This is a genomic window from Azotobacter vinelandii CA, assembly GCF_000380335.1.
Classification (GTDB): Bacteria; Pseudomonadota; Gammaproteobacteria; order Pseudomonadales; family Pseudomonadaceae; genus Azotobacter; species Azotobacter vinelandii.
In genome coordinates this window covers 4,343,482-4,457,630 of sequence record NC_021149.1, presented here as the reverse complement: position 1 = coordinate 4,457,630, position 114,149 = coordinate 4,343,482, and the positions used below count along the sequence as shown (strand labels likewise).

At 67.7% G+C, this 114,149-nt stretch carries 95 protein-coding genes, 1 other RNA gene and 1 pseudogene (2 of these 97 only partly in view); 54 read left to right on the top strand and 43 right to left on the bottom strand.

The window, feature by feature from the left end; genetic code table 11:
• The 6 genes in view from AVCA_RS20055 to AVCA_RS20030 are tightly spaced (at most 24 nt apart) and all read right to left on the bottom strand, a layout consistent with a single transcriptional unit that may run on beyond the window.
• A protein-coding gene (locus AVCA_RS20055; protein ID WP_012702894.1) for an efflux RND transporter permease subunit crosses the window boundary here: on the bottom strand, positions 1–39 show its 5' portion. It extends 3,171 nt beyond the left edge of the window; only the first 39 of its 3,210 coding nucleotides appear in the window; it begins with the start codon at positions 37–39; the stop codon falls past the left edge of the window.
• Positions 36–1,319: an efflux RND transporter periplasmic adaptor subunit gene (locus AVCA_RS20050; protein WP_012702893.1), complete on the bottom strand. Its 1,284-nt coding sequence runs from the start codon at positions 1,317–1,319 to the stop codon at positions 36–38. The genes AVCA_RS20055 and AVCA_RS20050 overlap by 4 nt, the downstream gene beginning before the upstream one ends.
• Before the next feature lie 14 nt (positions 1,320–1,333).
• Positions 1,334–2,116: an enoyl-ACP reductase FabI gene (gene fabI / locus AVCA_RS20045; RefSeq protein WP_015589515.1), complete on the bottom strand. Its 783-nt coding sequence runs from the start codon at positions 2,114–2,116 to the stop codon at positions 1,334–1,336.
• Positions 2,117–2,127: 11 nt separating this feature from the next.
• Positions 2,128–3,312, bottom strand: coding sequence for an acetate/propionate family kinase (locus tag AVCA_RS20040; protein ID WP_012702891.1), 1,185 nt, complete (start codon positions 3,310–3,312; stop codon positions 2,128–2,130).
• A 4-nt stretch (positions 3,313–3,316) separates the two neighbouring features.
• Positions 3,317–4,270, bottom strand: coding sequence for a phosphate acetyltransferase (locus AVCA_RS20035; RefSeq protein ID WP_012702890.1), 954 nt, complete (start codon positions 4,268–4,270; stop codon positions 3,317–3,319).
• A 24-nt stretch (positions 4,271–4,294) separates the two neighbouring features.
• Positions 4,295–6,607, bottom strand: coding sequence for a DUF3141 domain-containing protein (locus AVCA_RS20030; protein ID WP_231876236.1), 2,313 nt, complete (start codon positions 6,605–6,607; stop codon positions 4,295–4,297).
• A gap of 242 nt (positions 6,608–6,849) precedes the next feature.
• Here AVCA_RS20030 and AVCA_RS20025 point away from each other — a divergent pair, with 242 nt between their 5' ends.
• Complete coding sequence (locus tag AVCA_RS20025; protein WP_012702888.1) at positions 6,850–7,212, top strand: DUF5064 family protein; 363 nt, start codon at positions 6,850–6,852, stop codon at positions 7,210–7,212.
• A 13-nt stretch (positions 7,213–7,225) separates the two neighbouring features.
• Here the strand turns inward: AVCA_RS20025 and AVCA_RS20020 are convergent, their stop codons facing one another.
• Positions 7,226–8,524, bottom strand: a complete 1,299-nt coding sequence (locus tag AVCA_RS20020) for an SLC13 family permease (RefSeq protein WP_012702887.1) — start codon at positions 8,522–8,524, stop codon at positions 7,226–7,228.
• Positions 8,525–8,630: 106 nt separating this feature from the next.
• Between AVCA_RS20020 and AVCA_RS20015 the strand changes: the two genes are divergently transcribed.
• Positions 8,631–9,575, top strand: a complete 945-nt coding sequence (locus tag AVCA_RS20015; RefSeq protein ID WP_012702886.1) for a LysR family transcriptional regulator — start codon at positions 8,631–8,633, stop codon at positions 9,573–9,575.
• Here the strand turns inward: AVCA_RS20015 and AVCA_RS20010 are convergent.
• From AVCA_RS20010 to AVCA_RS19990, 5 genes are all read right to left on the bottom strand, one after another.
• Positions 9,544–10,374, bottom strand: coding sequence for a class II aldolase/adducin family protein (locus AVCA_RS20010; RefSeq protein ID WP_012702885.1), 831 nt, complete (start codon positions 10,372–10,374; stop codon positions 9,544–9,546). The genes AVCA_RS20015 and AVCA_RS20010 overlap by 32 nt on opposite strands.
• 29 nt (positions 10,375–10,403) lie before the next feature.
• Complete coding sequence (locus AVCA_RS20005; protein WP_012702884.1) at positions 10,404–11,471, bottom strand: PhnD/SsuA/transferrin family substrate-binding protein; 1,068 nt, start codon at positions 11,469–11,471, stop codon at positions 10,404–10,406.
• A 43-nt stretch (positions 11,472–11,514) separates the two neighbouring features.
• Positions 11,515–12,861, bottom strand: coding sequence for an LLM class flavin-dependent oxidoreductase (locus AVCA_RS20000; protein WP_012702883.1), 1,347 nt, complete (start codon positions 12,859–12,861; stop codon positions 11,515–11,517).
• Between the two features lie 19 nt (positions 12,862–12,880).
• Positions 12,881–15,028 carry a TonB-dependent receptor family protein gene (locus AVCA_RS19995; protein WP_012702882.1) on the bottom strand — a complete coding sequence of 716 codons (2,148 nt, stop codon included), beginning with the start codon at positions 15,026–15,028 and terminating at the stop codon, positions 12,881–12,883.
• A gap of 292 nt (positions 15,029–15,320) precedes the next feature.
• The gene (locus AVCA_RS19990) at positions 15,321–16,655 is read right to left on the bottom strand and encodes an LLM class flavin-dependent oxidoreductase (RefSeq protein ID WP_012702881.1); all 1,335 of its coding nucleotides are present in this window, start codon (positions 16,653–16,655) and stop codon (positions 15,321–15,323) included.
• Positions 16,656–17,375: 720 nt separating this feature from the next.
• On the opposite strand from AVCA_RS19990, the gene AVCA_RS19985 reads away from it, so the two are divergent.
• The gene (locus tag AVCA_RS19985) at positions 17,376–17,648 is read left to right on the top strand and encodes an HU family DNA-binding protein (protein WP_012702880.1); all 273 of its coding nucleotides are present in this window, start codon (positions 17,376–17,378) and stop codon (positions 17,646–17,648) included.
• Between the two features lie 146 nt (positions 17,649–17,794).
• Here AVCA_RS19985 and chrA read toward each other — a convergent pair whose 3' ends face one another.
• The 3 genes from chrA to AVCA_RS19970 all read right to left on the bottom strand — a co-directional run bounded on the left by chrA (position 17,795) and on the right by AVCA_RS19970 (position 21,590).
• Positions 17,795–19,156 (bottom strand): chromate efflux transporter, encoded by a 1,362-nt coding sequence (gene chrA / locus AVCA_RS19980; protein WP_012702879.1) that lies wholly within the window; start codon positions 19,154–19,156, stop codon positions 17,795–17,797.
• A 133-nt stretch (positions 19,157–19,289) separates the two neighbouring features.
• Positions 19,290–20,393 (bottom strand): sigma-54 interaction domain-containing protein, encoded by a 1,104-nt coding sequence (locus AVCA_RS19975; protein ID WP_012702878.1) that lies wholly within the window; start codon positions 20,391–20,393, stop codon positions 19,290–19,292.
• Between the two features lie 9 nt (positions 20,394–20,402).
• Positions 20,403–21,590, bottom strand: coding sequence for an acyl-CoA dehydrogenase family protein (locus AVCA_RS19970; RefSeq protein ID WP_012702877.1), 1,188 nt, complete (start codon positions 21,588–21,590; stop codon positions 20,403–20,405).
• Between the two features lie 612 nt (positions 21,591–22,202).
• On the opposite strand from AVCA_RS19970, the gene ssuD reads away from it, so the two are divergent.
• The 16 genes from ssuD (at position 22,203) to AVCA_RS19890 (ending at position 43,054) form a co-directional block, all read left to right on the top strand.
• On the top strand, positions 22,203–23,336 hold the full coding sequence (ssuD, locus tag AVCA_RS19965) for an FMNH2-dependent alkanesulfonate monooxygenase (protein WP_012702875.1): 1,134 nt from the start codon (positions 22,203–22,205) through the stop codon (positions 23,334–23,336).
• Positions 23,333–24,184: an amidohydrolase family protein gene (locus AVCA_RS19960; protein ID WP_012702874.1), complete on the top strand. Its 852-nt coding sequence runs from the start codon at positions 23,333–23,335 to the stop codon at positions 24,182–24,184. The genes ssuD and AVCA_RS19960 overlap by 4 nt, the downstream gene beginning before the upstream one ends.
• Before the next feature lie 141 nt (positions 24,185–24,325).
• Positions 24,326–25,516 (top strand): trans-sulfuration enzyme family protein, encoded by a 1,191-nt coding sequence (locus AVCA_RS19955; RefSeq protein ID WP_012702873.1) that lies wholly within the window; start codon positions 24,326–24,328, stop codon positions 25,514–25,516.
• Between the two features lie 282 nt (positions 25,517–25,798).
• Complete coding sequence (locus tag AVCA_RS19950; RefSeq protein ID WP_012702871.1) at positions 25,799–27,133, top strand: OprD family porin; 1,335 nt, start codon at positions 25,799–25,801, stop codon at positions 27,131–27,133.
• 225 nt (positions 27,134–27,358) lie between these two features.
• Positions 27,359–28,762, top strand: a complete 1,404-nt coding sequence (locus AVCA_RS19945) for an LLM class flavin-dependent oxidoreductase (protein ID WP_012702869.1) — start codon at positions 27,359–27,361, stop codon at positions 28,760–28,762.
• A gap of 17 nt (positions 28,763–28,779) precedes the next feature.
• Positions 28,780–30,018 carry an acyl-CoA dehydrogenase family protein gene (locus AVCA_RS19940; RefSeq protein ID WP_012702868.1) on the top strand — a complete coding sequence of 413 codons (1,239 nt, stop codon included), beginning with the start codon at positions 28,780–28,782 and terminating at the stop codon, positions 30,016–30,018.
• A gap of 300 nt (positions 30,019–30,318) precedes the next feature.
• A complete protein-coding gene (locus AVCA_RS19935) occupies positions 30,319–31,278 on the top strand; it encodes an AMP-binding protein (RefSeq protein ID WP_012702867.1) in 960 nt (319 codons plus the stop codon).
• Positions 31,275–32,063 (top strand): ABC transporter ATP-binding protein, encoded by a 789-nt coding sequence (locus tag AVCA_RS19930; RefSeq protein WP_012702866.1) that lies wholly within the window; start codon positions 31,275–31,277, stop codon positions 32,061–32,063. Before AVCA_RS19935 ends, AVCA_RS19930 begins: the two co-directional genes overlap by 4 nt.
• A 462-nt stretch (positions 32,064–32,525) precedes the next feature.
• Positions 32,526–33,407, top strand: coding sequence for a branched-chain amino acid ABC transporter permease (locus tag AVCA_RS19925; protein ID WP_012702865.1), 882 nt, complete (start codon positions 32,526–32,528; stop codon positions 33,405–33,407).
• A gap of 4 nt (positions 33,408–33,411) precedes the next feature.
• Positions 33,412–34,470 carry a branched-chain amino acid ABC transporter permease gene (locus tag AVCA_RS19920; protein WP_012702864.1) on the top strand — a complete coding sequence of 353 codons (1,059 nt, stop codon included), beginning with the start codon at positions 33,412–33,414 and terminating at the stop codon, positions 34,468–34,470.
• A 61-nt stretch (positions 34,471–34,531) separates the two neighbouring features.
• The gene (locus AVCA_RS19915; protein ID WP_012702863.1) at positions 34,532–35,866 is read left to right on the top strand and encodes an ABC transporter substrate-binding protein; all 1,335 of its coding nucleotides are present in this window, start codon (positions 34,532–34,534) and stop codon (positions 35,864–35,866) included.
• Positions 35,867–35,907: 41 nt separating this feature from the next.
• Positions 35,908–37,266, top strand: a complete 1,359-nt coding sequence (locus tag AVCA_RS19910) for an LLM class flavin-dependent oxidoreductase (protein ID WP_012702862.1) — start codon at positions 35,908–35,910, stop codon at positions 37,264–37,266.
• Between the two features lie 43 nt (positions 37,267–37,309).
• A complete protein-coding gene (locus AVCA_RS19905; protein ID WP_012702861.1) occupies positions 37,310–38,650 on the top strand; it encodes an ABC transporter substrate-binding protein in 1,341 nt (446 codons plus the stop codon).
• 91 nt (positions 38,651–38,741) lie between these two features.
• On the top strand, positions 38,742–40,082 hold the full coding sequence (locus AVCA_RS19900; protein WP_012702860.1) for an ABC transporter substrate-binding protein: 1,341 nt from the start codon (positions 38,742–38,744) through the stop codon (positions 40,080–40,082).
• Between the two features lie 97 nt (positions 40,083–40,179).
• Positions 40,180–40,956 (top strand): ABC transporter ATP-binding protein, encoded by a 777-nt coding sequence (locus tag AVCA_RS19895; RefSeq protein ID WP_012702859.1) that lies wholly within the window; start codon positions 40,180–40,182, stop codon positions 40,954–40,956.
• Between the two features lie 862 nt (positions 40,957–41,818).
• Positions 41,819–43,054: a bifunctional 3,4-dihydroxy-2-butanone-4-phosphate synthase/GTP cyclohydrolase II gene (locus AVCA_RS19890; RefSeq protein WP_012702857.1), complete on the top strand. Its 1,236-nt coding sequence runs from the start codon at positions 41,819–41,821 to the stop codon at positions 43,052–43,054.
• 243 nt (positions 43,055–43,297) lie between these two features.
• Here the strand turns inward: AVCA_RS19890 and AVCA_RS19885 are convergent, their stop codons facing one another.
• From AVCA_RS19885 to AVCA_RS19870, 4 genes are all read right to left on the bottom strand, one after another.
• A complete protein-coding gene (locus tag AVCA_RS19885; protein ID WP_012702855.1) occupies positions 43,298–43,660 on the bottom strand; it encodes a BON domain-containing protein in 363 nt (120 codons plus the stop codon).
• A 340-nt stretch (positions 43,661–44,000) separates the two neighbouring features.
• Entirely contained in the window at positions 44,001–44,960 is a 960-nt protein-coding gene (locus AVCA_RS19880; protein WP_012702854.1) for a 2-hydroxyacid dehydrogenase, read from the bottom strand.
• Between the two features lie 105 nt (positions 44,961–45,065).
• Complete coding sequence (locus AVCA_RS19875) at positions 45,066–46,310, bottom strand: SfnB family sulfur acquisition oxidoreductase (RefSeq protein WP_012702853.1); 1,245 nt, start codon at positions 46,308–46,310, stop codon at positions 45,066–45,068.
• A gap of 45 nt (positions 46,311–46,355) precedes the next feature.
• Positions 46,356–47,594: an acyl-CoA dehydrogenase family protein gene (locus AVCA_RS19870; RefSeq protein ID WP_012702852.1), complete on the bottom strand. Its 1,239-nt coding sequence runs from the start codon at positions 47,592–47,594 to the stop codon at positions 46,356–46,358.
• 531 nt (positions 47,595–48,125) lie between these two features.
• Here AVCA_RS19870 and AVCA_RS19865 point away from each other — a divergent pair.
• Genes AVCA_RS19865 through AVCA_RS19845 form a run of 5 tightly spaced genes read left to right on the top strand, consistent with a single transcriptional unit; the run spans position 48,126 to position 53,609 of the window.
• Positions 48,126–49,112: a sugar ABC transporter substrate-binding protein gene (locus tag AVCA_RS19865; RefSeq protein WP_012702851.1), complete on the top strand. Its 987-nt coding sequence runs from the start codon at positions 48,126–48,128 to the stop codon at positions 49,110–49,112.
• On the top strand, positions 49,109–50,116 hold the full coding sequence (locus tag AVCA_RS19860) for a sugar ABC transporter substrate-binding protein (RefSeq protein ID WP_012702850.1): 1,008 nt from the start codon (positions 49,109–49,111) through the stop codon (positions 50,114–50,116). Before AVCA_RS19865 ends, AVCA_RS19860 begins: the two co-directional genes overlap by 4 nt.
• A complete protein-coding gene (locus AVCA_RS19855; RefSeq protein ID WP_012702849.1) occupies positions 50,113–51,663 on the top strand; it encodes a sugar ABC transporter ATP-binding protein in 1,551 nt (516 codons plus the stop codon). The genes AVCA_RS19860 and AVCA_RS19855 overlap by 4 nt, the downstream gene beginning before the upstream one ends.
• Entirely contained in the window at positions 51,644–52,624 is a 981-nt protein-coding gene (locus AVCA_RS19850; protein WP_012702848.1) for an ABC transporter permease, read from the top strand. The genes AVCA_RS19855 and AVCA_RS19850 overlap by 20 nt, the downstream gene beginning before the upstream one ends.
• A gap of 1 nt (position 52,625) precedes the next feature.
• A complete protein-coding gene (locus AVCA_RS19845) occupies positions 52,626–53,609 on the top strand; it encodes an ABC transporter permease (protein ID WP_012702847.1) in 984 nt (327 codons plus the stop codon).
• Here the strand turns inward: AVCA_RS19845 and AVCA_RS19840 are convergent.
• On the bottom strand, positions 53,528–54,115 hold the full coding sequence (locus AVCA_RS19840; RefSeq protein ID WP_050764401.1) for a HipA N-terminal domain-containing protein: 588 nt from the start codon (positions 54,113–54,115) through the stop codon (positions 53,528–53,530). The genes AVCA_RS19845 and AVCA_RS19840 overlap by 82 nt on opposite strands.
• Entirely contained in the window at positions 54,102–54,359 is a 258-nt protein-coding gene (locus tag AVCA_RS19835; protein ID WP_012702846.1) for a helix-turn-helix domain-containing protein, read from the bottom strand. The genes AVCA_RS19840 and AVCA_RS19835 overlap by 14 nt, the downstream gene beginning before the upstream one ends.
• 91 nt (positions 54,360–54,450) lie before the next feature.
• Here AVCA_RS19835 and AVCA_RS26540 point away from each other — a divergent pair, with 91 nt between their 5' ends.
• From AVCA_RS26540 to AVCA_RS19775, 13 genes are all read left to right on the top strand, one after another.
• Positions 54,451–54,627 (top strand): hypothetical protein, encoded by a 177-nt coding sequence (locus AVCA_RS26540; RefSeq protein ID WP_012702845.1) that lies wholly within the window; start codon positions 54,451–54,453, stop codon positions 54,625–54,627.
• A gap of 69 nt (positions 54,628–54,696) precedes the next feature.
• Positions 54,697–55,791 (top strand): dimethylsulfone monooxygenase SfnG, encoded by a 1,095-nt coding sequence (gene sfnG, locus AVCA_RS19830; RefSeq protein ID WP_012702844.1) that lies wholly within the window; start codon positions 54,697–54,699, stop codon positions 55,789–55,791.
• 3 nt (positions 55,792–55,794) lie between these two features.
• Positions 55,795–56,949, top strand: coding sequence for an AMP-binding protein (locus AVCA_RS19825; RefSeq protein ID WP_012702843.1), 1,155 nt, complete (start codon positions 55,795–55,797; stop codon positions 56,947–56,949).
• Positions 56,950–56,964: 15 nt separating this feature from the next.
• Positions 56,965–57,747: an ABC transporter ATP-binding protein gene (locus AVCA_RS19820; RefSeq protein WP_012702842.1), complete on the top strand. Its 783-nt coding sequence runs from the start codon at positions 56,965–56,967 to the stop codon at positions 57,745–57,747.
• 334 nt (positions 57,748–58,081) lie between these two features.
• A complete protein-coding gene (locus AVCA_RS19815) occupies positions 58,082–58,963 on the top strand; it encodes a branched-chain amino acid ABC transporter permease (protein WP_012702841.1) in 882 nt (293 codons plus the stop codon).
• A gap of 12 nt (positions 58,964–58,975) precedes the next feature.
• Positions 58,976–60,043 (top strand): branched-chain amino acid ABC transporter permease, encoded by a 1,068-nt coding sequence (locus AVCA_RS19810; RefSeq protein ID WP_012702840.1) that lies wholly within the window; start codon positions 58,976–58,978, stop codon positions 60,041–60,043.
• A gap of 64 nt (positions 60,044–60,107) precedes the next feature.
• Positions 60,108–61,433, top strand: a complete 1,326-nt coding sequence (locus tag AVCA_RS19805) for an ABC transporter substrate-binding protein (protein ID WP_012702839.1) — start codon at positions 60,108–60,110, stop codon at positions 61,431–61,433.
• A 179-nt stretch (positions 61,434–61,612) separates the two neighbouring features.
• Positions 61,613–62,422: a 3',5'-cyclic-AMP phosphodiesterase gene (cpdA, locus tag AVCA_RS19800; protein ID WP_012702838.1), complete on the top strand. Its 810-nt coding sequence runs from the start codon at positions 61,613–61,615 to the stop codon at positions 62,420–62,422.
• Between the two features lie 103 nt (positions 62,423–62,525).
• On the top strand, positions 62,526–63,143 hold the full coding sequence (locus AVCA_RS19795; RefSeq protein ID WP_012702837.1) for a YqiA/YcfP family alpha/beta fold hydrolase: 618 nt from the start codon (positions 62,526–62,528) through the stop codon (positions 63,141–63,143).
• A 12-nt stretch (positions 63,144–63,155) separates the two neighbouring features.
• Positions 63,156–65,048, top strand: coding sequence for a DNA topoisomerase IV subunit B (gene parE, locus AVCA_RS19790; RefSeq protein ID WP_012702836.1), 1,893 nt, complete (start codon positions 63,156–63,158; stop codon positions 65,046–65,048).
• Entirely contained in the window at positions 65,048–66,031 is a 984-nt protein-coding gene (locus AVCA_RS19785; RefSeq protein ID WP_012702835.1) for an esterase-like activity of phytase family protein, read from the top strand. Before parE ends, AVCA_RS19785 begins: the two co-directional genes overlap by 1 nt.
• Before the next feature lie 186 nt (positions 66,032–66,217).
• Positions 66,218–68,476 carry a DNA topoisomerase IV subunit A gene (gene parC / locus AVCA_RS19780; RefSeq protein WP_012702834.1) on the top strand — a complete coding sequence of 753 codons (2,259 nt, stop codon included), beginning with the start codon at positions 66,218–66,220 and terminating at the stop codon, positions 68,474–68,476.
• Between the two features lie 277 nt (positions 68,477–68,753).
• Complete coding sequence (locus AVCA_RS19775) at positions 68,754–69,482, top strand: PqiC family protein (RefSeq protein WP_012702833.1); 729 nt, start codon at positions 68,754–68,756, stop codon at positions 69,480–69,482.
• Positions 69,483–69,484: 2 nt separating this feature from the next.
• On the opposite strand, the gene AVCA_RS19770 is transcribed toward AVCA_RS19775, so the two are convergent.
• The 6 genes from AVCA_RS19770 to AVCA_RS19745 form a co-directional block, all read right to left on the bottom strand.
• A complete protein-coding gene (locus AVCA_RS19770; protein WP_012702832.1) occupies positions 69,485–70,174 on the bottom strand; it encodes a pirin family protein in 690 nt (229 codons plus the stop codon).
• A gap of 313 nt (positions 70,175–70,487) precedes the next feature.
• Positions 70,488–71,378, bottom strand: coding sequence for a 2-hydroxy-3-oxopropionate reductase (locus AVCA_RS19765; RefSeq protein ID WP_012702830.1), 891 nt, complete (start codon positions 71,376–71,378; stop codon positions 70,488–70,490).
• An 18-nt stretch (positions 71,379–71,396) separates the two neighbouring features.
• Positions 71,397–72,176 carry a hydroxypyruvate isomerase gene (gene hyi / locus AVCA_RS19760; protein ID WP_012702829.1) on the bottom strand — a complete coding sequence of 260 codons (780 nt, stop codon included), beginning with the start codon at positions 72,174–72,176 and terminating at the stop codon, positions 71,397–71,399.
• Positions 72,177–72,242: 66 nt separating this feature from the next.
• Complete coding sequence (gene gcl / locus AVCA_RS19755; protein WP_012702828.1) at positions 72,243–73,946, bottom strand: glyoxylate carboligase; 1,704 nt, start codon at positions 73,944–73,946, stop codon at positions 72,243–72,245.
• Positions 73,947–74,578: 632 nt separating this feature from the next.
• Positions 74,579–75,715 carry a glycerate kinase gene (locus tag AVCA_RS19750; protein ID WP_012702827.1) on the bottom strand — a complete coding sequence of 379 codons (1,137 nt, stop codon included), beginning with the start codon at positions 75,713–75,715 and terminating at the stop codon, positions 74,579–74,581.
• Positions 75,716–75,848: 133 nt separating this feature from the next.
• On the bottom strand, positions 75,849–76,952 hold the full coding sequence (locus AVCA_RS19745; RefSeq protein WP_012702826.1) for a sugar diacid recognition domain-containing protein: 1,104 nt from the start codon (positions 76,950–76,952) through the stop codon (positions 75,849–75,851).
• Between the two features lie 329 nt (positions 76,953–77,281).
• Between AVCA_RS19745 and pyk the strand changes: the two genes are divergently transcribed.
• Genes pyk through eno form a run of 3 tightly spaced genes read left to right on the top strand, consistent with a single transcriptional unit; the run spans position 77,282 to position 80,183 of the window.
• The gene (gene pyk / locus AVCA_RS19740; RefSeq protein WP_012702825.1) at positions 77,282–78,727 is read left to right on the top strand and encodes a pyruvate kinase; all 1,446 of its coding nucleotides are present in this window, start codon (positions 77,282–77,284) and stop codon (positions 78,725–78,727) included.
• A 15-nt stretch (positions 78,728–78,742) separates the two neighbouring features.
• Positions 78,743–78,874 (top strand): hypothetical protein, encoded by a 132-nt coding sequence (locus tag AVCA_RS27085; RefSeq protein ID WP_012700810.1) that lies wholly within the window; start codon positions 78,743–78,745, stop codon positions 78,872–78,874.
• Positions 78,867–80,183 carry a phosphopyruvate hydratase gene (gene eno / locus AVCA_RS19735; protein WP_012702824.1) on the top strand — a complete coding sequence of 439 codons (1,317 nt, stop codon included), beginning with the start codon at positions 78,867–78,869 and terminating at the stop codon, positions 80,181–80,183. The genes AVCA_RS27085 and eno overlap by 8 nt, the downstream gene beginning before the upstream one ends.
• A gap of 48 nt (positions 80,184–80,231) precedes the next feature.
• Here eno and glcC read toward each other — a convergent pair whose 3' ends face one another.
• Complete coding sequence (gene glcC / locus AVCA_RS19730; protein ID WP_012702823.1) at positions 80,232–81,011, bottom strand: transcriptional regulator GlcC; 780 nt, start codon at positions 81,009–81,011, stop codon at positions 80,232–80,234.
• 268 nt (positions 81,012–81,279) lie between these two features.
• Between glcC and glcD the strand changes: the two genes are divergently transcribed.
• The 5 genes from glcD to AVCA_RS19705 are packed head-to-tail and all read left to right on the top strand — an operon-like array spanning position 81,280 to position 87,726.
• Positions 81,280–82,779: a glycolate oxidase subunit GlcD gene (gene glcD, locus AVCA_RS19725; protein WP_012702822.1), complete on the top strand. Its 1,500-nt coding sequence runs from the start codon at positions 81,280–81,282 to the stop codon at positions 82,777–82,779.
• Positions 82,779–83,834, top strand: a complete 1,056-nt coding sequence (glcE, locus tag AVCA_RS19720; RefSeq protein ID WP_012702821.1) for a glycolate oxidase subunit GlcE — start codon at positions 82,779–82,781, stop codon at positions 83,832–83,834. Before glcD ends, glcE begins: the two co-directional genes overlap by 1 nt.
• 9 nt (positions 83,835–83,843) lie before the next feature.
• Entirely contained in the window at positions 83,844–85,061 is a 1,218-nt protein-coding gene (glcF, locus tag AVCA_RS19715) for a glycolate oxidase subunit GlcF (RefSeq protein ID WP_012702820.1), read from the top strand.
• A 35-nt stretch (positions 85,062–85,096) separates the two neighbouring features.
• Positions 85,097–85,495: a heme-binding protein gene (locus tag AVCA_RS19710; RefSeq protein ID WP_041807407.1), complete on the top strand. Its 399-nt coding sequence runs from the start codon at positions 85,097–85,099 to the stop codon at positions 85,493–85,495.
• Positions 85,496–85,548: 53 nt separating this feature from the next.
• Positions 85,549–87,726: a malate synthase G gene (locus AVCA_RS19705; protein ID WP_012702818.1), complete on the top strand. Its 2,178-nt coding sequence runs from the start codon at positions 85,549–85,551 to the stop codon at positions 87,724–87,726.
• Between the two features lie 132 nt (positions 87,727–87,858).
• Here AVCA_RS19705 and AVCA_RS26535 read toward each other — a convergent pair whose 3' ends face one another.
• The gene (locus AVCA_RS26535) at positions 87,859–88,026 is read right to left on the bottom strand and encodes a hypothetical protein (RefSeq protein ID WP_175555891.1); all 168 of its coding nucleotides are present in this window, start codon (positions 88,024–88,026) and stop codon (positions 87,859–87,861) included.
• Between the two features lie 179 nt (positions 88,027–88,205).
• On the opposite strand from AVCA_RS26535, the gene AVCA_RS19700 reads away from it, so the two are divergent.
• Both AVCA_RS19700 and AVCA_RS19695 read left to right on the top strand, forming a co-directional pair.
• Complete coding sequence (locus tag AVCA_RS19700) at positions 88,206–89,891, top strand: lactate permease LctP family transporter (protein WP_012702815.1); 1,686 nt, start codon at positions 88,206–88,208, stop codon at positions 89,889–89,891.
• Positions 89,892–89,955: 64 nt separating this feature from the next.
• Positions 89,956–91,200 (top strand): malic enzyme-like NAD(P)-binding protein, encoded by a 1,245-nt coding sequence (locus AVCA_RS19695; RefSeq protein WP_012702814.1) that lies wholly within the window; start codon positions 89,956–89,958, stop codon positions 91,198–91,200.
• 633 nt (positions 91,201–91,833) lie between these two features.
• Here the strand turns inward: AVCA_RS19695 and AVCA_RS19690 are convergent.
• Positions 91,834–92,742 carry a LysR family transcriptional regulator gene (locus tag AVCA_RS19690; protein WP_012702813.1) on the bottom strand — a complete coding sequence of 303 codons (909 nt, stop codon included), beginning with the start codon at positions 92,740–92,742 and terminating at the stop codon, positions 91,834–91,836.
• Positions 92,743–92,855: 113 nt separating this feature from the next.
• Between AVCA_RS19690 and AVCA_RS19685 the strand changes: the two are divergent.
• From AVCA_RS19685 to AVCA_RS19675, 3 genes and pseudogenes are all read left to right on the top strand, one after another.
• A pseudogene (locus AVCA_RS19685) lies at positions 92,856–93,044 on the top strand (thiamine pyrophosphate-binding protein); the annotation flags it as partial.
• A 346-nt stretch (positions 93,045–93,390) separates the two neighbouring features.
• Positions 93,391–94,203 carry a molybdenum storage protein subunit beta gene (locus AVCA_RS19680; protein ID WP_041807406.1) on the top strand — a complete coding sequence of 271 codons (813 nt, stop codon included), beginning with the start codon at positions 93,391–93,393 and terminating at the stop codon, positions 94,201–94,203.
• Between the two features lie 11 nt (positions 94,204–94,214).
• The gene (locus AVCA_RS19675; RefSeq protein WP_012702809.1) at positions 94,215–95,045 is read left to right on the top strand and encodes a molybdenum storage protein subunit alpha; all 831 of its coding nucleotides are present in this window, start codon (positions 94,215–94,217) and stop codon (positions 95,043–95,045) included.
• 370 nt (positions 95,046–95,415) lie between these two features.
• Here AVCA_RS19675 and AVCA_RS19670 read toward each other — a convergent pair whose 3' ends face one another.
• The 5 genes from AVCA_RS19670 to AVCA_RS19655 form a co-directional block, all read right to left on the bottom strand.
• Positions 95,416–95,619, bottom strand: a complete 204-nt coding sequence (locus AVCA_RS19670) for a hypothetical protein (protein WP_012702808.1) — start codon at positions 95,617–95,619, stop codon at positions 95,416–95,418.
• Positions 95,620–95,746: 127 nt separating this feature from the next.
• Positions 95,747–96,580 carry a hypothetical protein gene (locus AVCA_RS26915; protein WP_236616275.1) on the bottom strand — a complete coding sequence of 278 codons (834 nt, stop codon included), beginning with the start codon at positions 96,578–96,580 and terminating at the stop codon, positions 95,747–95,749.
• A 103-nt stretch (positions 96,581–96,683) separates the two neighbouring features.
• Positions 96,684–97,292, bottom strand: a complete 609-nt coding sequence (locus AVCA_RS19665) for a helix-turn-helix domain-containing protein (RefSeq protein ID WP_236616273.1) — start codon at positions 97,290–97,292, stop codon at positions 96,684–96,686.
• A gap of 13 nt (positions 97,293–97,305) precedes the next feature.
• Entirely contained in the window at positions 97,306–97,707 is a 402-nt protein-coding gene (locus AVCA_RS19660; RefSeq protein ID WP_041807623.1) for a hypothetical protein, read from the bottom strand.
• 155 nt (positions 97,708–97,862) lie between these two features.
• Complete coding sequence (locus AVCA_RS19655) at positions 97,863–98,432, bottom strand: recombinase family protein (protein WP_012702805.1); 570 nt, start codon at positions 98,430–98,432, stop codon at positions 97,863–97,865.
• A gap of 257 nt (positions 98,433–98,689) precedes the next feature.
• Between AVCA_RS19655 and AVCA_RS26200 the strand changes: the two genes are divergently transcribed.
• Entirely contained in the window at positions 98,690–99,355 is a 666-nt protein-coding gene (locus AVCA_RS26200; protein ID WP_050764400.1) for an HNH endonuclease, read from the top strand.
• Positions 99,356–99,386: 31 nt separating this feature from the next.
• Here the strand turns inward: AVCA_RS26200 and AVCA_RS19645 are convergent, their stop codons facing one another.
• Both AVCA_RS19645 and ssrA read right to left on the bottom strand, forming a co-directional pair.
• The gene (locus AVCA_RS19645) at positions 99,387–101,195 is read right to left on the bottom strand and encodes a site-specific integrase (protein WP_012702803.1); all 1,809 of its coding nucleotides are present in this window, start codon (positions 101,193–101,195) and stop codon (positions 99,387–99,389) included.
• A 113-nt stretch (positions 101,196–101,308) separates the two neighbouring features.
• Positions 101,309–101,660: a transfer-messenger RNA gene (ssrA, locus tag AVCA_RS24075) on the bottom strand.
• 128 nt (positions 101,661–101,788) lie between these two features.
• Between ssrA and AVCA_RS19640 the strand changes: the two genes are divergently transcribed.
• Entirely contained in the window at positions 101,789–104,305 is a 2,517-nt protein-coding gene (locus tag AVCA_RS19640) for a sensor histidine kinase (RefSeq protein ID WP_236616272.1), read from the top strand.
• 36 nt (positions 104,306–104,341) lie between these two features.
• Here AVCA_RS19640 and AVCA_RS19635 read toward each other — a convergent pair whose 3' ends face one another.
• From AVCA_RS19635 to AVCA_RS19615, 5 genes are all read right to left on the bottom strand, one after another.
• Entirely contained in the window at positions 104,342–107,158 is a 2,817-nt protein-coding gene (locus tag AVCA_RS19635) for an FAD-binding and (Fe-S)-binding domain-containing protein (protein ID WP_012702800.1), read from the bottom strand.
• A complete protein-coding gene (locus AVCA_RS19630) occupies positions 107,155–107,826 on the bottom strand; it encodes a LutC/YkgG family protein (RefSeq protein ID WP_012702799.1) in 672 nt (223 codons plus the stop codon). Before AVCA_RS19630 ends, AVCA_RS19635 begins: the two co-directional genes overlap by 4 nt.
• Positions 107,826–109,274, bottom strand: a complete 1,449-nt coding sequence (locus AVCA_RS19625) for a LutB/LldF family L-lactate oxidation iron-sulfur protein (RefSeq protein ID WP_012702798.1) — start codon at positions 109,272–109,274, stop codon at positions 107,826–107,828. Before AVCA_RS19625 ends, AVCA_RS19630 begins: the two co-directional genes overlap by 1 nt.
• On the bottom strand, positions 109,271–110,095 hold the full coding sequence (locus tag AVCA_RS19620; protein ID WP_012702797.1) for a (Fe-S)-binding protein: 825 nt from the start codon (positions 110,093–110,095) through the stop codon (positions 109,271–109,273). Before AVCA_RS19620 ends, AVCA_RS19625 begins: the two co-directional genes overlap by 4 nt.
• Before the next feature lie 147 nt (positions 110,096–110,242).
• Positions 110,243–111,931 (bottom strand): lactate permease LctP family transporter, encoded by a 1,689-nt coding sequence (locus tag AVCA_RS19615; protein WP_012702796.1) that lies wholly within the window; start codon positions 111,929–111,931, stop codon positions 110,243–110,245.
• A gap of 354 nt (positions 111,932–112,285) precedes the next feature.
• Here AVCA_RS19615 and AVCA_RS19610 point away from each other — a divergent pair, with 354 nt between their 5' ends.
• Complete coding sequence (locus AVCA_RS19610) at positions 112,286–113,062, top strand: FCD domain-containing protein (protein WP_012702795.1); 777 nt, start codon at positions 112,286–112,288, stop codon at positions 113,060–113,062.
• Between the two features lie 32 nt (positions 113,063–113,094).
• On the opposite strand, the gene smpB is transcribed toward AVCA_RS19610, so the two are convergent.
• Positions 113,095–113,577 (bottom strand): SsrA-binding protein SmpB, encoded by a 483-nt coding sequence (gene smpB, locus AVCA_RS19605; RefSeq protein ID WP_012702794.1) that lies wholly within the window; start codon positions 113,575–113,577, stop codon positions 113,095–113,097.
• 231 nt (positions 113,578–113,808) lie between these two features.
• On the opposite strand from smpB, the gene AVCA_RS19600 reads away from it, so the two are divergent.
• Positions 113,809–114,149, top strand: the 5' portion of a protein-coding gene (locus tag AVCA_RS19600; protein ID WP_012702793.1) for a type II toxin-antitoxin system RatA family toxin. 94 nt of this gene lie beyond the right edge of the window; 341 of the gene's 435 nt are visible here — the first part of the coding sequence; its start codon is at positions 113,809–113,811; its stop codon lies beyond the right edge, outside the window.

The window sequence follows — 114,149 nt, the reverse complement described above, 5'->3', positions numbered from 1 at the left end:
GAAGATCGGCCGCTCGATGCAGTAGTGGGACAGGCTCACGGCGCCTGTCCCCCGCCGGACGGGCCGGCCTTCAACCGCTCCTGCTGGCCGGGCCAGGCCTCGGCCGCCTTCTGCCGTTGCGGCTGGCCGGTTTCCCCGGCGGCGGGACGGGCGTCGACGATCTGCAGCGAAGCCTCCGGCGTCACCCGGATCGCACCGTCGACCACGATGCGCTCGCCGGCGCGCAGGCCCCGGGCGACGAACCAGTCGTCGCCGTGCCAGTCGCCCATTTCCACGATGCGCTGTTCGGGCTTGCCGCCGTCGCCGATCACCCACACGTAATGGCTCTTGGAACCCTGCAGGACCGCGCGCTGGGGCACCAGCAGGGCGCCAGGGCGGACCGCGCCCTTGAGGTGGGCGCGCACGAACTGGCCGGGGCGCAGCAGGCCCTTCGGGTTGGCCATTTCCGCCCGGATCAGGAAGGTGCCGGTTTCCTCGCTGAAGGCGAAGTCGGCGAAGTCGAGGCGGCCGCGATCGGGCACCTGCGAGCCGTCGGCCAGCACCACCTCGACCTCGAAATCGTTGTGCGGGGGAAACCTGAGCTGGCCGGCGGCGATCTCGCCGCGGAATTTCAGCATCTCGTTCTCCGAGAGGCTGAAGTTGATGTAGATGGGGTCGACCTGCGACACGTAAGTCAGCAGGCCGGCCGCGCCCGGCGTCACATAGCTGCCTTCCTGCAGCTTGGCGAAGCTCGACACCCCGGTGAGCGGCGACTTGATGGTGGTGTAGCCGAGATTGAGCTGCGCCGTGCGCACCTCGCCCTCGGCGGAGAGCACGGCGGCCTGCGCCTGCCGCTCGGTGCCGATGGCGTCGTCGAGGTTTTTCTTGCTCAGCGCGCCCACCTTCACCAGGGGACGGATGCGGCCCAGGTCGGCCCTGGCCATATCCAGGCGCGCCTGCTGCTGGGCGAGCTGGCCGCGGGCCGACTGCAAGGCCGCCTCGAACGGCCTGGGGTCCATCTGGAACAGGATCTGTCCGGTGCGCACCAGATCGCCTTCGTTGTACAGGCGTTTTTCCAGGAAGCCCTCGACCCGGGCGCGGATTTCCACTTCCCGGGAACTCTGGGTCTGGGCGACGAATTCGAAGACCACCGGGGTATCCCGCGCGGCCAGCGTGATGGCGGTCACCTCGGTGGGTGGGCGCGCCGGCGGGGCGGCGGTTTCCCCGCAACCGGCGAGCAGGGCGAGGCCGGCGAGCGGAGCGGCGAGCGAACGCCACGGGCGCCGGGAGCGCGCTCCGCCGCTTGCCGGGTTCGACGACCGTCCGTTCAGGATGCCCATGCTTGGCGCGGCGCTCAGGCCATGATGTTCAGCCCGCCGTCCACGTACAGCGTCTCGCCGGACAGGCGGCGGGCATAGGGGCTGGCCAGGTAGGCGCAGGTGACGCCCACGTCCATGATGTCCACCAGTTCCCCCAGGGGCGCGCGCTGGGCGGCCTCGCCGAGCAGCAGGTCGAAATCCTTGAGGCCGGAGGCGGCGCGGGTCTTCAAGGGACCGGGGGAGATGGCGTGTACGCGGATGCCCCTGGGGCCGAGTTCGTAGGCCAGGTAGCGGCAGCACGCCTCCAGCGCGGCCTTCACCGGCCCCATCAGGTTGTAGTTGGGCACCACCTTCTGCGCGCCGTGGTAGCTCATGGCGAGCAGGGTGCCGCCGTTGCTCATCAGCGGCACGGCCAGGCGCGCCATGCGCACGAAGGAGTGGCAGGAGATGTCCATGGCCAGGCCGAAGCCGGCCGCCGAGGAGTCGAGCAGGCCGCCCTGCAGGTCCTCCTTGGGCGCCCAGGCGATGGAATGCACCAGGATGTCCAGGCTTCCCCATTGTTCGGCGATCGTCTCGAACACGGCATCGAGCTGTTCGTGGCGGGTCACGTCCAGCGGCATGAAGATCGGCGCCTTCAGAGCCCTGGCCAGGGGTTCGACGTAGCCGCGGGTCTTGTCGTTGGCGTAGGTGATGGCCAGTTCGGCGCCCAGCTCGGCGAAGGCCTTGGCGCAGCCGTAGGCGATCGAGTGCTCGTTGGCCACGCCGGTGATCAGCGCCCTGGCGCCATGCAGCAGCGGGCGGGGAGTTTCCTCTGACATATCCGTCGTCCTCAGGATGGCGAGAGCGCCTGCCGGGTATGGCGGGCGATCATCAGTTCTTCGTCGGTGGGCACCACCCAGGCCGATACCGGGCTGGCGGCGCTGCTGATCCGTGGCCCGCCGGCCGCGTTCGCCGCGCTGTCCAGCTCCACGCCGAGCCAAGCGGCGTCGCGGCAGACGCGCTCGCGGATCGTTGCCGCGTGCTCGCCGATGCCGGCGGTGAACACCAGAGCGTCGAGCCCGCCCAGGGCCGCGGCCAGGGAGCCCAGCTCGCGGCCGATGCGGTAGACGAAGAGGTCCACGGCGAGGGCGGCGCCGGGCGCGTCGCTGGCCAGCAGCTCGCGCATGTCGCTGGAGATCCCCGACACGCCGAGCAGCCCGGACTCCTTGTAGATCAGCCGCTCGATGGCGCGGGCGTCCATCTTCAGCTCGTCCATCAGGTAGAGGATCACCCCGGGGTCGATGGCGCCGCAGCGGGTGCCCATGGGCAGGCCGTCGACGGCGGTGAAACCCATGGTGCTGGCCAGGCTGCGGCCGGCCAGCAGGGCGCACAGGCTGGCGCCGTTGCCCAGGTGGGCGACCACCACCCGCCCGCCCGCCGCCTCGGGGGCCAGTCGCGGCAACACGCCGGCGATGTATTCGTAGGACAGCCCGTGGAAGCCGTAGCGGCGCACGCCGCGCCCGGTGATGGCCGGCGGCAGGGCGAACAGTTGGGCGAGTTCGGGCTGGCGGCGGTGGAAGGCGGTGTCGAAGCAGGCCACCTGCGGAAGCTGCGGCGCCCGCGCGGCCACGGCGCGGATCGGCGCCAGGTTGTACGGCTGATGCAGCGGCGCCAGCGGAACGAGCTTTTCGAGCTTCTCCAGCAGTTCGCCGTCCACCCGCGCCGGCCGGGAGAACTCCTGGCCGCCGTGGACCACGCGGTGGCCCACGGCCGTCAGCCGGTAGCGGTCCCGGTAATCCTGCAGGAACTCGACCAACTGATGGGCCGCGTCGTCGTGGCCGAGGCGGGTGCCGTCGGCCCAGCGCCGCTCGCCGAGGATCGTGCCCGCGGGGTCCTTGGCGACGAAGTGCGGTGCTCCGCCGAGTCCCTCGATCTGGCCGCGCAACTGCAGCGCCAGTTCGTCGGGACGCTCGGCGAAGAGCGAGAACTTGAGGCTCGACGAGCCGGCATTGAGGACCAGGATGACGTTCTGCATGATTTCACCCGATCACCTTGCCGGTGCTTTCGCGCCGGGCCTTGGCCACCAGGGTGGCCACCGCGCAGGAGGCCATGCGGGTGGTCAGCGAGTCGGCGCGGCTGGTCAGGATGATCGGTACCCGCGCGCCCAGCACTATGCCGGCGGCATCCGCGCCGGCGAGGAAGGACAGGCTCTTGGCGAGCATGTTGCCCGCTTCCAGGTCGGGCACCACCAGCACGTTGGCGCGGCCCGCCACCGGCGAGTCGATCTTCTTGATCTGCGCCGCCTCCAGGCTGATGGCGTTGTCCAGGGCCAGCGGGCCGTCGAGGACGGCGCCGGTGATCTGCCGGCGGTCGGCCATCTTGCACAGGGCGGCCGCCTCGATGGTGGAGGGCACGGCGGGGTTGACGGTCTCCATCGCCGAGAGGATCGCCACCCGCACCTCCTTCTTCTCCGGGCCGACCTGCAGGGCGTGGGCCAGGTCGATGGCGTTCTGGGTGATGTCCATCTTCTCGGCCAGGGTCGGCGCGATGTTCACCGCGGCGTCGGTGATGATCAGGGCGTCCGCGTGTCCCGGCACGTCCATCACGAAGCAGTGACTGACCCGCCGCGCGGTGCGCAGCCCGGTCTCGCGCCTGACCACCGCGCTCATCAGCTCGTCGGTGTGCAGGCTGCCCTTCATCAGCGCCTCGGCCCGGCCTTCGCGGACCAGTTCCACCGCCCGGCCGGCGGCGGCCTGGCTGTAGGGCGCCTCCTCGATCGGCAGGCCGGCGATATCGATGCCGTACTGCGCCGCCAGCGCCTCGATCCGTTCGCGGGGACCGACCAGGATCGGCGCGATGAGGCCACTCTTCGCCGCGTCCGCCACGCCTTCCAGGGCGCTCTGGTCGCAGGGCCAGGCCACCGCCGTCGGCGTCGGCGGCAGGTTGCTGCAGTAGTCGATCAGGCGCCGGTACTTTTCGTGGGGAGCGGTCATCGGATACCTCCGTCGGCGGGGCGCTCAGGCGCTCCTGGCCGTGGGCTGCCCGACGGCGGGCGCGCGGCCCAGCACGTCGTGGATGCGTTCGAGCATGGCTCGCTGTTCGGCGCTGGGCTCGGAGCGGCGGACGCGCTCGTCCGCCGCCAGGCGCTCCAGCAGGGTCAGCAGCCGCTCGCGTTCGGCCGGCCCGGCCAGCAGGGCGGGCAGGGTGGCGAGGGCCTGTTCGCGCGCGTAGTTGACGATGATTTCCTGCTCGCCGCGGATGCGCCGCCAGGTCTCGGGCGGCAGGCGGGGCAGCAGGTCGGCGTAGTCGCGGACGATTTCCTGTTTGGTCACCAGTCGTGCGAGGGACAGTTCGTCCTTGCGCGCGAGCAGGGCGGCGACCCGGGCGAAGGCCTCGTCGTAACCGCCCTCGCCGATGGCGTCCAGGGCTTCCTGGACGAAGGGCAGTTCCTGCGCTTCGGCCGACGCCGCGGGGGGCGGGCTCTCGTCGAGGATCAGGGAGAACAGGCTGCCGTAGGTCTGGAAGAACAGCGCCTCGCCGGCGGCGTCGCGCAGCGCCCGGTAATGGTCCAGGGACGCGCTGATCAGTTCGGAGGCGAGCCGCTCGCCGTGGTGGGGCAGGTCGTCCCGGCTCGCCACCGGCGCCTGGCGCTGCTTCCTGACCGCCGCGGCGGCCGGGGCCAGCCACCAGAGCCAGGGATTGCGCGCCGAGAAAGCCCAGCGCTGCAGGCGCAGCGGGTGCAACTGGCGCATCAGCTCGGCGGAGCGCTCGCTGGCCATGAGGCGTACCAGGGGGCGGAGGAACAGCTCGTAGCCGCGCTGGTTGAACTCGGACAGCGCGGCCACCGCCTCGAAGGGCTTCTCGTCGACCCGCTGCAGGCGGTTGAGGCGGGCGGAGACGTCTTCCAGGCGGTGCTCGTGGAACTCCACCTCGTATTCCAGCTTGCCGCCCGCGCCGGGACGCTCGTGGATGGCCATGCCGTACAGGCCCGGCGGCAGCATTTCGATGGACTTGAGCACCGAGACGATCTGCGCGTGTTCCTTCCTGGCCACCCGGCCGGAGACGAAGATCCCCAGATGGCCGATGTCCTGGTGCAGCAGGCCGACGATGATCTGGCCGCGCGCCTTGATTTCCTCGGTGCTGGCGTAGATGTCCGCGACCCAGTTGAAGGCCTGCTGCGGCGGCGTGATGTTGTCGCCCAGGGAGGCGAACAGGACGATCGGCGACTTGATGTCGCGCAGGTCGAAGACCGGCTTGCCCCGGCCGGCGCCGGTCTCGCCGGACCAGAGCCGGTTGCCGACGAACAGGTTGCGGGTGATCCACTCGATCTCCTCGCGGTTCATCAGGAAGTAGCCGCCCCACCAGCGCTCGAATTCGAGGAAGCGCGGCGGTTCGCCGTCGATGTTGGCGAACAGGTGGTAGTACTTGTCCCAGTAGGTGTTGGCGGGGTTGAGGTTCTCGAAGTTCTCCACCAGATGGGCGCCGTCGAACAGACCGTTGCCCAGGTCGGAGGCCAGGGAAGCCAGCCAGGTGCCGCCGAGCAGCCCGCCGGCGTAGCGCATCGGATTGTCGCCTTCGCCTTCCCGCCAGGCGCCGCCCCAGTAGGACATGGGCGCGCCGTTGATCACCACCGGCCCCGCGCTGTCCGGGTCGGTGGCGGCCAGCATCATGGTCGCCCAGCCGCCCTGGCAGTTGCCGACCAGCGCCGGCTTGGGGCTGTCCGGGTGCAGTTCGCGCACCTTGCGCACGAAGACCTGCTCGGCGGCGCACACGTCCAGCAGGCTCTGGCCCGGCTCCGGCAGGCGGAAGAACGCCACGAAGTACACCGGGTGTCGCTCGCGCAGGATCACCCCCACCTCGGAGTCGTCCTTGAAGCCGCCGATGCCGGGCCCGTGTCCGGCCCGCGGGTCGATGATCAGGTAGGGGCGCTGCCGCGGGTCCGCCTCCATGCCGGCCGGCGGCAGGATGCGCAACAGGGCGTAGTTGACCGGGCGCGCGAAGGTGCGCCCGTCCAGCACCGTTTCATGCTCGAAATGCAGCAGGGGCGGCTGGCCCTGGCGCACGTGTTCCAGATAGTTGTCGCCGCGCTGGCGCAGCGTGTCCCAGAACAGGATCGAGCGCTGCGCGACGTCCAGGCCATAGCGGCACCAGTCGTTCCACAGGGTCCAGGGGGCGGGGGGATCGGCCGACGCGTCGGCCATTTCCCGTTCCCAGGCCTTGCGCATCCGTTCCTGAAACCGTTCTTGGGCCGTCCGGGCGCGCTTCTCGAAGAGATGCCGGGTCTTGGTGGAAATGGCGTGGCTGCGTGTCAGCCGGGCTGCGAACTCCATGCTCATGCCCCTTTGAGCGTATTTCGGGGCAGAGTCTAGGTGGCGGCGCCGTCCCGGCCATGCCGTTCGTCGCCTTCGACCTGGCCCGGCGGGGTTCGCTGATCGGTGGTGCATGGCCTCCGGCCGGCGCGCGGCGTCGGGCCCTGCCGGATGTCGCCCCACCGGCGCTGACGCGGGCGGGCTGCCTACACTGAATCCGGGCGAAGCCCGGTCCGGGCTTCCCGTACCACGAGGAGGCTCCCATGTTCACACCCGGTCATGCGCATCGCGAGCAGAAGGTGGACAAGCTCAACCGCCAGGCCTTCATCTGCGACGTCTACTACGAGGTGCGCGAAGACGCCAGGGAGGGGGCGATGCTGCACATGCGCATGGAGGGCGAGATCGACGGCCGGCCCTTCGCGGAGGAGTGCGAGCTGCACCGCGACATGGCCTTCGACTTCCTCAACGCGCTGACCCGGATCGCCGTGCGCAACGGCCTGCATCCGCGCTTCGGGCCGGTCCTGCGCGAGCATGGCGAATACGACGCCATGTTCCGGGATATCCGCGACAAGCTGGGCCTGCGCCCGGGCGATCCGGTCGATCTCGGCCACCTGCCGAATGCTTAGGACCTTGCGCCGCTCAGCGAGGTATCCAGCCCAGCAGGACGAACCAGCCATGATCGAGGGGGACCAGCAGGAGGAAGGTGATGGCGGCGAGCGCCAGGCAAAGCCGGATGCCATCCCTGGCCGCTACCTGTCCCATGCCCATGGCGACGACGATCGGCGCTGCCTGGTAGGGCAGCAGCGGCGTGGCATAACCGATCACCTGCGCCATCAGCACGGCAGGCAGGGGTAGACCGGACGCGTCGGCCAGGCTCTGCGCGAGCGGTGTGAACAAGGCCGGCACGCCGTTGGCGGTGACCGCGAAGTTGAGCGCGCTGGCCAGGCCCACCAGGGCGCCGAAACTGTTTCCCGGCCTGGCCGGATCGAGCGGCAGAATCCGCAACAGCCATTCGCCCATGACGGTCCCCAGTCCGGAATGGCTCACGAAAGCCGCCAGGCCCAGGATGCCGGCCACATGAATACAGGTGCGGACATTGACGCCCGCGGCGAATTCCTCGCCGTTCAGGAAGCCGATGCGCGGCAGCAGGCAGAGGCAGGCGGCGGCCAGGCCGATCCAGGCCGGCGAAACACCGTGCACGGCATCGCTCATCCAGAGCGCCAGCGTGGCGATCAGCAGCGATCCCAGGCGTTTCTCGTCGCGGCTCAATGCCTCGGCCGGTGGCGGCGCCTCGATGGGCCGTGGCCTGGCGGGAAACAGCAGGCAGAGACAGGCCACCAGGACAAGCCCCTTGAGCACGCCGAGTACCGGCGCGTGCAGCAGCAGGTATGGCAGGTAGGACAGGTGCACGCCGAAGGCGCTTTCCGCCGCGCCGACCATGACCAGATTCGGAACGTTGGCGGGCAGGATACTGGCCGACAACTGGAAGGTACCGAAGCCGACCGCGAGCGCCAGGGCGATGCGACCGCGGCTGCCTTCGGCCAGGCCGGCGCGCTCGGCCAGGGCCATGACGATCGGCATCAGCAAGGCGATGCGCCCCATGTTGGACGGCATGACGAAGGCCAGGGCGTAGCTCAGCAAGACCACGCCGCCGACTAGGCGGGGCCAGGAGCCGGCGAGGTGGATGGCCAGTGTCCGGGCGATCCGGTCGGCCAGGCCGACCTTGCGGATGGCGGTCCCCAGCACGAAGCCGCTCAGGACCAGCCAGAACGCCGCGGACGAAAAGCCGGAGAACAGGATATCGGGCGGAGCGAGGCGCAGGATCGCGGCAGCCGCGAAGAACAGCAGCGCGACGAGATACTCCGGCAGTCGCGCGGTCGCCCAGAGGCCGATCGTCAGGGCGACGAGGGCGGCGCCCGTCCATGCTTCTTCCATCATCGCGAGGCCTCGTCGTCATTCCCGGTCCGCGAAGGATAATGCCGGCTCATGGGACGAAGAATCCGTGATTTCGCATGGTATCCTTCGCGAAAAACGAAGGATCGCCATGGCCCGCCTCGATCTCGCGGATCTCGACCTGTTTCGCCACATCGCCGAAGCCGGCAGCATCACGGGCGGCGCGGTCCGGGCGCATACGGCGCTGGCGGCGGCCAGCACGCGGGTGCGTGGCATGGAGGCCATGCTCGGAACCCGCCTGCTGGAGCGCAGCCGCCAGGGCGTGACCTTGACGCCGGCCGGACACACCCTGCTCGCCCATGCGCGCAGCCTGCTGGCGCGGGCCGACCGGATGCACGAGGAACTGGGCGCCTTTTCGGGAGGCGCCGGCGCCCATGTCCGGCTGCTGTCCAACACCAATGCGCTGACCGAGTTCCTGCCGGAGGTCCTCGGTCGCTTCCTGGCCGCCCATCCCGGCACGACGGTCGATCTCCAGGAACGGCTCAGCGACGAGATCGTCGGCCTGGTCGCGGAAGGCGCCGCCGATATCGGCATCGTGGCCGGGACCGTCGATACCGGCGCGCTGTCGACCCTGCCGTTCCGCTCGGATCGTTTCGTGATCGTGGCGTCGTCGCGCGACCCGCTCGCCGGCGCCTCCTCCATCGCTTTCGCCGATGTCCTGGGGCGTGACTTCATCGGTCTCGATCGGGCGAGCGCACTGCAGCGATTCCTCGCGGACCGGGCGTTGCGGGAAGGCCGCAGGCTGCGCTTGCGGGTTCAGCTCCGCAGCTTCGACGCCATCTGCCTGATGGCCCAGGCGGGCGTCGGCATCGGCATCGTCCCCGAAACCACCGCCAGGCGTGCCGCGCAGACGATGGCGCTCGCCAGCGTATCCCTGCGGGATGCCTGGGCCCGGCGGGATCTGCGCGTGTGCCTGCGCCGCCATGAGGCGGGCGATACGGCCATCCGCCGCCTCGTCGCATATCTGTGTCCGGGACAGGCCCCGGCATGCGGCGGGATGCCGTTCAGTCCAGCAGGTCCGGCTCCTCGGCGCTGATCCGGTCCCACAGGGGCAGGAAGTTCAGCCAGTCGGCCAGTTCCTTGTCGGGGGCGATGGAGGCCGCCGCCAGCGCGGCGTCGGGGATGACCGGCCGTCCCGCCGCGTAGGCCAGCAGGTGGGTGCGGGCGCTGTCGTCCGCCAGGATGCTGCGCCAGGCGGCGCTTTCCACGCTGGCGCCGGTGGTCCAGAGGCCGTGGTTCTGCCAGATCAGCAGGTCGTTGTCGGCGAAGCTGTCCACGAAGGCCCGGGTCAGCCGTTCCGGGCGGCGTTCCGGGTTGCCCTGTTCGTCGCGCAGGTCGTGGCGGCGGAAGATCGCCTGGCTGCCGGAGAAGGCCGCCGACTCGGCGGTCAGCGGCTCGAACGGGCGGCCCAGGGCGGACCAGGCGCGACCGTGCAGGCCGTGCAGGTGGGCGATGCCCACCACCTCCGGGCGGGCCTTCTGCAGGTGGTAGTGCAGCTTCAGGGCGCCGCTGTTGAGGGGGCCGTCGCCTTCCACCACCCGGCCTTCGCCATCGACCCGCAGCAGGTGCGAGACGCGGAGCTGGGAGAAGGGCACGCCCAGCGGGTTGATCCAGTAATGGTCGGTCTCGATGGGGTCGCGGGCGGTGAAGTGCCCGGCCACCCCCACTTCGAAGCCCAGCCGGGCGAACAGCCGGAAGGCGCCGGCCAGGCGCTGGCGCCGGTGCAGGCGCTCGGCGAGCGGATCGGCCTGTCGCGGCACCCGGTCGAGGCGCAGGCGGTTGTCGGCCAGGGGCAGGGCGTAGATGCTCTGGGGAAAGCGGCGGGTCTGGGGCATGGTGGTTCCTTTTCGACGTGGATCGATCGTCACGGCGCGGTTTCGCCGAGTGTCTGTCGGGCCCGGCGGGTGGCTTCGAGCATCCGTTCGTTGAAGCGGTGGTCGAACAGCCGGGGAATCTCCGGGGCCGCGCCGATCACGTCGATGCTCCGCCAGAAATCGGCCTCGCGCCGGAAGGAGGCTTCCAGCGCCGTCCGCTGTTCCCCGTCCAGGCCGTATTCGGTACGCGTCTTGCGGGCGATCCCGAGCATCACGGCCGGATCGATCCGGGTCAGTTGCCCGCTGACCTCGGCCCATTGCTCGGGATGGCGGCCGACCCAGACCGTGGAATAGGCCAGGCGCCCCAGGAAGTCGGCGATCGCCGCGCGTTTGCCGGGATCGTCGAGGGCTTGTTGCGAGGCGTACTGGATGGTCCAGGAGTCGTCCGGGTTGCCGATCCAGCCCAGCAGGCGCAGGTCGGGGTGCGACTGCAGCACGCTGGCCTGGGGGTCCCAGGTGGCCCAGGCGTCGATGTGTCCGGCGAGCAGGGCGGCCAGGGCGGCGTCGTTGGTCAAATGGAGCAGTTGCAGGTCGTCCAGGCCGAGGTTTTCCTTTTTCAGCGCCTGGCCCAGCAGGTACTGGCTGCCGGTGCCCTTGACCACGGAAAAGCGGGTGCCCCCGAGGTCGGCGATGCCTTTGTAGGGCGAGTCGCCGCGCACCAGGATGGCGGCGCCGGCGCCCGTCGAGACCGCGCGTCCGGCGGCGATCACCTTGATGCCGCTGTCGGTGTTGTTGGCGACCTCGAAGAGGATGCCGGTGGAGCCGCCGTTGCCGCCGATGTCGATGTTGCCGCCGCGCAGCGCCTCCAGGAGCGCCGGAGTGGCGGAGAATTCCGACCATTCGATGCGGTAGGGCAGGTTCTCCAGTTGCCCGGCCACCTGCAGGTAGGGACGGTTGCCGATCTTGTTCGGCGCGCCGACCCGCAGCACCACCCCGGACAGGTCCGGCGCCTCGCCGGCGGACGGGCGGGGCGGCTCGGGGTCCGCGCCACAGGCCGCCAGCAGCGCCAGCGAGAGGAGGATCAGGAGTCTGCCGGGCAGGTTTGCGATCATGCTCATGGGGGATTTCCTGTTGCTCGAAGGGGAGCCGTCCGGCCCTGCTTCAGCGGGCGGCGGTCCAGGGGTTCTGCGGGATCGCCAGGCCGAGGTTTTCGCGCAGCGTGCGCCCTTCGTATTCGCGGCGGAAAATGCCGCGCCGCTGCAGTTCCGGCACCACCTGATCGACGAACTCCTCCAACGGGGCCGGAAAGAAGGGGAACTGCAGGTTGAAGCCGTCGGCGCCGCGCTCCTCCAGCCAGTGCTGCAGGTGGTCGGCGATGGTCTCCGGCGTGCCGTAGACCACCTGGTGCCCGCCGGCCAGGGCGAAGCGCCGGGCCAACTGGCGGATGCTCAGGTTTTCCCGGCGGGCCAGGTCCACCAGCAGTTGCTGGCGGCCGTGCGCGGAGTTGTTGTAGGGCAGCTCGGGCAGCGGGCCGTCCAGCGGGTAGCTGGACAGATCCAGCTCGCCGGCCAGCCGTTGCAGGGGCTTGGCGTCCAGGTCCGCGGGCAGCAGGTCGAGCAGTTCCTGGTATTTCTCCCGGGCCTCGCTTTGCGTGGCGCCGATGACCGGCAGCAGGCCGGGCAGGATCTTGATGTCCTCCGGGTCGCGGCCATGGGCGCGGGCGCGCCGCTTCACGTCGGCGTAGAAGGCCTGGGCTTCTTCCAGCGTCTGCGCCGCGGTGAACACGATGTCGGCGCCGCGGGCCGCCAGCTCTCGTCCGGCCGGAGAGGCGCCGGCCTGGGAAACCACCGGCCGGCCCTGGGGCGAGCGGGAGACATTGAGGGGGCCGCGTACCTTGAAGCGTTCGCCCCGGTGGTTCAGGGGATGGATCTTGGTAGCGTCGATGTAGCGGCCGCCGGCCTTGTCGCGCAGCAGGGCGCCTTCCTCCCAGCCGTCCCAGAGGCCGCGCACCACGTCGTAGAACTCCTCGGCCCGTGCGTAACGCTCGGCATGGGCCAGGTGCCGGTCGAAGCCGAAGTTGCCGGCCTCGTCCTCAATCTGCGAGGTCACCAGGTTCCAGCCGGCGCGGCCGTCGCTGATGTGGTCGATGGTGGCGAACTTGCGGGCCACGTGGTAAGGCTCGTTGTAGGTGGTGGTGGCGGTGGCGACCAGGCCGATATGGCGCGTCACCGCGGCCAGGGCCGCGATCAGGGAGAGCGGGTCCAGCCAGGCCGCCCGGCCGTAGCCGGAATTGCCGCCGTCGGCCAGGGTGTCGGCGGAGATGCCCACGGTGTCCTGGAAGAACAGGGTGTCCAGCCTGCCGCGCTCGGCGGTCTGCGCCAGTTGGATGTAGCGGGAGAAGTCCAGGTCGGTTTCCGGCACGGCGCGCGGATGGCGCCAGCCGCCGATCTGGTTGCCCGGGGTGAACAGGAAGGCGCCAAGGCGCAGTTGGCGTTTTTCGCTCGTCATCGGAGGATTCCTTGCTGGGTCAGAAACGGAAGTCGAGGCCGGCCACCACGCCGATGCCGTCGCCGGGATAGAAGGACGCCGTGTCCTTGCCCTGGGCGTCGTAGACGACGTTGGTGCTGGAGGCGTATTCGCGGTCGGTGAGGTTGCTGCCGTCCAGGAACACCGACCATTTGCGCTGCGGCGCCTGGTAGCCCAGGCGGGCGCCGAGCAGGGCGTAGCCGTTGGATTTGAAGGTGTTGGCGTAGTCGATGTAGTAGTCGGAACGGGCCTGCACGTTCAGGCTGGCGTAGAAGCCGCCGGCCTGTTGGTAGTGCAGTTCGGCCTGATAGATGTGGCGCGGCACGTTGGGCAGGTAGTTGGAGCCGAAGGAGTCGTCGCCACGGAAGCGGAAGTCGCTGAAGGTGTAGGCCTGGCGCAGGCTCAAGCGGTGGCCGCCATGCTCCCACAGGGTCGCCGCCAGTCCGGCCTCCACGCCCTGGTGCATGGTCTTGTCGGCGTTGGAGGTGGTGACCAGCGCCGAGGAGGTCTCGGTGGTGGGACTGAGTTCCACCGTCAGCAGTTCGTCGCGCAGCCAGGAGCGGTAGAGAACCAGGCTGCCGTCGAGGCGCTCCGTCTTGACGCGCAGACCCACTTCCAGGGTGTTCGCCTTCTGCTCCTCCAACTGCTTGACGAAGTTGACCGCGGTGCTGAAGGTGGAAGGCGAGTAGCCCCAGGTGGCCACCGGGTTGATCGAGCGGCTGGCGTTGGCGAACACCTGCAGGGTCGGGTTGAGCTGCCAGCTCAGCCCCAGGCGCGGTGCCAGGCTCCAGTTGTCGTAGTTGACCCGGTCGGAGTAGCCGCTGTTGATCGGTGCCGCCGAATACGCCAACTCGACGTCGCGCCGGACCTGGATGGCGGTGAGCCCGGTCAGCAGTTTCAGGTCGCGGGTCAGGTCCAGGGTATTGCCCAGCACGAACACGTTGTCGTAGGAGCCCTTGTAGCGGCTCTTCTTGGTATGGGTCAGGGAGCCGTCGGCGTTCCTCTGGTAGGCGTCGGTCTCGCCCTTGACGTGCCGGGTGTAGTACCAACTGGCGATGGTCTCGCTGGGCAGGCCGAACAGGGTGTCGTTGCGGATGTAGCGGATCGAGGGGTTGAGGTCGCGGTAATCCGAGGTGCTGGGCGTGGTGCTGTAGCGGTTCAGTTTCTGTGGGTATTTGTAGTAGGCCAGCCCGACTTCCAGCAGGGAATGGTCGTCGATCTGCCAGGTGGTCTTGAGGCCGGCCAGGAAGGAGCCGTACTTGTCCACGTTGCTGCGCGAGACCCGGTAGGCGCTGGTGGTGTCCGAGGGATCGTGGTGCAACCGGGCGCGGGTCAGCGGCGCGGACTGCTCGTGGAACTCCTCGTTGTAGCGCAGGATCAGCCGCGACTCCAGGTCGGGGCTGAAGCGGTAGCCCAGGTTGGCCGACAGGCCCTCGGCCCGCTTGAAGGTCTGCCGCTGGAAGCCGTCGCGGCGGGATTCCTTCACGCTGAAATGGTAGTCGGCGTCGCCCAGGGTACCGCCGGTGCCTGCGAACGCCTTGCGGTAGCCGTACTTGCCGCCTTCGACGTGCACCCGGGTGCCCGGCGCGTTCAGGCCGTTGGCGCTGACGAAGTTGATCGCGCCGCCCAGCGTCACCGCGCCGTAGTCGAAGGCGTTGGCGCCGCGCAGCACTTCCGTATGGTCGAGTCCGAGCGGCTCGAACAGTTCATAGGAGGTGCCGCCCGGCCCGGTCAGCGCCAGGCCGTCGAAAAGAAACTTGATCCCCTCGGTCATGTTGCCCGGCGCCGACTGGATGCCGGAGCCGCGGATGGACACCTTGATGGCATCGTTGCCGCCGACGCTCTGCACGAATACGCCCGGCTGATAGGCCAGGATGTCCTGCACGGTGGCCGCCTTGCCCAGTTCCACCTGGGCGCTGTCGACGACGCTGGCGCCGCCCGGAATGTTTTCGATCCGGGTCCTGGCCTGTTCCGCCGGGGTCAGTCTTTCATGCTGGACGACCACCGTGCCCAGGGTGGGGTTTTCTTCGTTCTTGTCCTCCTGCGCGTACAATTGCCCATGGGCCAATAACAAGGCCATGGCGACTTTGCCCGGCGAACCCCGGAACAGGCCGTCCCGGAACGATGTCGGACGGGCGATCTCATTCATCGTGCGAACTCCTTGTTTCGGCGGCCCCGCCTGTTACGAGGATCTGTCCAGGCAACTTTCCAACATGGAAAAACCAATGCGGATCGACTTTTCGATCGATGGAAATCCCCGTAAGCGGGCAATGATTCGCCTTACCGCGTTTTTCGCGGTTTCTATCGAATAACCTTGAAGCGGTCGTCGGGAACTTCGGCCGTTTTATTCATATGAAGCGACCATGGAAAACATGGCCGCTCGAACTATCGGTCGATAATTCCTCTCCTTGTGATCGGTACGGGAAAAACGACTTTCCGCATCATTCCCCGGCCACTTTCCGCCAGCCGCCGTAGTGGCTCCGGGGAATGGGCAACCCCAGGTTGCCGCGCAGGGTGCCGGCCTCGTAGTCCGTACGGAACAGGCCGCGCCGCTGCAGGATCGGCACCACCTGCTCGGCGAACAGGGTGCTGCCCTCCGGGCCCTGGCCCGGCATGACGATGAAGCCGTCCGCGGCGCCGTTGAGGAACCATTCCTGGATGCGGTCGGCCACCTGTTCCGGCGTGCCGACGATCCGCCCGTGCCCGGCGGAAGCCGCCTGCAGCTTCAGCAACTGGCGCAGCGTCCAGCCTTCCTCCAGGGCGCGCTGGCGGAAGATGCCGTAGCGGCTCTGGCGTCCCTCGACGCTGAGCAGGGCGGGCAGGCGTTCCGCGGGAATCCTCTGGTCCAGGTCCAGGTCGCTCACATCGATGCCGCCCAGGTTGCTTTCCAGGGCTTGGACGGCGCTGCGGCCGGAGGCCTCGAACTGTTGCTCGTCCAGACGCCGGGCCGCCTCCTCGGTGTCGCCGATCAGGGTGCTGAGGCCGGGCAGGATCTTGATGTGGTCGGGATTGCGCCCGGCGCGACGGGTCTTTTCCTTGAGGTCGTCGTAGAACTGCCGGGCCTCCTTCAGCGTGTGCTGGGCGGTGTAGACGCCCTCGGCGAAATGCGCCGCGAACGCCTTGCCGTCCTCCGACGAGCCGGCCTGGAACAGCACCGGCTGGCCCTGTGGCGAGCGGGACAGGTTCAGCGGGCCTTCCACGGAGAAGAACTTGCCCCGGTGGTCGATCCTGTGCACCTTGCCGGCATCGACGGCGAGTCTCCGGTCGGTATCCAGGTAGAGCGCGTCCTCTTCCCAGGAGTCCCACAGCTTGCGCACCACCTCGACGTATTCCAGCCCGCGCCGGTAGCGCTCGCTGTGGGCGGGCAGGGGCGTGGTGCCGAAGTTGCGTTCGCCGGCGCTGGAGGTCACCACGTTCCAGGCCGCCCGGCCGTTGCTCAAGTGATCCAGGGAGAGGATCTGCCGGGCCAGGTTGAAGGGTTCGGTGAAACTGGTGGACACGGTGGACAGCAGGCCGATGTGGGAGGTCACGGCCGCCAGCGCCGCGAACAGGGTGACCGGTTCCGGCCGTGGTGGCGTCAGGTTGTCCACGTCGCTGAACACCGTGTCGGCGACCATGGCGAAGTCGAAACGGGCCTTCTCCAACTGGCGCACCGCCTCCTGGTATTCGGAAAGCAGGGACGGGCGGGCCGGACCCGCCGTCACCACGCCGGCTCGGGAGCCTCCCGGCGAGTTGAGCAGCAAACCCAGTTTCAATGATCCGGGAGCCTTGGACATTTATCGTTTACCTCCTCTGGTCTGGGGCAAAGGGATTCCGGCGCGCTGCGCCGGCAGTCGCGCGGGGCGGCTGCCTTGGCGGGGGCGGGATGGCCGGATTGGCTGGAAAGCTCCCCGCGAGGCCGGGGAGCGACGATGCGAAGGCCGCGCCCGGAGAAGGGCGATACCGGTGGAGTCGCTGGAGGAGCGGAGCGCTCCGAAGAGCCCGGGGCCGCCCGCGCCGTGCGGACACTCGCGGTACGAAAACTCGTCGTACGCAAAGGAAAGGTCGGCTCGGTGGCTTGGCTGCGCTTGCATTCCGTTCCCCTCTTCATGAAACCAGGTCGATGGCTGGTCGGTTGCCTCCAACCGGAAGAGGGGGTCGGCTGGAGTCGAAACTACAGCTATGAAAAATCCCTGTAAAAGTACATTTCTCTCTATAGTTATTATTATTTTTATATATATATTTTTGTCTTAAATTAGTTTTTTGCATTTTGTGGCGGTGGGCGAACCGGCCGCCAGGCATGGCCCGATACGTGCGAAGGCCGTCTCCTGAGACCGGAACCCGTCTGCCGCAACGCGGGAGACAATCGATGACGCGCCCTGGGCAAAAGCCGGCGAATCCACCGAAAACACTGGCCGAATTCGCGATTCGTATCGCCGATTGACCACAAATGCCGTATGGTCGGACACCCCGAGGACCCCTGTCCTCCATTACCAGCCACAAGCCGAGAAATCCCGATGAACAAATCCGAACTGATCGCCAGCGTATCCACCCACGCCGATCTCGATAAGAACACTGCCACCAAGGTTGTCAATGCGCTGCTGGAAACGATCACGGCGGAGCTGAAAGCCGGTCATGAAGTGGGGCTGATCGGGTTCGGGACCTTCAGCGTCAAGGAGCGGGCGGCGCGTACCGGGCGCAATCCCCAGACAGGCAAGGAGATCGAGATCGCTGCGGCGAAAACGCCCGGTTTCAAGGCGGGCAAGGGCCTGAAAGAGGCCGTGAACTAAGTTGGTGCCGGGCCGGCCCTGGCAAAGCCCCGGGTTCGCGCCGGACCGAACGCCCATCCCTTTCGGCGATGCCGCTTTCGCCTCGCGAATCATTGCATGGCATGCGGCCCGGCCAGCGGGATAGGTCCCTGGATGTTCTTTTCCCGTCAGTGCAAGGCCAGGTGCACCAGCAGGCCCGCCAGCGCACAGCCCGCCAGCACCTCGATCACCCCGCGCCCGAAGCGGAACAGCGCGACGGCGGCGGCCGCGGCGAGCAGCGCCGAGGGCCAGTCGAAGCGGCCGGCGGAGCCCTCGGGCCAGAGCACGTGGTAGCCGAAGAACAGCGCCAGGTTGAAGATCACCCCCACCACGGCGGCGGTGATGGCGGTCAGCGGGGCGGTGAATTTCAGTTCGCCGTGGGTGGACTCCACCAGCGGGCCGCCGGCGAGGACGAAGAGGAACGACGGCAGGAAGGTGAACCAGGTGACCAGGCAGGCGGCCAGCGTGCCGGCGAGGAAGGCCTGCTCCGCGCCGAACACCTGGCGCACGTAGCCGCCGACGAAGCCGACGAAAGCCACCACCATGATCAGCGGCCCCGGCGTGGTCTCGCCGAGGGCCAGGCCGTCGATCATCTGCGTCGGGGTCAGCCAGCCGTAGTGGCCGACCGCGCCCTGGTAGACGTAGGGCAGCACGGCGTAGGCGCCGCCGACGGTGAGCAGCGCGGCCTTGGTGAAGAACCAGCCCATCTGCGTCAGGGTGCCGTGCCAACCGTAGAGCGCGGTCAGCAGGCCCATCGGCAGCAGCCAGAGCAGGGCGCCGACCAGCAGCAGGCGCGCCAGCCGCGCGCGGCTGAAGCGCGCATGCGCGGGCGTCGGGCTGTGGTCGTCGATCAGCGCCGGGCCGGAGTCGCGTTTCGCCGCCGCATGACTGTCGGCGCCGAATAGCTCCGGCGCCAGGCGCCCGCCCAGGTGGCCGAGCAGCGCGGCGCCCAGCACGATCAGCGGAAAGGGTGCGTCGAGGGCGAAGATCGCCACGAAAGCCGCCGCGGCGATCGCCCACAGCCAGGCGTTGCGCAGGGTGCGCGAGCCGATGCGGTGGGCGGCGTGGACGACGATGGCGGTCACCGCCGGCTTGATGCCGTAGAACAGCCCGGCGACCAGCGGTACGTCGCCGAAGGCGAGGTAGATCCAGGACAGGGCGATCAGGATGAACAGCGAGGGCAGCACGAACAGCACCCCGGCGATCACCCCGCCGCGGGTACCGTGCAGCAGCCAGCCGAGGTAGGTGGCGAGCTGCTGCGCCTCGGGGCCGGGCAGCAGCATGCAGAAGTTCAGGGCATGCAGGAAACGGCTTTCGGAGATCCAGCGGCGGCGCTCGACCAGTTCCTGGTGCAGGATCGAAATCTGCCCGGCCGGACCGCCGAAGCTGATGAAGCCGAGCTTGAACCAGAAGCGCAGGGCCTGGCCCAGGCTGACGGGCGCGCGGTCCGGTCGGGAGCGGTGCTGGGGCAGGGCGCGGATTTCAGGCATCGGGGACTCTTCACCGGGCTCGGGGGAGCACCGCCGGACCGGGTCACGGTCGGGCGGCGACGCGTGCGACAGCATGCTCCTCACAGTATGGACGGCCCCTGTTTCGTCCGTCTGACCGTCGTCCGGGGCGGACTCAGATCGACAGGTCGACCCGTCGCCGGCTCGTCGGCGGCAGCAGGCTGCGGCGCTTGTTCACCACCAGCTCGCCGATGCGGATCAGTTGCGCGCGGGTGACGTTGCGGCTGAGGCCGAGCAGGTTGGCGGTGTGCACCTGGTTGCAGTGGCAGAAGCGGTAGGCGGTGCGCAGCAGGGCCGCCTCGACCCGTGCGTGCAGGGCGCCGCAGTCCTCCTCGAAGAGCTTCTGGAAGGCGCGCTGCAGCAGCGCCTCGGCCGACTCGTCGGCGCTCGGGGCGGTTTCCTCCTGGCGTTCGATGCGCAGGTTGGACAGGTGCAGGTCGGCGGCGCGGATCAGGTCGTTGCGGCAGATCAGCAGGGTGTGGTGGATGACGTTTTCCAGCTCGCGGATGTTGCCCGGCCAGGAATAGGCGAGCAGCTTCTCCTCGGCGTCCCGGTCCAGGGCGATTTCGCTGTAGCCCAGGCGCCGGCTGTATTCGCCGATGAAGTGGCGGACCAGCGGCAGCACGTCGCCGGGGCGCTCGCGCAGCGGGGCGAGTTCGAGGCTGACCACGTTGAGGCGGTAGTAGAGGTCCTCGCGGAAGTTGCCGGCGTTGATGGCCTTCTCCAGTTGCACGTTGGTCGCGGCGAGCACCCGCACGTCGATGGGGATGCTCTTGCGCGAGCCGAGGCGCACCACCTCCCGCTCCTGCAGCACGCGCAGCAGCTTGACCTGGATCGCCAGCGGCAGGTCGCCGATCTCGTCGAGGAACAGGGTGCCGCCGTTGGCCGCCTCGAACCAGCCGGCCTTGGCGCTGAGGGCGCCGGTGAAGGCGCCCTTCTCGTGGCCGAACAGTTCGGCTTCCACCAGATTTTCCGAGAAAGCGCCGCAGTTCACCGCGACGAAGGGGCCGCCGCGGCGCTTGCTGAGGTTGTGCACGTGGCGGGCCACCAGCTCCTTGCCGGTGCCGGTCTCGCCGATGATCAACACGCTGGCGTCGCTCGGCGCGATCTGTTGCAGGTGGGCGAGCAGGGCCTGCGACTTGGGGTCGGCGAAGACCTGCGCGGTCGCCCGGACCGAGGTGGCCAGCGCGGGGGACGGGGGAAGGGTGAGCAGTTGCATGGTCGACGGCTACGAGTAGAAGGTTGGGGTCGGCAGCGTCCCGTTCAGCGCCCAGTCGCCCAACTCGTGGAGCTTGTAGTCCAGCGGGTCGTGCAGGGTCTGGGTACGCAGGTTGCGCCAGTAGCGATCCAGGCGCAGGGCGGCATGAGTGGCGCGGGCGCCGGTGACTTCGAACAGCCGGCCGGTCAGCTCGAGGCCGACGCGACTGGCGGCGACCTTGGCGGTGGCGATGGCCACCGCGAGCCGGCCGCGTTCCTCGGCGCCGAGGCGTTCCTCCTTGCTCCAGGCCTCGTCGAGCAGCGCATTGGCCCGCTCGGCGAGCAGGCGCACGCTTTCCAGGCCGACCCAGAACTCGCCGAAGTGGCGCAGGGTATAGGGGTCCTCGCCGATGTGCGCGGCGCTGGACTTGAACCACGGCCGGGTTTCCTTGAGCGTGTAGTGACGGGCTTCGGCGAAGGCGCCTTCGGCGATGCCGAGGAACAGGTTGACGAAGGTCAACTGGGCGATCAGCGGGCGCAGGCAGGCGAAGGGCGTGCTCAGCGGACCGGGGTCCAGCAGCAGCTCGTTCTCCTCGACGCGCACCCGCTCGAAGGTGACGTTGCCGCTGTCGGTCTGGCGCTGGCCCATGTTGTCCCAGTCGTCGTGCAGGGTGATGCCGCTGCGTCCGCTGGGCAGCGCGGCGATCAGCAGCTTGCCGCCATTGCTCTCGTCGAGCGCCGAGGCGATCAGCATTTCCGAGTCGGCCGAGCCGGAGCAGAAGCTCTTGCGTCCGGAGAATTCGCGCCAGCCGTCGAACCGGCGGGCGATGGTGCGGGTATCCAGGGGGTTCAGGGCGTTGCCCCAGAACCACTGGTTGCGCGCGGTCTGCTCGAACCAGGGTTGCCACTGGTCCGGACGGGAAAACAGGCGCACGGTGGCCAGCATCAGGTGCTGGAAACCGTAGACATGGGCGATCGAGCTGTCGACGCGGGCGAACTCGCGGACGATCTCCAGGGTCTCGCACCAACTGGCGCCCAGGCCGCCGTACTGGCGGGGGATGGCCAGGGCCAGCAGGCCGCTCTGGCGCAGGGCATCGCGCTGGGCCTTCGGCGTGCCGCCCTGCAGATCGCGCTCGGCGGCGGTCTCGGCGAATTCGGCGGCCAGTTTGCGGGCGATCTGCAGGGGCGGCAGAACCTTGGGTTGTTGGATGGCGGTCACACGCTGTTCCTCTGGCTGTGGTTCGACTGGCCCCAATGACGGCAATCCCTGTGCCATGCCAGGAAGTGCTTTCGAATCAACGGCTTGGCGAATTTCACCAAGCCGTTCCTGTTGCCTCCGGTACTGCATTGTTGAATCGCTGTTGCCGGGGCAACACTTGATCGACTGTTGTCGAGCCAACAGTTGGCCGCTCCCGGGCTGGCGCATCGCGGTCGGCTGGCCCGAAGAATCGATGTGGCTAATCTAGGCGATATAAAAATTCAAGATTAAATATCTTTTTGTTATTTGCTTAAGGGATTCGGCAAGGTTGTCGCCTGGGCGGGCTCAACTGTTGCTCGGGCAACTGTTTCTCCTGCAACACTTGCTCCGCAAAGTGTTGCCGGGAGGACAGATATCCCGCAGCACTGGCGGTAACGGCGGCGGACGAGGGGGCCGGCATGCTCCGCGATCCGTTGGGCTTTTTCTGCAAGATCGCGTTTCTTGTTTGCCGTCTTCCGATATTTCGCCGCAATTTTCTTTGCTGCGGAAGTCGCCGGTGCGCTCTGGCATGGGGCTTGCCGGAAGGATGGACCGCGCATCGCTGCGCCCGCATTCATCCTGAGGCACGCATTCATGAGTCTGGACATCTTCTGGTTCCTTCCCACTTCCGGCGATACCCGCTATCTCGGCAAGTCTTCCTCCGGCCGCCCGGCGACCAACGAATACATGCGGCAGATCGCCGTGACCGCCGAAAGCCTCGGCTACGACGGCCTGCTGATCCCCACCGGCAGCAGTTGCCTGGACCCCTGGGTGACGGCGGCCAGCCTGGTGCCAGTGACCAGCCGCATCAAGCTGCTGGTGGCGTTGCGCACCTCGGTCAGCGGCCCGACCGCCACCGCGCGCCAGGCCGCCACTCTCGACCAGGCGCTGAAGGGCCGCCTGCTGCTCAACGTGGTGCCGGGCGGCGATGCCACCGAACTGGCCGCCGACGGTGTGTTCCTCGACCATGACGAGCGCTACGAGGCGGCCGACGAAGTGCTCACCGTGTGGCGCGACCTGCTGCAGGGCAAGACCGTCGACTTCGCCGGCAAGCACGTCACCGTCGAGGGCGCGAAGAACTTCTTCCCGCCGGTGCAGCAACCCTATCCGCCGCTGTATTTCGGCGGCTCCTCGCCGGCGGCCCACGAACTGGCGGCCAAGCACGTCGACGCCTACCTGACCTGGGGCGAACCGCCGGCGGCGGTGGCCGAGAAGATCGCCGACGTGCGCGAGCGGGCGAAGAAGTACGGGCGCAGCGTGCGCTTCGGCGTGCGCCTGCACGTGATCGTGCGCGAGACCAACGAGGAAGCCTGGGCCGCCGCCGAGAAGCTGATCAGCCATCTCGACGACGAGACCATCGCCAAGGCCCAGGCCAACTACGCGGCCATGGACTCCGAGGGCCAGCGGCGCATGGCCGCGCTGCACGGCGGGCGGCGCGACAAACTGGAAGTCAGCCCCAACCTCTGGGCCGGGGTCGGCCTGGTGCGCGGCGGCGCCGGCACCGCGCTGGTCGGCGACCCGCAGACCGTGGCCGCGCGCCTCAAGGAATACGCCGACCTCGGCGTCGACAGCTTCGTGCTCTCCGGCTATCCGCACCTGGAGGAGGCCATTCGCTTCGCCGAACTGGTGTTCCCGCTGCTGCCCGGCAAGCAGCCGGTGACCGTCGAGGAGGAACTGACCGGCGGCGCCTTCGACGTGCGCGCCACCAAGAGCGAGGCCGCCGCATGAAGGTCATTGACATGCGCTGCCGGCCGGCGTACCTACACGACTTCTTCGGCGCCACCCCAGGCTCGCCCGAGCACGCCGCCGCGCGCTGGCTGAACCGGCGGGTCGGCACCCGTGGCGACGACGCGCACTTCGAGCGTTCGCTGAGCGCCGAGGGCTTTCTCGCCGAGGTGCGCGACGCCGGGCTGGAGAAGGCGGTGGTGGTCGGCCGGCACACTCCGTCCCAGCACCTGCCCAACGACTTCATCCACGAGATCGTCCACGGCCACGACGAACTGCTCGGCATCGCCGGCATCGATCCGGCGCTGCAGGGCATCGAGGGCGCGGTGGAGGAGATCGACCGCGCCATCGACCAACTCGGCCTGTCCGGCATCGACCTGGAGCCGGGCTTCGGCGAACCGGCCCGGCACCCGGATGATCCGCTGTATTTCCCAGTCTACGAGCACCTGGCGGCACGCAAGATCCCGCTGTTCCTGATGTCCGGGCCGACCACCCCCGACCCGGCGTTCAACGACCCCGGCCGGCTGGCCAAGGTCGCGCGCAGCTTCCCGACGCTGCCGATCGTCTGCTACCACGGCTACTGGCCGAACGTGCAGCAACTGATCGGCGTGGCCTTCCGCTACGAGAACATCCTCGCTGTGCCGGACATGTACCTGTTCCAACCGGGCACGGCGGCCTACGTGCAGGCGGCCAACGGCTTTCTCGGCGAGCAGTTGCTGTTCGGCTCGTCCTACCCGTTCCGGCCGATCCGCCAGACCATCGACGACTTCCTCGCCCTGGGCTTTCGCGAGGACGTGCTGGACAAGCTGCTCCACGACAATGCCGCGCGGCTGTTCGGCCTGGCGAAGTAGGGCCGCCGAGCTTCCCCTTGCCCTCTCCCCATCCCTCTCCCGCGGGCGGGAGAGGGCGCTCGAGGCGTCCGCAGCGACTCCCGCGCCCCGCGCCCGATCCCCTATCCTGTTTCCCCCGATCCCCGTCCCCGGAATCCCGTCATGTTCAAGATCCCCCAGGGCTTTTCCACCCGCGCCGTGCACGCGGGCAACGAAATCGACCGGCAGATGGTCACCCATGCCAAGACCCTGCCGATCTACCAGACCTCGGTGTTCGTCTACGACTCGCTGGCGCAGGTCGACGACTTCCTCGCCGGCAATCCCGACAACTACATGTACACGCGCATCGGCAATCCCAATCCGGCCGCGCTGGAAGCGCTGATCCTCGCCCTGGAGGGCGGCGAAGCGGCGCTGTTCGGCGCCTCCGGCATGGCGGCGATCGGCGCGGCGCTGCTCGGCAACCTGGAGGCCGGCGACCACCTGATCGCCAGCCGCGAGCTGTACGGCACCACCCAGAGCCTGATCGAGAAGGAACTGGGCCGCCTCGGCATCGCCTCCAGCCTGGTGGACATCGGCGATCTGGCCGCGGTGGAGGCGGCGATAGGTCCGCGCACCCGGCTGATCTACACGGAAACCGCCTCCAACCCGCTGGTGCGGGTCAGCGACGTGCCGGCGCTGGCCACACTGGCGAAGAAACACGGGCTCAAGCTGCTGGTCGACAATACCTTCCTCTCGCCGGCGCTGTTCCGTCCGCTGGACCACGGCGCCGACCTGGTGCTGCACAGCACCACCAAGTACCTCAACGGCCACAGCGACGCCACCGGCGGCATCCTCGCCGGCGACGCCGAATGGGTCGAGCGGGCGCGGCGCTTCCAGATCAACGCCGGCGGCAGCGCCAGCCCCTTCGAGGCCTGGCTGACCCTGCGCGGCGCCAAGACCCTGGCCCTGCGCATGCAGGCCCACTCGCGCAACGCCCAGGCGCTGGCTGAGGCGCTCGAAGCCCATCCGAAGGTGCTCCGGGTCCACTACCCCGGCCTGCCCTCGCACCCCGACCACGCCCTGGCCCGGCGACTGTTCCCCGACGGCTGCTCGGGCATGCTGAGCTTCACCCTCGACGGCGGCCTGGCCGAGGTCGACCGGCTGATCCGCGCGCTGCGCCTCGCGGTGTTCGCCCCCTCGCTGGCCGGCGTGGCGACCAGCATCAGCCATCCGGGCAAGACCTCGCACCGCGCCCTGGCGCCGGAAGTCCTCGCCGCCCTGGACATCCACGACGGCACCGTGCGCGTCTCCGTGGGCATCGAGGAGGCCGGGGACATCGTCGACGATTTCGTCCAGGCGCTGGAGCGGCTCTGAGCGGCGGCTCCCGCAAGGGGGCATTCATTCGCGACCGGAACCGCGGGGTGGCACCGATCATCGCGGATGAATCTGCTTTCGCAGGTAGCGGACCCGCCCCGGCGCCGCTGCCCGGCGGGCAACAGCGAATGGGCACTTTGCTGCTGAGGGTATTCGCCGGAGTCCGGCCTTTTGATTTAAATATTTGAATAAAAACGGATTTTTTCCTGGCATGGATATTGAGCTGCTAGCTGGCGCGCCTCCACGGAGGAGGGCGCCACGATCAGCCACAGGAACAGATCCATGCACAGCCCCGTCCGCTACCTTTCCTTGTCCATCGCTCTGGCCCTGCCGTCGCTCGCCGCCGGCGAGGGCTTCTTCGAGGATTCCACCTTCAAGGTGTTCAACCGCAACTTCTACATGCGCCAGGACTTTCGCAACGACAGCGGGTTCCGCAACCCGCAGACCGGCGAGAGCAAGCACATGCGCGCCGAGTGGGCGCACGGGGTGACCGCCACCTTCGAGTCGGGTTTCACGCCCGGCCCGGTCGGTTTCGGCCTGGATGTGCGCGGCCTGTTCGGCTGGAAGCTGGACGGCGGCGACGGCCAGGTCGGCGACAGCAACGCCGGCAACGGCCTGATCCCGCGGCGCGGCTACAACTTCGACGGCAAGCCCAAGGACGACTTCGGCAAGGTCGACGTCGCCCTCAAGCTGCGCCTGTTCGAGGACACCGTGCTGCGCTACGGCGATTACCGGCCGGCCAGCCCGGTGATCAACGCCAGCGATACCCGCCTGCTGCCGCAGAGTTTTCGCGGCGCATTCTTCGAGAACACCTCGATCGAGGGCCTGACCCTGGTGGGCGGCAAGGTGGAGTCCGGCAGCGACCGCTCGGCCACCGCCCACAACGGCGATCTGGGCACCGCCTACGGCGGGCGCTTCAAGGAGGCCGACGACTTCATCTACGGCGGCGCCGACTACAAGTACGACGGCCGCTTCTTCTTCCGCCTGCACCACGGCCGGCTCGACGACGTGTGGAACCAGACCGCCCTCTACGGCGACTGGATACAGCCGCTGGGCGGCGGCTGGGGCTTCAACACCGGCTTCAAGTACATCCGCACCCGCGACACCGGCAAGTCGCTGCTCGGCGACATCGACAACGATTCCTGGAGCGCCCACGTCGGCGCGACCCACGGCCCTCACGCGCTGACCCTGACCCACACGCGGATCGACGACGACTCGCCCTTCGACTACCTGTGGAACACCTGGGACTTCTTCCTCAACACCGGCTCGCAGGTCTCCGACTTCAACAACCCCAACGAGCGCACCTGGATGCTGCGCTACGACTACGATTTCGCCGCCCTGGGCCTGCCCGGCCTGACGCTGATCGCCCGCTACCTGCGCGGCACCGACATCGACGGCAGCAAGGTCGGGCCGGGCTACGCCGCCTACCAGAACATCCGCGACGGCCGCCACTGGGAGCGCAATTTCTGGATCAGCTACGTGGTGCAGTCCGGGCCGGCCAAGGACCTGACCTTCAAGATCCTGCAGGCCACCCACCGGGTCAACGGCGACCACACCGCCGAAGCCGACATCGACGAACTGCGCCTGATCGTCGAATACCCGCTGAGCCTGCGCTGACCGCCGGCGGACATCCGCCGACAGTGTTTGCCTGGCAAGTGTGCGCGGCCCAACAGTCGATCAGCAGACTGTATCCCAGGCAAAACCGGCCGGCGCTTCGCCTGCGTCGTATCTTATTGAATATAAGAAGTTTTTTAGGGTGGCACGGTTCCTGAAACAGTGCAGACAGCCAGCGCCGGCGGCATCGCCGGTGCAGTCGCCTTCGCGCATCCCTAGGAGAACCTCATGTCCCGCAAAATCGTCCTCAACGCTTTCGAGATGAACTGCGTCGGTCACCAGTCCCCCGGCCTCTGGGCGCACCCGCGCGACCGCGCCTGGCAGTACAAGGACCTGGAGTACTGGACCGACCTGGCCAGGCTGCTCGAACGCGGCAAGCTCGACGGCATCTTCATCGCCGACGTGATCGGCATCTACGACGTGCTCAACGGCAACGGCGAGGCGGCGATCCGCCAGTCCACCCAGGTGCCGGTCAACGATCCGCTGGCGCTGATCACGCCGATGGCGTTGGTCACCGAACACCTCGGCTTCGGCCTGACCGCCTCGCTGGCCTTCGAGCATCCCTATCCGTTCGCCCGCCGCCTGTCGACCCTGGACCACCTGACCAAGGGCCGCGTCGGCTGGAACGTCGTCACCTCCTACCTGGACAGCGGCGCGCGCAGCCTCGGCCAGCAGGCGCTGAGCGGTCACGACGAGCGTTACGACCATGCCGACGAATACCTGGAAGTGATCTACAAGCTGCTCGAAGGCAGTTGGGAAGACGGCGCGGTGATCCGCGACCGCGAGCGCCGGCTGTTCACCGATCCGGCCAAGGTCCACGAGATCGACCATCGGGGCGAACACTTCCAGGTGTCCGGCATCCACCTCTGCGAACCCTCGCCGCAGCGTACCCCGGTGCTCTTCCAGGCCGGCGCCTCCAGCCGCGGCCGGCGCTTCTCCGCCGAGCACGCCGAATGCGTGTTCGTCGCCGCGCCGTCCAAGGCCGTGCTCAAGAAGACCGTGGCGGACATCCGCCAGCGCGCCGTCGAGGCCGGACGCGACCCCTACCAGATCCGCATCCTCAACCTGCAGACGGTGATCCTCGGCGAGACCGACGCCGAGGCCCAGGCCAAGTGGCGCGACTACAAGCAGTACGTCAGCTACGAGGGCGCGCTGGCGCTGATCTCCGGCTGGACCGGGCTGGACTTCGGCCAGTACCAGCCCGACCAGGTGCTCAAGCACATCCATACCAACGCCATCCAGTCGGCGGTCGAAGCCTTCTCCACGGCCGATCCGAGCAAGCAGTGGACGGTCAGGGAACTGGCCGACTGGGTCGGTATCGGCGGCTTCGGCCCGCTGTTCGTCGGCAGCCCGCAGACCGTGGCCGACCAGTTGCAGGAGTGGGTCGAGGAAACCGACGTGGACGGCTTCAACCTGGCCTACGCGGTCAGCCACGAAACCTTCGTCGACGTGGTCGAGCTGCTGGTGCCCGAGTTGCAGAAACGCGGCGTGTTCAAGACCGACTACGCGCCGGGAACCCTGCGCGAGAAACTGTTCGGCGCGGGTCCCCGCCTGCCGGACAACCATCCGGGTGCCCGCTACCGCGACCTGGCGGCGCTGCGCGCGCAGCGCCCCGAATCGGTCGGCGCCTGATGGCGGAGGAGCGAAGCATGACGAGCCAGACGCTTTTGGCGAAGACCGGTGGCGCTGCGGCGGAAGCGGCCTTCGACGGTCCCCTGGGACCCGACGCCCCGGAACTGGAACCCTTGCTGGCGGAAATCGCCCGGGATGCCGAGGAACGCCGCAAGCCCGGCCAGGAGGGCCATCCCTGGCGCGCCCTGGCGCTGATCCGCCGGGCGCGGCTGGGCGCGCTGCGCCTGCCGCGCGAGAGCGGCGGCGGTGGCGCCAGCCTGCGCGAACTGTTCGGGGTGGTCATTCGCCTGGCCGAGGCCGATCCGGACGTCGCGCACATCCTGCGCGCGCATTACCTGCTGACCGACGAGTTCCTGCGCGCGCCGGCCGGCGCCGTGCGCGACGAACGCCTGCGCCGGGTGGCGGCCGGGGAAATCTTCGGCAACGCCTACACCGAGCTGTCGAGCAAACCCGTGGGCAACTACGCGTTCGAGACGCGCCTGTCGCCGGACGGCGACGGCTTCCGCCTGAACGGCACCAAGTACTTCAGCACCGGCACCCTGTACGCCGACTGGGTGTACGTGACCGCTTCCCTCGAAGACGGCAGCCCGGCCGGCGCGATCGTCCCGACCGGACGGGCGGGGCTGCGCATCGTCGACGACTGGGACGGCATCGGCCAGAAGTACACCGGCAGCGGCACGACCCACTTCGACGACGTGCGGGTCGAGGCCGACGAGGTGGTCCGGCGCGATACGGCGAACCAGTTCAACGCGCTGGCGCAGCTCTATCTGCACGGCGTCATCGCCGGCATCCTGCGCAACGTGGTGAGCGATGCCGCGGCGCTGTTGCACGGGCGGGCGCGAACCTTCAGCCACGCCGCGGCCGCCCGGCCGGCGGAGGACCCGCAACTGCTGCAGGTGGTCGGCGAACTGTCGAGCACGGCCTTCGCCGCCGAGGCCATAGTGCTGGCGGCGGCGGACGCGCTGGACCGCGCCTTCGCCTCCGGCGTCGGTGGCGAGGTCGATCCGCAACTCGGCCACGAATCCTCGCTGCGCGCGGCGCAGGCCAAGGTCAGCGTGGATGCCCTGGCCCTGCGCGCGGCCAGCCTGCTGTTCGAGGTCGGCGGTTCCTCGGCGGCGCGCCAGTCGGCGCAGCTCGACCGGCACTGGCGCAACGTCCGCACCCTGGCCTCGCACAACCCGACGCTCTACAAGGCGCGGGCCATCGGCGACTACGAGGTGAACGGCCGGGAGCTGCCGCGCAACGCCTATTTCTGAGACGCCCTCGGCGCGAACCGCAGGTACTTCCCCCGTGGCCGGCCGGCGCAGTCATGCGCCGCCGGCTTTTTTCGTTCCGCCCGCGGCGGGAGAAACGGCGCCGGCAACTGTCCGGCAGGCAACAGCCGATCAGCAGGCTGTGCCCCGAGCATCAGCCGAGCCGCCCGAAATACCGGAAAAATTCCATGTATATCAAAGGATTGTGTTTTGGCATGGGCTCTGCAACCGACTCCACAGGCGTGCCCTGCGGCACGGGAAGTCACTTGCAAGGCGGGCGCCCGCCCGCCGGGAGGAATGCCAATGAGCGTGCACGAGCCGAATCCGCCCGGACTCGATGTCCTGCCCGACGATGCCCTCGAACGCCTGGGGCGCTGGGCCGCCGAGCGGCCGCTGCGGATCGCCTTGCGCCACAAGCGCCACGGCCGCTGGAAGGCCTGGCGCTGGGTCGATGCGCAGCATGAGGTCGCCCGGCTGGGCTTGGCGCTGCAGCGCCAGGGCTTCGGGCCCGGCTCGCGCCTGGCGCTGAGCGGCGCCCTGGAGCCGACGGCGATCCTGCTCGCCCTGGCGGCCAGGGCCGCCGGTGGCCGGGTGGTTTCCGCCTGCCGGCTGGCGGCGGGCGACGAGCTGCGCGACCTGCTGCTGCGCCTGCGGCCGAGCCATGCCTTCGTGCAGAGCCGCGAGGGCGTGTCGCGCTGGCTGGATGCCGCGCGGGATCTGCCGCACGAACTGCTGGTGTTTTCCGCCCGCTCGGCGCAGCGCCGCCAGGGCAATTGCCGGGTGCTGCCGCTGGCCGCGCTGGACGGAGGCGGGCCGCTCGCGCCGTTGCCGCTGCCGTGGAGTGAAGTCCGCGACCAGGAAACGCTGTGGAGCGAGGAGGGCACCGAGTGGCCCGAGGGCCTGGGCCTGCTGCTGCGTCACTGGCTGGACAGCGGCACCGGTTTCGCCTTCCCGGAGAACAGCGAGTCGGCGGCGCGCGACCGCCGCGACATCGCGCCCACCGGCCTGTTGCTCTCGGAAAGCCGCCGGCAGGCGCTGGAGGCCGAGATCGAACGGCGCCTGGCGCCCGCCGGCAGTTGGACGCGGCGCCTGAGCGACTGGGCCCTGCAAGACCCCGAGCGCGGCGCGCGGCGCTGGATCGCGGCGCGGCTGCGCGGGCTGCTCGGCCTGCAGCGTCTCGAACGCATCCTGCCCGGCGACCTGCCGCCGCCGCTGGCGCGGCCGTCGCCGGTCCGGCTCGCGACGCGGGAGCAGGTCGCATGAATGCCGCCGTTTCCGCCGCCGAGGCGATCCTCGAAGTCCGCGACATCTCCCTGTCGTTCAAGGGCGTCAAGGCGATCAACGCCCTGTCGTTCGAGGTGCGCCGCGGCGAGATCTGCGCGCTGATCGGCCCCAACGGCGCCGGCAAGAGTTCGCTGCTGAACATCCTCAACGGCGTGTACCGGCCGGATTCCGGCGAGGTGGTCTTCGAGCGCGAGCATTTCCGCCGTATCCACCCGCTGGAGGCGGCGCGCCGCGGCATCGGCCGCACCTTCCAGAACAACGCCCTGTTCAAGAAGATGAGCGTGATCGACAACCTGCTCACCGGCCTTTCGCGGCACATGCGCAGCGGCTTCTTCGCCCAGGCCCTCGGCCTGCCGGACGCGCGCCGCGAGGCGCGCCGGTTTCGCGAGCGGGCCGAGGCGATCCTCGAATTTCTCGAACTGCAACCCTGGCGCGAGGTGGCGGTGGGCAGCCTCGCCTACGGCCTGCAGAAGCGCGTCGAACTGGGCCGCGCGCTGATCGCCGAACCGCGCCTGCTGCTGCTCGACGAGCCGATGGCCGGGATGAACGCCGAGGAGAAGCAGGAGATGAGCCGCTTCATCGCCGACGTCAACCGCGACCTGGGGACCACCGTGGTGCTGATCGAGCACGACATCAAGGTGGTCATGGGCCTGTCCGGCCACGTGGTGGTGCTCGACTACGGGCGCAAGGTCGGCGACGGCACGCCGGCCGAGGTGCAGGCCAATCCCGAGGTGATCGCCGCTTACCTGGGGACGCGGCATTAGCGGCTTTCTCCCTCTCCCCCGGCCCCTCTCCCACAAGTGGGCGAGGGGAGTGTCGGAGCCGCTTCCTTCCCACAGGGGGACGAGGGGTCAATTCGCCCTCTCCCGCTCGCGGGAGAGGGCCGGGGAGAGGGCGCTTTTCGCTTTCCCTCACCCCCAGGTGGACGGAGGGAAATGGCAAGCCAATTCTCCCTCTCCCGCCTGCGGGAGAGGGCCGGGGAGAGGGCGCTTTTCGCTTTCCCTCACCCACAGGTGGACGGAGGGAAATGGCAAGCCAATTCTCCCTCTCCCGCTTGCGGGAGAGGGTCGGGGAGAGGGCGCTTTTCGCTTTCCCTCACCCACAGGTGGACGGAGGGAAATGGCAAGCCAATTCTCCCTCTCCCGCCTGCGGGAGAGGGCCGGGGAGAGGGCGCTTTTCGTTTTCCCTCTCCCACAGGTGGACGAGGAAAATATTCAGGAGTCGAGATGACTTTCTTTCTGGAAACCCTGATCGGCGGCCTGCTCGCCGGCACCATGTATTCGCTGGTAGCGATCGGCTTCGTGCTGATCTACAAGGCCAGCGGCGTGTTCAACTTCGCCCAGGGCGCCATGCTGCTGTTCGCCGCGCTGACCTTCGTCAGCCTGCAGGAGCAGGGGCTGCCCTTCGCCCTGGCGCTGCTGCTCACCGTGGTGGTGATGGCCATCGGCGCCATCGTCATCGAGCGCACGGTGCTGCGCCCGCTGGTCAACCGTTCGCAGATCACCCTGTTCATGGCCACCCTCGGCCTGTCGTTCGTCATCGAGGGGCTGGCGCAGGGGCTGATGGGCGCCCAGGTACGCGCGCTGGATCTCGGTATCGAGGACGTGCCGCTGTTTCTCGGCGAGGTGATGGTCAGCCAGTTCGACCTGGTGGCGGCGGCTACCGCGGCAGTGCTGGTGGCGGTGCTGGCGCTGCTGTTCAACCGCACGCGGATCGGCGTGTCGCTGCGCGCGGTGGCCGACGACACCCGCGCCGCGCTGTCCATCGGCATCAACCTCAACCGCATCTGGCAGATCGTCTGGGCGGTGGCCGGCGTCGTCGGGCTGGTCGCCGGACTCCTCTGGGGCGCGCGCCAGGGCGTGCAGTTCTCGCTGTCGCTGGTGGTGCTCAAGGCGCTGCCGGTGCTGATCATCGGCGGCTTCACCTCGATCGGCGGGGCCATCGCCGGCGGGCTGATCGTCGGCGCGGCGGAAAACCTCGCCGAGGTCTATCTCGGCCCGTACATCGGCGGCGGCATCACCCCCTGGTTCGCCTATTTCCTCGCCCTGGTCTTCCTCTACATCCGCCCCGCCGGCCTGTTCGGCGAGCGCGCCATCGAACGAGTGTGACGCCATGACCACGACTCACCTTCCCGCTTCCCACGACGGCGCCCCGCTGGAACTGCAGGAGCGCCGCGCGCCCTGGCCGCTGGCGATCCTGCTGGCGGTCGCCTTCGTCCTGGTGCCCTGGCTGGGCGACGACTACTGGCTCAACGCGATCTTGATCCCCTTCCTGGTGCTGTCGCTGGCCGGGCTCGGCCTCAACCTGCTGACCGGCTACACCGGGCAGACCTCGGTGGGCGCGGCCGGCTTCATGGCGGTCGGCGCCTTCGCCAGCTACGGCCTGCTGCTGCGCGTGCCGGGGCTGCCGTTGCCGCTGGCGCTGGCCGGCGGCGGGGCGATCGCCGCGGCGGTCGGCTTGGTGTTCGGCATCCCCAGCAACCGCATCAAGGGCTTCTACCTGATGGTCACCACCCTGGCGGCACAGTTCTTCCTCGAATGGGTGTTCACCAAGTTCCCCTGGTTCTACAACCACGCCTCCTCGGGAACCATCAGCGCGCCGCGCCTGGAGCTGTTCGGCCTCGACCTGCACGCGCCGGCCGGCCGCTACCTGCTGGTGCTGGGCTGCGTGACGCTGCTGACCTGGGTGGCGGTCAACCTGGTGCGCAGCCAGATCGGCCGCAACTGGATGGCGATCCGCGACATGGACACCGCCGCCGCGGTGATCGGCATCCCGGTGGACGGCTACAAGCGCCTGGCCTTCGCCGTCAGCTCCTTCTACCTGGGCGTGGCCGGCGCGCTCTGGGCCTTCGCCTACCTGGGCACCGCCAGCGCCGGCAGCTTCGACATCAACCGTTCGTTCCAGATCCTGTTCATCATCATCATCGGCGGCATGGGCAGCATCGCCGGCAATTTCGTCGGCGCCGCCTTCATCAGCCTGCTGCCGCTGCTGCTCAACCAGATCGGCCAGGGCCTGCTGGGCGGCAACGTCGACGCCGGCCAGTTGCAGAACCTGCAGAAGATCATCTTCGGCGTGCTGATCATCTGGTTCCTGGTCAAGGAACCGGAGGGACTGATCCGCCTGCTGGCCAACCTGGGCGAACGGCTGAAAGCCTGGCCCCTGAGATTCTGAACCCGACGACCGCCTGACCCGGCGACGGGAAGGAGACGCGCAACCCGAGAAAGAGAACGACATGCGCAAGACCCTGCAATGCACCCTGGGCGCCGGCGCCCTGGCGCTCGCCCTCCAGGCCGCGCCGCCGGCCCGGGCCGCCGACCTCGAACAGTACATTCCGCTGCCGAGCTTTCGCGTCGGCCCCTACGCCTCCAGCGGCATCCCGCTGTTCGACGGCATCATCGACTACCTGACCTACGTCAACGAGACCCAGGGCGGCATCAACGGCGTGCGGCTGACCTGGAGCGAGTGCGAGACCGGCTGGCTGGCCGACAAGGGCGTGGAGTGCTACGAGCAGATGAAGAACGGCCGCAACGGCTCACCCACGCCGTTCTTCTTCCCGCTGTCCGGGCCCATCGCCGCGGCGCTGGCCGAGCGCACCGAGCAGGACCGGATTCCGCTGGTGACCATCGGCTACGGCATCACCGATGCCACCGCCGGCGCGGTCTACCCCTACAACTTCCCGATCATGGCCAACTTCTACAGCCAGTCGTCCTCGGTGGTGAACTACATCGCCCAGCTCGAGGGCGGGGCGGACAAGCTCAAGGGCAAGAAGATCGTCACCGCCTACAACGACTCGCCGCCCGGCCGGGAAACCATCGCTTCGATGAAGCTGTTGGCCGAGAAGTACGGCTTCGAGGACATCCAGGTGCCGATCCCGCTGCCCGGCAACGAGCAGACCGCGGTGTGGCGCGGCATCCGCCAGCACAAGCCGGACTACGTGTTCCTGCGCGGCTGGGGGGTGATGACGCCGGTGGCGATCAAGACCGCGGTGCGTTTCGGCCTGCCCGCCGAGCGGCTGATCGGCGACATCTGGTCGGCCTCGGAAGAGGACGTGATTCCCGCCGGCGCCTCGGCCAAGGGCTACAAGGCGATCACCCCGAACCCCAGCGGCACCGATTTCCCCGTACTGCAGGGCATCCGCAAGGCGGTCGTCGACGCCGGCAAGAGCAGCCTGCGCGACAAGAACAGCTTCGGCAGCGTGTTCTACAACTCCGGCGTGATGCAGGGAATCCTGATGGTCGAGGCGCTGCGCAAGACCCAGGAGAAATACGGCGTCAAGGCCCTGAACGGCGAGGAAGCCCGCTGGGGCTTCGAGAACCTGAGCCTGGACGAGCCGCGCATCGCCGCCCTCGGCGCCACGGGCCTGCTGCAACCGCTCGAGGTCACCTGCGACGACCACGAGGGCGGCGGTTCGGTGCGCGTGCAGCAGTGGGACGGACAGAAATGGACGGTGGTCAGCGACTGGGTGGTCGCCGAGCGCGACCTGCTGCGTCCGCTGATCGACGCCGGCGCCGCCCGCCACGCCAAGGAGAAGGGCATCGCCCCGCGCGACTGCGGCCGGCCCTTGTAGACCGAGATTCCCTTTTCGCGCCTCGGGCGCCGGAGATCACCATGAGCAGGAAACGCCTGATTCTCAACGGCTTCGCGATGAACACCGTGTCGCACGTCTACCACGGACTGTGGCGCCACCCGGACAGCCAGCAGATTCATTTCAACGACCTGGAAACCTGGGTCGAGCTGGCGCAGTTGCTGGAGCGCAGCCATTTCGACGCGCTGTTTCTGGCCGACGTGATCGGCATCGACCCGTCCTACCAGGGCAACTGGGACACCTACCTGCGCGGTGCGGTGCAGGTGCCGATCAACGATTCCTCGACGCTGATCGCCGCGCTGATCGGCGCCACCCGCGACCTCGGTCTGGTCTTCACCAGTTCGATCCTCCAGGACCATCCGTTCAACTTCGCCCACCGCGCCTCGACCCTGGATCACCTGAGCAAGGGGCGCGTCGGCTGGAACATCGTCACCAGCGTCAGCCACAACGCCGCGCAGAACTTCGGCTTCGAGCGCATCGTCGCCCACGACCGGCGCTACGCCTGGGCCGAGGAATACATGGAGGTGGTCTACAAGCTGTGGGAAGGCTCCTGGGAGGAGGATGCGGTGCGCGCCGACCGGCGCGCGGGGATCTACGCCGATCCGCTCAAGGTGCACCGCATCCACCACCAGGGCGAACGCTACAAGGTCGCCGGACCGCATCTCAGCCAGCCTTCGCCGCAACGCACGCCGGCGCTGTTCCAGGCCGGCGCCTCGTACGCCGGACGGGCCTTCGCCGCGCGCAACGCCGAAGCGACCTTCATCGCCAGCCGCCACCCGGAAGGCGCGCGGCGGCTGATCGAGGACGTGCGCGGGCAGGTGCGGCGCGCCGGCCGGCGCGCCGACGACCTGCTGTTCATCCAGGGGCTGTCGTTCGTCGTCGGCAGCAGCGAGGAAGAAGCGCAATGCAAGGCGCGGGAGCTGGACGAACTGCTCTGCGTCGACGGGCTGGCCGCGCACATCAGCCGCGACCTCGGCATCGACCTCGGCCTGCTGGAGCCCGAGCAGCCCATCGACGAGCTGGAGGTCGAGGGCGTGCAGGGCATCCTGCGCTTCTTCGAGGAGGCCAATCCCGGCCAGCGCGCCACGGTGGCGGATCTGGCGCGCGCCTACGCCGGCACGCGCCTGGTCGGCTCGCCGGAGTCCATCGCCGACGAGCTGGAGCGCTGGCAGGACGCGGGGATCGACGGCGTCAACGTCATCTACCAGACCCTGCCCGGCACCTTCCGCGAGGTGGCCGAGCAACTCATCCCCGAACTGCAGAAACGCGGCCTGGCGCAGCGCGAATACGCGCCGGGCACCCTGCGCGAGCGGCTGTTCCCCGGCCGTCCCGCGCATCTCAACGAACGCCACCCGGCCGCCGCCCAGCGGCGCCGGGGGTGATGCGGATCATTCACCGACAACTCCTGGTTCCGGAAAGCAACCCATGTCCTCATCCCTGAAACGCAAGCTCGCCGTGGCCCTGCTGGCCCTCGGCGTCCACCACGCCCTGCCCGGCAGCGCCCTGGCGGCGCCGAACGAGCAGTTCTTCCCGCTGGCCACCTACCGGGTCGGCGCCTACGCCTCCAGCGGCATTCCGGTATGGGCCGGGATGATCGACTACCTGCGCTACATCAACGAGGTGGAGGGCGGCATCAACGGCGTCAAGCTGGTCTGGCAGGAATGCGAGACCGAGTGGACGGCGGAGAAGGGCATCGAGTGCTACGAGCGCTTCAAGAACGGCCTGGACGGCGCGCCGGTGGCGGTCTACCAGCCCAACGGCGCGCCGGCCGCCTACGCCCTGGCCGACAAGGCCGCGGCCGACAAGATCCCGCTGATCACCCTGGGCTACGGGCGCACCGAGGCCACCGACGGCAGTGTGTTCCCCTACAACTTCCCGGTGATGCTGACCTTCTACAGCGAGGCTTCGGCGGTGATCGAGTACATCGCCCGACGCGAGGGCGGCCTGGACAAGCTCAAGGGCAAGAAGATCGCCACCGTCTACCACGACTCCGCCTACGGCCGGGAAACCCAGGGGCCGCTGGCGCTGCTGGCCGAGAAGTACGGCTTCGAGAACATCCAGATCCCGGTGGCCGATCCGGGCAACGAGCAGTCCGCGCAGTGGCGCCAGGTGCGCCAGGCGAAGCCGGACTGGGTGTTCCTGCGCACCTGGGGCGTGTCCACCCCGGTGGCGATCAAGACCGCGGCGCGCTTCGGCTTCCCGGTGGAGCGCATCATCGGCGACATCTGGGCCAGCTCCGACGAGGACGTGCTGCCCACGGGCCCGGCCGGCAAAGGCTACCTGGCGCTCACCCCCTATCCGGGCGGCGCCGACTTCGAGATCCACAAAAAGATCAAGGAGCACATCCTCGACAAGGGCAAGAGCGACCTCAAGGACCCGAAGAGCTTCGGCAGCGTCTACTACAACTCCGGGCTGGTCAACGCGGCCATCGCCGTCGAGGCGATCCGCGCCGGGCAGGCCAGATTCGGCAAGCGCCCGCTCGACGGCGACGAGAGCCGCTGGGGCCTGGAGCACCTGGACATCGACGATGCCCGGCTCAAGGCCATCGGTTTCCACGGCCTGATGCAGCCGCTCAGGCTGTCCTGCTCGGACCACGAGGGCGGCGGCGCGGCCAAGGTGCAGCAGTGGGACGGCAGCAGTTGGAAGCTGATCACCGACTGGGTGCAGGCCGACCGCCAGACCCTGCGTCCGCTGATCGAAGCCAAGTCCGGCGTCTACGCCAAGGAAAAGGGCATCGCGCCGCGCGACTGCCGCGCCGACGGCTGAGAAGCCACACCCGCCCTCGACCCGGCCACGGGAGATGGGCAAGCCAGAACCCCGACAGACCCCGATCATCGACCCCTGGAAGTGAATCATCATGCGTGACTCCCTGCGCCGCGTCCTCGCCGGCGCCGCCCTCGCCCTCGGCGCCCATACCGCCCTGCCCGCGACCGCCCTGGCGGCGCCGGACGAGCAGTTCGTTCCGCTGGCCACCTACCGCGTCGGCCCCTATGCCTCCAGCGGCATTCCCTGGTGGGCCGGCACCATCGACTACCTGCGCTACGTCAACGAGGTGGAGGGCGGCATCAATGGCGTGAAGATCGCCTGGCAGGAATGCGAGACCGAATGGAGCACCGACCGCATCGTCGAGTGCTACGAGCGTTTCAAGAACGGCCGCGACGGCGCGCCGGTGGCCTTCTTCCTCACCCACAGCACCCCGGCCTCCTACGCGCTGATGGAGAAGGGCGCGGCGGACAAGATCCCGCTGATCGACCCGGCCGGCGGGCGCACCGAATCCACCGACGGCAGCGTGTTCCCTTACGCCTTCCCGCTGCTGCTCACCTACTACGGCCAGGCTTCGGTGGGCATCAACTACATCGCCCAGCGCGAAGGCGGCTTCGACAAGCTCAAGGGCAAGAAGATCGCCACCGTCTACCACGACTCGCCCTACGGCCGGGAAACCCAGGCGGCAATCGAGTTGCTGGCGCAGAAGTACGGCTTCGAGAACATCCAGATCCCGGTGGCCCACCCCGGCAACGAACAGTCGGTGCAGTGGCGCCAGGTGCGCCAGCTCCAGCCGGACTGGGTGTTCCTGCGCACCTGGGGCGTGTCGACCCCGGTGGCGATCAAGACCGCCGCGCGCTTCGGCTTCCCGGTCGAGCGCATCATCGGCGACGTCTGGGCCGGCTCCGAGGCCGACGTGATCCCGGCGGGCGCCGCCGCCAAGGGCTACCAGGCGCTGGCGCCGTTCCCCGGCGGCGACGGCTTCGAGATCCACAAGCGCCTGCGCGAGCAGATCCTCGACAAGGGCAAGAGCGACCTCAAGGACCCGAGTTACTTCGGCAAGGTCTACTACAACATCGGCCTGGTCAACGCGGCCATCGTGGTCGAGGCGCTGCACGCCGGTCAGGCGAAGTTCGGCAACCGGCCGCTGAACGGCGAGGAAGGGCGCTGGGCCTTCGAGCACCTCAAGGTCGACGCGGCGCGCCTGAAGCAGATCGGCTTCGACGGCCTGCTGCAACCCCTGCAGGTGAGCTGCGCGGACCACGAAGGCGGCGGCGCCGCCCGCGTGCAGCAATGGGACGGCGAGAAATGGGTGCTGGTCAGCGACTGGGTGCAGGCCGACCGCGACACCCTGCGGCCGCTGATCGAGGCCAAGTCCGCCGCCTACGCGAAGGAGAAAAGCATCACCCCGCGCGATTGCGCCACGGCGAACTGAGTCCGCCCGCCAGACCGCGAACCGTAGGGTGGGCAACGGCGCAGCCTTGCCCACCATCGGCACCGCCGGTGCCGCTTTCCACGCAGAGGACACTCCCATGAGCAACCAGACCCGACCCGCCGCCAGCCCCGCCGAACTGCTGGCGGTGAACGACATCGAAGTGATCTACGACGGCGCCATCCTCGCCGTGGCCGGCGTGTCGCTGCGCGTCGAGCGGGGCGGCATCGTCGCCCTGCTCGGCGCCAACGGCGCCGGCAAGAGCACCACCCTCAAGGCCATCTCCGGCCTGGTTCAGGCCGACCGCGCCCGGGTCAGCCGCGGCAGCATCCGCTTTCTCGGCGAAGACACCGCCGGCGTGGCGCCCAACCTGCTGGCGCGGCGCGGCATCGTCCACGTCCTCGAAGGCCGCCACGTCTTCGCCCACCTGACCATCGAGGAGAACCTGCGCAGCGGCGGCTTCCTGCGCGGGCCGAGCCGGCAGGAGCTGGAGCGGGAACTGGAGCGCATCTACGCCTGGTTCCCGCGCCTGAAGACCAAGCGCAAGACCCAGGCCGGGCTGACCTCCGGCGGCGAACAGCAGATGCTGGCCATCGGCCGCGCGCTGATGACCCGGCCGACGCTGGTGCTGCTCGACGAGCCGTCGATGGGGCTGGCGCCGATCATCGTCGAAGAAATCTTCGAGATCGTCGCCCAGCTCAACGAGAAGGAGGGCATGAGCTTCCTGGTCGCCGAACAGAACATCAACGTCGCCCTGCGGCATGCCGACCATGCCTACATCCTGGAGAACGGCCGGGTGGTGGGCGAGGGCGCGGCGCAGGAACTGGCCGCGCGGGAGGATATCCAGCACTTCTACCTGGGCGGCAAGGCCGGGTAGGGCATCTCACCAGGCTTTCGGTTTCCCTCTGGTGTGAGTCGGGGCGGGGCGTTGGCCGTTTTCCCTCTCCCCCGGCCCCTCTCCCACGGGGAGAGGGGAGCATGCAAGGCGATGCCGACGATTCGGGCGTCGGGATGGACTTCGTCCGGGTACGCGGCACCGGGGTCTTCTCCCTCTCCCGCTTGCGGGAGAGGGCTGGGGAGAGGGCGCTGGGCCGTTTTCCCTCACCCTCGGCCCCTCTCCCACGGGGAGAGGGGAGCGTGCAAGGTGGCGCCGGCGATCCGGGCGTCGGGATGGACTTCGTCCGGGTACGCGGCACCGGGGCCTTCTCCCTCTCCCGCTTGCGGGAGAGGGCTGGGGAGAGGGCGCTGGGCGGTTTTCCCTCACCCCCGGCCCCTCTCCCACGGGGAGAGGGGAGCGTGCAAGGCGGCGCCGACGATCCGGGCGTCGGGGTGGACTGTGCCCCGGTACGCGGCACCGGGGCCTTCTCCCTCTCCCGTTTGCGGGAGAGGGCCGGGGAGAGGGCGCTGGCGGTTTTCCCTCACCCCCGGCCCCTCTCCCATGGGGAGAGGGGAGCATGCAAGGTGGCGCCGACGATCCGGGCGTCGAGATGGACTTCGCCCCAGCGGCACCGGGGGCCTTCTCCCTCTCCCGCTTGCGGGAGAGGGTCGGGGAGAGGGGAGTGTGCATCGGGCAACAGCATTCGCACGGACTGTCGCCAGCGCAACAGTCCGCCCGCTGTTGCTGTCCGGCCAGCCCCGGAAATCCGCGCCCCGCGCGGCTGGCACGCAACCTGCTCCTGCTCGACCCATCCACCGGCGCCCGCGGGCGCCCCCGCTTTCCCCGTACAGGTCGACATGCCATGCCAATCCTTGCCGAAGCCTCGTTCGACAGCGTCGAGGCCGCCATCGCCGCCATCGCCCGCGGCGAATTCGTCGTCGTGGTCGACGACACCGAGCGCGAGAACGAGGGCGATCTGATCATCGCCGCCGATGCCATCACTCCCGAACAAATGGCCTTCCTGGTCCGCCACAGCAGCGGCCTGGTCTGCGTCGCGCTGCCCGGCGAGCGTCTCGATGCGCTCGAACTGCCGCTGATGGTCGAGGCCAACAGCGAGTCCCGGCAGACCGCCTTCACCGTCAGCGTCGACTACCGCCACGGCACCAGCAGCGGGATTTCCGCCGCCGACCGCGCGGCGACCCTCAACGCCCTGGCCGACCCGGCTTCGCGGCCGGACGACTTCGCCCGGCCGGGCCATATCTTCCCGCTGCGCGCCAGGGCCGGCGGCGTGCTGGAGCGTCCCGGCCACACCGAGGCGGCGCTGGACCTGGCCGTGCTCGCCGGGCGCCGGCCGGCCGGTGTGCTCTGCGAGATCGTCAACGACGACGGCGGCATGGCGCGGCGTCCCGAACTGCTGGTCTTCGCCCGCGAACACGGCCTGCCGATCGTCAGCATCGAGCAACTCATCGCCTGGCGCCGTGCGCAGGCGCCGGAGCCGCGACTGCTCGCCGAAACCCGCCTGCCGACCCGCCACGGCGAATTCCGCCTGCATCTCTACGCTTACCAGGGCGGCGAATACCCGCTGCTGCTCGCCGGCGAGGTGGCGGGCGAGGGGCTGTTGACCCGTCTGCATTCCGAATGCCTGACCGGCGACGCGTTCGGCTCGCTGCGCTGCGACTGCGGCGAACAGTTCGACCTGGCGCTGGCGCGCATCGCCCGCGAAGGCCGCGGCGCGCTGCTCTATCTCACCGGCCACGAGGGCCGCGGCATCGGCCTGGCCGCCAAGCTGCGCGCCTACGCCCTGCAGGACGGCGGGCTGGACACGGTGGAAGCCAATCGGGCCCTCGGCCTGCCGGTGGACGCCCGCGACTATCGGGCCGCCGCCGCCATTCTCCGGCACCTGGGCGTGCGTTCGGTGCAACTGCTCAGCAACAATCCGGCCAAGGCCCGCGCCCTGGAGGATCTGGGCATCGAGGTGCAGCGCCGGCTGGCCCACGAAGTGCCCGCCAACCCGGCCAACCAGCGCTATCTGGAAACCAAGCGCGAGCGCCTGGGACACCGCCTGGCGCTGTCGCTGGCCGTACCGCGTCGGGCCTGATATCGGCGGGCCGGCGCTTGCCGGGTGTCCGGCTGCTCGCCGGCGGGGAAGGCTGTGGGGGCGGCGACGGAAGTCGAAGCATCGCGAACGGATTCGTTCCGGGGCGCCACGCTTGGGGCGGGTTCATCCGCGCTTGGCGACGGTGAGCGAAGGTGTCGCGAACGAGGGCGCTGCCAGCCACGCCCCCTCGACTTCGCTTCCCCGTCGCCAGGGGAGCGCATGAGGTCCCGGAAGGCCCGGCGCTTACTCGGCCACCAGCAGGGCATCGGCGGATACGTCCTTCACGCCCTTGATGCTCTTGGCTTTCTGGATGGCCAGGTCTTTCTCGGCCTCGCTGCTGACCGTGCCGGACAGTGACACCACGCCCTGGTTGGTTTCCACCTTGATATCCATGCCGTCGAGATCGCTGTCGGCCAGGAAGGTGGATTTCACCTTGCTGGTGATCCAGGTGTCGGAAACCGCGTCTCCGGCTTTTTCCATGGTATCGGCGGCGAGCATTACCGGTTGGGTCTGCCGGGATTCGGCGGCGCTGGCGCCAGTACCCATCGACAGGCCGAAAACCGTGGCGGCAGTGATGGCGACATAGGCCCAAGGGTGTTTTTTCATGGTGTTCACTCCTGTTCTTCTCGGGGAATTACAGCGTGTCAACACAACCATGGACTCCCTCGGGACTTGGTAAGTTCTGTGAAAGTCCGGGCCGCCGAATGGCGGGTTCCACTTCGCCATCGGTTTGCAATCGGGTTGTCCCGGGTTCCGCTGTCATTCGGCATTCGATGATGCGCCAGCGAACTTTCCCGTCGTTCCGGGCGTTCGCGGCGGATTCGCGCTCGAATGGCAAGGGCGAAATGGAAGAGCGACTCGGGAAAACGGGCCCCGAGTCGCAGGGGTCATCGCGGCCGGCCGGGCGCCTGCCGGTTCCGCGCTTTCCCGGCCGCCGCCGGGGCGGCTACAGCGGTACCGGCGTGCGCGGCGGCTGTCCCGCCGCGTACGCCTCGATATTGGCCAGGACACAGGCTTCCTGTTCCTGCGCCGCTTCGAGGGTGGCGCCGCCGATGTGTGGCGTCAGGGTCACGTGGGCGAGCCGGAAGAGTTCGGCGGGAATCGCCGGCTCGTGCTCGTAGACATCCAGCCCGGCGCCGGCGATCCAGCCGTTTTTCAGGGCTTCCAGCAGGACCTGCTCGTCCACCGTGGTGCCGCGCGAGACGTTGACCAGGAACCCCTGCGGGCCCAGCGCCCGCAGCACGGCGGCGTCTATCGCGTGGTAGGTGGCGGCGTCGGCGCGCAGGCAGACGACCAGCACGTCGGCCCATTCGGCCAGCCGCAGGATGGACTCGAAGTAGGGATAGGGATGTTCCGGGCGGGCCGTCCTGCCGTGGTAGCCGACCTCCATGTCGAAGGCCGCGGCGCGTTTGGCGACGTTCAGGCCGATGGCGCCCAGGCCGCAGATGCCCAGCCGGCGGCCGCCCAGGCCACGCACGGGCGGCATGCGCTCGCCGGCATTGCCCTGCCAGCGCCCGGCTTCCAGGTACTGGCGGGCGGCGGGCAGGTTCCTGACGCTGGAAATCAGCAGGCCCATCGCCAGGTCGGCCACGCTCGCGGCGTTCGCCGCGGGACTGTTGGTCACGACGATGCCGCGCTGCCTGGCGTGATCCAGGTCGATGCCGTCGTAGCCGCTGCCCAGGCAGCAGATCAGTTCCAGGCGCGGCAGCCGGGCCAGTGATGCCGCCGGCATGCGCGTCGAGCCGAAGGCGACGACGATGCGGATGTCTCCGGCCAGCTCCGGCGTTAGGGCGGCGACCGCCGCGTCGAAGTCGGCGCTCGCCGCCTCGATCACCCCGAAGCGGGCTCGCAGGCGTTGATGAAAGGATTCGGAAACACGTGAGGCGAGGAGAAGGCTGGGCTGCATGGCGGTTTCTCGTGGGGAAGACGGGCCCAGCTTAGCGTCCGTCGCCCGCCGCCACAGTTGCGCATTGGCGAAGCCTCCGCCGCCCGGAGGCGGCGGGAGGGTCTTCTACAGCCAGGGGTGGCGCGCCGGCTTGACGCCGTTGAGGTAGTAGTCGCCGATGATACTGAACTTCCAGCGCACCGGATCGTGCAGGGTGTGGGTGCGGGCGTTGCGCCAGTGGCGGTCGAGATTGTACTCCTCCAGGGTGGAGCGGGTGCCGGCCAGCTCGAACAGCTTGTTGCTGGCGAGGATGGCCGCCTCGGTGGTGAGCACCTTGGCCTCGGCCACGGCGATGGAGGCGGCGGCCACCGTGTCCTCGTCGGGATTGGCGACGGCGAGCTGGATGCTGTCGGCGGCCAGGTCGAGCACCGCTTCGGCGGCGCGCTGGCGGATCTGCAGGTCGCCGATCTGCTGCAGGGTGTAGGGGTCCTGCCAGGCGTGTTCGAGGCCGGAGTCGAGCCAGGGGCGGGCGTGGCGGCGCACCTGTTCCTGGGTCTCGGCCAGCGCGCCGCGAGCGATGCCGGCGTCGATGGCGGCCTGCAGGAATTGCGAGATCGGCCCGGCGGCGGTGGGCCGCTCGAAGGCCTGGTGGACCGGCAGCAGGTGCCCGGCCGGGACGCGCACCTTGTTCACCAGCACGGTGCCGCTGGCGGTGGTGCGCTGGCCGAAGCCGGACCAGTCGTTGATCACCTCCAGTCCCTCGGCGTCGCGCCGGATGAAGGCCAGGAAGGCGCGTTTCTCGCTGTCCACCGCGACGGTGGGAACCCAGTGGGCGAGCAGGGCGCCGCTGGAGTAGAACTTTTGCCCGTCGACCCGGAAGAAGCCTTCGCCGTCCGGGCTCAGGCGCGTCTCGAAGTCGGCCACGGTGCGGCTGTTGCGCTCGGAGAAAGCGTTGCCGAAGCGCACGCCGTCCAGTACCAGGCCGAAGAAGTAGCGTTTCTGCTCCTCGCTGCCGTCGAGGCGGATGTGGTCGACGATGGCCAGGTGGTTCTGCGGCAACTGGGCCAGCGACGGGTCGGCGGCGGCGACGGTCTTGATGACTTCGCCGAGGGTCCGGTAGCTGACTTCGGCGCCGCCATGGCTGCGGGGCACGGTGATGCCCCACAGGCCGCTCTGCGAGAAGGCGTTCAGTTCCGCCACCGGCAGGCGCCGCTCGCGGTCGCGCTGGGCCGCCTCGCGGGCGAAGTCGGCGGCCAGGGCGCGGGCGATCTCGATGGCCTCGGCGTCGCTGCGGATACGATGCGCCGGCTGCTGCGGCAGCGCTTGCAGGTAGGGATCGGCCGGGCGGGCCGGGGCTTGCGGTTCGCTCATGGGGATTTCCTTTCGTGCATGACGTTCGGTGAAGGGGAAGCCGGCTCAGGCGGCGCTCGGGCCGCTGCCGATCTGCCAGACGTAGGGCGGCTCGGTGCCGTTGATCTCCCAGTCGCCGACGATGCGTTCCTTGTAGATCAGCGGGTTGTGCGAGGCGGCGGTGCGCGCGTTGCGCCAGTGGCGGTCGAGCTGCCTGGCCTCGCTGGTGGCGGAGGCGCCGAGGGCGTTGAACAGGTCGCTGGTGGCGCGCAGGATCAGCTCGGCGATCACCACCTGGGCCTTGGCCGATTCCAGTTCGGCGGCGACGTTGGCGTCGTGCTCGGCCCGCTCGTCGCCGCCGAAGCGGGTTTCGTAGGCGCGCTGGGCCGGGACGGCGGCGCGCAGGGCGGTGGCCTCGGCGGCGTAGACCAGGGCGGCAGCCTTGCCGATCACCTGCTGGATCTGCGCGTCCTGGCTGACCCGCGGTGCGTTGCCGTGGCTGTAGATGCGCGTGCGCTGGCGCACCTCGCTGGCGAAGTCGCGCAGCGCGCCGCGCCCGGAGCCGGCCAGCACGGCGATCAGCACCAGTTGGTAGAGCGCGGTCTGGTATTTGAAGCGGCTGGAGAAGTCGATGATGTTCTCTTCGGCGACCACCGCGTCGTCGAACACCGAGCTGCCGCTGCCGGTGGTGCGCTGGCCGAAGCCATCCCAGTCGTCGCTTTGCCGCACGCCGCTCTGGTGGGTGCTGACCGCGGCGATCACGTCGCGGCCGTCGTCGTCGCGCTGGGCGTACACATCGATCCAGTCGGCGAAGATGCTGCCGGTGCTGTAGTACTTGTGGCCGTTGACCACCCACTGGTCGCCCCGGCGGCTGACCCGGGTGCCGACTTCGCCGATCTTCACCGCGCCGACCTCGGTCCAGGCGTTGCCGACCAGTTCGCCGGCGACGAAGCGCCGGAACCACTTGTCCTGGCGGGCCTCGGCGTGGGCGTTGAGGCGGTCCTCGACGAAGGCGAAGTGGCCGCGCAGCGCCTGCGGCACGTTGGAGTCGGCCTCGGCCAGCTCGATCAGCAGTTGCACCAGTTGCGGCAGCGAGGCGCCGGCGCCGCCGTATTCCAGCGGCACGCGCACGGCGCCGAAGCCGGCTTCCGTGAGCCATTTGAGCGGTTCGTAGGGCAGGCCGCGGCTGCGCTCGCGCTCGACGGCGCCTTCGGCGATGCGCGCGAAGATCGGCCGGAAACGCTCGGCCAGGCGTTCGTAGTCGGTGCCGGTGGATAGAGCTAGCGGATGTTGCTGGGCGGTCATGGGAAGGCTCCTGAGTTGGACCGATCGCGGCGACCGTACGGGCCGCCGGGCTGTTGGCAAGCCTTCTGCACAGGCCATGCCCACTCGCCGAACCCGGCATTCATGCGGGCTCCAGCTATTTTCGGGCGGTTTTCCCTGTTGCCTGCGGGGCAACTTGCTGGCGGACTGCGGCCAGGGCAACAGCGCCGCGCTGTCCTGGCGGGAGCCATGCCAGCGGATGGCCATCCGAAGCCCCGTTGTCCATCGCGCAGTCGTAGGGTGGGCAACGCCGCAGGCTTGCCCACCACGGTGGATGGCTTCGGCCATCCACCCAGGCTCTGGCGACAGCCGAAGCGCCGTGCCCACGCCCGTGGCTGTCCGTCGCGCAGCACTCGTTCAGCAACTTGCCCCGGCGGGGACAGCGCGGGGGCTTGGCGCCGTTCGCCAAGTCGTTGATCGCTCGGGGTTTTCCCGGTTGGCACGGGCTCTGCTCCGTGGCTTCCGGCGGCTGCCGCTCCGGTAGCGCCAGTGCCCCGTACACAAGGACCCCCCATGAATCCGCTCACCCGCCTGCGGGCGCCGTTGCGCCTGCTCACCCTGTTCTCCCTGCTGCTGGGCGCCGCGCCGGCCCCGGCCGACGACGGCGCACAGGTGCCGTCCCTGGCCGGCAAGCGCATCGCGGTCAGCATGACCGGGACCAGCCATTACTTCGACATCAAGGCGTTCCAGGCCCAGGTGGACGAGATAAAGCGCCTGGGCGGCACGCCGATCACCCTGGACGCCGGGCGCAACGACCGCAACCTGGTGACCCAGTTGCAAACGGTGGTGACCCAGAAGCCCGACGCGGTGATCCAGACCCTCGGCACCCTGAGCGTCATCGATCCCTGGCTCAGGCGCATCAGCGCCGCCGGCATCCCGCTGTTCACCATCGACGTGCCCTCGCAGTACAGCCTCAACAACACCACCTCCGACAACCACGCGGCCGGCCGCGCGCTGGCCGAGCGACTGGCGCAGGACACCGGCGGCCAGGGCAACATCCTGGTGTTCAACGGTTTCTACGGCGTGCCGGTGTGCGCCATCCGCTACGACGAACTGCAGAAGGTGCTGGCCGCCCGGCCGGGGCTGAAGGTGCTCCAGCCGGAGCTGCGCGACGTCATCCCCAACACCGTGCAGGACGCCCGCGCGCAGATCGCCGCGCTGCTCAACAAGTACCCGAAGGGCGAGATCGCCGCGATCTGGGCCGCCTGGGACATTCCCCAGCTCGGCGCCAGCCAGGCGCTGATCGACGCCGGGCGCAGCGAGATCCGCACCTACGGCGTCGACGGCACCCCCGAGGTGCTGGAACTGCTCAAGCGGGCGGATTCGCCGGTCGGCGCGGTGGTCGCCCAGCAGCCGGAGCTGATCGGCCGCACCGCGGTGCGCAACGTCGCCCGCTATCTGGCCGGTCAGCGCGACCTGCCGAAGGAAACCCACGTGGCGACGCTGCTCACCACCCGCGACAACCTGGACCAAGTCAACCGACTGCGAGGCGACCAATGAACGAACACGACGGCATTTCCCGGCGCGCCCTGCTCGGCGCCTCCTCGGCGCTGCTGGCGCTGGGGCTGGCCGCGCCCCTGGCGCGGGCCACGACGCAAGCCGCAGCGGAGGGCGAAGCGCCCTCGCTGGCCGGCAAGCGCATCGCCATCAGCACCGTGGGCACCAGCATCTATTTCGACAGCCGCGCCTTCCAGGCGCAGGTGGAGGAGGTGCGGCGCCTGGGCGGCACGCCGATCACCCTGGACGCCGGGCGCAACGACAAGGCGCTGGTCACCCAGTTGCAGAACCTGGTGACCCAGAAGCCCGACGCGGTGATCCACACCCTCGGCACCCTGAGCATCATCGATCCCTGGTTCAAGCGCATCGCCGCCGCCGGCATCCCGCTGTTCACCATCGAGGTGCCCTCGCAGCACGCCGTCAACACGGTGTCGGCGGACAACTGGAGCACCGGACTGGTGCTGGCCAAGAAGCTGGTGGCGGACCTGCGCGGCAAGGGCCGGGTGCTGGTCTTCAACGGTTTCTACGGGGTGCCGAGCTGCGGTATCCGCTACGACCAGTTGAGGCTGGTGACCAAGTACTACCCGCAGATCGAATTCCTCCAGCCGGAGCTGCGCGACGTCATCCCCAACACCGTGCAGGACGCCCGCGCGCAGGTCGCCGCGCTGCTCAACAAGTACCCGAAGGGCGAAATCGACGCCATCTGGACCGCCTGGGACCTGCCGCAACTCGGCGCCAGCCAGGCGCTGATCGAGGCCGGGCGCAAAGAGATCCGCACCTACGGCGTGGATGGCACGCCCGAGGTGCTGGAACTGCTCAAACGGCCGGACAGTCCGGTGGCGGCGGTGGTGGCGCAGCAGCCGGCGCTGATCGGCCGCATCGCGGTGCACAACGTCGCCCGCTACCTGGCCGGTGAGCGCGATCTGCCGCGGGAAACCTTCGTCGACACCCTGCTGACCACCGCGGACAACGTCGACGAGGTCAAGCGTCTCCGGGGCGACGCATGAGCGCCGCCGAAACGCCGCCGCAGGCGGTCGTCCTGGAACTGCGCGGCATCGTCAAGCGCTTCGGCGCCACCCGCGCGCTGGACGGCGCCAGCCTGCGCGTGCGGCGCGGCAGCGTGCACGGGCTGGTGGGCGAGAACGGCGCCGGCAAGTCGACGCTGATCAAGGTGCTGGCCGGCATCCACCGGCCGGACGCCGGCAGCCTGCTGGTCGACGGCCGCGCGCATGCGCATTTCGATCCGCGCCAGGTGGAGCGCCTGGGCATCCGTTTCATCCACCAGGAGCGCCTGCTGCCGGCCGGCTTCACGGTCGACGAGGCGCTGTTCTTCGGCCAGGAACGCCGGCTCGGCCCCTGGCTCGACCGCCGCGCCCAGCGGCGCGAGGCCGAGCGCCTGCTGGAGCATTGGTTCGGCCTGCGCCTGCCGGCCGGCGCGCTGGTCGGCGAACTGAGCAGCGCCGAACAGCAGGTGCTGCAGATCGTCCGCGCGCTGATCGTCAAGCCGCGCGTGCTGGTCTTCGACGAGCCCAGCGTGGCGCTGGTGCGCAGCGAAGTGGAGCGGTTGCTGTGCATCGTCCGCCGCCTGCGCGACGAGGGCCTGGCGATCGTCTACATCTCCCACTACCTGCAGGAGATCGAGGCGCTCTGCGACCGGGTGACGGTGCTGCGCAACGGCCGCGACGTGGCCGAGGTCGATCCACGCGCCACTTCGCCGGAGCGGATCGCCCGGCTGATGGTCAACCGCGAGGTCGGCGAGCTGTACCCGAAGAGCGCGCCGGCGCCCGGCGCGCCGCTGCTGGAGGTGCGCGGCCTGGGACGCGGGCGGGCCTATCGCGACATCGACCTGAGGGTGCGCCGCGGCGAGGTGGTCGGCCTCACCGGGCTGGTCGGTTCCGGCGCCAAGGAGCTCTTGAAGAGCTTGTTCGGCCTGGCCCCGCCGGATACCGGCGAGGTGCGCCTGGACGGCCGTCCGCTGGCGTTGCGCACGCCACGCCAGGCGGTGGCCGAGGGCATCGCGCTGCTGCCCGAGGAGCGCCGCCGGCAGGGCGTGGCCCTGGACCTGAGCGTGCAGGAGAACGTCACCCTGGCGGCACTGCCGCGTTTCTCCCGCTTCGGCCTGCTGTCGCGACGCGCGGAGCGGCGCGAGACGCTCGGCCTGATCGAGCGGCTGCGGATCAAGAGCGCCGGCCCGCAGGCCACCGTGCGCCAGCTCAGCGGCGGCAACCAGCAGAAGGTGGCGCTGGCCAAGTGGTTCGCCCGCCGTTCCAGCCTGTACCTGCTGGATGAGCCCAGCGTCGGCATCGATATCGGCGCCAAGGCGGAGATCTACCGGCTGATCGGCGAACTGGCCAGGGAGGGCGCCGGGGTGCTGATCCTCTCGTCCGACCTGCCGGAGCTGCTCGGCCTCTGCGAGCGCATCCACGTCATGCACCGCGGGCGGATCGCCGCCCGTTTCGAGGCCGGCGAGGCGGACAGCGACAAGCTGCTGGCCGTCGCCACCGGCGCCGTCGCACAGCAGGAGACTTCCGTCCATGAATCCATCCCCGGTTGAAGCGGCCCGCCCGCGCCTGGGCACGCTGCTGCTGCGCCGCGGCGCCCTGCTGGCGTTCGCCGCCATCCTCCTGGTCTTCGCCCTGGGCGCGCCGAACTTCCTGGCGCCGGGCAATCTGGCCAACGTGCTGGCCCAGTCGGCGATCCTCGGCATCCTCGCCTTCGGCCTCACCACGGTGATCGTCGGCGGCGGCTCCAACGTGCTGTCCGGCGGGCTGGACCTGTCCGTGGCGGCCAACCTGGGGCTTTCCGCGGCGGTCTACGCGACCCTCGACAATGCCGGCTACGGCGCCTTCGCCGGTATCGGCCTGACCCTCGCCACGGGGCTGGCGGTGGGCCTGCTCAACGGCCTGGTGGTGGTCGGCTTCCGCCTGCCGCCGCTGCTGGCGACCCTGGCCAGCATGAACCTGGTGGCCGGGCTGGAGCTGGTGCTGACCGAGAACACCGTGCTGCCGAGCGCCTCGCCGCTGCTGGAATGGCTGGCCTTCGGCGTCTGGCTCGGCGTGCCGGCGCTGGCCTGGGTGCTGCTGGGGGTCGCCGCGCTGCTGATCCTGCTGATCGACTGCACGCCCTTCGGCCTGCGCCTGTACGCCGTCGGCGAGTACCCGGAGGCGGCGCATGCCGCCGGCATCGCGGTGCGCCGCCATGTGTTCGCCAGCTACCTGATCAGCGGCCTGTGCGGCAGCCTCGCGGCGTTCTGCTCGGCGGCCTGGTTCAGCGGCAGCACCACGGGGTCCGGGGAGATGCTGCTGTCGGTGGTGGCCATCGCCTTCCTCGGCACGATCTTCTCCCGGCGCCTGCGGCCGAGCATCGGCGGGACGCTGCTGGCGACCCTGCTGGTGGGCTTCATGATCAACGGTTTCCAGTTGCTGAACATTTCCAGCTTCTGGGTCAACGGCCTGCAGGGCGTGCTGATCCTGCTGGTGGTCGCCCTGTCCGGCCTGTCGCGCAAGGAGCCCTGAGATGAGCGATTCCTACCTCGACCCGCGCCCCGCGCGCCTGTCGTGGCCGTCCCGGCGGGCGGCGCTGCGCCTGGCGCTGCCGGCGCTGTTCGTGGCCATCCTGGCGTTCTTCGCGCTGGCGGCGCCGGGTTTTCTCAGCCTCGGCAACCTGTCCAGCCTGCTGCTCAACAACTTCGTGTTGCTGGCCATGGTCGCCATCGGCATGACCTGTGCCATCGCCGCCGGCGGCATCGACCTCTCGGTGGGCACGGCGCTGGACTTCTCCGCGCTGGCCTTCGTGGCCCTGCTCAACGCCGGGTCCGGCCTGCCGCTGGCGCTCGGCGGCGCGCTGCTGGCCGGCACCCTGGTCGGCGCCGGCAACGCCGGGCTGATCGCCGGGCTGCGCATCTCGCCGTTCCTCGCCAGCCTCGGCAGCCTGTTCATCGGCACCAGCGCGCAGCAGTTGTTGTCCGACGGCGGTCAGCCGAATTACCTGGCGCCCGAGGCGCGGCCGGATCTGGCCGGCGCGCGGTTTTTCGGCGTGCCGCTGCCGTTGCTGGCGGTCGCCGCGCTGGCGGCCGTCTACGGTCTGGCGCTGGCCCGCGGGCGCTTCGGCCGGCAGGTGCTGGCGCTCGGCAACCAGCCGCTGGTGGCGCGCTATTCGGGCCTGGCGGAACGGCGCATCGCCGCCTGGGTGTTCGTCGCCGGCGCCTTCGCCTGCGCCCTGGCCGGCATCCTGCTGGCGGCGACGGTGAACGCCTACGTGCCGATGTCCGGCAACGCCTTCCTGATGAACGCCATCGGCGCGGTGTTCATCGGCGCCACCCTGAACCGCCACGGCCGGGCGAACATCCCCGGCACGCTGCTCGGCGTGCTGTTTCTCAACGTCACCGCCAACGGCCTGCTGCTGATCGGCTGGAGCTTCTACTGGCAGCAGGTCGCCACCGGGGCGCTGATCCTGCTGGTGCTGGTGTTCAGCTTCGTCGGCCGGCGGCCGGGAGACTGAGCGGGGCCGGGGCGCCGGCGCTCAGTCGGGGGAGGGCTTTCGCGGAGTACCTTCGGCTGGACGCCGGAAATGCCGGAATAGCGGGCATATTTCGCCATGAGGTCGTCGAACAGTCCCTCGGCGCCATCGTGCAGCAGCAGTTCGCCGATGCTGATGTCCGGCATGCCCTGCTCGGGAATGGCTCCGACTCCGAGACGGCCCAACTGGAAGGGGCCGACGATCTCCAGCAGGTCGTAGTCGTCGAATCCGCGGATCGCCTTCGAGAACATCCTGGCGAGGTTGTGGCGCAGATAGCCCTCGGGCAGGTTCATCTCGAACACCGGGTGGACGCCGCGCGGCCAGGGGTATTCGTCGCCTCGCACGGGCATCGGCAACGACACCGCATCGCGCGGGTCGGTGGCGGTTTCGTATCGGAAGCGCGTGTCGCGCCGGTCGGCGTCGCTTCGCGCCAGGCGGCCGACGAGCCGGTTGTCCAGGATCACCGGCAGGCCCTCATCGATCGCCATGGAAACCTTCCTTCACGACTTCGTCCAGGGTCGAGCGTCCGCGCAGGGGTTCGGCCGTCAACGAATGGCCGAGCAGGTTGAGCAGTGCCTCGATCTTGCGTATGCCGACCTCGTGCACGCTGTTGTTCTCCAGCCCGGAGATGGTCGCACGGCTCATGCCCAGGCGCTGCGCCAGCGCCTGCTGGGACAGGCCCTTCTCCCGGCGGAGCCGGCGCACCAGTCGGCCAAGGGTTTCGATGCTCATCGGATGCACTCTATACAATGCAGTTTTGGCCTAACACTAGCATATGCATCGGATACGATGCGTTCGATTGCCGGCAAGCGATTCCCAGCCCATGGCTTTCCGCCCGGGAGACGTACCGCACAGGTTCGGACGCGGCGCGCAAACGCTGTCCGCCGGGCAGCACCTGCGCAACAGCTTGCGTCGGCAAGAACACCGCCAGAATCCGCTCGCTCTTTTCAAGATGCTGATTTTTAAGCCGATTTTCCTGTTGGCACGGCTGCTGCTCTAAGGTCTTCGGCGGGTGCCGTCACGGTGCCCGGCGTTTTCCAGCCACCTTCTTAGTCTTGGAGCACATGCCATGAGTCAGGAACCGATCAAGTTCGCCTACTGGGTACCCAACGTCAGCGGCGGCCTCGTCGTCAGCAAGATCGAGCAACGCACCAGTTGGGACATCGACTACAACCGCGAACTGGCGAGGATCGCCGAGAAGGCCGGCTTCGAATACGCGCTGTCGCAGATCCGCTTCACCGCCGGCTACGGCGCCGAGTACCAGCACGAATCGGTGGCCATCAGCCACGCGCTGCTGGCTTCCACCGAGAAGCTGCGGGTGATCGCCGCGATCCTGCCGGGGCCCTGGCATCCGGCGGTGCTGGCCAAGCAGATCTCCACCATTTCCCATCTCACCGGCGGGCGTATCGCGGTGAACATCGTTTCCGGCTGGTTCCGCAGCGAGTTCACCGCCATCGGCGAACCCTGGCTGGAGCACGACGAGCGCTACCGGCGTTCCGAGGAGTTCATCGAGGTGCTCAAGGGCATCTGGACCCAGGACGATTTCAGCTACCGGGGCGACTTCTACCGCTTCCACAACTACAGCCTCAAGCCCAAGCCGTTGCAGCAGCCGCGCCCGGAGATCTTCCAGGGCGGCAGTTCGCGCGCGGCGCGCGACATGGCCTCGCGGGCGGCCGACTGGTATTTCACCAACGGCAATAGCGTGGAAGGGATCAAGGCCCAGGTGGACGACCTGCGCGCCAAGGCCGCGGCCAACGACCACAAGGTCAAGGTCGGCGTGAACGCCTTCATCGTCGCCCGCGACACCGAGGAGGAGGCCAGGGCCGTGCTGGCCGAGATCCTCGCCAAGGCCGATCCCGAAGCGGTCAGGGCCTTCGGCCACGAGGTCCGCCAGGCCGGTGCGGCCAGCCCGGAAGGCGAGGGCAACTGGGCCAAGTCCACCTTCGAGGATCTGGTGCAGTACAACGACGGCTTCAAGACCAACCTGATCGGTACCCCGCAGCAGATCGCCGAGCGCATCGTCGCCCTCAAGGCGGTGGGCGTGGACCTGATCCTCAGCGGTTTCCTGCACTTCCAGGAGGAGGTCGCCTACTTCGGCGAGAAGGTGCTGCCGCTGGTGCGCGAGCTGGAGGCCAAGCGGGCCGCCGAGAAGAGCGCGGCATAAGCCATGGTTCGCTTCGCGGACGGCGGGGAGCGCGTCCCCGCCACCCTGCCGGACTGGCTGCGCTGGCAGGCGCAGCAGCAGGGCGAGAGCATCGCCCTGCGCCACAAGCGCCTGGGCATCTGGCAGGCGCGCACCTGGACGCAGGTGGCCGGCGAGGTGCGCGGTCTGGCCAGCGCGCTGCAGGTGCGCGGCTTCGCCGGCGATTCCCTGCTGGTGATCCTCAGCCGGCCGCGTCCCGAGGCGCTGCTGGCGGCGCTGGCCGCGCAGTGGCTGGGCGGGGTGGCGGCGCTCTTCGATCCATTGGCGGAGGCCGCCGGGCAACGGGAACTGCTGCGCGAACTGCAACCGGACTTCGTCTTCGCCGAGACTCTGGATGAGCTGGAGCGCCTGCGCGGCGCCGGGCTCGCTCCGCGCCTGACGATCTACGCCGAGGCGCGCGGGGTGCGGGCGCAGGAGGGAGAGCAGGACTACGCCCGCCTGCTGGCCGGGCTGCGTCCGGCGCAGCCGGAGCCGCAGGCCCAGGCCGGGCGCGGCGCCTTCGCCTTCTACCGCAGGGGCGCCAGCGGGCGCAGCGAGCGGCAGCTCATCGGCCATGACGAACTGCTGCGCCAGGGCCGGCAACTGGTGCAGGCCGAGCGGCTCGGAGCGCAGGAGGAGGCCCTGGCGGCGCGCGCCTTCGCCGCCGGCGGCCAGGCCCGCTACCTGCTGGCGCCCTGGCTGATCGCCGGCTTCCGCCTGAACTTCCCGGAAAGCCTCGCCACCCGCGACAACGACCGCCGCGAGCTGGGACCGACCCTGGTGGCCGGCACCCGGGAAACCTACGGTCGCCTGCACGAACTGGCGCTGGCCCGCCTGCCGCAGCCGGGCAGCGTGTCGCGGCATCTGGTGGACTGGGCGTTGGCCCGGCGACCCGGCCTGCTGCGCCAGACGCTCGGCCACTGGCTGGTGCGCCGGCCGCTGCGCGACGTGCTGGGCTTTTCCCGCACCCGCACGCCGCTGCTGGTGGGCGAACCGTTGCCGCGGGACGCCGAAGCGTTCTTCGCCGGGCTGGGCGTCGCGGTACGCGCCTGGCCCGATCCATCCGAATGGCACAGTCCGCCCGTGCATCCGCTGCCGTCCGTCGACGGCTGGGTCGCCGGCGGTCCGCAACCGGTCTGACGAGGAGCCCCGCGCATGTCCTATCCGACGAGCCAGCCGTTGCTCGAGCTGGACAACATTTCCCTGGCGTTCAAGGGCGTCAAGGCGATCTCCAATATCAGTTTCGCCGTGGCCGACGGCGAGATCTGCGCGCTGATCGGCCCCAACGGCGCGGGCAAGAGTTCGCTGCTGAACGTCATCAACGGCGTGTACCGGCCGCAGGAGGGGCAGATCCGCTTCGACCGGGTCGAGCGGCCGCGGATGCGGCCGCATCAGGCCGCCGAGCTGGGGATCGCCCGGACCTTCCAGAACATCGCGCTGTTCAGAAGCCTGAGCGTGCTCGACAACGTGCTCACCGGGCGCAACCTGCGGCGCCAGGGCCACTGGCTCGGCCAGGCGCTGCGCACGCCGGGCGCCGCCGCCGAGGAGGATCGCCAGCGCGAGGCGGCGGAGCGGGTGATCGAGTTCCTGCGCCTGCAGCCGTGGCGCGACGCCGTCGTCGGCCGGCTGCCCTACGGTCTGCAGAAGCGCGTCGAGCTGGCCCGCGCGCTGGCCGCCGAGCCGCGCCTGCTGCTGCTCGACGAGCCGATGGCCGGCATGAACGCCGGGGAGAAGCGCGAGATGAGCCGTTTCATCGTCGAGACCAACCGCGAGTTCGGCACCACGGTGGTGTTGATCGAGCACGACATCGGCGTGGTGATGGGGATTTCCGACCACGTGGTGGTGCTCGACTACGGCCGCAAGATCGGCGACGGCCCGCCGGACGCGGTGCGCCGCGATCCCGAGGTGATCGCCGCCTATCTGGGCACGCGGCACTGAGGTCTTTCTTCCTGGAGGGGAGTGGGCCGTTTTCCCTCTCCCCCGGCCCCTCTCCCACAAGTGGGAGAGGGGAGCGACGGGGCTGTGCTCCTTCTTCCGCAGGTGGGAGAGGGGAGCGACGGGGCTGTGCTCCTTCTTCCGCAGGTGGGAGAGGGGAGCGACGGGGCTGTGCTCCTTCTTCCGCAGGTGGGAGAGGGGAGCGACGGGGCTGTACTCCTTCTTCCGCAGGTGGGAGAGGGGAGCGACAGGGCTGTACTCCCTCTCCCGCTTGCGGGAGAGGGCCGGGGAGAGGGCCGTTTCAACCGTCTGCGTACAACAGGCGACAGGAGTGGATATGGAGTTTTTCTTCGAAGTGCTGATCGGCGGGCTGCTGGCGGGGGTGATGTATTCCCTGGTCGCCATCGGCTTCGTGCTGATCTACAAGGCCTCGGGCGTGTTCAATTTCGCCCAGGGCGCGATGGTGCTGTTCGCCGCGCTGACCTTCGTCAGCCTGCTCGAACGCGGCGTGCCCTTCGTCCTGGCCTTTCTGGTCACCCTGGCGGCCATGGTGGCGCTGGCGCTGCTGATCGAGCGCGCGGTGCTGCGCCCGCTGGTCAACCGCTCGCCGATCACCCTGTTCATGGCCACCCTCGGCCTGTCGTACATGCTCGAAGGCTTCGCCCAGGCGCTCTGGGGCGCCCAGGTGCACGGCCTGGACCTGGGCATCGGCGACGAGCCGCTGGAGATCGGCGGCCTGCTGCTGTCGCAGTTCGACCTGTTCGCCGCCGGCACCGCCGCCGTGCTGGTGGCGGTGCTCTCGCTGCTGTTCAACAAGACCCGCATCGGCCTGTCGCTGCGCGCGGTGGCCGACGACCCGCTGGCGGCGCTGGCGCTGGGCATCCGCCTGCAGCGCATCTGGGCCGTGGTCTGGGCGGTGGCCGGTTTCGTCGGCCTGGTCGCCGGTCTCCTGTGGGGGGCGCGCCTGGGTGTGCAGTTCTCCTTGTCGCTGGTGGTGCTCAAGGCCCTGCCGGTACTGATCATCGGCGGCTTCACCTCGATCGGCGGGGCCATCGCCGGCGGCCTGATCGTCGGCGCTTCGGAGAAGCTCGCCGAGGTCTATCTGGGACCTTTCGTCGGTGGCGGCATCGAGAACTGGTTCCCCTATGTGCTGGCCCTGCTGTTCCTGCTGGTGCGTCCGGCGGGGTTGTTCGGCGAGCGCGCCATCGAGCGCGTGTAAGGAGTCTTTCCCATGCTCTATCGAGAAGCCGGCCAGTTCAGCAGCCGTTATGCCGACGACCGCCGGGTGTTCCGCCTGCGCCAGGACCGCCTCGGCCTGGCCCTGCTGCTGGTCTTCGCCTTCGCCGTGGTGCCCTGGCTGGGCAACGACTACTGGTTCGGCGCCATCCTGATTCCTTTCCTGGTGCTGTCGCTGGCCGGGCTGGGGCTGAACCTGCTGACCGGCTACGCCGGCCAGTTGTCCCTGGGCTCGGCGGCGTTCATGGCGGTGGGCGCCTTCGCCGCCTACAACTTCGAGCTGCGCGTGCCGGGCCTGCCGCTGCCGGCCAGCCTGCTGCTCGGCGGGCTGGTCGCCGCGCTGGTGGCGCTGCTGTTCGGCCTGCCGAGCCTGCGCATCAAGGGTTTCTACCTGATCGTCTCGACGCTGGCCGCGCAGTTCTTCGTGCCGTGGGCGCTGACCCGCTTCGGCTGGTTCTCCAACTACGATGCCTCCGGGGTGATCAGCGCGCCGAAGCTGGAGATTTTCGGCATCGACTTCGGCACGCCGGCCGGACGCTACCTGCTGACCCTGGGCGTGGTGACGGCGCTGTTCTGGCTCGGCCACAACCTGGTGCGCAGCGAGCTGGGCCGCAACTGGATGGCGGTGCGCGACATGGACACCGCCGCCGCGGTGATCGGCATCCCGCTGTTGAAGACCAAACTGCTGGCCTTCGCCATCAGCGGCTTCTTCCTCGGCGTCGCCGGCTCGCTGTGGGCCTTCGCCTATCTGGGCACCGTGGAGCCGCACGGCTTCGATCTCAACCGTTCGTTCCAGGTGCTGTTCATCGTCATCATCGGTGGGCTGGGCAGCATTCTCGGCAACTTCCTCGGCGCGGCCTTCATGGTGCTGTTCCCGCTGCTGCTGTCGAACCTCGCCGGCCTGCTGCCGGGCGGCCTGATCGACGCCGGCCAACTGGAAAACCTGCAGAAGATCGTTTTCGGCGCGCTGATCGTCGTCTTCCTGATCAAGGAGCCGGAAGGCCTCGCCCGCCTCTGGCAGCGCCTGCGCGAGCGCGCGCGGATCTGGCCGCTGCGCCACTGACTTGCCAAGCACCACCGGACGCCGCTCCGGCCCCGACCTTCATCCATTTCCAAGGACAATCACGATGTTCGAGCGCAGTTTCGCCAGCCGTCTGGCGCTGGCCCTGAGCCTGGGCGGCGCGGCCTTCGCCGCGCAGGCCGGAGGCGAACAGTATTTCCCGCTGCAGAGCTACCGGGTCGGCCCCTACGCCGCCGGCGGCACCGGTTTCTTCGGCGGTTTCATCGACTATCTCAGGTACGTCAACGCCAACGGTGGAGTGAACGGGGTCAAGCTGACCTGGAGCGAGTGCGAGACCGAATACGTGGTGGAGAAGGGCGTCGAGTGCTACGAACGCCTGAAGGGCGGCCTGAACGGCGCGCCGGCGGCGGCCACCAACCCGCTGTCGGTGGGCATCGCCTACGCCACCCTGGACCGCTCCACCGCCGACAGGCTGCCGCTGATCACCATCAACCACGGGCGCACCGACTCCACCGACGGCAGCGTGTTCCCCTATGCCTTCCCGCTGCAGCTCAACCCGTATTCCGAAGTGTCGGCGATCGTCAACTACATCGGCCAGCAGGCCGGCGGCCTGGACAGGCTCAAGGGCCTGAAGATCGTCACCCTCTACCACGGCTCGCCCTACGGCAAGGAAACCAACGAGGTGTTGAAGACCCTCGCGGAGAAATACGGCTTCGCGCTGACCCTGCTGGAGGTGCCGCATCCGGGCAACGAGCAGCAGTCGCAGTGGCTGAACATCCGCCGCGAGAAGCCCGACTGGGTGATCCTGCGCGGCTGGGGGGTGATGAACCCGGTGGCGTTGAAGACCGCGCAGAAGGTCGGTTTCCCGGCCAACCGGATCATCGGCAACATCTGGAGCAACTCCGAGGAGGACGCCGCGCCGGCCGGCGCCGCGGCCAAGGGCTTCATCGCCATCACCACCCATCCGTCCGGCAGCGACTTCCCGGTACTGCAGGGCATCAGGCAGGAGGTGGTCGACAAGGGCCAGGGCGACCTGGCCGATCCGAAGCGCTTCGGCACCGTCTACTACAACCTCGGCGTGGTCAACGGCATCCTCAACGTCGAGGCGCTGCGCATCGCCCAGGAGAAGTTCGGCAAGCAACCCCTGAGCGGCGAGCAGGTGCGCTGGGGCCTCGAGAATCTCGAGCTGGACGACGCGCGCCTGGCCGCCCTCGGCGCCAAGGGGCTGGTGCAGCCGCTCAAGCTGTCCTGCTCCGACCACGAGGGCGGCGGCGCGGTGCGCTTCCAGCAGTGGGACGGCGAGAAGTGGACGCTGATCAGCGACTGGGTGCAGGCCGACCGCGCCCTGCTGCGGCCGATCATCGAGGCGTCCTCGCGCAAATACGCCGCCGAGAAGGGCATCGCGCCGCGCGATTGCGCCAAGGAGGCCTGAGCGGCCCGTCCGGGGATGGCCCGCCCGCGCCATCCCCCTGTCATACGGACGGACGATGATGAACTGCTTCACAACCGGGCATCCGGCGCGGGCATTCTGTGAACCACGTCCGCTGTACGGACTTATCAGGCCGCGTGCCTGGGTCGATAATTGGTCCGCTTCCGCTTTTGGAGACGGTCTTGTCGAGTCCATCCCCTTCCGTTACCGATTCTTCCCTGTTGGTGGTGCAACTGACCGACAGTCACCTGTTCGCCGACGCCGAGGCGCGTCTGCTCGGCATGCAGACCCAGGACAGCCTGCAACGGGTGGTCGAACTGGTTCGCCGCGAACAGCCGCGCATCGACCTGGTGCTGGCCAGCGGCGACATTTCCCAGGACGGCTCGGCCGATTCCTACGCCCGTTTCCTGCGCATCTGCGCGCCGCTCGCCGCGCCGCTGCGCTGGCTTCCCGGCAACCACGACGATCCCGAGGTTCTGGCGCGCGCCGGCGGCGAGTGCCGCCAGCCGGTCGTCGACCTGGGCGACTGGCGCCTGGTGCTGCTCGATTCGGTCCTGCCCGGCGCGGTGCCCGGCTTCCTCGACGCGGACGAACTGGCCCGGCTCGAACGGGCCCTGGTGGAGGCGCCCGGGCGTCATCATCTGGTCTGCCTGCATCACCACCCGGTATCGGTCGGCTGCCAGTGGATGGAGTCGATCGGCCTGCGCAACGCCGAGGCGCTGTTCGCCGTGCTCGACCGCTTCCCGCAGGTGCGCGCGCTGCTCTGGGGGCATGTGCACCAGGAGTTCGACCGTATGCGCCGCGGCGTGCGCCTGCTCGCTTCGCCCTCGACCTGCGTGCAGTTCACGCCCGGCAGCGCGGACTTCTCGGTCAGCGACCAGGCGCCCGGCTACCGCTGGCTGCGCCTGCACGCCGACGGCCGGCTGGACACCGGCGTGTCGCGGCTGACCGGCTACCGCTTCCGGATCGACTACGCCACGGACGGCTACTGAGGCCCGGCGGGGCCATGCCGCACGGCGGCGAACCGGCCGGCCGACTTGAGACTGTCGCGTGCCGCTTGTAGCCTTCTCCTTCCGTCACCGTCGACCGAGAGTCATGCCCAGCGCCGTGCCGTCCATTCTCTATATCCACGGCTTCAACAGTTCGTCCGCTTCCCTCAAGGCCCGGCAACTGACCTGTGCCATGCAAGCCCTCGGCCTGGCCCTGCGGCTGCGGGTGCCGGATCTGCACCACCATCCGCGCCGGGCGATCGCCCAGCTCGAGACGCTGCTCGCCGAGCTGGGGCGCCCCACGCTGGTCGGCAGCTCCCTGGGCGGCTACTATGCGACCCACCTGGCCGAACGGCACGGCCTGCGGGCCGTGCTGATCAACCCCGCGGTACGGCCCTACCGGCTGTTCGGCGGCCGTCTGGGGACGCAGCACAACCACTACAGCGGCGAGACCTGGGAACTGACCGTCGACCATCTGGCGGCGCTCGCCGAGCTGGAGGTGCCGCCCCCGCGGGACCCCGCGCGCTACCGGGTGTGGCTGCAGACCGGCGACGAAACCCTCGACTGGCGGGATGCCGCGGCCTACTACCGGCACTGCGCGCCGGCCGTCGAGCGGGGCGGCGACCATGGTTTCCAGGGCTTCGCCGGGCGCCTGCCGGAACTGCTCGCCTTCGCCGGCTTCGACGCCGCGCTGTGGCGCGATTTCGATTTTTCCGAACTCTGAATTAAGGCAACCATGGCTCAGACCTACAACGCGGACGCCATCGAAGTCCTTTCCGGGCTCGACCCGGTGCGCAAGCGCCCGGGCATGTACACCGACACCACGCGTCCCAACCACCTGGCCCAGGAGGTGATCGACAACAGCGTCGACGAGGCCCTGGCCGGTCACGCGAAATCCGTGCAGGTGATCCTCCACGAGGACAATTCGCTGGAGGTGATCGACGACGGCCGCGGCATGCCGGTGGACATCCACCCGGAGGAAGGCGTGCCGGGGGTCGAACTGATCCTCACCAAGCTGCATGCCGGCGGCAAGTTCTCCAACAAGAACTACCAGTTCTCCGGCGGCCTGCACGGCGTCGGCATCTCGGTGGTCAACGCGTTGTCGACCCGTGTCGAGGTGCGGGTCAGGCGCGACGGCAACGAATACCGCATGGCCTTCGCCGACGGCTTCAAGGCCAGCGAGCTGGAGATCGTCGGCAGCGTGGGCAAGCGCAACACCGGCACCAGCGTGCATTTCTGGCCGGATGCCAGGTACTTCGATTCGCCGAGGTTCTCCGTCGCCCGCCTGAAGCATGTGCTCAAGGCCAAGGCGGTGCTCTGTCCGGGCCTGTCGGTGGGCTTCGAGGACAAGGGCAGCGGCGAGAAGGTCGAGTGGCACTACGAGGACGGCCTGCGCTCCTACCTGGCGGATGCCGTCGGCGACTTCCCCCGCCTGCCCGAGGAGCCTTTCACCGGCAGCTTCGCCGCCAGCCGCGAGGCGGTGGAATGGGCGCTGCTGTGGCTGCCCGAGGGCGGCGAGTTCCGCTCGGAAAGCTACGTCAACCTGATCCCCACCGACCAGGGCGGCACCCACGTCAACGGCCTGCGCCAGGGCTTGCTGGACGCCATGCGCGAGTTCTGCGAGTTCAGGAGCCTCTTGCCGCGCGGCGTCAAGCTGGCGCCGGAGGACGTCTGGGAGCGCATCGCCTTCGTCCTCTCGATGAAACTCGCCGAGCCGCAGTTCTCCGGGCAGACCAAGGAGCGCCTGTCCTCGCGCGAGGCGGCGGCCTTCGTCTCCGGCGTGGTCAAGGACGCCTTCAGCCTGTGGCTCAACGAGCACCCCGAGCTGGGCCTGCAACTGGCCGAACTGGCGATCAGCAACGCCGGCCGCCGTCTCAAGGCCGGCAGGAAGGTCGAGCGCAAGAAGATCACCCAGGGGCCGGCGCTGCCCGGCAAGCTGGCCGACTGCGCCGGGCAGGACCCGCTGCGCGCCGAGCTGTTCCTGGTCGAGGGCGATTCCGCCGGCGGCAGCGCCAAGCAGGCGCGCGACAAGGAGTTCCAGGCGATCATGCCGTTGCGCGGCAAGATCCTGAACACCTGGGAAGTGGACGGCGGCGAGGTACTGGCCAGCCAGGAGGTGCACGACATCGCCGTGGCCATCGGCATCGACCCCGGCTCGGCGGATCTTTCGCAACTGCGCTACGGCAAGATCTGCATCCTCGCCGACGCCGACTCCGACGGCCTGCACATCGCCACGCTGCTCTGCGCGCTGTTCGTCCGCCACTTCCGCCCGCTGGTGGAGGCCGGTCACGTGCATGTGGCCATGCCGCCGCTGTACCGCATCGACCTCGGCAAGGAGATCCACTACGCCCTCGACGAGGCCGAGCGCGACGGCATCCTCGAACGCCTGACCGCCGAGAAGAAACGCGGCAAGCCGCAGGTCACCCGCTTCAAGGGGCTCGGCGAAATGAACCCGCTGCAACTGCGCGAGACCACCATGGACCCCAACACCCGCCGCCTGGTGCAACTGACTCTCGACGACTTCGACGGCACCCGCGAGGTCATGGACATGCTGCTGGCGAAGAAGCGCGCCGGCGACCGCAAGTCCTGGCTGGAAACCAAGGGCAACCTGGCCGAGGTGCTGGTCTGATGCGGCGCTGGCTGGCGGCCCTGTGCCTGCTGTTCGGCACGGCGCCGCACGCCGCACAGGTGGAGCCCCTGCGCCTGCTCGGCGAGCATCCGCTCGACGGCATGCCGAGCGGCAACTTCTCCGGGCTGGCCCGCTGCGGGGACTCGCTGTGGGCGGTCTCCGACCGCGACGACGACCGCCTCTACCGCCTGTGGCCCGGCGAGAAGGCCTGGCGGGCCGAGGCGCAGACCTTCGTCCTGCCGCCACTGCCCGACAGCGCTCTGCCCTGGGGCATTCGCGCACGCTCCAGGCTGATGGGCAAGCTGCGCGGCGGCGAGATGGATTTCGAGGGGCTGAGCTGCGATGCCCGGGGTAACCGCTATCTGGTCAGCGAGGCCTACGCCGCCGTGCTGCAGTTGCCGGAGATCGGCCAGCCGCAGTGGCTGGCGCTGCCGGCGCCGCTGCTGCGCCAGGCGCGGGCCAGCGGCATGCTGCTGAAGTTCAACGCCATGTTCGAGGGGATCGCCATCGATCCGCCCGGCGCGCGTCTCTGGCTGGCCGCCGAGCGCGAGCGCCGCGGACTGCTGGTGGCGCACCGCGCCCGCGACAACTGGCAGTGCCACGGCAGTTGCGTGCTGCTCAGCGAGGACGGTCCGGGAGAGCCGCCGGCTCGCTTGGAAAGCCGGGGCAAGTGGGCGAGGAGTTTCTCCGACCTGGCCTTCCACGGCGACAAGCTGTTCAGCCTGGAGCGCCTGGCGCACCAGATCTGCCGGCACAGCCCGAACACCGGCGAGGTCGAGCGCTGCTGGTCGTTCGCCGACGAACTGCTCACCGACGCGCGCCGCTACGCACAGCCCTGGGGCAGCGCCGAGGCCCTGTGGATCGACGACGACGGCGCCTGGATCGGCACCGACAACGGGACCCTTGCCCGCGGCGACGGCGAGACCCGGCCGATGCTCTGGCATTTCGCCGCGCCGGCCGGGGGCTGGAACGGCCAGCCGTGAGCGCGGCCTGCCGCACACAGGTGTGTCATCGATTGTTTTCCGCGTTGCGACGAAAGCGGGGCCGTGCGGCGTCGCGGCTCCTGGCAGGGGAATGCCATTGCCAAGGGCCGCGAACGCCGGCCGGCCGCGTTTCCGGCGGCAACGCAATCGGGGAAACAATCGATGACATCCCCTGGGGACTGACCCATGCACGAATCCTTCGATCCCGGCCTGGACGGCGTGGAACGCCGCTCCCTCGCGGACTTCACCGAGCAGGCCTACCTCAACTATTCCATGTACGTGATCATGGACCGCGCCCTGCCGCACATCGGCGACGGTCTTAAGCCCGTGCAGCGGCGTATCGTCTATGCGATGAGCGAACTGGGCCTGGATGCCGACGCCAAGCACAAGAAGTCGGCGCGCACCGTCGGCGACGTGCTCGGCAAGTTCCATCCGCATGGCGACTCGGCCTGCTACGAGGCCATGGTGCTGATGGCCCAGCCGTTCAGCTACCGCTATCCGCTGATCGACGGCCAGGGCAACTGGGGCGCGCCGGACGATCCCAAGTCGTTCGCCGCCATGCGCTACACCGAGGCGCGCCTGTCGCGCTATGCGGAGGTGCTGCTGGCCGAACTGGGGCAGGGTACCGCCGACTGGGTGCCGAACTTCGACGGCACCCTGGATGAGCCGGCGGTGCTGCCGGCGCGGCTGCCCAACCTCCTGTTGAACGGCACCACCGGCATCGCCGTGGGCATGGCCACCGACGTGCCGCCGCACAACCTGCGCGAGGTGGCGGCCGCCTGCGTGCGTCTGTTGGACGAGCCGCAGGCGACGGTGGCGCAGCTCTGCGAGCACATCCCGGGGCCGGACTTCCCCACCGAGGCGGAGATCGTCACACCCCGCGCCGAGCTGCTGAAGATCTACGAGAGCGGCCGCGGCACGCTGCGCATGCGCGCGCTGTACCGGGTCGAGGACGGCGACGTGGTGATCACCGCGCTGCCGCACCAGGTGTCCGGGGCCAAGGTGCTGGAGCAGATCGCCGCGCAGATGCAGGCCAAGAAGCTGCCGATGGTCGCCGACCTACGCGACGAGTCGGACCACGAGAATCCCTGCCGCATCGTCATCATCCCGCGCTCCAACCGGGTCGACGTGGAAGGGCTGATGCAGCATCTGTTCGCCACCACCGACCTGGAGACCAGCTACCGGGTCAACCTCAACATCATCGGCCTGGACGGCCGGCCACAGGTGAAGAACCTGCGCGCGCTGCTTTCCGAGTGGCTGGAGTTCCGCGTGCGGACGGTGCGCCGGCGCCTGCAGTTCCGCCTCGACAAGGTGGAGAGGCGTCTGCACCTGCTCGAAGGCCTGCTGATCGCCTTCCTCAACCTCGACGAGGTGATCCGCATCATCCGCAGCGAAGACCAGCCGAAACCCGTGCTGATCGAACGCTTCGCGCTCAGCGAGGCGCAGGCCGACTACATCCTCGACACCCGCCTGCGCCAGCTGGCGCGGCTGGAGGAGATGAAGATCCGCGGCGAGCAGGAGGCGCTGGCCAAGGAGCGCGACAAGCTGCTGGGCCTGCTCGGCAGCGAGGCCAGGCTGAAGAAGCTGGTGCGCAAGGAACTCCTGGCGGATGCCGAGACCTACGGCGACGCGCGGCGCTCGCCGATCGTCGAGCGCGCCGAGGCCAGGGCCCTGTCGGAAACCGAGCTGCTGCCCACCGAGCCGGTGACCGTGGTGCTTTCCGAGAAGGGCTGGGTGCGCTGCGCCAAGGGCCACGACATCGATCCGGCGGCGCTCTCCTACAAGTCCGGTGACACTTTCAAGGCGGCGGCCCAGGGCCGCTCCAACCAATATGCCGTATTCATCGATTCCAGCGGCCGCAGCTATTCCCTGGCGGCCCATTCGCTGCCTTCGGCGCGTGGCCAGGGCGAGCCCCTGACCGGACGCCTGGCGCCGCCGCCGGGGGCGGGCTTCGAATGCGTGCTGCTGCCGGACGACGAGGCGCTCTATGTGCTGGCTTCCGATGCGGGCTACGGATTCGTGGCCAAGGGCGAGGACCTGCAGGCGAAGAACAAGGCGGGCAAGGCCCTGCTGAGCCTGCCGGCCGGCGCCCGGGTCATGGCGCCGCGGCCGCTGGGCGATGCGGGCAGCGACTGGTTGGCGGCGGTGACCTCGGAGGGTCGCCTGCTGTTGTTCAGGGTCGCCGAGCTGCCGCAACTGGCCAAGGGCAAGGGTAACCGGATCATCGCCATTCCGGGGGCACGGGTCGCCAGTCGCGAGGAATACCTCTGCGACTTCGTCGTGCTGTCCGAACGGGCGACCCTGCAACTGCAGGCCGGCAAGCGCACCCTGTCGCTGAAGCCGGCCGATCTGGAGCATTACCGGGGCGAGCGCGGCGGGCGCGGCAACAAGTTGCCGCGTGGTTTCCAGCGGGTCGACGCGCTCTTGGTCGAGGAGCCGGGCTGATGGCAGAATGTCGTTGAAAGCCTGTCGCTGGTTGCCTGCCCGGCTGCCGGCCAGCGACAACCTTTCGATCGCACGGGGCGGCCCGCGAGGGAGCGATGGAGTGGCCATCTCCAGGCTTGACCCGGTCCGGGGCTTGCAACGGCCTCCGGCGAATGAATCAGCCCGACTTCGGGCATGGCCGACAGCCTCCCGGTGCGCCTGATCAGCGCGGTGCGCCGGGCCACGGCCTTTGGGATGGATCATGGCTGCCTGTCGGCAACCTCCTGGGTGAACATTGATGAGATTCCCGCGTTTTCGCTTGCTTGTCCTGCTGGTTGCCCTTTCCCTGCTGAGCGCCTGCTCACTCCGCCCGACGACGACTCTCTACCGGCTGGACAGCGGCAACCCTGAAACGCCCGAGCGAAACGGTCCGGCCGTGCTGCTCGGTCCGCTGACCTTGGCCGATTATCTGCAACGGGAGGATGCCCTGCTGGTGCAGCGCCACGAGGACGGACACCTGAGCACCGCCAGCGATGCCCGCTGGGCCGGCGACCTCAAGGCCGACGTCGACCAGTTGCTGCTGCGTCACCTGGCCTGGCACCTGGACAGCCACCGCCTGGTGCCCGAGCCGGGGGCGCCCGGTTTCAAGCCGGACGTACAGGTCCAGTTGAACATCACCCGCCTGGATTCGGGCCCCCAGCAGCCGGCCGTGCTGGAGGCCCAGTGGCGCCTGCTGGATCGCCGGGGGCACCTCAGCGAGAGCCGGCTGATCCGTCTGCAGGAGCCGCACCAGGGCTCCAGCGCCGATCAGGTGCGGGCACAGAGCCTGGTGCTGCAGCGTCTCGCCGAGCGGCTGGCGGTGGCGATCCGGCCGCTGGCCGAGCAGCAGGCGCAGGCTGCCGCGGCAGCGGCGGAGCCGCGCAGGAGCACGCGCGCGGCCGCGCCCAAGGCACAGGCGAAACCGCCGCGCACGCCGGATATCCCGATCGCCACGCCGACCCGCAACGTCGAGGTGTTCCGCTTCTGAGTTCAGGGCAGGTCGAACAGCAGCGCCTCGGTCTTGTCGCGGGCCTCCAGTTCGATGGCCGGCTCGTCGACCAGCGTGGCGCCGTCGCCGGCCGCCAGGGACACGCCGTTGACCTGCAGGCTGCCGCTGGCGACGTGCAGGTAGTAGGTGCGCCCGGTGCGGGCCGGCTGGCTGGTCCGCTGCCGGTCGTCCAGGCGGGCCAGGTACAGGCAGGCGTCCTGGCGGATCGGCAGCGAGCCCTCGCGGCCGTCCGGCGAGACCAGCAGGCCGAGCCCGCGCAGGTTGGAAAAGTCCTTCTGCGCATAGCGCGGCGGCACCCGGCTTTCCCGGGGCTGGATCCAGATCTGCAGAAGGTGCAGCGGCTCGCTGGCGGACGGGTTGTACTCGCTGTGCACGACGCCGCTGCCGGCGCTCATCACCTGGACTTCCCCGGCCCGCAGGCGACTGCTGTTGCCCATGCTGTCCTTGTGCTCGACGGTGCCTTCCAGCATGTAGGTGACGATTTCCATGTCGCGGTGCGGGTGGGCGTCGAAGCCGCTCCGCGGCGCGACGCGGTCGTCGTTGATCACCCGCAGTTGCGAGACGCCCATGTGGCGCGGGTCGTAATAGTCGGCGAAGGAAAAGCTGTGGTGGCTGTCCAGCCAGCCGAGATTGGCGTGTCCACGTTCGTCTGCCGGGCGCAGAGTGATCATCGAATCTCTCCTGTGGGGTGAAGGGGTATCGCCGTCAGCAAGGCTAGTCCGCAGCGAAGTGGATGAAAAATGCGCTTTTCGGGAGCGATTCATCGAATTCGTCGATGGTTTCGGCGCTGGCCGCTGGCGGGGAGGGCGCTTCCGGGAGAGAGGCGGGCGGTCGGGGCAGGGGCAGGAAGAAAAGGCTCGTGCGGAGCTGCGGTCGTCGTTCGGAGTCGACCCACCCGGCCATCCGGGCCGTGAATCCGCCGGCCGGGCGGGTCGAAAGGGGCCACGCACGAGGCCGGGCCGACCTCATGCGTGGGGGGACGGCTTATTCTTCCCGGATCGAGAAGTTGCCCATGTGTTCCAGGCCCTTGATCAGCGCCGAGTGGTCCCAGTCGCCGCCGCCGAGGGCCACGCAGGTGCTGAATACCTGCTGGGCGCTGGCGGTGTTCGGCAGGTTCAGGCCCAGTTCGCGGGCGCCGGACAGCGCCAGGTTCAGGTCCTTCTGGTGCAGGTTGATGCGGAAGCCCGGATCGAAGGTGCCCTTGATCATGCGCTCGCCGTGGACTTCGAGGATCTTCGAGCCGGCGAAGCCGCCCATCAGGGCCTCGCGTACCCTGGCCGGATCGGCGCCGTTGCGGGCGGCGAACAGCAGGGCTTCGGCGACGGCCTGGATGTTCAGGGCGACGATGATCTGGTTGGCCACCTTGGCGGTCTGGCCGTCGCCGTTGGAACCCACGCGGGTGATGTTCTTGCCCATGGCCTGGAACAGCGGCAGGGCGCGCTCGAAGGCGTCCAGGCAGCCGCCGACCATGATGCTCAGGGTCGCGGCCTTGGCGCCCACCTCGCCGCCAGACACCGGCGCGTCCAGGTAGGCGGCGCCGGTGGCCCTGATCTTCTCGGCGAAGACCTTGGTGGCGGTGGGGGAGATGGAGCTCATGTCGATCACCACCTTGCCGCTGCCGACGCCCTCGGCCACGCCGTCCTTGCCGAACAGCACGTCCTCGACGTGCGGCGTGTCCGGGACCATGACGATGATGAACTCGGCCTCGCGGGCCACCTCGCGCGGGTTGGCCAGGACGACGGCGCCGTTTTCCAGCAGTTCGGCGGGCGGCTCGCCGTGGTGCCTGGAGAGAACCAGGTCGTGATCCGCCTTGCGCAGGTTGAGGGCCATCGGCTTGCCCATGATCCCGGTGCCGATGAATCCGATCTTGGCCATATGGAAATCTCCTTCGACTCAGTTGTTGTGGGTGATCAGCCAGTCCAGGCCGGCGGTGGTCGTGGTGGCCGGCTTGTATTCGCAGCCGACCCAGCCCCGGTAGTCGATGCGGTCCAGAAGGCAGAAAAGGAAGTGGTAGTTGATCTCGCCGGTGCCGGGCTCGTTGCGGCCCGGGTTGTCGGCGATCTGCACGTGGTTGATCGCCGCCAGGTTGGTTTCCAGGGTGCGCGCCAGGTCGCCTTCCATGATCTGCATGTGGTAGATGTCGTACTGCAGGAACAGGTTGCCGCTGTCGACCTTCTCGCGGATGGCCAGGGCCTGCCGGGTGTTGTTCAGGTAGAAGCCTGGGATGTCGCGGGTGTTGATGGCTTCCATCACCAGCTTGATGCCGGCGCCCTTGAGCTTCTCGGCGGCGAACTTGAGGTTGTCGACGAAGGTCCGTTCGACCAGGGCGTCGTCGTGTCCCTGCGGACGGATACCGGCCAGGCAGTTGACCTGGTCGTTGCCCAGCACCCTGGCGTAGGCGATGGCCTGGTCCACGCCGGCGCGGAATTCTTCCACGCGGTCGGGGTGGCAGGCGATGCCGCGCTCGCCCTTGGCCCAGTCGCCGGCCGGCAGGTTGAACAGCACCTGTTCCAGCTTGTTGGCGTCCAGGCGGGCGCGGATTTCCTCGGCCGGGAAATCGTAGGGAAAGAGGTATTCGACGCCGCGGAAACCGGCGAAGGCGGCGGCGGCGAAACGGTCCAGGAATTCCACTTCGGTGAATAGCATGGACAGGTTGGCGCAGAAACGGGGCATTTGTTGCTCCTGTCTATCGGGTTGGCGGGTAGCGACTTTCATCCTCGTGCCCGGTGGGCGGGAGGATCAGTCGAGCGGCAGGATCGAGGTCGGGGCGTCGGCCCCGGTCCTGGCCAGTTCCTCGAACTCGGTGACGGCATCGATCTCGGTGCCCATGGCGATGTTGGTGACACGCTCCAGGATGACCTCGACCACCACCGGCACGCGGAACTCCTTCATCAACTGCCTGGCCCTGGCGAAGGCGCCCGGCAGCTCGCCGGGTTCGAACACGCGGATCGCCTTGCAGCCCAGGCCCTCGACCACCGCGACGTGGTCCACGCCGTAGCCGTTGAGCTGCGGCGCGTTGATGTTCTCGAAGGACAACTGCACGCAGTAGTCGATCTCGAAGTTGCGCTGCGCCTGGCGGATCAGGCCCAGGTAGGAGTTGTTCACCAGCACGTGGATGTAGGGCAGGTTGAACTGCGCGCCCACGGCCAGCTCTTCGATCATGAACTGGAAGTCGTAGTCGCCGGACAGCGCGACCACCGGACGCCGCGGGTCGGCCTTGACCACGCCGAGCGCCGCCGGAATGGTCCAGCCCAGCGGGCCGGCCTGGCCGCAGTTGATCCAGTGGCGCGGCTTGTAGACGTGCAGGAACTGCGCGCCGGCGATCTGCGACAGGCCGATGGTGCTGACGTAGCAAGTGTCCTTGCCGAAGAACGCGTTCATTTCCTCGTACACGCGCTGCGGCTTGATCGGCACCTCGTCGAAGTGGGTCTTGCGCTGCAGGCTGCGCTTGCGCTCGCGGCAGGCCTCGACCCAACCGCCGCGGTCCTTCAGCCTACCGGCGGCCCGCCATTCGCGGGCCACTTCGAGGAAGGCGTCGAGGGCGGCGCCGGCGTCGGAAACGATGCCCAGGTCCGGGGTGAACACGCGGCCGATCTGGGTCGGCTCGATGTCGACGTGGATGAAGCGGCGGTCCCGGGTATAGACCTCGACCGAGCCGGTGTGGCGGTTGGCCCAGCGGTTGCCGATGCCGAACACCAGGTCGGAGGCCAGCAGGTTGGCATTGCCATAGCGGTGTGCGGTCTGCAGGCCGCACATGCCGACCATCAGGCGGTGGTCGTCGGGGATGCTGCCCCAGCCCATCAGGGTCGGGATGACCGGCACGCCGGTCAGTTCGGCGAACTCGACCAGCTTGTCGGCGGCGTCGGCGTTAATGATCCCGCCGCCGGCGACGATCAGCGGGCGCTCGGCCTCGTTGAGCATGGCCAGGGCCTTCTCGGCCTGGATGCGGCTGGCCGACGGCCTGCTCACCGACAGTGGCTGGTAGGCGTCGATGTCGAATTCGATCTCGGCCATCTGCACGTCGAACGGCAGGTCGAGCAGTACCGGGCCGGGCCGGCCGCTGCGCATCTCGAAGAAGGCCTTCTGGAAGGCATAGGGCACCAGCCCCGGTTCGAGAACGGTGCTGGCCCACTTGGTCACCGGCTTGACGATGCTGGTGATATCGACGGCCTGGAAGTCTTCCTTGTGCAGGCGGGCCCGCGGAGCTTGGCCGGTGATGCAGAGGATCGGGATGGAGTCGGCCGAGGCTGAGTACAGGCCGGTGACCATGTCGGTCCCGGCGGGGCCGGAAGTGCCGATGCAGACGCCGATGTTGCCCGGGTTGGTGCGGGTATTGGATCGACGACTTTCATCAGAAACAATGAAATCGTAGTTAATGGCAAATTCGACAGATACACTCTCATGGAAATATTTCGTTGGAAAGCGCCCCGGAGCAGCCAACAAAACGCGGCTTGAACGCCCGGGCTTTTCGACAAGTTATCGAGTATGGCCATGGATGAAAAAACATAAACGGCAAGATTGATCCTCGGCTTTTTCGTGCCAAATAAAAACGGCCCGATCATTTTCATTCGAATATTCCCGAGAAGAGAATTTCGGAAGCCGCACACGCGGAGCCGGGTAATTCAGCCTGAGTCACCCTGCCACAGTGACGGTATGCCACGGTGACGGCGTACGCCATATAGGTACACTACCCCACATTCACTGTGCTTTCTGCTTCCATAGGGAAATTTGCCGGCATGTTGTCCTCCAGCAGCATCGCCGGCTTCTTCTTTTCTGCCTGCCGTTGTCCGCGGTAGCGCCTCCCCCCTCTCCCACATCCGTCTGCCCGAGCAGCTTCGCCGTTTATGTCGGCCGGCGCCGAGAATCGTTCTGCCGGCAGGAAGCAGGCGCTCCGGAGCGCATTTATTTCAGGCTGGACACAGCCCGTCGAACCGGAACGCGCCGGGTTTTCACAGCGGCACGCGCTCGGGGTATTTCCTCGGCGACCGACGACGGATTTCGCTGGAACAGGAATGAGAACAGGCCCGGCAGCCGGCGCGCCCCATCCCTGTCCCGGTCGCGCGCCCATGGCGTGCTCAGCCGCGCGCCAGTTGCCAGAGCCGGGCGATGTCGGCGGCGCGCCGGCGCAGCAGGACGGGCGCCTCGGCGAGAGCGCTGGCCAGGCTGATCGGTCCTGGCGCCAGACTGAAGGCGACGTCGATGCCGTGACCGTAGAGGCGCTCGTAACCTTCTCCGAGCATGCCGGCCAGGGCGACGACCGGCACGCCGTGGCGCTTGGCGATGCCCGCCACGCCCATCGGTGTCTTGCCGTGCAGGGTCTGCTCGTCGATCCGCCCCTCGCCGGTGATCACCAGATCGGCACCGATCACGGCCTGCTCCAGGCCGCTGACCTCGGCGACCAGTTCGATACCGGGACGGAAGGCCGCGCCCAGGAAGGTCCGCGCCGCGAAGCCGATGCCGCCGGCCGCGCCGCTGCCGGCGCTGTCCCGCGCATCGCGGCCCAGGGTCGCCGCGCAGACGTCGGCGAAGCGGCCGAGGGCGGCGTCGAGCTGGCGCACCTGTTCCGGCGTCGCGCCCTTCTGCGGGCCGAACACGTGCGAGGCACCGCGCGGTCCGCACAGCGGGTTGTCGACGTCGCAGGCGACCTCGAAGTCCACCTTCGCCAGGCGCGGATCGAGGCCAGCAGGGTTGATCCGCTGCAATTGCGCCAGCGCCGCGCCGCCGGGCGGCAGCGGGCGGCCCTCGGCATCCTCGAAACGCACGCCGAGGGCGCGCAGCATGCCACTGCCGGCGTCGTTGGTGGCGCTGCCGCCGAAACCGAGGACGATCCGCTCGGCGCCGGCCTCCAGCGCCGCGAGGATCAGTTCGCCGGTGCCGTAGGTGCAACTGCGCAAGGCATCGCGTCGGCTTGCCGGCACCAGGTGCAGGCCGCTGGCCGCGGCCATTTCGATCACCGCGCTGCGGCTCTCGGCGATCCAGCCCCAGTGCGCCGCCACCGGCTCGCCGAGCGGGCCGCGTACCAGGGTTTCACGCCGCTCGCCGCCGACCGCGGCGATCACCGCCTCTACCGTACCCTCGCCACCGTCGGCCATCGGCCGGCAGAGCAGTTCGGCCCATGGCCAGACTTCGCCGAGCCCGGCGGCGATGGCCGCGGCCACTTCGGCGGCCGACAGGCTTTCCTTGAACGAATCGGGAGCGATGACGATTTTCATGGCGAACCTTCTTTTCCTGTCTTGGAGTATGGGATGCGCGCGGGCGCCGGACTCATTCTGCTGAGCAAGCGCCCGAGGCGCGTCGACGGAACGACCAAGGACGGCACGGCATTTCTGTGCAAACGCACAAAACTCAGGCCTCGGGCAGCAGTTGCAGGCCCAGGTAGAGGGTCAGCAGGCCATCCAGGCGCAGCGGGTCGACCCCGCTCAGCTCGGCGATCCGTTCCAGGCGGTAGCGCAGGCTGTTGCGGTGCACGCCGAGGGCATCGGCACAGGCCTGGCCATGCCCGCGGTGTTCGCACCAGCAACGCAGGGTGCCAAGCAGTTGACCACCGGCATCGCGGGCCCGCAGCCGCTGCAGCGGCCGCAGCAGTTCCCGGACCGCCTCGTCGTCGCGGTAGTGCCAGAGCAGCGTCGGCAGACGGTAGCGCGCCAGGCCGAGCAGCCGCTGCCGGGGAAGGATCGCGCGGCCGTAGGCCAGCAGGTCGCGCACCCGGCGATAACCATGGCGCATGCCCTCGACGCCCTCGGCCAACTCGCCGACGGCGACGCGCAGCACCTGCCAGCCCTGCGCCTCGACCCGCTCCAGCAGTTGCGCCTGTGCCGGTTCGTCGAGACTGGCTCCCGGCTGGCACCAGAGCAGCGAACCGGCCGCCGGCGACACGCACCAGCTATCCGGATAGCGCCCCTGCAGCCAGTCGCCGAGCCGCTCGGCAGACTGCCCCCCGGCCAGTTCGAACAGCCAGGGCGTGCGCATCAGTTGTGGCTTGAGGCCGAGCAGGCGAGCCTCGTCGAGCAAGCGGGGAGCATCGCCGCCCTCCTCCAGGAGCAGCGCCATCAAATCGTCGCTGCGCTGGCGTCGCCACTGTCGCTCGGCCTGCTGGTGGCGCTGGGCGACCAGCATCTCGGCGGTCATCCGCAGCAGTTCGCCGTAGAGGCGCACCTGCTCCGGCTCGCCGGTGATTCCCAGCACGCCGATCAACCGCCGGTCGAAGAACAGCGGCAGGTTGATCCCCGGCTGCACGCCCTTCAGGCAGGCCGCCGCCTGGCTGTCGATCGCCACCACCCGGGCGTTGGACAGCACCAGTTGCGCGCCCTCGTGGCGGGTGTCGATCCGGCTGGGCTCGCCGCTGGCGAGGATCAGCCCCTGGCTGTCCATCACGTTGACGTTGTACGGCAGGATCGCCATCGCGCGCGTCACGATGTCCTGCGCCAGTTCTCGGTCCAGTTCGAACATGCCTTATCCCCTGCCCGGCCCTCTTCGGCCGGAGACGGAGGGAAGTATCGCCGAAGCAGGCTCCCACGGAGCGCCCTTCCGCCTCGTGGTCCCTCCGCTTCCGCGCCCAGCATCGGCCACCGCCTCGGCCACGGCATTGTTCATCTGCACAAGCGGGCAGTCCGCCAGCGGTGCAGATCGCCGAAGACGATGGCCGGCCGATGATCGAGACTCCGCCGCCAGGGCCCCGCAATGGGTAGCGGCCCCAGCGGGCACCAGCCACGGCCGAGCGATCCGGGCCGGCCGCGCCACCCGAGCCGCCACGAGAACCTTTCAGAGGAGTCAACGCCATGCAGCGCAGAACCAAGATCGTCGCCACCCTCGGCCCGGCCACCGAAACCCCCGAAGCCATCGAAGGCCTGGTCAAGGCCGGGGTCGATGTGGTGCGCCTGAACTTCTCCCACGGCAAGGCCGAGGAACACCAGGCCCGCGCCGCCCGGGTCCGCGAGATGGCCGCCAAACACGGGCGCTTCGTCGCCATCCTCGCCGACCTGCAGGGGCCCAAGATCCGCATCTCGCGCTTCGCCGACGGCAAGGTGCTGCTGGAGAAGGGCCAGACCTTCGTCCTCGACGCCGCCCTCGACAAGAACGCCGGCGACGCGACCCGCGTCGGCATCGACTACGAGGCGCTGATCACCGACAGCCGCCCCGGCGACATCCTGCTGCTCGACGACGGCCGCGTGGTGCTCGAGACCCGCGAGGTCAAGGCCAGCGAACTGGTCTGCGCGGTGCTGGTCGGCGGCCCGCTGTCCAACAACAAGGGCATCAACCGCCAGGGCGGCGGCCTGTCCGCCTCGGCGCTGACCGACAAGGACTGCGCGGACATCAAGACCGCCGCCGCCATGCAGGTCGACTACCTGGCGGTGTCCTTCCCGCGCGATGCCGCCGACATGCAGCACGCCCGCCGCTTGATGCAGGAGGCCGGCGGCAACGCCGGGCTGGTGGCGAAGATCGAGCGCGCCGAGGCGGTGGCCGACGACCAGGTGCTCGACGGCATCATCCTCGCCTCCGAGGCGGTGATGGTGGCGCGCGGCGACCTGGGCGTGGAGATCGGCGACGCCGAACTGGTCGGCGTGCAGAAGCGCATCATCGAGCGGGCGCGGGTGCTCAACCGCGCGGTGATCACCGCCACGCAGATGATGGAGACCATGATCACCCAGTCGCTGCCGACCCGCGCCGAGGTGTTCGACGTGGCCAATGCGGTGCTCGACGGCACCGACGCGGTGATGCTCTCGGCCGAGACCGCCGCCGGCGCCTACCCGGTGGAGACCGTGGAGGCCATGGGGCGGATCATCCTCGGCGCCGAGCAGCACCCGCTGGCGCACCGCTCGAAGCACCGCATGGACCAGGTGTTCCACCGCATCGACGAGACCATCGCGCTGTCGGCGATGTACGCGGCCAACCACCTGGAAGGGGTCAAGGCGATCGTCTGCCTGACCGAGAGCGGCGACACCCCGCGGCTGATGTCGCGGATCCGCTCGCACCTGCCGATCTACGCCTTCTCCCGGCATCCGCGCACGCAGAGCCGGGTGGCGCTGTTCCGCGGGGTGCACCCGATCCCCTTCGAGGCCGATCGGATCGCCGAGGCCGAGCTGAACGCCCGGGCGGTCAAGGAGCTGCTGCAGCGCCGCCTGGTGGCCGAGGGCGACCTGGTGCTGATCACCAAGGGCGCCGGCCATGCCCAGGGCGGCACCGACACCCTGCGCATCGTGCGCGTGGGCGACGTCATCCATTGAGCGGAGGGGGCTTCGATGCAACCGAGCGAACCTCAGGACTGGCCGCGCGACTTCGACATCCGCGCCTCGCATGCCGAACAACAGGAGCTGCTCGCCGCGGGCGAGGCCGTTCCGACCCCTGCACAGGACCCGACACACGATGAGTAACCCCAGCACCTCGATCCAGCACGTCGCCGCCCGCGAGATCCTCGATTCGCGCGGCAATCCCACCGTCGAGGCGGTGGTCACCCTGGCCGGCGGCGCCACGGGGGTGGCCAGCGTGCCCTCCGGGGCCTCCACCGGCAGCCGCGAGGCCCTCGAATTGCGCGACGGCGCGCTGCGCTATCAAGGCAAGGGCGTGATGAAGGCGGTGGACAACGTCAACGGCGCGATCCGCGAGCGGGTGGTCGGCCTCGACGCGCTCGACCAGCGCGCGGTCGACCAGGCCATGCTCGAACTGGACGGCACCGACAACAAGGCGATCCTCGGCGCCAACGCCATCCTCGCCGTGTCCCTGGCTACCGCCAGGGCCGCCGCCGCGGCCCGCGGCCTGCCGCTCTACGCGCACCTGGCCGAGCTGTACGGCAGCCCCGGCGAGTACAGCCTGCCGGTGCCGATGATGAACATCCTCAACGGCGGCGAGCATGCCGACAACAACGTCGACCTCCAGGAGTTCATGATCCAGCCGGTCGGCGCGGCCAGCTTCAAGGAAGCGCTGCGCATCGGCGCCGAGGTGTTCCACACCCTCAAGCAGGTGCTTGCCGAGCGTGGGCTGAGCACCGCGGTGGGCGACGAGGGCGGCTTCGCGCCGTCCCTGTCCTCCAACGAGGAAGCGCTGGTGGTGATCCAGGCGGCGGTCGAGCGCGCCGGCTACGTGCTGGGCCAGGACATCACCCTGGCGCTGGACTGCGCGGCCTCGGAGTTCTACCACGACGGCGAGTACCGGCTGGCCGGCGAGGGCAAGACCTTCGACTCCCGGGGCTTCGCCGACTACCTGGCGGGCCTGTGCGAACGTTACCCGATCGTCTCGATCGAGGACGGCCTGGACGAGAGCGACTGGGCGGGCTGGGCCTACCTGACCGAAAAACTCGGGCAGAAGGTGCAACTGGTCGGCGACGACCTGTTCGTGACCAACCCGAAGATCCTCCGGGAAGGCATCGAGCAGGGCATCGGCAACTCGATCCTGATCAAGTTCAACCAGATCGGCAGCCTGAGCGAGACCCTGGAGGCGATCCGCCTGGCGCAGCAGGCCGGCTACACGGCGGTGATTTCGCACCGTTCGGGGGAGACCGAGGACACCACCATCGCCGACCTGGCGGTGGCGACCCGCGCCGGGCAGATCAAGACCGGCTCGCTGTGCCGCTCGGACCGGGTGGGCAAGTACAACCAGTTGCTGCGCATCGAGGAGGCGTTGCAGGGCAAGGCGCCCTATGACGCCTCGGCGCTATTGAAGCGCCGCTGCTGTCGCGGCCGCTGACCTCCGCCGCGGCCTGCGCGATGCCTTCGGCATCGCAAAGCCGGGCATCTAGTTCCAGCCCTCCAGACGCATCGTCGCCCGCACCAGGCGCTGCTCCTCCTGCTCGATCTCCTTGAGGCTGTCGCGAAGGCTGTGGATATGGTCGCGGGCGGCGCGCTGCGCCTGGCTCGGCTGGTGCTCGCAGACCGCGTTGTAGAGACGCGCGTGCTGCCGGTCGATCTGCCGCTTCTGCAGCGGCCGGTGGTAGAGATTGTTCACCGAGGCGAACACCGTGCTCAGCATCAGTTCGCTGAGCGACTGCAGCGTATGCACCAGTATCGGGTTGTGCGAAGCCTCGCTGATCGCCAGGTGGAACGCATGGTCCCGGCGTGCGTGCTCGCGCGGATCGGATGGCTGGGGCTCGTCGTCGAGGGCGAGCATTTCCTCGTAGCGGCGCTTGAGCAGGATCAGGTCCGCGTCGGTCGCTCGTAGCGCGGCGAGCCGGGCCGACTCGCCTTCGAGCAGCGAGCGCACCTCCAGCAGGTCGTAGAGCGTGCGCGACTGGGAACTGAACAGATGCATCAGCGGCGAGGCGTCGGTGGCGCGGTTCAGATCCGCCACGAACGAGCCACGCCCCTGTTCGGTATCGATGATCCCGCGCCCGCGCAATATGCGCAGTCCCTCCCGCAAGGCCGAGCGCGAACAGCCCAGCTTTTCCACCAGCCGCCGTTCCGAGGGCAATGCCTGCCCCTTCTTCAGCACTCCGTCGACGATCAGGCGCTCGATGCGCTCCGCTACCTGATCGGCGATCCGCCGCCCCTTCTGAGCCCCGCCACTCTCACCGCTCATCGACACACTCCGCAACTGGTAGGACCATGAATCGGACAGGCGAAAAATATAGAGCACATCCCCCTGCCAACAAAGCATTTATTGGCACCACAGTCCGAAGCGAGACACAAAAACTGGTATGACCAGCTCCGCGACATATGGACGCGGCGGCGCTGCCTGGACCAATCTTGAAACGTCCATAGAGCAGCGAGTCCGACCTGGGGTCCCCCCTTCATCAAGGTCACGGCTTGGCTCCAACAATTACAAAAACACCACCGTGTGAATATCCATGAACATTCTCTATGACGAGCGCCTCGACGGCGCACTGCCCAAGGTGGACAAGGCCACGCTGCTCGCCGAGCTGCGCGAGACCCTGCCCGACCTGGAAATCCTCCACGACGAGGAAGACCTGCACCCCTACGAATGCGACGGCCTCTCCGCCTACCGGACCACGCCGATGCTGGTGGTGCTGCCCGACTCGGTGGAGCAGATCGAAACCCTGCTGCTGCTGTGCCACGCCCGCCAGGTTCCCGTGGTCGCCCGCGGCGCCGGTACCGGCCTGTCCGGCGGCGCCCTGCCGCTGGAGCAGGGCATCCTGCTGGTGATGGCGCGCTTCAACCGCATCCTCGAAGTGAGTCCGGAAGGCCGCTTCGCCCGCGTCCAGCCCGGCGTACGCAACCTGGCCATCTCCCAGGCGGCGGCTCCCCACGCGCTCTACTACGCTCCCGACCCTTCGTCCCAGATCGCCTGCTCCATCGGCGGCAACGTGGCGGAAAACGCCGGCGGCGTGCACTGCCTGAAATACGGCCTGACCGTGCACAACCTGCTCAAGGTGGAAATCCTCACCATGAAGGGCGAGCGCCTGACACTGGGCTCCGATGCGCTGGACAGCCCCGGCTTCGACCTGCTGGCCCTGTTCACCGGCTCGGAAGGCCTGCTCGGCATCGTCACCGAGGTGACCGTCAAGCTCCTGCCCAAGCCGCAGGTGGCCCGCGTGCTGCTGGCCAGCTTCGACTCGGTGGAGAAGGCCGGCAGGGCGGTGGGCGACATCATCGCCGCCGGCATCATCCCCGGCGGCCTGGAGATGATGGACAACCTGTCGATCCGCGCCGTCGAGGACTTCATCCACGCGGGCTATCCGGTGGACGCCGAGGCCATCCTGCTCTGCGAACTGGACGGCGTGGAGGAGGACGTCCACGACGACTGCCTGCGCGTCCAGGCGGTGCTCGAGGCGGCCGGCGCCACCGAGGTGCGGCTGGCCCGCGACGAGGCGGAACGCGTCAAGTTCTGGGCCGGACGCAAGAACGCCTTCCCCGCCGTGGGGCGCATCTCGCCGGACTACTACTGCATGGACGGAACCATTCCCCGCCGCGAACTGCCCAGGGTGCTCAAGGGCATCGCCGACCTGTCCGGGGAGTACGGCCTGCGGGTGGCCAACGTGTTCCACGCCGGCGACGGCAACATGCACCCGCTGATCCTCTTCGATGCCAACCAGCCCGGCGAACTGGAGCGCGCCGAGGCGCTCGGCGGCAAGATCCTCGAACTCTGCGTCGAGGTCGGCGGCAGCATCACCGGCGAACACGGCGTGGGCCGCGAGAAGATCAACCAGATGTGCGCCCAGTTCAACAACGACGAGCTGACCCTGTTCCATGCGGTGAAGGCGGCCTTCGATCCGAGCGGCCTGCTCAATCCCGGCAAAAACATCCCGACCCTGCATCGCTGCGCCGAATTCGGCGCCATGCACGTCCATCACGGCAAGTTGCCGTTCCCCGAACTGGAGCGCTTCTGATGCGACACGATCACGACGACAGCGCGGCGCTGCTGGAACAGGTCAACCATGCCTTCGCACAGGGCGTTTCGCTGCGCATCCAGGGCAGCAACAGCAAGGCCCGCCTCGGCCGTCCGGTGCGGGGAACGCTGCTCGATACCCGCCGCCACCGCGGCATCGTCAACTACGATCCGACCGAACTGGTGCTGAGCGCCCGCGCCGGCACGCCCCTGGACGAGATAGAGGCGGTTCTCGACGCGGCGGGACAGATGCTGCCCTGCGAGCCGCCGCACCTGGGCGACGGGGCCACCCTCGGCGGCATGGTCGCGGCCGGCCTGTCCGGCCCGCGCCGTCCCTGGGCAGGCTCGGTACGCGACTACGTACTCGGCACCCGGCTGATCACCGGTCGCGGCAAGCACCTGCGCTTCGGCGGCGAAGTGATGAAAAACGTGGCCGGCTACGATCTGTCGCGTCTGCTGGCGGGCAGCTTCGGTTGCCTGGGGCTCATCACCGAGGTATCCCTCAAGGTGCTGCCCAAGCCCCGGCAGTGCGTCAGCCTGAGCCTGGAAATGGATATCGGCCAGGCCCTCGCCAGGCTCGCCGAATGGGGCAAGCAACCACTGCCGATCAGCGCCGCGAGCCATGACGGCCAGGCCCTGCGCCTGCGCCTGGAAGGCGGCGAAGGCTCAGTGCGCTCCGCCCGCCAGCGACTGGGCGGCGAGGAAATCGACAGCCGCTACTGGCTGGAGCTGCGCGAGCAGCGCCTGCCCTTCTTCGCTGCCGGCACGCCGCCGCTGTGGCGGCTGTCGCTGCCGACCGACACCGGCCCGCTGGCCCTGCCGGGTTCCCAGTTGATCGACTGGGGCGGAGCCCAGCGCTGGCTCAAGTCCGATGCCGATGCCGAACTGATCCGCGGCGTGGTCGCCGAGGCCGGCGGCCACGCGACCCGCTACGGCGAGGGCGAAGAACCCTTCCAGCCACTTTCCGCGCACCTGCTGCGCTACCACCAGAACCTGAAGAAGCAGCTCGACCCCAGGGGGATCTTCAACCCCGGGCGTATGTACGCGGAAGTCTGAGGTGAGGCCATGCAAACCAATCTGAGCGAACAAGCCAAGCGCCTGCCACGCGCCGCGGAAGCCGAACGCATCCTGCGCTCCTGCGTGCACTGCGGTTTCTGCACCGCGACCTGCCCGACCTATCAGTTGATGGGTGACGAACTGGACGGTCCCCGCGGACGCATCTACCTGATCAAGCAGCTTCTGGAGGGCCACGAGGTCACGGCCAAGACCCAGTTGCACCTGGACCGCTGCCTGACCTGCCGCAATTGCGAAACCACCTGCCCGTCGGGCGTGCAATACCACAACCTGCTGGACATCGGCCGCGCCGTGGTCGAGGAAAAGGTGCACCGGCCGCTCGGCGAACGCCTGGTGCGCGAGAGCCTGCGCGCCCTGGTCCCGCGAGCGGGCCTGTTCAAGGCGCTGACCCACGCCGGACAGGCCTGCCGCCCGCTGCTGCCGGAGGCGCTGAAAGCCAAGCTGCCGCGCCAGCCGCATCCGGCCAGGCCACGTCCGGAACCGCGTCATCCGCGTCGCGTGCTGATGCTCGAAGGCTGCGTGCAGCCGGCGCTGTCGCCCAACACCAACGCCGCCGCCGCGCGGGTGCTGGACCGCCTGGGGATCAGCGTGGCGGCGGCGCCCCGCGCCGGCTGCTGCGGCGCCGTGGACTACCACCTCAATGCCCAGGAGCGCGGGCTCGAACGCGCCCGCCGCAACATAGACGCCTGGTGGCCGGCCATCGAGGCCGGCGCCGAAGCCATAGTGCAGACCGCCAGCGGCTGCGGCGCCTTCGTCAAGGAATACGGCCACCTGCTGCGCGACGACCCGGTCTACGCCGCCAGGGCCGAGCGGGTCGCCGCCCTCGCCATGGACCTGGTCGAGGTGCTCGGCCGGGAGCCGCTGGAACGGCTCGGGATACGCGCCGGCAAACGCCTGGCCTTCCACTGCCCCTGCACGCTGCAGCACGCGCAGAAGCTCGGCGGCGCCGTCGAGGCCGTGCTCGCCCGGCTCGGCTTCGAGCTTACCGCCGTACCGGACAGCCATCTGTGCTGCGGCTCGGCCGGCACCTACTCGCTGACCCAGCCGGAGCTGTCGCGGCGACTGCGCGATAACCGGCTCGACGCCCTGGAAAGCGGCCGGGCCGAGGTGATCGCCACGGCCAACATCGGCTGCCAGACCCACCTCGACGGCGCCGGCCGCACCCCGGTCCGCCATTGGATCGAACTGGTCGAGGAAGCCCTCGATTAACAGCACGAGTTCTTCATCAACGAAGGGATAGCAGCATGCAAAGCAAAGCCGTACTAGGCCAACAGGACGTGGCCCGTATCCTTGCCGGCGCCCGCGACGAGGCGCTGCGCAACCAATGGGCGGTGACCATTGCCGTGGTCGACGACGGCGGCCATCCACTGGCCCTCGAACGCCTCGACGGCTGCGCGCCGATCGGCGCCTACATCGCCATGGAGAAGGCCCGCAGCGCCGCGCTCGGCCGCCGCGAGACCAAGGGCTACGAGGAAATGGTCAACGGCGGGCGTACCGCCTTCGTCAGCGCGCCCCTGCTGACTTCGCTGGAAGGCGGCGTGCCACTGCTGGTCGACGGCCAGACGGTCGGCGCGGTCGGCGTATCCGGTGTCAAGGCCGAACAGGACGCCCAGGTGGCCAGGGCCGGCAGCACCGCGCTCTGAACCCCGAATCCCGGGCCCCGCGCAAGGGGCCAACCGAACGACAGGAGAACGACATGACCGAGCGTGTGCAGTGCCAGCGCTTGCAGGTGGCAAGCCAGTTCAAGCGTTTCATCGACGAGGAAGTGCTCCCCGGCACCGGCATCGACGCCACGGCCTTCTGGAGCGGCCTGGACGACCTGGTGCACGACCTGGCGCCGCAGAACCGGGCCCTGCTGGCCGAACGCGACCGCCTGCAGGGCGAGTTGGACGCCTGGCACCGGGCCAACCCCGGCCCGATCGCCGACATGGCGGCCTACCGCCACTTCCTGGAGAGCATCGGCTACCTGCTGCCGCAGCCCGACGAGGTGAAGATCGCCACCGCCAACGTCGACGACGAAGTCGCCGTGCAGGCGGGCCCGCAACTGGTGGTGCCGGTGATGAACGCGCGCTATGCGCTGAACGCCGCCAATGCCCGCTGGGGCTCGCTGTACGATGCCCTGTACGGCACCGACGCCATCGGCGAGGAAGGCGGCGCCGAGAAGAGTTCGGCCTACAACGCGGTGCGCGGTGCCCGCGTGATCGCCTTCGCCCGCGCCTTCCTCGACCGGGCCGCGCCGCTGGCCAACGGCAGCCATGCCGACGCCACGGCCTACGCCGTCGAGCGGGGCGCGTTGCGGGTGACGCTCAAGGACGGCAGCCACAGCGGCCTCGCCCAGGCCGAGAAGTTCGTCGGCTACCAGGGCGCCGCCGAGGCGCCCGGCGCCGTGCTGCTGAAGAACCACGGCCTGCACATCGAGATCCAGATCGATCCCGACAGCCTGATCGGCAAGAGCGATGCGGCCGGCGTCAAGGATCTGCTGCTGGAGTCCGCGCTGACCACCATCATGGACTGCGAGGACTCGGTGGCCGCGGTGGATGCCGACGACAAGGTGCTGGTCTACCGCAACTGGCTGGGGTTGATGAAGGGCGACCTCAGCGAGGAACTGGACAAGGGCGGGCGGCGCATCGTCCGCCGCCTCGCCCCGGACCGCCTGTATCAGGCCGCCGGTGGCGGCGAGCTGCGCCTGCACGGCCGCGCCCTGCTGTTCGTGCGCAATGTCGGCCACCTGATGACCACCCCGGCGATCCTCGACGGCGAAGGCCGGGAAATCCCCGAGGGCATCCTCGACGCCGCCATCACCAGCCTGATCGCCCTGCACGACCTCGAACGCCGGGGCAATTCGCGCACCGGCAGCGTCTACATCGTCAAGCCGAAGATGCACGGCCCGGCCGAGGTGGCCTTCGCCGACCGCTTGTTCGGCCGCGTCGAGGATCTGCTCGGCCTGCCGCGCCACACCCTGAAGATGGGCATCATGGACGAGGAGCGGCGCACCAGCGTCAACCTCAAGGCGTGCATCGCCGCCGCCGGCGCGCGGATCGCATTCATCAACACGGGCTTCCTCGACCGCACCGGCGACGAGATGCACACCACCATGGAAGCCGGCGCCATGCTGCGCAAGGAGGACATGAAGTCCAGCGCCTGGATCCAGGCCTACGAGCGCAACAACGTGCTGGTCGGCCTGAGTTGCGGGCTGCGTGGCCGCGCGCAGATCGGCAAGGGCATGTGGGCCATCCCGGACCGGATGGCCGCCATGCTCGAACAGAAGATCGCCCATCCGAAGGCCGGCGCCAACACCGCCTGGGTACCGTCGCCGACCGCCGCCACCCTGCACGCCCTGCACTACCACCAGGTCGATGTCCAGGCCGTGCAGCGCGAGCTGGAACGGATCGATCCGGCCGCCGAGCGCGACGCCCTGCTCGATGGCCTGCTCAGCGTGCCGGTCAGCGCCGAGCGCGCCTGGAGCGCCGAGGCCATCGAGGAAGAACTGGCCAACAACTGCCAGGGCATCCTCGGCTACGTGGTGCGCTGGGTGGAACAGGGCGTCGGCTGCTCCAAGGTGCCGGACATCCACGACGTCGGCCTGATGGAGGACCGCGCCACCCTGCGCATCTCCAGCCAGCACATCGCCAACTGGCTGCACCATGGCGTGGTCGGCGCGGAGCAGGTGCGCGAGGCCCTGCGACGCATGGCCAGGGTGGTCGACGCCCAGAACGCCGGCGACCCCGCCTACCGGCCCATGGCCCGCGACTTCGACAAGTCGCACGCCTTCGGCGCCGCCAGCGATCTGGTGTTCAAGGGACGCGAGCAGCCCAGCGGCTATACCGAACCGCTGCTGCACGCCTGGCGCCGGCGCTTCAAGCAGGAGCGATGAAGAACGCGACTCCGGCCGCCCGCCGGCCGGAGTTCCGAACCATACGAAGTAAAAACCGCCGGTAGCCCGTGCGGCCATGAGTTGGATTCGAGTTCGAATCATCGAAGTTCCGCAACAAGCATCTGCAACTTTTCATGGCCCGGCCGTGGCGAGAAACAGCAATGCGACTTCCAGAACTTCGAAGATGGAAATCGATCGGTCGAACGGATCACCGGCAAGGCTGCGGGCAGCAACGTGAAAAGCCCGGTTCATATGCAGTAAAGCCCGCACGACGGGCCGAATGCCGTTGTCCGCAGCCATTGCTCATTCATTACAAAACCAATTACGGAGAAAACCCATGAAATGACATTTCACTATCTATCAGGCAAGTAGCTCGAAATCTCATAACGACTCCAAATATCGGAATGCCCGCTCTCGCGCGGAAAACCGCACGATGCGTGCATGTCACTTTCGCCCAATAAGAACAAGAGACTAGTTACATGCAAACCTGGCAACAGATCTATACCCCGCTCGGCGGTCTGGGAATATCGGCGCTGGTGGCGCTGATCCCGATCGTATTCTTCTTCCTCGCCCTGGCCGTATTCCGCATGAAGGGCTATGTGGCAGGCACCATCACCCTGCTCCTCTCGATCGTCACCGCCGTCTCGGTGTTCGGCATGCCGCTCGACATGGCCTTCGCCGCGGCCGGCTACGGCTTCGCCTATGGCCTCTGGCCGATCGCCTGGATCATCGTCGCGGCGGTGTTCCTCTACAAACTCACCGTCAAGAGCGGCCAGTTCGAGGTGATCCGCAGCTCGGTGCTGTCGATCACCGACGACCAGCGCCTGCAGGTGCTGCTGATCGGCTTCTCCTTCGGCGCCTTCCTCGAAGGCGCGGCCGGTTTCGGCGCCCCGGTGGCGATCACCGGCGCCCTGCTCGTCGGCCTGGGTTTCAACCCGGTCTACGCCGCCGGCCTGTGCCTGATCGCCAACACCGCGCCGGTGGCCTTCGGCGCCCTGGGCGTGCCGATCATCGTCGCCGGCCAGGTGACCGGCATCGACGCCTTCGACATCGGCGCCATGGCCGGCAGGCAACTGCCCCTGCTGTCGGTCATCGTGCCCTTCTGGCTGGTGGCCATCATGGACGGCTGGAAAGGTGTCCGGGAAACCTGGCCGGCCGCGCTGGTCGCGGGCTCCAGCTTCGCCGTCACCCAGTACTTCACCTCCAACTACATCGGCCCGGAACTGCCGGACATCACCTCGGCGCTGGTCAGCATCGTCTCCCTCACCCTGTTCCTCAAGGTCTGGCATCCGAAGACCGCCGAGGCCGGCGAGGTGCTCGCCGGGGCGGGCGGCTCGGCCGTGCTCGGCGGCTTCGGCGGCCCGCGCAGCGCTACACCCTCGCCTTACAGCCTCGGCGAAATCCTCAAGGCCTGGTCGCCGTTCCTGATCCTCACCGCCCTGGTCACCATCTGGACGCTGCAACCCTTCAAGGACCTGTTCGCCCCCGGCGGACTCCTGGAATCGCTGGTCTTCAAGATCGCCATCCCCCACCTCGACCAACTGGTGATCAAGGCCGCTCCCCTGGTGGCCGAGCCGACCCCCATCGCGGCGGTATACAAGTTCGACCCGTTCTCCGCGGGCGGCACGGCGATCCTCTTCTCGGCGCTGCTCTCGATGTTCATCCTGGGCGTCGGCCCGAAGGTCGGCCTGCGCACCTTCGGCGAGACCCTGGTCGAACTGAAGTGGCCGATCCTCTCCATCGGCATGGTGCTGGCCTTCGCCTTCGTCACCAACTACTCGGGCATGTCCAACACCCTGGCGCTGATACTGGCGGGCAGCGGCGCGGCCTTTCCCTTCCTGTCGCCCTTCCTGGGCTGGCTGGGCGTGTTCCTGACCGGTTCGGACACCTCCTCCAACGCCCTGTTCTGCTCGCTGCAGGCCACCACCGCGCAGCAGATCGGCGTCGACGAAACCCTGCTGGTGGCGGCCAACACCAGCGGCGGCGTGACCGGCAAGATGATCTCGCCGCAGTCGATCGCCGTGGCCTGCGCCGCGACCGGCATCGTCGGCCGCGAGTCGGACCTGTTCCGCTTCACCCTGAAGCACAGCTTCCTCTTCGCGCTGATCATCGCCCTGATCACCCTGGCGCAAGCCTATGTCTTCACCGGCATGCTGGTGAACTGACCGTGCATCCGGCGCCGGTCCCGCCGCCGGCGCCCAAACCCTGTCCTGCCCCTTCGAGGCTCATATGACCATCGACTTCAAGAAAACCGCCCTGGACTACCACGAATTCCCGACGCCCGGAAAAATCGGCATCGAACTGAGCAAACCGGCGGAGACCGCCGCCCACCTTTCCCTGGCCTACAGTCCGGGCGTGGCCGAACCGGTGCGCGAGATAGCCAGGGACCCGGAAAACGCCTACCGCTTCACCGCCAAGGGCAACCTCGTCGCGGTGATCAGCAACGGCTCGGCCATCCTGGGCCTGGGCAACCTGGGGCCGCTGGCCAGCAAGCCGGTGATGGAAGGCAAGGCCCTGCTGTTCAAGCGCTTCGCCGGGATCAACGCCGTCGACATCGAAGTCACGGCGGAAAGTCCGGCGGCCTTCATCGACACCGTCGTGCGCATCGCCGACACCTTCGGCGGCATCAACCTGGAGGACATCAAGGCCCCCGACTGCTTCGAGATCGAGCAGTTGCTGATCGAGCAGTGCAGCATTCCGGTGTTCCACGACGACCAGCACGGCACGGCCATCGTGACCGCCGCCGGCATGCTCAATGCCCTGGAAATCCAGGGGAAAAGACTCGAAGAAGCCAGAATCGTCTGCCTGGGAGCCGGAGCGGCGGCGACCGCCTGCATGCGCCTGCTGATCTCGCTGGGCGCACGCAAGGACAACCTGTACATGATCGACAGCCGGGGCGTGATCCACTCCGGCCGCGACGGGCTCAATCGCTACAAGCAGGAATTCGTCAACGACGGCGGGGCCAGGACGCTGCTGGAGGCCATGCAGGGCGCCGACGTGTTCCTGGGCCTGTCGGGAGCCAACCTGCTGCCGCCCGAGGCCCTGCTGGCCATGGCGCCCAGGCCCATCGTGTTCGCCTGCTCGAACCCCGACCCCGAGATCGATCCCGAGCTGGCCAAAGCCACGCGCCAGGACCTGATCCTGGCCACCGGCCGTTCCGACTATCCCAACCAGGTGAACAACGTCCTCGGCTTCCCGTTCATCTTCCGCGGGGCGCTGGATGTCCGCGCGCGCCGGGTCGACGAAGCGATGAAGATCGCGGCGGTGGAAGCCCTGCGCCAGTTGGCCAAGGAGCCGGCCCCGGCGGAAGTCCTGAAGGCGTTCGCCATCGACCGCCTGCAGTTCGGGCCCGACTACATCCTGCCCAAGCCCATGGACGCCCGGTTGCTGGGAGCGGTGGCCGGCGCGGTGGCGAAGGCCGCGGTCGAATCCGGCGTCGCGCGGCTGCCCTACCCGGCCCATTACCCGCTCTGAGCAGGAGAGAGATCGAGGGCGCTCGCAAGGCAACCGCTTGAAGCGCCCGTCCGATATCGGACTGGAAAGATAGTGTGTCGGGGCGTTTCGGCGTTGCCTTCGACTTCGCTACATGGGCTGCTTGCAGAGGGGGCGGACACTCCCTGTTTCGGGCCCCCGCCCGAGTCACTTATCGGGCTCCGAGTTGCCTGAAAGCACTTTCGCGCTTGTGGCACGGCCTGTCAGGCCGCGCCGGATGCCCCCTTCAGGAGGCCGAGCGGAGTCGTCGCGCAAGGGGATGAGCCGCAGGGAGGCGGCGAAAGGCCCGAGGGCCATGGATGGCCCTGCGGGCCGTGCCCCTGGAGCGACGATGCAGGGAGGGAACCCGGAGCGAAGCGCAGGGCCGGATGAGGGGGTGGCCTTCTTTTTGGTTACTTTTTCTTGGCCAGACAAGAAAAAGTGACTCGGCCGGGGGGCCGAAACAGGGAGTGTCCGCCCCCTCGGCAAGCAGCCATGCCAAGGCTCACACTATCTTGCCAGTCCGATTTCAACCCTCTCGCAGTCCCACGCGATTGCCCCAAGGGTATTCGCACAGGAGCGAGGGAAACGCCCAGGCTCCCACTCCCCTTGCCGAAACCTTGAAAGGACTGCGCCTCACCCCCTCTCCCAATAGCCGGGGGTGTTGTACAGCTCCTTCAGGTAGTCGATGAAAAAACGCACCTTGGCGGGCAGGAAGCGCTGCTGGGGGAACACCGCCTGAATGTCGTATTCGGGCAGCGCGAACTCATCGAGAACCGTCACCAGTTCGCCGCGCTTGAGTTCGCCCTGGATCTCCCAGGTCGAACGCCAGCCGATGCCGATCCCCTGGCACACCCAGGAAAACAGCAGCTCGCCATCGTTGCAGGACAGGTTTCCGCCGACCTTCGCGGCGACCTGCTGCCCGTCGCGCAGGAACGTCCAGCCGCGCTGCTGCCCGCCCTGCAGCGTGAAGGCCAGGCAGTTGTGCCGGGACAGGTCCTCGAGCGTCCGGGGTTCGCCATGCCTGGCGAAATACGCCGGGGTGCCGCAGACCACCCGCCGGTTGGGGAACAGCCTGATCGCCACATAGTTGGGGTCCCGCACCTCGCCGATGCGGATTCCCATGTCGAACCCCTCGCTCACCAGGTCGACGACGCTATCGGTCAGGTTGAACGACAGCCTGAGGTTGGGAAAACGCTGCAGGAACCCCTGGGCGTGCGCAGCCACATGGCGCCGGCCGAAGGCCGCCGGCGCGGACACGGCCAGATGCCCCTTGACCAGCGAGCTGTTGCTGGCGATCTCGGCCTCGACATCGTCGAACTCGCGCAGCAACTGCCTGGCGCGCTCCAGGAAGCGCTCGCCCAGCTCGGTCAGGCGCAGGCCGCGCGTGGAGCGGTGCATCAGCTTGACGCCCAGGCGTTTCTCCAGGGCATCCAGGCGCCGCCCGAGAATCGCCGGCGTGACCCCCTCGCTCAGCGCGGCCGCGGCGAAGCTGCCCTTCTGGGCGACCTGAACGAAACTGTGCAATTCGACGTAGCGGCCCATTCGATACCCTGGATATCGACAGAATCCAATTTTCTGCTCTTCAACCTGCGGGAAGTCTAACCCAGACTCAGGCCCACTATAAAAATATCGACTCACTCAGAGAGAAGAGAAACATGGCCAAAATGAGAGCAATCGAGGCTGCCGTGCTGGTGATGCGCCGCGAAGGGATCGACACCGCGTTCGGTGTCCCCGGCGCGGCCATCAATCCGCTGTACGCGGCCCTGAACAAGATCGGTGGCATCGACCATGTACTGGCCCGTCACGTCGAAGGCGCCTCGCACATGGCCGAAGGCAATAGTCGTGCCGCCTGCGATGGCGGGCCCATGGGGCTCGCCTGTTCGAACACTCGGAGCGAGCGGATAGCGACGAAACTTGGATGATTGATGGGGATGAATCCATGACAGTGTTTAAACGAAAATCATGGATTCGATAGACGAGCATATACAGAAGTTAAAGCATTCTGTGGTTGCGTCTATAGAACGCTATTACCTAAGATTCGATTGCGATGTACCTGTCATGGGTACCTCTGACCATCATCGGACAATCTCTCGGAAGCGATCCCGAATATTTCGCCAAGGCGTTGTCGGGCGCGCGGATCTGCCGGGAAGTATTGCGGTGAATAGCAACGAAACGACGAAAGGACCCCCTATGGCCAACTCGACAGCGGAGCTCGAAGAGCTCCTCATGCAGCGATCACTGACCGACCCGCAGCTTCAGGCGGCAGCGGCGGCGGCGGCGGACTTCCGGATTCTGCCGGATGCGACGGTGATCAAGATCGGTGGACAGAGTGTCATCGATCGTGGCCGAGCGGCGGTCTATCCGCTGGTGGACGAGATCGTCGCCGCCCGCAAGAACCACAAGCTGCTGATCGGTACCGGTGCAGGCACCCGGGCCCGGCACCTCTACTCGATCGCCGCCGGGCTCGGTCTGCCGGCGGGCGTGCTCGCGCAGCTCGGCTCTTCGGTGGCCGACCAGAACGCCGCCATGCTGGGGCAACTCCTGGCGAAGCACGGTATCCCCGTGGTCGGCGGTGCCGGACTGTCGGCGGTGCCGCTTTCCCTCGCCGAGGTGAACGCCGTCGTCTTCAGCGGCATGCCGCCCTACAAGTTGTGGATGCGTCCCGCTGCCGAAGGTGTGATTCCGCCCTACCGCACCGACGCCGGCTGCTTCCTGCTGGCTGAACAGTTCGGCTGCAAGCAGATGATCTTCGTCAAGGACGAGGACGGCCTCTACACCGCCAACCCGAAGACCTCGAAGGACGCCACCTTCATCCCGAGGATCTCGGTCGACGAAATGAAGGCGAAGGGGCTGCACGACTCGATCCTCGAGTTCCCGGTGCTCGACCTCCTCCAGTCGGCTCAGCATGTCCGCGAGGTGCAGGTCGTGAACGGCCTCGTCCCCGGCAACCTGACCCGCGCGCTCGCAGGCGAGCACGTCGGCACCATCATCACCGCGAGCTGAGAACCACCGCCATGACCGACACTACCAACAGCATCAAGCACGTCATCTCGCCGCTCGCGCGCCAGACCCTGCAGGACCGCGATCTCACCCGTCCGGTCGCCGGCAAGCGCCCGATCCGCCTGCTGCCCTGGCTGCAGGTCGTCAAGATCGGTGGCCGCGTCATGGATCGTGGCGCCGATGCGATCCTGCCGCTCGTCGAGGAACTGCGCAAGCTGCTGCCCGAGCACCGCCTGCTGATCCTGACCGGTGCCGGTGTCCGTGCCCGCCACGTCTTCAGCGTCGGCCTCGACCTCGGCCTGCCGGTCGGCTCGCTCGCCCCGCTGGCTGCCAGCGAAGCCGGGCAGAACGGCCACATCCTCGCGGCGATGCTCGCCTCCGAGGGCGTCTCCTACGTCGAGCATCCGACCGTCGCCGACCAACTGGCGATCCACCTCTCCGCCACCCGCGCCGTGGTCGGCAGCGCCTTCCCGCCCTACCACCACCACGAGTTCCCGGGCTCGCGCATCCCGCCGCACCGGGCCGACACCGGTGCCTTCCTGCTCGCCGATGCATTCGGCGCGGCCGGCCTGACCATCGTCGAGAACGTGGACGGGATATACACCGCCGATCCCAATGGCCCCGATAGGGGGCAGGCACGCTTCCTGCCGGAGACGAGCGCCACCGACCTGGCGAAGTCGGAAGGCCCACTGCCGGTCGACCGCGCACTCCTCGACGTCATGGCGACCGCGCGCCACATCGAGCGCGTGCAGGTGGTGAACGGACTCGTGCCGGGTCGACTCACCGCCGCGTTGCGCGGCGAGCACGTCGGGACGCTGATCCGTACCGGTGTGCGTCCGGCCTGAGCGCTCGCTCCCTGGCCGCGCCACCCGGGTTTCCGGGCGGCGCGGCGAAACGAGCGGGGGGAGGCGTTGGATGCGAAGCGACACTGCGCTCGCCGATTTCGGCACTTTTTCGAATCCAAGAAAAAGCCCCTGAAAATTTTCAATATTTTCAGGGGCTTGTTTGGTGGAGCCGGGGGGATGAGGACCTTACGTCCGCATACTCCCGTAACTGCCTGATCTACAAGGGGCAGCCTTCCGCCATCGTCCGCACAGTGTCACACCCTGATGGGAGTGGTTGATGGTGCGGGCGAAAATAGCGTCTGCTGGGGTTGCCCGGCAACAGGATTTGAACCTGAAACCGGCTGGGGGTTGATGGTTGGTTGTTTTTTGATCAGTTTGTGTGGGCGGCTTGTAGCTCGGGCCGGGCTTCGATTAACAGGGCGTCGGTTCCTGTCACGATGATGAAGGTAGGAATGCCGGATTCCGGTCTTGTGCCCTTGAATACCTGGGTATCGGCATAAGCGTGGATCTCGACGGCGTTGATGTGCTCAATAAGGTCGACGGCGTCTTCGTACTTCAGTTGGCGATGCTGCATGGCGAGAACTCCGGGGCTTGCTGTTTGTTGAGAATGCTTTTGGTGGCGCTTGCAAGGCATCTAGGATGCGCGATCTCGTTTTTTGCAGGGGGGTGCCATTTCGCTTGATCGGCCTTTGTAGGGGCTCCTAGGAGGTCTTGCGGGGTGTTTTGGGGCGGACCCAAGCCCGGATACCTTCATAGAGGCGTTTCCCCGCCCTTTTGGCTGATTGGCTGGCATAGACCGGGCTGGATTTCAGCTGGCGAGCAGTGCTCTGCTGGTTTTTTGAACAGTAAGATGTCCATGTGCCAGGAGTGCTGATCGGCTGAATGTCGATAGCTTGATTTTTGTAGCGCTGCCGGTAATCACTGGCCATAGCCTTCCGTAGATTATTTGCAAGCCGCGAAGGTTGATCAGCCGGAATGATGGCAATGCCGTGGAGATGAAGCGGATGGTTTTCATCGCTTTCGGTGTCGCTAAACTCCAGGCAGAAGGCCATATCCTTGATGCCATGATTCCGCAGAATTGCGGAAAGGTAGTCCGTAGGGCTTTTGGGAGCCGAGAGGGCTGCTTCTGCTGTCTTGTGATCTAACCGGATGCTAATGGCGTGAGCGTTGGGCTGATGACCCAAGGCAAGCATGGCGAAGTGCTGTTTGAGTTCACCCGTTAGTCTTCGCTCCCAGTCAGGAAGATCCGAGCCAGAGGCGAGGATCTTGGCTATTTCCTTGGCAAAGCTGTTCTCTAAGTCCTTTGAGCTTTTTCGTGCTTCTTCTTCTTCTGATTTTTCTATTTTTTTCTTCTTGACTACATGCCCCTTGTGGCGGCCGGTATAGAGCCTGGCTAGAAGCCCCGCCTTTTCAGGGCTACAGGGGGTTTTGGCTGATGCCGTAGGCTGCCCTGCTTTTGGAAAATCTCCTAAAGGCCGCTCTGGCTGGCGCGGCTTTGGGATCTTTCCTGAAGGGGCTGGGTTGGTGGCAGTCATGGGTCTGAATTTCAAAAATGCGTGGCGCTTTTAGAAGCCTGTGGGTTGAGGGGCAGCGCCTTTTTCTAAGGTTTTGACAACTCACTGTCTGGTTAAAAAATGATCAGTCTGAGTCGTCGATAACGATGATGTCGTTGCCTTCTTCTGGGGTGGGTGGGGATTCTTCATCGTCAATCACTTCGCCGTTGAGAACAGCCAGCTCCCGGCGCTGGCGCTCGCGCAGCTCCTTTACGTCTTCTTCCGTCATGACCCTGACCACGAGTTCCGGTAGCTCCTCTACGTGGTGCGCTTCGTTGAGTCGGTCCAGGGGGAGCGCACGGCGCCAAACATCCTGGCTCAGCTTCAAGGCGGTTGCAGCTGCGGCGAGACCACGAAGCGCCAACTGGCCGGCCGTGGGGTCGATGGATTCGACGGCTTCGGAAACTTTCTGGCGAATCTGCTGGGCGATGGCGAAGTCATCGTTGACCATGGCCGCCGCGATCTCTTGGGCTCTGTCGAGCAGAAAGGCGTTATCGAGCAGTTGCTCTCGGGCTTGCTGAACAAGTGCAGCTTGTGCGGCGCCAGTCTTGATGCCGTGCTTCTTGGTGATTCGCCGGATGGTCGAGATTGATATATCGAGCTTCTGGGCGATGGCCGGCTCAGTCCAGCCAGCTTCCTTCATGGCCAGAATCTCGACTATCTCATTCGGGGTTTTCCGCTTGGCTCGGGGCATTGCTAGCGCTCCCTTACAAGCCGGCGAGCTTATTTAGCTCGGCTTCCAGTTTGGGCCAGTTTCGCCATACGGCTTCTCGCGAAGCGCAGGAACCGGAAAGCCTTGTGACTTCCATTCGGTTTACAGGGGCGATATCGGTGAGGGTCTTGCTGGTGGCGGCAAGGGCTTCGAGCGTGGCGGTAATGATCCTGGCAACGGTCTTAGCACGCTGGGTCTTGGCTGCTGCGGGTTGGCCTGGGGAGCGGCGAACCGAGCTAATCCCGTGAGAACGGCAGAGGTGATAGGCGCTATCTTTCGTCCAGTTCTCGGCGCGGGGAGCGAACAGGTCGAGGTAGGTAGCGAGTTGGCTATAGCTGCCCTTGTCGTCGCGCATGAAGTCGCGGGCAAGTTCAACGGCTTTGGGGCTGTACGGCATGGTATTGCCTCTATGTGGTGATGATCATTCCGGGTTCCTCAAATCTCGCAATGGTTATGGTTGTGTTTAAGGTCGCTCTATGGCGGCTTCCTAAACTCGCTTGTTTCGGTTTCTTATGTCAAGTGTTTCTATGTGTAAGGATTGGATCATAGATTTTATGCATAAGAGCGGCAGGCACGTTTAACTGCTGCTGTGGATATTTGGAAGTGGGCGGCGGTGCCGCTGATCGTCTCTCCGGTTTCCTTTCTCCAGGCTGCGACGGCCTTGTCGTCGATCTGTTTGGGCGCTCCGAGCTTCTTGCCTTCCGCCTTGGCGCGATCAATGCCGGCCCGCTGGCGGGCTTTGATGTTGGAGCGCTCAAGCTCGGCAACAGCGGCCAGCATGGTGAGCATGGCCTTGCCTATTGGACTGGCAAGGTCGAATCCTTCACGCAGAGAAATGATTGCTACGCCTTTGGCTTGTAACGCCTCTACGGTTTCGAGCACGTCGATGGTGTTCCGGCCAAGGCGGTCGATGGCAGCAACGATCAAGGTGTCACCGGAGCGGGCGAACGAAAATAGCTTTGCGAAGCCGGGGCGTTGGAGCGCCTTGGTTGCGCCGCTGGTGGCCTCATCGAAGAACCAGTGGCCATCGGCAATGCTATGGCGCTGTTCGATAGCATGGCGTTGTGCATTGATGGTTTGCCCGTCAGTAGATACGCGGGCATAGGCGAGGGTAGCGGTCATGATTAGGGGCTCTGATGTATGGATCAAAATACTGGCTCAGAATTTAGCGTCTGGCTCAGAAGTTTTCAACAGATTTGATCCAGGCTGGAGCCTGCATTCTTTCGCTGTTGGGAGAGCGCCGTTTGTATGGCTCAAAAGGTGTACTTTATGAGCTATGCGGCCAGTGGCCGCTCTGGCTGTGCGGCCTGATAATCTTCGCCGTCTGTAGTGCTAGCTAGAAAAGCCAGCAAATGAGTTATGCGGCGGAAAGGAAAGGCATGGCTAATTTGCATGCTGATAAAAAGTGGGCTGTGTTCAGGGCGCGGATCATTGAGCTGGATAGTGGCGCTTGCTTAGAGTGCGGCCGCACTGAGGCGGATGGTGTCGTTCTTCAAGTCCACCACAAGCACTACATTCGAGGGCGTAAGCCATGGGAGTATGACCCATCGGACTGCGAAACCTTATGCAAGGGCTGTCATGCTAGGGAGCATGGCGAGATCAGGCCGAGCACAGGTTTGGAGTACATCGGGGAAGATGATCTTGGCGATCTCTTCGGCACCTGCGAGCTTTGCGATACCGCTATTCGTTATGTCCACCATATACAGCATCCTCACTGGGAGCCAATGGGGGTGGGCACAGACTGCTGTGACAATCTAACGGGCACGGAAGAAGCTACGAAAGCACGAAAGAGGCTCGGGCGACTCAGAAGGTTCCTGACTTCGTCCAAGTGGTCAGAGAAGGGAGGCAGGCACACGATACAGCACAAGGGATACAAGGCTGCCATCGTAGCACAAGCCCATTTTTTCCGGCTTGAGATAGATGATGTCTTTGGCAAGCAGGATCACGAAACTCTCATTGAGGCGAAAGAGTTCTTATTTGACTTCATTGATAGTGGGCAGGCTGCTGAGTTCTTTGAGCGCTGGAAGGCAAGAGCCAAGCGTTAGCACTCGCTCTTGGCTCTCCAACGGCTTGGCCTCATATCGTGCGTGGGTACTTGCGACGGTGGCTAGCGATACTCTTGGTCAGAGTGTCGCCGAAGCGGTCCACGAAGTCAGGTTTGTAGCCCTTGAGCCGCTGGATAGCTTCCGGGACCGGCATCAACAAGAGCGCGTCAAGTTTGAGTTCGATAGTTGGGCCGTTGTCGTAATGACGGCCTTGCACGTCTTTTTCCCTGTGTCCGGTAATGGCGTTGATAAGGGTCTGTTTCAGCTCCTGACCGCCGCGCTCGGCGTTCCTGAGAGTTGTTACCAGTGTGTGCCGGAATGAATAAATCGACTTGCCGTCCCTTGGCTGGTGGACGCCAGTTGTAACCAGATAGCCGTCTGGCGCTTCGTTGAAGAACTTCCCGGCGCGCTTTGTCCAGCCCTCTTTGTTGGCGTCCGTGTCGTGCCGGGGCTCCATGTAGGTCAGCCCGTCGCCGAATAGTTTCTTCTGCCTGTCCTGGGCTTGGCTGGCCACATAGTCGAGAAAGCCAAGTTCGATTAGGCAAGGATGAATCGGAACTTGGCGGGCTTCCCCTGTCTTGATCCGTTTGGCCTCGAAGGCTTTCGGGTCGTCCTCACAAAAATCGAAGCACGGGTGGCCGTTGATAGCCCGGATGTCGGCCGTGTCGAGCTGGGTGATTTCGCCGGTGCGTGCGCCGGTGAAATAGGCGACCAGTGGCAACCAGTACCAGAACGGATATGCCTTGGTTCGCCTGGGGATGTCGCCCTGGTAGATCCAGCCCGAAAATATCTTTTCCAGGTCAGATGGCGTGAAAATTGCCTTGGATGAGCGGCTGCCGGCGGTCGTGCGCTCTTGGATCGGTGGAATGTCTAGATCATCCGGGCTGATGGTGGTCAGCTCCAAGAAGCGCGCATAGGTCTGGAGCTGCTTTATCGAGGCGATGACGGCGGTTGTCCGTTCATGCCCGGTCATGAGCGCCGGATCGTCCGTTAGAAGCTCGGCGAGCGGAGTTTGAGGGTCTGGGGCAACGGATACCGTGACTCCGGCTTTCATGCGGCGGGCTGCGTCATAAGCGGCCTGCCAGTCGCGCTTTGAGAGCTGGCATACAGGCTTGTGCTGGGTGAGCACAGTCATAACCCTGGCGCGTCGCTCGCGTTCTTCAAGGGTGCCCCCGTGCCGTGCCTGGCCCCCGGTCGCTGCGATGTCGGCCCGGTCGCGTTCGAGCTGATGTTGCCAAACTTGGTACAGGGTCCAGTCTGCCATGGCTGGATCGAAGGTCGGAGCCGGTGCTGGCGCCGGTGCAGGGGCAATGGCGCTCTTGATCAGCTCGTCCCGGAGCCTGGGGAGTATCTGCCGCAGCTCTGTGGGCTGGTAGGGCTTGGAAAGCTCCAGAAGCCGGGAGGCAAGCGGCTCCTGATCGGTAGGAATGGCGCGGCCGTAGGCGCCAGCAAGAAGGCGTTCAACTTCCCGGCGCCGTTGTCGGGCCTCAATCTGTTCGTCGGTAAGGATCGGCTCCGGCGGGGTGTTGCTCGGTTGATCCGACCATGCGCCGGCTGCCGGTAGGTCCAGCTCTTCCAAGAGCTTGATGTCTTCCTCGGTTAGAACGTCGTCGCCGTCCCTGGTAGTCGTCATGCTGCTGATCGCCTTGTCGAATGCCGTTTCGTATCTGACCGCGAACTGGCGGGCTCGTTTGATGGCAAGTCGCCGGCTGTCGGTCTTGAGGCTGCGTCTGACTTCGCGCTTGCTGTTGATCAGGGTGCGCAACGGGGCCGGAATGACCATTCGGAAGTAGAAGGTTCCGTGGCGGTTCTTGGTCAGGTAGGAGGGGGAGGGCTTCATGCCGGGCGCCTGTGTGGTGCCCCATGCGAATGTGACCGCTCAGTGTCTCACCTGCTGGAAATGGCAGGCCCAGACAGCGCAAAGCCCCGGAAATCGGGGCTCTGTGCTTTGTGTGGTGGAGCCGGGGGGATTTGAACCCCCGTCCGCCAGCTCTCCGCTATCGGTTCTACATGCTTAGCCCTGTCTATTGAGTTAACCCATTGCGGCCCGACGGGCAGGGTGCTTTGGGCGAGCTGTATGAGTTTTAGCCGTTACGTCTACAGCGAACTTGGCGGCGATCCTGTTCTATCTGACAGTCTCTTCGGGTTTACAGGCATCCCCTGGAGACTGCTGGGGCATTAAGCCGCCAGAGCGTAGTTGTCGTCGTTGGCAACTATGAGTTTGTAGCAGTGGATTTACGAGTTCTGCCACCAACTCGGCATGCCCCTCAAGTTTCGTTACCGGCGTCGAATCCTAATCGGCCCCAAAACCCTAGGTGGTGGATCAAGTCTACGGCAAATGGCTCGGTGCGTCGACTGCCGAGACTGGCGAAATTCGCCGGCGGGCTGCTATATGATGCTTCTTCCGATGTCGCCGGGTGACGAGACTTTTCCATGCCTCGGGCAACGCGATACCCCTTGCGCCAGTGGCTCTGGCGCGCCTTCATACAGTGCGCCCTGATTCCCTTGCTATTGGTGGAAGTCGTGCTGGTCGGCGCCTATTTGCTGAGCAATGCCGCCATGCGCGATGCTCAACTCGGGCATCTGGAAGAACGGGTGGAGCAGGGACTGGCCGATACCCTGCAGCGCGAGGCGAAGATCATCGATCGGGATCTGCAGGAGATAGCGCGGCAGACGAGGATCTTTTGCGGCGCCGTCGCCCATGCCCTGCAGGAGCGCGGCTTCCGGCCGGATGCCGTGGAGCGGGCCAGGCACGTGGTCGGCCCGAACGGGCTGTTCTACAGTCGCAACGGCGAGGGGCGCGCGGCTTCGTTCTATGTGAAGGACACGCCGCCCGAGCGCCAGGATCACGCCAAGGCCCTGCGTCTGTCGCGTCTCGACGGGCTGATGCGCTCGATCGAGGAGGCCGGCCCGCCGGTGATCGCGGTCCATTTCCGTAGCCGGGATGGCTATATCCGCAGCTATCCGTTCTTTGATGTGCTGCAGCGGGATCTCGGCGACAGGCCGTCTCCCGGATACGGCTTCTATTCGCGTGCCGACGAGACCCGCAACCCGACACGCGAGCCGCTGTGGACCGCGCCCTATCGTGATGAGGACGGGCGCTGGCGGGTATCCTCGATCGCTCCGGTCTATCACGGCGATTTCCTGGAAGGCGTGGTCGGCCTGGAGATCGATCTCGAGCACCTGCTCGCCGACATCGGCGATCTGGGTGTGCCCTGGCAGGGGCACGCTATGCTGGTCGACGAGAGTGGCAACGTCATGCTCCTGCCGGGACAGCGCGGGGCTTCGGGCGATTCCGTGGTCAATGCGCCACGCTATCTGCGCGAGGTGGGGCTCCTGCTGCCGGCGGCCGGAGCCGAAGGGGAGATACGCTCGGCGCTGTTCGACGGACGCGAGCATCTGCTGGCCTGGAGGGGGATTTCCCAGGCCGGCTGGCGCCTGCTGCTGGTCGTGGACAAGAGTCGGCTTCTCCAACCGACTCGTGCCCTGGCTGCCCACTACCAGAAGATGGGCTATCTGCTGATCGCCGGCCTGATACTGTTCCATGCGTTGTTCCTGGGGCTCTGGTGGCGCCGTTCGCGTCGTCTGAGCCGCGAACTCGAGCAGCCGATCAACGGCATCGTCGAAATGCTGCGGCACTCGGGTCGGGACCAGTGGCAGGCGGGAGACGGGCCGCTTTCGCCGCTGCGTACCAGCCGGATCGAAGAACTGAACGCGATGGCCAATGCGGTGCGCAGCAGCGATCGCCAATTGCAGGCCAGCGAGGCAGAGCGCTCCAGAGCCCAGCGCCTGCTGGAGGTAGTGATGGAGCACACCACCGAGAGCCTTTGGGAAATCGTCGCGGAAAAGAGTCTGATCCGGGTGAGCAGCCGTTTCGCCCGGCGTTTCGCCCTGGACTCCGAGTGCGTGCCTCTCGAGGTGTTCAACCGGCTGGTCCATCCGGACGACATGGAGCGCCTCAGGCAGCGTCGCGAGAGTTTCTTCAGCGGCATGGACGGGGTCTACGAGGTGGAATACCGCTGTATCGACCGCGCCGGCCAGTACGTCTGGCTGCTGTCCCGTGGCCAGGCGCTGGAGTGGGACGCTCGTGGCCGGGTGCTGCGTTCGGCGGGTACCCATGTGGACATTTCCCGGCTGAAGGCGGTGGAGGGGGATCTGCGGCGCGCCACCCTGGAAGCCCAGGATGCCAGCCGGGCGAAGAGTCGCTTCCTGTCCAGCATGAGCCACGAGCTGCGCACGCCGTTGAACGCGGTGCAAGGCTTCGCCCAGTTGATCGAACTGGAGGTGGAGGGCAAGCCCGACTCGGGCCCGATCGGCGAATATGCCCGGGAAATCGTCAAGGCCAGCCGGCATCTCACCGCGCTGGTGGACGATATCCTCGATCTCTCCACGCTGGAGGGGCGTCGTCAGCAATTGCATATCCGGCCGGTCGAGGTCGGCGCCATGCTGGCCGGTTGCGCCGAACTGGTCCAGCCGCATATCCGCGAACGTCAGTTGCAACTGCAACTGATACCCATGTGCCGGCCCCTCTACGTACAGGCCGACTCCCGCCGCCTGCAGCAGATTCTGCTGAACCTGCTGTCCAATGCGATCAAGTACAACTGCCCGCAGGGCCGCATCACGCTCGGCTACGAGGTGCGTTCGGACTGTGTGCGGATCTGGGTCAAGGACACCGGACCGGGGCTCGATGCCGAGCAGCAGAGCCAGTTGTTCCAGCCTTTCCAGCGTCTCGGCCGGGAAAGCTCGAACATTCCGGGGTCCGGTATCGGTCTGGTGCTGTGCCACGAGCTGGCGAGCATGATGAACGGCAGCATGGGCTTCTACAGCGAGCCCGGACACGGTTGCCGCTTCTGGATCGATCTGCCGGGGGCGGCGCCGCCCGAGGATCAGCGGATGCCGTCCGGCGGACCGCCGACCGGGCAGGCCGAGCGGGTCGAGGACGACTCCTGAAAGCATGGTCGGCGGGGCGTCCCTGCCCCGGTGGGATCAGACCGGACGGGCCTTGGCGCGGCTGACCCGATCGACCAGGTAGACCAGCCCGTGGTAGTCAAGGCCACTGTGCCGGCTGAGACCGATCTCGCAGGTGCGACTGGTGGAAATGCCTTCCTCGCAATACTGCACCGCCTCCTTGAGGGTACGCAGGGCGTTGGCGTTCAGCTCGGGGCTGGTGAAGCCCTTGTCGCCGGCGAAGCCACAGCAGTGGATGCCTTCCGGAACCACTACTTCGCGGGCGCAGCGCCGGGCGATGTCGATCAAGGCCTCGGCCTCGCCCAGATGCTGGGTGCTGCAGGTGACATGCACGGCGATCGGCGTTTCCTGCGGCTCGAAGTCCAGCCGTTCGAGCAGGAAGGTGCGGATGAACTTCACCGGATCGAAGACCTGCAGGCGCGGGTCGATCTGCTCCCTGACCAGCCGCAGGGTGCAGGGGCTGGTGTCGCAATAGATCGGATCGAGACCGCCGCGACTGGCTTCGAGCAGGGCGTCGAGAGTTTCCCGGCGCTTGCGCTCGGCCTGTTCGGGATAACCCTTGGAAGCGAACGGCTGGCCGCAGCAGAGCTTGTCCAGGCCTTTCGGGAAGACCACCTGGTAACCGGCCTTTTCCAACAGGGCGCGGGTCTTGTCGAGCAGCGGTACCTGTTCACGGTCGTCGCCGGCCGGGCCCATGGCGCGCGATACGCAGGCGGCCAGATAGACCACCCGTGGTCGCTCGTCGGGCTGCGCTGCGGCGGGCCGCTTCAGCCGCACTGGCTGTGGCATGGCCGGCGTCCACTGCGGCAGATGCCCGCCGCTGATCCGCGACAGAACGCCGCTGAGCTTCTCCAGGCGCGGCGCACCGAGCAGACGCCGCGCGCTGTCGGCGGCGAGCAGCACCAGGCGCGAGGCGCGCACGCTGGCGGCGAAGTGCTCGGCCAGCCAGTCGGCGGTTCCGGCATGGCCGGCATCCAGGCCGCGCAGCTTGCGCACCAGGTCGCCGGTGTTGATCCCCACCGGACAGCGCTGGGCGCACAGGCCGGTGGCCGCGCAGGTGTCGATGCCCTGGTAGCGGTAGGCTTTTTCCAGAGCAGTGCTGCCGGCGTTGTCGCGCCGCCTGGCCTGGATGTCGCGCCACATGACGATGCGCTGGCGCGGCGTCAGGGTCAGGCCGCGGGACGGGCAGACCGGCTCGCAGAAGCCGCACTCGATGCACTTGTCGACGATCTCGTCGGCGGCCGGCAATGGCTTGAGGTTCTTCAGGTGGAGCTCGGGATCTTCCGAGAGCACCACGTCGGGGTTGAGGATGCCCTTGGGGTCGAGCAGGCGCTTGATCTTCCACATCAACTGGTAGGCATCGTGACCCCATTCCAGCTCGACGAAGGGCGCCATGTTGCGTCCGGTACCGTGCTCGGCCTTCAGCGAGCCGCCGAACTCCACCGCCACCAGTTGCGCCACCTCCTGCATGAAGGCCTCGTAGCGAGCGATCTGGGCCGGCTCGTCGAAGCCCTGGGTGAAGACGAAGTGCAGGTTGCCTTCCAGGGCATGGCCGAACAGGATCGCCTCGTCGTAGCGGTGCTTCTCCAGGAGCTGGATCAGCCGGTTGACGCCCTCGGCCAGGCGCTCGATGGGGAAGGTGACGTCCTCGATGATCACCGTGGTGCCGGTTCTGCGCACCGCGCCGACCGCCGGGAAAGTGTCCTTGCGGATCTTCCACAACTGGTTGTAGACGGCCGGGTCGCTGCTGAAGTCGACCTGTTTCTCCACCGGGAAGTCGGCGATGGAGGCCATGATCCGCTCGATCTGCTCGGCCAGCAGCGAGGGGCCGGAGGCGCGGGTCTCGATCAGCAGGGCGCAGGCGGTGGCGGACAGGCTCTTCACCCAGTCCGGCATGCCTTTCATGTTCTCCACCGAGCGCAGGCTGCGCCGGTCCAGGAGTTCCACCGCCGAGACCGGCTGCTGCTTGAGCACCGGCACGGCGTTGCAGCAGGTCTCCACGTCGGGGAAGACGATCAGTGCGCTGGCCTTGTGCGGGTGTTCGGGCACGGTGTGGTAGGTCACCGCGCTGATGAAGCCCAGGGTGCCTTCGGAGCCGACCATCAGGTGGGTGAGGATGTCCAGCGGCTGGTCGTAGTCGACCAGCGCGTTGAGCGACAGGCCGGTGGTGTTCTTCAGGCGGTACTTGTGACGGATCTTCGCCGCCAGCGCTTCGTCGGCGCGGGTCTGCCGGCCCAGTTCGGCGAGCCGTTCGAGCAGTTCGCCATGGCTGGCCTGGAAGCGGGCCACGCTGAGCGGGTCCTCGGTGTCCAGCACGCTGCCGTCGGCCAGCACCAGGCGCAGAGCGGCGAGGGTGTGGTAGCTGTTCTGCGCGGTGCCGCAGCACATGCCGCTGGAGTTGTTGGCGACGATGCCGCCGATCTTGGCCGCGTTGATCGAGGCCGGGTCCGGGCCGATCTTGCGTCCCAGCGGGGCCAGCACGGCGTTGGCATGGGCGCCGATGACGCCGGGCTGCAGGCGGATCTGCGCACCGCCGTTGCGGATGTCGCGGCCGTTCCAGTGCTCGCCGAGGACGATCAGCACCGAGTCGGTCACCGCCTGGCCGGAGAGGCTGGTGCCGGCGGCGCGGAAGGTCACCGGCACGCGGGAGGCAGAGGCCAGGCGCAGCAGCTTGACCACTTCGGCTTCGCTCTCGACGCGCACGACCAGCTTGGGAATCAGCCGGTAGAAACTGGCGTCGGTGCCGAAGGCCAGGGTCGACAGCGGATCGTCGAAGCGCCGCTCGCGGGGAATCAGGCGCTCGACGGCGCTAATAAAGGAAGCGGGCAGGTTCATGCATCCTCCAGGATCAACACGACCAGATCCTTGGGCCCGTGGGCGCCGTAGGCCAGCACCTGCTCGATATCGGCGGTCTTCGACGGGCCGGAGACCAGCAGGGCGTTGGTCGGCATGCCGGCCGCCCACTGCTGTTTCCGCTGCACCTCGAGGAAGTTGTCGTAGACCTCGCTGGCCTTGAGCAGAGCGAAGTGTACCGGTGGCACCAGGCTCATGAGGCGCGGCTCCTCGCGGGTCGGCCAGAGGATCAGGCTGCCGGTGGCGGCGATGGCGCCGAGGCTGCCGGTCAGGCTGGCCGGGGTGTCGTCGAACAGCTCGGCCTTCCATTCCTCGATCGGCCGGTCGTAGGCCTTGAGCCGCGGCAGGCCCTCGCGTCCGGCGAAATGCGCGGCGAGCTGCGCACCGTGGGCGGTGGCCGGGGCGATCAGCAGGCTGGGCAGTTGTTTGTCGGCCAGCAGCTTTTCCAGCAGCGCCGGCCAGTCGGCCGTGGTGGTCAGGTGGGTTTCGGTGTGCACCGCTTCCATCAGTTGGCGCAGGCGCGGGATGCGTTCGGCGGCCGGGTAGCTCCAAGGCCGGGTCACCAGGTCCGCGTCGTAGTCGTCGGCCACCGGCGCGGTGCCTTCGAGGCTTTTTCTCAACTTGGCGAGGATATTGGCTTTGGCCGACATCATTTTCCCTCCAGGTGCTCGCGGGCCAGCTCGTGCAGCGAGCGGGCGGCCGGTTTCGGTGCGCTGTGGTTCTGCGTCCAGGGGCCGAGGTGGCCGGGCGTCAGGCCGCGCAGGCGGGTGGCGAAGAAGCCGAAGGCGCGGTAGAGCGGGGGCGAGGTGTTGAGCAGTCGCCAGCCCTTCCACAGCAGGCGTTCGCGCGGCGAGTACTTGCTGCCCTGGCCGCGCATGACCTTGTGCGGGTCGTCGGGGCGCTTCACGTTCTCCTCGCGCAGGCGGCGCAGCAGCGCGGGGATCGGGATTTTCACCGGACAGACCTCGCCGCAGGCGCCGCACAGCGAGGAAGCGCTGGGGTGGTCGGGGGTGTTTTCCAGGCCCATCAGGTGCGGCGAGATGATCTTGCCGATCGGCCCGGGATAGACGGTGCCGTAGGCCTGGCCGCCGATCCGGGTGTACACCGGGCAGTGGTTCATGCAGGCGCCGCAGCGGATGCAGTTGAGGGTCTGGCGCAGCTCGCCGTCGGCGAAGGCCTGGCTGCGGCCGTTGTCCAGCAGCACCAGATGCACTTCCTGCGGGCCGTCCAACTCGCTGGCCTTGCGCGGCCCGGAGATCATGTTGACGTAGGTGGTGATGCCCTGGCCGAGCGCCGAGCGGGTCAGCAGCGAGAGCAGCGGCACCACGTCGCGCAGGTTCTCGACCACCTTCTCGATGCCGGTGACCGCGATGTGCACCGGCGGCACCGTGGTGGACATGCGGCCGTTGCCCTCGTTTTCCACCAGAAGCAGGGTGCCGGTTTCGGCCACTGCGAAGTTGACCCCGGAGACGCCGATGTCGGCCTCGAAGAACTTCTGGCGCAGCACGCGCCGGCCGGTCTGGATCAGCGCGTCGACGTCCTCGGTGTAGGGCTCGCCGAGCTTGTCGTGGAACAGATTGGCCACTTGCCGGGCGTTCTTGTGGATCGCCGGCATGATGATGTGGGTGGGCTTCTCGTGGTCGAGCTGGATGATGTACTCGCCCATGTCCGACTCCAGGGCCTCGATGCCGTGGCTTTCGAGGAAATGGTTCATCTCCATTTCCTCGCTGACCATCGACTTGCCCTTGATCACCTGTCTGGCCCCATGGGTCTCGGCGATCCGCAGGACGATGGCGTTGGCTTCGTCCACCGTTTCCGCCCAGTGCACCTTGACCCCGTTGCGGGTCAGGTTGGTCTCCAGTTGCTCGAGCAGTTCCGGCAGCTTGGACAGGGCGCGGGCGCGTACGTGGTTGCCCATCTCGCGCAGGTGTTCGCGTTCGTACTCGTCCGGCATCGCGGCCAGGCGCTTGGCCATCAGCGAGTCCATGGCCTTGCGCATGTTGCCGCGCAACTGGGTGTCGCCGAGGGCGTCGTGGGCGTTGTGCTTGAGGTCGCGGCTGGAGAGTTCCAGCGCCGGGATACGGGCCTGGCTGTTCATTCGGCACCTCCGGTGCGTTTCCAGAGGAAGCTGGCCAGGTGCTGGCCGCGCAGCGTCTCGTTCTGTTTCTCCAGCGCGCCATTGATATTGAGCAGGCAGCCGCAGTCGGCGCTGACCACCGCGGCGGCGCCGGATTCCTTCAGGGCGTGGGTCTTGTCGGCGACCATGGCGCCGGAAATGTCCGGCATGCGTACGCTGAAGGTGCCGCCGAAGCCGCAGCATTCGCTCTCGTGGTCGTGCTCGACGCGCTCGACCCGTTCCAGTTGGGCGAGCAGGGCGCGGCCGTGCAGGTGGGTATTCATCTCGCGGCGCGCCGAGCAGGAGGTGTGCAGGGCGATGCGGGTCGGCTGGCCGCGGTCCTTGAACTCGACCTTGCAGACGTGCAGGAGGAACTCGGCCAGTTCGAAGGTGCGCGCGGCCAGGGCCTGCACCTGGCGCAGGGTGGCCGGCTCGTCCTTGAACAGCTCGGCGTAATGGTGGCGAATCATCCCAGCGCAGGAGCCGGACGGCACCACCAGCGGCCAGTCCTCGGCGAACAGCGCGAGCTGGGCGCGGGCGACCTCTCGCGCCTCGTCGGTGTAGCCCGAGGTGTAGGCCGGCTGGCCACAACAGCTCTGTTCCTGCGGGAAGTGCACCTTGATGCCTTCGCGTTCGAGCAGGCGGATGGCGTCGAGGCCGGCCTCTGGGAAGAACAGGTCGAGCACGCAGGTGCCGAACAGGTAGGCGTTGCCCGGTTTCTGCGCCGGGTAGCGGCGCGCTTCGGGCAGGGGCTGCGCCACGCGGGTGGCGTTGGGCGCGGCGTTGTAGAAGAGTTCGCTCATCAGGCATGTCTCCGGGAGGCCCGGTTTGGAATGGCCGGCGCGGAGGAAGTCCCGGCACCGGCCGTTTATTCAAGCAGGCCGAAGTTGGCCGGCAAAACCCAGCAGCGAGCCGCTGGCAAGGTGGCGAAGGGTTTTGCCGGCGCCTTCTCAGTGCACCAGCATGCCGGTGAACACGTAGGCCTGGGCCAAGGTGATCAGGCCGACGAAGGCGGCGAAGATCAGGCTGTGCTTGAGGGTGAAACGGAACAGGTCCGACTCCTTGCCGACCAGGCCGGTGGCGGCGCAGGCCACGGCGATCGATTGCGGCGAAATCATCTTGCCGGTCACGCCGCCGCTGGTGTTGGCCGCCACCATCAGGGTGTCATTGACGCCGATCTGGTGCGCAGTGGTGGCCTGCAGCGAGCTGAACAGGGCGTTGGCCGAGGTATCCGAGCCGGTGAGGAACACACCCAGCCAGCCCAGGAACGGCGAGAAGAACGGGAACAGTGCACCGGTTCCGGCCAGTACCAGCGCCATGGTTGCTGACATGCCGGAGTAGTTGGTGACGAAGGCGAATCCCAGCACCATGCCGATGGATAGGATGGGCCATCTCAGCTCCAGCAGCGTTTCCTTGAAGCTGGTCAGACCAATTTTCGGAGCAATTTTTAGTACTGCCATGGAAATCAGGGCAGAGAAGAAGATCGCCGTGCCGGTGGCCGAGATCGGATCGAACTTGAACACCGCTGCCATGGGTGCCGGAGCGGTGACGATCGGAGTCATCTTGATCACCAGTTGATCCAGGTGCGGAATGGGCAGCAGCAGGACCAGGCTGTCCAGCGCTCCGCCCGGTACGAACAAGGCCTTGAAGGGTTTCAAGGTCCAGAGGGTCACCAGGCCGGTGAGGATCAGGAACGGCGACCAGGCCTTGAAGATCTGGCCCAGAGTGTAGGGGGATGGCTCGGTGGGACGGCTGCCGCCGAAACGTCCCATCACTGCCGCGCCTCCGGCGGAAATGCCGACCACTTCGGTTTCTTCGGCAGACTTGGGTTGCCAGGCCTTGAGGAACAGGGTCAGGCACACCAGGCTGACCAGTGCCGAAGTGATATCGGGCAATTCCGGGCCGATGTAGTTGGAGGTGAAGTACTGAGTGATGGCGAAACTGGCGCCTGCCACCAGTGCGGCCGGCCAGGTTTCCTTGATGCCGCGCCAGCCGTCCATCATCGCCACCAGCCAGAACGGCACGATGACCGACAGGAAGGGCAATTGGCGACCGGCCATGGCGCCGATGTCAAAGGCATCGATGCCGGTGACCTGGCCGGCGACGATGATCGGAATGCCGAGGGCGCCAAAGGCTACCGGTGCGGTGTTGGCGATCAGGCACAGGCCAGCGGCATACAGCGGGTTGAGGCCGAGGCCGACCAGCAGGGCGGCGGTGATCGCCACCGGCGCACCGAAGCCTGCCGCTCCCTCGAGGAAAGCGCCGAAGGAGAAGCCGATCAGCAGTACCTGCAGGCGCTGGTCGCCGGTGATCGAGAGCACCGAACTGCGAATGATCTCGAACTGACCGCTTTTCACCGTCAGTTTGTAGAGAAAGACGGCGGCGACAATGATCCAGGCGATCGGCCACAGGCCATAGGCGAAGCCATAGCCGGCGGCGGCCAGGGCCATGTCGGCCGGCATGTCGTAGGCGAGGATGGCGACCAGGAGCGAGAGCCCCAGGGTGATGCTGCCCGCCACGTGTCCCTTGAGGCGGAACACGGCCAGGGCGAGGAAGAAGAATATGATCGGGATAAGAGCGGCCAGCGCCGACAGGCCGAGGCTGCCAAGCGGCGTGTAAAGCTGTTGCCAGGCTTGCATAGGGGGTCCCCCTTGATTGTTCTTGGATGGGATCGACGACTCGGTGCGACGCGCCCTGGCCATACCTCGGTCGGGCTCGGGTGTTCCGGACTGGGTGGAGGGCCGCAGCCGGTTTTGTCGCCGCAGTTGATAAATTGGTAATACCAATTTACAGTGTCGCCGGACAAGATTAGTTTTTATGCGGGGACCGTGTCAATTTGTCCCCTTGCGACTTTTGTCGCCAGTCTCTTCCAGGCCTTGTTATTACTGGGCTTGAGCGTCCTGGGCAGGCTTCGCGGGAGAGCCGGGGCGGCTGGTGATAGGTAGGTTGCTAACTGGTCAAGCCAGTAGTGCAGTGGACTGAGGAGGAAGACAATGGGATTCGGTCCGGTCCGACAGCGCCGTCTGTCGGACGATATCGTTGCGCGCCTGGAGGCGATGATTCTCGAAGGCTCGCTCAAGGCGGGCGAGCGTCTGCCGGCAGAGCGTGCACTGGCCGAGCAGTTCGGCGTGTCGCGCCCCTCGCTGCGCGAGGCGATCCAGAAGCTGGCGGCGCGCGGCCTGCTGGTCAGCCGGCAGGGCGGGGGCACCTATGTGGCCGAGTCGTTGGGCTCGACCTTCAGCGATCCGTTGCTGCAGTTGCTGGAAAGCAGTACCGAGGCGCAGCGCGACTTGCTGGAATTCCGGCATACCCTGGAGGGTGCCTGTGCCTTCTATGCGGCACTGCGCGCCACGCCGCTGGACCATGAGCGCCTGCGCGCCGCCTTCGAGCGCTTGCAGCGTTGTTACGACTCCCCGGTGCCCGGCGGCGGCCCCGAGGAAGGACTGGCCGATGCGCATTTTCATCTGGCGATCGCCGAGGCCAGCCACAATGCCGTGCTGCTGCACACCATCAAGGGGCTGTTCGATCTGCTCAGACGCAATGTGGTGACCAATATCGGCGGCATGTATGCCCAGCGCGGCGAAACCCGCGACATGCTGTTGCAGCAGCACCGCGAACTGTACGAGGCGATCGTCGGAGGGCGGGCCGAGGAGGCGCGGGAAGTGTCCAGCCGGCATATCCACTATGTGCAGGAGGTGCTGGCCGAGGTGCAGCGGGAAGCGCAGCGCGAGGCGCGGGCGCGCCGCCGTCAGGGATTGGCCGAAAGCTGAGGGCGCGCGCCATGCATGGCGCTGCCCCAGGGTCAGTCTTCCTTGCCCTTGCTGCGTATGGCGCGCTGGATTTCCCGGTCGGAGTCCCGGGCCTTCTCGGTGTCGCGCTTGTCGTATTCCTTCTTGCCCTTGGCCAGGGCGATCTCGCACTTGATCAGATGTTTCTTCCAGTACAGCGAGAGGGCGACGCAGGCGTAGCCTTTCTGCTGGACGGAGCCGAACAGCCTGCCGAGCTCGCGCTTGTGCAGCAGCAGCTTGCGGGTACGGGTGGGGTCGGCGATCACATGGGTGCTGGCCGTCTTCAGGGGCGTGATATGGCTGCCCATCAGCCAGGCCTCGCCATCCTTGAGCAGCACGTAGCTGTCGACCAGTTGTGCCTTGCCGGCGCGCAGGCTCTTCACTTCCCAGCCGGACAGGGCCAGGCCGGCCTCGAACTTCTGTTCGATGAAATAATCGTGCAGCGCCTTCTTGTTTTGCGCGATGTTGCCCTGAGGGTGTTTCTTTTGCTTAGCCATAGGGCGCGCATTATAGGCAGTTGCAGGCGGGCTGGCGACACCGAGCTTGAGGGGGGGCGGTTAATTTCGGACAATGCCCGATCGCTTCTGCATGCAGCGGCGGCCAGGGTGCACCGGAGTTCCGCCGGCTGCGTCCTTCGCATGGGCCATGGCATCCCTTCGCGGAGCTGCGGGCGTCAGGCGTGCCGCCCTGTTTGCCCGCGAATCGACGAAGTAACCGAGAGCTATTGAATGGCGACGCGTATACACCGCTCGGCACTGCTGCCCTTTCCGGCGCGTGCCCTTTACGACCTGGTCAACGACGTGGCGCGCTACCCGGATTTTCTCCCCTGGTGCAGCGCTGCCGAAGTGCTGGAGGTCGGCGAGACGCATATGCGTGCCCGGCTGGAGGTGGCCAAGGGCGGATTGAGTCAGCGCTTTCTCACCCGGAACACCCTGCAGCCGGGGCGAAGCATCGAGATGAACCTGGAGGAGGGGCCCTTTGCCCACCTGCATGGTCTCTGGGAGTTCAAGGCGCTCGGCGAGAAAGCCTGCAAGATCAGTCTCGACCTGACTTTCGACTACTCCGGGCC

Bases quoted from the DNA above. Each gene is read 5' to 3' on its own strand.
- AVCA_RS19640 (WP_236616272.1), top strand. From the start codon at position 101,789: ATGCCTCGGGCAACGCGATACCCCTTGCGCCAGTGGCTCTGGCGCGCC.
- AVCA_RS19705 (WP_012702818.1), top strand. From the start codon at position 85,549: ATGACCGAGCGTGTGCAGTGCCAGCGCTTGCAGGTGGCAAGCCAGTTC.
- AVCA_RS19710 (WP_041807407.1), top strand. From the start codon at position 85,097: ATGCAAAGCAAAGCCGTACTAGGCCAACAGGACGTGGCCCGTATCCTT.
- glcE (WP_012702821.1), top strand. From the start codon at position 82,779: ATGCGACACGATCACGACGACAGCGCGGCGCTGCTGGAACAGGTCAAC.
- AVCA_RS26540 (WP_012702845.1), top strand. From the start codon at position 54,451: ATGGCTTTCCGCCCGGGAGACGTACCGCACAGGTTCGGACGCGGCGCG.
- AVCA_RS19935 (WP_012702867.1), top strand. From the start codon at position 30,319: ATGAGCGTGCACGAGCCGAATCCGCCCGGACTCGATGTCCTGCCCGAC.
- AVCA_RS19910 (WP_012702862.1), top strand. From the start codon at position 35,908: ATGAGCAGGAAACGCCTGATTCTCAACGGCTTCGCGATGAACACCGTG.
- pyk (WP_012702825.1), top strand. From the start codon at position 77,282: ATGCAGCGCAGAACCAAGATCGTCGCCACCCTCGGCCCGGCCACCGAA.
- AVCA_RS19895 (WP_012702859.1), top strand. From the start codon at position 40,180: ATGAGCAACCAGACCCGACCCGCCGCCAGCCCCGCCGAACTGCTGGCG.
- AVCA_RS19750 (WP_012702827.1), bottom strand. From the start codon at position 75,715: ATGAAAATCGTCATCGCTCCCGATTCGTTCAAGGAAAGCCTGTCGGCC.
- AVCA_RS19955 (WP_012702873.1), top strand. From the start codon at position 24,326: ATGTTCAAGATCCCCCAGGGCTTTTCCACCCGCGCCGTGCACGCGGGC.
- AVCA_RS19815 (WP_012702841.1), top strand. From the start codon at position 58,082: ATGGAGTTTTTCTTCGAAGTGCTGATCGGCGGGCTGCTGGCGGGGGTG.
- AVCA_RS19795 (WP_012702837.1), top strand. From the start codon at position 62,526: ATGCCCAGCGCCGTGCCGTCCATTCTCTATATCCACGGCTTCAACAGT.
- AVCA_RS19920 (WP_012702864.1), top strand. From the start codon at position 33,412: ATGACCACGACTCACCTTCCCGCTTCCCACGACGGCGCCCCGCTGGAA.
- AVCA_RS19625 (WP_012702798.1), bottom strand. From the start codon at position 109,274: ATGAACAGCCAGGCCCGTATCCCGGCGCTGGAACTCTCCAGCCGCGAC.
- AVCA_RS19805 (WP_012702839.1), top strand. From the start codon at position 60,108: ATGTTCGAGCGCAGTTTCGCCAGCCGTCTGGCGCTGGCCCTGAGCCTG.
- AVCA_RS19930 (WP_012702866.1), top strand. From the start codon at position 31,275: ATGAATGCCGCCGTTTCCGCCGCCGAGGCGATCCTCGAAGTCCGCGAC.
- AVCA_RS26200 (WP_050764400.1), top strand. From the start codon at position 98,690: ATGGCTAATTTGCATGCTGATAAAAAGTGGGCTGTGTTCAGGGCGCGG.
- glcF (WP_012702820.1), top strand. From the start codon at position 83,844: ATGCAAACCAATCTGAGCGAACAAGCCAAGCGCCTGCCACGCGCCGCG.
- parE (WP_012702836.1), top strand. From the start codon at position 63,156: ATGGCTCAGACCTACAACGCGGACGCCATCGAAGTCCTTTCCGGGCTC.
- AVCA_RS19880 (WP_012702854.1), bottom strand. From the start codon at position 44,960: ATGCAGCCCAGCCTTCTCCTCGCCTCACGTGTTTCCGAATCCTTTCAT.
- AVCA_RS19915 (WP_012702863.1), top strand. From the start codon at position 34,532: ATGCGCAAGACCCTGCAATGCACCCTGGGCGCCGGCGCCCTGGCGCTC.
- AVCA_RS19945 (WP_012702869.1), top strand. From the start codon at position 27,359: ATGTCCCGCAAAATCGTCCTCAACGCTTTCGAGATGAACTGCGTCGGT.
- fabI (WP_015589515.1), bottom strand. From the start codon at position 2,116: ATGTCAGAGGAAACTCCCCGCCCGCTGCTGCATGGCGCCAGGGCGCTG.
- AVCA_RS20030 (WP_231876236.1), bottom strand. From the start codon at position 6,607: ATGGAGTTCGCAGCCCGGCTGACACGCAGCCACGCCATTTCCACCAAG.
- AVCA_RS19975 (WP_012702878.1), bottom strand. From the start codon at position 20,393: ATGCAACTGCTCACCCTTCCCCCGTCCCCCGCGCTGGCCACCTCGGTC.
- AVCA_RS26535 (WP_175555891.1), bottom strand. From the start codon at position 88,026: ATGGCTGCGGACAACGGCATTCGGCCCGTCGTGCGGGCTTTACTGCAT.
- AVCA_RS20025 (WP_012702888.1), top strand. From the start codon at position 6,850: ATGTTCACACCCGGTCATGCGCATCGCGAGCAGAAGGTGGACAAGCTC.
- AVCA_RS19835 (WP_012702846.1), bottom strand. From the start codon at position 54,359: ATGAGCATCGAAACCCTTGGCCGACTGGTGCGCCGGCTCCGCCGGGAG.
- AVCA_RS19950 (WP_012702871.1), top strand. From the start codon at position 25,799: ATGCACAGCCCCGTCCGCTACCTTTCCTTGTCCATCGCTCTGGCCCTG.
- AVCA_RS19810 (WP_012702840.1), top strand. From the start codon at position 58,976: ATGCTCTATCGAGAAGCCGGCCAGTTCAGCAGCCGTTATGCCGACGAC.
- AVCA_RS19840 (WP_050764401.1), bottom strand. From the start codon at position 54,115: ATGGCGATCGATGAGGGCCTGCCGGTGATCCTGGACAACCGGCTCGTC.
- AVCA_RS19870 (WP_012702852.1), bottom strand. From the start codon at position 47,594: ATGACCGCCCAGCAACATCCGCTAGCTCTATCCACCGGCACCGACTAC.
- AVCA_RS19825 (WP_012702843.1), top strand. From the start codon at position 55,795: ATGGTTCGCTTCGCGGACGGCGGGGAGCGCGTCCCCGCCACCCTGCCG.
- AVCA_RS19695 (WP_012702814.1), top strand. From the start codon at position 89,956: ATGACCATCGACTTCAAGAAAACCGCCCTGGACTACCACGAATTCCCG.
- AVCA_RS19690 (WP_012702813.1), bottom strand. From the start codon at position 92,742: ATGGGCCGCTACGTCGAATTGCACAGTTTCGTTCAGGTCGCCCAGAAG.
- AVCA_RS19995 (WP_012702882.1), bottom strand. From the start codon at position 15,028: ATGAATGAGATCGCCCGTCCGACATCGTTCCGGGACGGCCTGTTCCGG.
- glcD (WP_012702822.1), top strand. From the start codon at position 81,280: ATGAACATTCTCTATGACGAGCGCCTCGACGGCGCACTGCCCAAGGTG.
- AVCA_RS19855 (WP_012702849.1), top strand. From the start codon at position 50,113: ATGAGCGCCGCCGAAACGCCGCCGCAGGCGGTCGTCCTGGAACTGCGC.
- AVCA_RS27085 (WP_012700810.1), top strand. From the start codon at position 78,743: ATGCAACCGAGCGAACCTCAGGACTGGCCGCGCGACTTCGACATCCGC.
- AVCA_RS20035 (WP_012702890.1), bottom strand. From the start codon at position 4,270: ATGACCGCTCCCCACGAAAAGTACCGGCGCCTGATCGACTACTGCAGC.
- AVCA_RS19670 (WP_012702808.1), bottom strand. From the start codon at position 95,619: ATGCAGCATCGCCAACTGAAGTACGAAGACGCCGTCGACCTTATTGAG.
- AVCA_RS20005 (WP_012702884.1), bottom strand. From the start codon at position 11,471: ATGAGCATGATCGCAAACCTGCCCGGCAGACTCCTGATCCTCCTCTCG.
- AVCA_RS19885 (WP_012702855.1), bottom strand. From the start codon at position 43,660: ATGAAAAAACACCCTTGGGCCTATGTCGCCATCACTGCCGCCACGGTT.
- AVCA_RS20010 (WP_012702885.1), bottom strand. From the start codon at position 10,374: ATGCCCCAGACCCGCCGCTTTCCCCAGAGCATCTACGCCCTGCCCCTG.
- AVCA_RS19860 (WP_012702850.1), top strand. From the start codon at position 49,109: ATGAACGAACACGACGGCATTTCCCGGCGCGCCCTGCTCGGCGCCTCC.
- AVCA_RS19775 (WP_012702833.1), top strand. From the start codon at position 68,754: ATGAGATTCCCGCGTTTTCGCTTGCTTGTCCTGCTGGTTGCCCTTTCC.
- AVCA_RS19875 (WP_012702853.1), bottom strand. From the start codon at position 46,310: ATGAGCGAACCGCAAGCCCCGGCCCGCCCGGCCGATCCCTACCTGCAA.
- AVCA_RS19620 (WP_012702797.1), bottom strand. From the start codon at position 110,095: ATGAGCGAACTCTTCTACAACGCCGCGCCCAACGCCACCCGCGTGGCG.
- AVCA_RS19635 (WP_012702800.1), bottom strand. From the start codon at position 107,158: ATGAACCTGCCCGCTTCCTTTATTAGCGCCGTCGAGCGCCTGATTCCC.
- AVCA_RS19985 (WP_012702880.1), top strand. From the start codon at position 17,376: ATGAACAAATCCGAACTGATCGCCAGCGTATCCACCCACGCCGATCTC.
- AVCA_RS19890 (WP_012702857.1), top strand. From the start codon at position 41,819: ATGCCAATCCTTGCCGAAGCCTCGTTCGACAGCGTCGAGGCCGCCATC.
- AVCA_RS20000 (WP_012702883.1), bottom strand. From the start codon at position 12,861: ATGACGAGCGAAAAACGCCAACTGCGCCTTGGCGCCTTCCTGTTCACC.
- AVCA_RS19850 (WP_012702848.1), top strand. From the start codon at position 51,644: ATGAATCCATCCCCGGTTGAAGCGGCCCGCCCGCGCCTGGGCACGCTG.
- AVCA_RS19770 (WP_012702832.1), bottom strand. From the start codon at position 70,174: ATGATCACTCTGCGCCCGGCAGACGAACGTGGACACGCCAATCTCGGC.
- AVCA_RS20050 (WP_012702893.1), bottom strand. From the start codon at position 1,319: ATGGGCATCCTGAACGGACGGTCGTCGAACCCGGCAAGCGGCGGAGCG.
- glcC (WP_012702823.1), bottom strand. From the start codon at position 81,011: ATGAGCGGTGAGAGTGGCGGGGCTCAGAAGGGGCGGCGGATCGCCGAT.
- AVCA_RS19745 (WP_012702826.1), bottom strand. From the start codon at position 76,952: ATGTTCGAACTGGACCGAGAACTGGCGCAGGACATCGTGACGCGCGCG.
- ssuD (WP_012702875.1), top strand. From the start codon at position 22,203: ATGAGTCTGGACATCTTCTGGTTCCTTCCCACTTCCGGCGATACCCGC.
- AVCA_RS19655 (WP_012702805.1), bottom strand. From the start codon at position 98,432: ATGACCGCTACCCTCGCCTATGCCCGCGTATCTACTGACGGGCAAACC.
- hyi (WP_012702829.1), bottom strand. From the start codon at position 72,176: ATGCCCCGTTTCTGCGCCAACCTGTCCATGCTATTCACCGAAGTGGAA.
- AVCA_RS20015 (WP_012702886.1), top strand. From the start codon at position 8,631: ATGGCCCGCCTCGATCTCGCGGATCTCGACCTGTTTCGCCACATCGCC.
- AVCA_RS19900 (WP_012702860.1), top strand. From the start codon at position 38,742: ATGCGTGACTCCCTGCGCCGCGTCCTCGCCGGCGCCGCCCTCGCCCTC.
- smpB (WP_012702794.1), bottom strand. From the start codon at position 113,577: ATGGCTAAGCAAAAGAAACACCCTCAGGGCAACATCGCGCAAAACAAG.
- AVCA_RS19665 (WP_236616273.1), bottom strand. From the start codon at position 97,292: ATGCCCCGAGCCAAGCGGAAAACCCCGAATGAGATAGTCGAGATTCTG.
- AVCA_RS19820 (WP_012702842.1), top strand. From the start codon at position 56,965: ATGTCCTATCCGACGAGCCAGCCGTTGCTCGAGCTGGACAACATTTCC.
- AVCA_RS19765 (WP_012702830.1), bottom strand. From the start codon at position 71,378: ATGGCCAAGATCGGATTCATCGGCACCGGGATCATGGGCAAGCCGATG.
- AVCA_RS19675 (WP_012702809.1), top strand. From the start codon at position 94,215: ATGACCGACACTACCAACAGCATCAAGCACGTCATCTCGCCGCTCGCG.
- AVCA_RS26915 (WP_236616275.1), bottom strand. From the start codon at position 96,580: ATGACTGCCACCAACCCAGCCCCTTCAGGAAAGATCCCAAAGCCGCGC.
- AVCA_RS19905 (WP_012702861.1), top strand. From the start codon at position 37,310: ATGTCCTCATCCCTGAAACGCAAGCTCGCCGTGGCCCTGCTGGCCCTC.
- AVCA_RS20020 (WP_012702887.1), bottom strand. From the start codon at position 8,524: ATGATGGAAGAAGCATGGACGGGCGCCGCCCTCGTCGCCCTGACGATC.
- eno (WP_012702824.1), top strand. From the start codon at position 78,867: ATGAGTAACCCCAGCACCTCGATCCAGCACGTCGCCGCCCGCGAGATC.
- AVCA_RS19960 (WP_012702874.1), top strand. From the start codon at position 23,333: ATGAAGGTCATTGACATGCGCTGCCGGCCGGCGTACCTACACGACTTC.
- AVCA_RS19615 (WP_012702796.1), bottom strand. From the start codon at position 111,931: ATGCAAGCCTGGCAACAGCTTTACACGCCGCTTGGCAGCCTCGGCCTG.
- AVCA_RS19865 (WP_012702851.1), top strand. From the start codon at position 48,126: ATGAATCCGCTCACCCGCCTGCGGGCGCCGTTGCGCCTGCTCACCCTG.
- AVCA_RS19630 (WP_012702799.1), bottom strand. From the start codon at position 107,826: ATGTCGGCCAAAGCCAATATCCTCGCCAAGTTGAGAAAAAGCCTCGAA.
- sfnG (WP_012702844.1), top strand. From the start codon at position 54,697: ATGAGTCAGGAACCGATCAAGTTCGCCTACTGGGTACCCAACGTCAGC.
- AVCA_RS19990 (WP_012702881.1), bottom strand. From the start codon at position 16,655: ATGTCCAAGGCTCCCGGATCATTGAAACTGGGTTTGCTGCTCAACTCG.
- chrA (WP_012702879.1), bottom strand. From the start codon at position 19,156: ATGCCTGAAATCCGCGCCCTGCCCCAGCACCGCTCCCGACCGGACCGC.
- parC (WP_012702834.1), top strand. From the start codon at position 66,218: ATGCACGAATCCTTCGATCCCGGCCTGGACGGCGTGGAACGCCGCTCC.
- AVCA_RS19785 (WP_012702835.1), top strand. From the start codon at position 65,048: ATGCGGCGCTGGCTGGCGGCCCTGTGCCTGCTGTTCGGCACGGCGCCG.
- AVCA_RS19940 (WP_012702868.1), top strand. From the start codon at position 28,780: ATGACGAGCCAGACGCTTTTGGCGAAGACCGGTGGCGCTGCGGCGGAA.
- AVCA_RS19700 (WP_012702815.1), top strand. From the start codon at position 88,206: ATGCAAACCTGGCAACAGATCTATACCCCGCTCGGCGGTCTGGGAATA.
- AVCA_RS19660 (WP_041807623.1), bottom strand. From the start codon at position 97,707: ATGCCGTACAGCCCCAAAGCCGTTGAACTTGCCCGCGACTTCATGCGC.
- AVCA_RS19645 (WP_012702803.1), bottom strand. From the start codon at position 101,195: ATGAAGCCCTCCCCCTCCTACCTGACCAAGAACCGCCACGGAACCTTC.
- AVCA_RS20040 (WP_012702891.1), bottom strand. From the start codon at position 3,312: ATGCAGAACGTCATCCTGGTCCTCAATGCCGGCTCGTCGAGCCTCAAG.
- AVCA_RS19680 (WP_041807406.1), top strand. From the start codon at position 93,391: ATGGCCAACTCGACAGCGGAGCTCGAAGAGCTCCTCATGCAGCGATCA.
- AVCA_RS19845 (WP_012702847.1), top strand. From the start codon at position 52,626: ATGAGCGATTCCTACCTCGACCCGCGCCCCGCGCGCCTGTCGTGGCCG.
- AVCA_RS19610 (WP_012702795.1), top strand. From the start codon at position 112,286: ATGGGATTCGGTCCGGTCCGACAGCGCCGTCTGTCGGACGATATCGTT.
- AVCA_RS19925 (WP_012702865.1), top strand. From the start codon at position 32,526: ATGACTTTCTTTCTGGAAACCCTGATCGGCGGCCTGCTCGCCGGCACC.